The organism is Pseudarthrobacter sp. NS4 (assembly GCF_024758005.1).
Taxonomy (GTDB): Bacteria; Actinomycetota; Actinomycetes; order Actinomycetales; family Micrococcaceae; genus Arthrobacter.
In genome coordinates, this window is sequence record NZ_CP103288.1 from 1,998,000 (window position 1) to 2,113,342 (window position 115,343).

Annotated in this window: 100 protein-coding genes (2 of these 100 cut by a window edge); 51 read left to right on the forward strand and 49 right to left on the reverse strand. The window is 63.9% G+C overall.

Annotated elements, in window-relative coordinates; translation table 11 throughout:
• A protein-coding gene (locus NXY83_RS09390) for an alpha/beta family hydrolase (RefSeq protein WP_258805819.1) crosses the window boundary here: on the reverse strand, positions 1-103 show its start. Its footprint begins 575 nt before the window's first position; 103 of the gene's 678 nt are visible here — the first part of the coding sequence; its start codon is at positions 101-103; its stop codon lies off the left edge, out of view.
• 69 nt (positions 104-172) lie between these two features.
• On the opposite strand from NXY83_RS09390, the gene ligD reads away from it, so the two are divergent.
• Positions 173-1,195 (forward strand): non-homologous end-joining DNA ligase, encoded by a 1,023-nt coding sequence (gene ligD, locus NXY83_RS09395; RefSeq protein WP_258806139.1) that lies wholly within the window; start codon positions 173-175, stop codon positions 1,193-1,195.
• Between the two features lie 26 nt (positions 1,196-1,221).
• Here ligD and NXY83_RS09400 read toward each other — a convergent pair whose 3' ends face one another.
• Positions 1,222-1,842 carry an L-threonylcarbamoyladenylate synthase gene (locus NXY83_RS09400; RefSeq protein WP_258805820.1) on the reverse strand — a complete coding sequence of 207 codons (621 nt, stop codon included), beginning with the start codon at positions 1,840-1,842 and terminating at the stop codon, positions 1,222-1,224.
• Positions 1,843-1,978: 136 nt separating this feature from the next.
• Between NXY83_RS09400 and NXY83_RS09405 the strand changes: the two genes are divergently transcribed.
• Positions 1,979-2,410, forward strand: coding sequence for a VOC family protein (locus NXY83_RS09405; protein ID WP_258805821.1), 432 nt, complete (start codon positions 1,979-1,981; stop codon positions 2,408-2,410).
• 40 nt (positions 2,411-2,450) lie between these two features.
• Here the strand turns inward: NXY83_RS09405 and NXY83_RS09410 are convergent, their stop codons facing one another.
• Together NXY83_RS09410 and NXY83_RS09415 are read right to left on the reverse strand one after the other, a co-directional pair.
• Positions 2,451-3,539, reverse strand: coding sequence for a class I SAM-dependent methyltransferase (locus NXY83_RS09410; protein WP_258805822.1), 1,089 nt, complete (start codon positions 3,537-3,539; stop codon positions 2,451-2,453).
• A 340-nt stretch (positions 3,540-3,879) separates the two neighbouring features.
• On the reverse strand, positions 3,880-5,493 hold the full coding sequence (locus tag NXY83_RS09415) for a LuxR family transcriptional regulator (protein ID WP_258805823.1): 1,614 nt from the start codon (positions 5,491-5,493) through the stop codon (positions 3,880-3,882).
• Between the two features lie 105 nt (positions 5,494-5,598).
• Here NXY83_RS09415 and NXY83_RS09420 point away from each other — a divergent pair, with 105 nt between their 5' ends.
• The 3 genes from NXY83_RS09420 to NXY83_RS09430 all read left to right on the forward strand — a co-directional run bounded on the left by NXY83_RS09420 (position 5,599) and on the right by NXY83_RS09430 (position 7,556).
• Positions 5,599-6,285: a hypothetical protein gene (locus tag NXY83_RS09420; RefSeq protein ID WP_258806141.1), complete on the forward strand. Its 687-nt coding sequence runs from the start codon at positions 5,599-5,601 to the stop codon at positions 6,283-6,285.
• A 19-nt stretch (positions 6,286-6,304) separates the two neighbouring features.
• Positions 6,305-6,811, forward strand: a complete 507-nt coding sequence (locus NXY83_RS09425; RefSeq protein WP_258805824.1) for an HAD domain-containing protein — start codon at positions 6,305-6,307, stop codon at positions 6,809-6,811.
• 184 nt (positions 6,812-6,995) lie between these two features.
• Complete coding sequence (locus tag NXY83_RS09430) at positions 6,996-7,556, forward strand: dihydrofolate reductase family protein (RefSeq protein ID WP_258805825.1); 561 nt, start codon at positions 6,996-6,998, stop codon at positions 7,554-7,556.
• A 212-nt stretch (positions 7,557-7,768) separates the two neighbouring features.
• Here the strand turns inward: NXY83_RS09430 and NXY83_RS09435 are convergent, their stop codons facing one another.
• Positions 7,769-8,245: a hotdog fold thioesterase gene (locus NXY83_RS09435; protein WP_258805826.1), complete on the reverse strand. Its 477-nt coding sequence runs from the start codon at positions 8,243-8,245 to the stop codon at positions 7,769-7,771.
• A 220-nt stretch (positions 8,246-8,465) separates the two neighbouring features.
• Here NXY83_RS09435 and polA point away from each other — a divergent pair, with 220 nt between their 5' ends.
• Positions 8,466-11,108: a DNA polymerase I gene (gene polA, locus NXY83_RS09440; protein WP_258806142.1), complete on the forward strand. Its 2,643-nt coding sequence runs from the start codon at positions 8,466-8,468 to the stop codon at positions 11,106-11,108.
• A gap of 89 nt (positions 11,109-11,197) precedes the next feature.
• Here the strand turns inward: polA and NXY83_RS09445 are convergent, their stop codons facing one another.
• Positions 11,198-12,658 carry an APC family permease gene (locus tag NXY83_RS09445; RefSeq protein ID WP_258805827.1) on the reverse strand — a complete coding sequence of 487 codons (1,461 nt, stop codon included), beginning with the start codon at positions 12,656-12,658 and terminating at the stop codon, positions 11,198-11,200.
• A 231-nt stretch (positions 12,659-12,889) separates the two neighbouring features.
• Between NXY83_RS09445 and NXY83_RS09450 the strand changes: the two genes are divergently transcribed.
• Both NXY83_RS09450 and rpsA read left to right on the forward strand, forming a co-directional pair.
• Complete coding sequence (locus NXY83_RS09450; protein WP_397427581.1) at positions 12,890-14,206, forward strand: GNAT family N-acetyltransferase; 1,317 nt, start codon at positions 12,890-12,892, stop codon at positions 14,204-14,206.
• 209 nt (positions 14,207-14,415) lie between these two features.
• Positions 14,416-15,891, forward strand: coding sequence for a 30S ribosomal protein S1 (rpsA, locus tag NXY83_RS09455; protein WP_258805829.1), 1,476 nt, complete (start codon positions 14,416-14,418; stop codon positions 15,889-15,891).
• A 112-nt stretch (positions 15,892-16,003) separates the two neighbouring features.
• Here the strand turns inward: rpsA and NXY83_RS09460 are convergent, their stop codons facing one another.
• Both NXY83_RS09460 and NXY83_RS09465 read right to left on the reverse strand, forming a co-directional pair.
• A complete protein-coding gene (locus NXY83_RS09460; RefSeq protein WP_258805830.1) occupies positions 16,004-16,507 on the reverse strand; it encodes a GNAT family N-acetyltransferase in 504 nt (167 codons plus the stop codon).
• Positions 16,491-17,180, reverse strand: coding sequence for an IMPACT family protein (locus tag NXY83_RS09465; RefSeq protein WP_258805831.1), 690 nt, complete (start codon positions 17,178-17,180; stop codon positions 16,491-16,493). The genes NXY83_RS09460 and NXY83_RS09465 overlap by 17 nt, the downstream gene beginning before the upstream one ends.
• 45 nt (positions 17,181-17,225) lie before the next feature.
• Between NXY83_RS09465 and coaE the strand changes: the two genes are divergently transcribed.
• The 4 genes from coaE to NXY83_RS09485 all read left to right on the forward strand — a co-directional run bounded on the left by coaE (position 17,226) and on the right by NXY83_RS09485 (position 23,335).
• Positions 17,226-18,437 (forward strand): dephospho-CoA kinase, encoded by a 1,212-nt coding sequence (gene coaE, locus NXY83_RS09470; protein WP_258805836.1) that lies wholly within the window; start codon positions 17,226-17,228, stop codon positions 18,435-18,437.
• Positions 18,438-18,517: 80 nt separating this feature from the next.
• Complete coding sequence (gene uvrB, locus NXY83_RS09475) at positions 18,518-20,614, forward strand: excinuclease ABC subunit UvrB (RefSeq protein ID WP_258805838.1); 2,097 nt, start codon at positions 18,518-18,520, stop codon at positions 20,612-20,614.
• A 216-nt stretch (positions 20,615-20,830) separates the two neighbouring features.
• A complete protein-coding gene (locus NXY83_RS09480; protein WP_258805839.1) occupies positions 20,831-21,859 on the forward strand; it encodes a TerC family protein in 1,029 nt (342 codons plus the stop codon).
• A gap of 108 nt (positions 21,860-21,967) precedes the next feature.
• Positions 21,968-23,335 (forward strand): MFS transporter, encoded by a 1,368-nt coding sequence (locus NXY83_RS09485; protein ID WP_258805840.1) that lies wholly within the window; start codon positions 21,968-21,970, stop codon positions 23,333-23,335.
• Here the strand turns inward: NXY83_RS09485 and NXY83_RS09490 are convergent.
• The 3 genes from NXY83_RS09490 to NXY83_RS09500 all read right to left on the reverse strand — a co-directional run bounded on the left by NXY83_RS09490 (position 23,321) and on the right by NXY83_RS09500 (position 27,826).
• Positions 23,321-24,628: an alpha/beta hydrolase gene (locus tag NXY83_RS09490; RefSeq protein WP_258806144.1), complete on the reverse strand. Its 1,308-nt coding sequence runs from the start codon at positions 24,626-24,628 to the stop codon at positions 23,321-23,323. The genes NXY83_RS09485 and NXY83_RS09490 overlap by 15 nt on opposite strands.
• Before the next feature lie 103 nt (positions 24,629-24,731).
• Positions 24,732-25,232, reverse strand: coding sequence for a GNAT family N-acetyltransferase (locus NXY83_RS09495; RefSeq protein WP_258805841.1), 501 nt, complete (start codon positions 25,230-25,232; stop codon positions 24,732-24,734).
• Positions 25,233-25,282: 50 nt separating this feature from the next.
• A complete protein-coding gene (locus NXY83_RS09500) occupies positions 25,283-27,826 on the reverse strand; it encodes a DEAD/DEAH box helicase (protein WP_258805842.1) in 2,544 nt (847 codons plus the stop codon).
• A gap of 96 nt (positions 27,827-27,922) precedes the next feature.
• Between NXY83_RS09500 and NXY83_RS09505 the strand changes: the two genes are divergently transcribed.
• From NXY83_RS09505 to NXY83_RS09585, 17 genes are all read left to right on the forward strand, one after another.
• Complete coding sequence (locus tag NXY83_RS09505; RefSeq protein WP_258805843.1) at positions 27,923-28,702, forward strand: trans-aconitate 2-methyltransferase; 780 nt, start codon at positions 27,923-27,925, stop codon at positions 28,700-28,702.
• 150 nt (positions 28,703-28,852) lie between these two features.
• The gene (locus tag NXY83_RS09510; RefSeq protein ID WP_258805844.1) at positions 28,853-30,622 is read left to right on the forward strand and encodes an ABC transporter ATP-binding protein; all 1,770 of its coding nucleotides are present in this window, start codon (positions 28,853-28,855) and stop codon (positions 30,620-30,622) included.
• Positions 30,623-30,642: 20 nt separating this feature from the next.
• The gene (locus NXY83_RS09515; protein WP_397427599.1) at positions 30,643-32,433 is read left to right on the forward strand and encodes an ABC transporter ATP-binding protein; all 1,791 of its coding nucleotides are present in this window, start codon (positions 30,643-30,645) and stop codon (positions 32,431-32,433) included.
• The gene (locus NXY83_RS09520; protein ID WP_258805846.1) at positions 32,430-32,810 is read left to right on the forward strand and encodes a GntR family transcriptional regulator; all 381 of its coding nucleotides are present in this window, start codon (positions 32,430-32,432) and stop codon (positions 32,808-32,810) included. The genes NXY83_RS09515 and NXY83_RS09520 overlap by 4 nt, the downstream gene beginning before the upstream one ends.
• Positions 32,811-32,859: 49 nt before the next feature.
• Entirely contained in the window at positions 32,860-35,784 is a 2,925-nt protein-coding gene (gene uvrA, locus NXY83_RS09525; RefSeq protein ID WP_258805849.1) for an excinuclease ABC subunit UvrA, read from the forward strand.
• A 69-nt stretch (positions 35,785-35,853) separates the two neighbouring features.
• Positions 35,854-36,570 carry an HAD hydrolase-like protein gene (locus NXY83_RS09530; RefSeq protein WP_258805850.1) on the forward strand — a complete coding sequence of 239 codons (717 nt, stop codon included), beginning with the start codon at positions 35,854-35,856 and terminating at the stop codon, positions 36,568-36,570.
• Positions 36,557-37,225: a lysophospholipid acyltransferase family protein gene (locus NXY83_RS09535; protein ID WP_258805852.1), complete on the forward strand. Its 669-nt coding sequence runs from the start codon at positions 36,557-36,559 to the stop codon at positions 37,223-37,225. Before NXY83_RS09530 ends, NXY83_RS09535 begins: the two co-directional genes overlap by 14 nt.
• 65 nt (positions 37,226-37,290) lie before the next feature.
• Positions 37,291-39,336, forward strand: coding sequence for an excinuclease ABC subunit UvrC (gene uvrC / locus NXY83_RS09540; RefSeq protein WP_258805853.1), 2,046 nt, complete (start codon positions 37,291-37,293; stop codon positions 39,334-39,336).
• 71 nt (positions 39,337-39,407) lie between these two features.
• Positions 39,408-40,331: an RNase adapter RapZ gene (rapZ, locus tag NXY83_RS09545; RefSeq protein ID WP_258805854.1), complete on the forward strand. Its 924-nt coding sequence runs from the start codon at positions 39,408-39,410 to the stop codon at positions 40,329-40,331.
• Positions 40,331-41,350, forward strand: coding sequence for a gluconeogenesis factor YvcK family protein (locus tag NXY83_RS09550; protein WP_258805855.1), 1,020 nt, complete (start codon positions 40,331-40,333; stop codon positions 41,348-41,350). The genes rapZ and NXY83_RS09550 overlap by 1 nt, the downstream gene beginning before the upstream one ends.
• A gap of 9 nt (positions 41,351-41,359) precedes the next feature.
• Positions 41,360-42,340, forward strand: coding sequence for a DNA-binding protein WhiA (gene whiA / locus NXY83_RS09555; RefSeq protein ID WP_258805856.1), 981 nt, complete (start codon positions 41,360-41,362; stop codon positions 42,338-42,340).
• Between the two features lie 99 nt (positions 42,341-42,439).
• On the forward strand, positions 42,440-43,066 hold the full coding sequence (locus NXY83_RS09560; protein WP_258805857.1) for a superoxide dismutase: 627 nt from the start codon (positions 42,440-42,442) through the stop codon (positions 43,064-43,066).
• A gap of 262 nt (positions 43,067-43,328) precedes the next feature.
• On the forward strand, positions 43,329-44,339 hold the full coding sequence (gene gap, locus NXY83_RS09565) for a type I glyceraldehyde-3-phosphate dehydrogenase (RefSeq protein ID WP_258805858.1): 1,011 nt from the start codon (positions 43,329-43,331) through the stop codon (positions 44,337-44,339).
• Positions 44,340-44,349: 10 nt separating this feature from the next.
• Positions 44,350-45,576, forward strand: coding sequence for a phosphoglycerate kinase (locus tag NXY83_RS09570; RefSeq protein ID WP_258805859.1), 1,227 nt, complete (start codon positions 44,350-44,352; stop codon positions 45,574-45,576).
• A 115-nt stretch (positions 45,577-45,691) separates the two neighbouring features.
• Positions 45,692-46,507 (forward strand): triose-phosphate isomerase, encoded by an 816-nt coding sequence (tpiA, locus tag NXY83_RS09575; RefSeq protein WP_258805860.1) that lies wholly within the window; start codon positions 45,692-45,694, stop codon positions 46,505-46,507.
• A gap of 50 nt (positions 46,508-46,557) precedes the next feature.
• Positions 46,558-46,812, forward strand: coding sequence for a preprotein translocase subunit SecG (gene secG / locus NXY83_RS09580; protein ID WP_258805861.1), 255 nt, complete (start codon positions 46,558-46,560; stop codon positions 46,810-46,812).
• Positions 46,813-46,943: 131 nt separating this feature from the next.
• Positions 46,944-47,339 (forward strand): RNA polymerase-binding protein RbpA, encoded by a 396-nt coding sequence (locus NXY83_RS09585; RefSeq protein ID WP_258805862.1) that lies wholly within the window; start codon positions 46,944-46,946, stop codon positions 47,337-47,339.
• Here NXY83_RS09585 and pgl read toward each other — a convergent pair.
• From pgl to tkt, 6 genes are read right to left on the reverse strand one after another with little or no spacing between them, the layout of a single operon-like run.
• Positions 47,292-48,062, reverse strand: coding sequence for a 6-phosphogluconolactonase (gene pgl, locus NXY83_RS09590; protein ID WP_258806152.1), 771 nt, complete (start codon positions 48,060-48,062; stop codon positions 47,292-47,294). The genes NXY83_RS09585 and pgl overlap by 48 nt on opposite strands.
• Before the next feature lie 37 nt (positions 48,063-48,099).
• Positions 48,100-49,041, reverse strand: coding sequence for a glucose-6-phosphate dehydrogenase assembly protein OpcA (locus NXY83_RS09595; RefSeq protein ID WP_258805863.1), 942 nt, complete (start codon positions 49,039-49,041; stop codon positions 48,100-48,102).
• Positions 49,038-50,597: a glucose-6-phosphate dehydrogenase gene (zwf, locus tag NXY83_RS09600; protein ID WP_258805864.1), complete on the reverse strand. Its 1,560-nt coding sequence runs from the start codon at positions 50,595-50,597 to the stop codon at positions 49,038-49,040. Before zwf ends, NXY83_RS09595 begins: the two co-directional genes overlap by 4 nt.
• 14 nt (positions 50,598-50,611) lie before the next feature.
• Entirely contained in the window at positions 50,612-52,246 is a 1,635-nt protein-coding gene (locus NXY83_RS09605) for a glucose-6-phosphate isomerase (RefSeq protein ID WP_258805865.1), read from the reverse strand.
• A 6-nt stretch (positions 52,247-52,252) separates the two neighbouring features.
• Complete coding sequence (gene tal / locus NXY83_RS09610) at positions 52,253-53,368, reverse strand: transaldolase (RefSeq protein WP_258805866.1); 1,116 nt, start codon at positions 53,366-53,368, stop codon at positions 52,253-52,255.
• A 27-nt stretch (positions 53,369-53,395) separates the two neighbouring features.
• Positions 53,396-55,513: a transketolase gene (gene tkt / locus NXY83_RS09615; RefSeq protein ID WP_258806154.1), complete on the reverse strand. Its 2,118-nt coding sequence runs from the start codon at positions 55,511-55,513 to the stop codon at positions 53,396-53,398.
• Between the two features lie 445 nt (positions 55,514-55,958).
• Here tkt and NXY83_RS09620 point away from each other — a divergent pair, with 445 nt between their 5' ends.
• Complete coding sequence (locus tag NXY83_RS09620) at positions 55,959-56,918, forward strand: heme o synthase (RefSeq protein ID WP_258805867.1); 960 nt, start codon at positions 55,959-55,961, stop codon at positions 56,916-56,918.
• A 1,389-nt stretch (positions 56,919-58,307) separates the two neighbouring features.
• Here the strand turns inward: NXY83_RS09620 and NXY83_RS09625 are convergent.
• From NXY83_RS09625 to NXY83_RS09640, 4 genes are all read right to left on the reverse strand, one after another.
• Complete coding sequence (locus tag NXY83_RS09625) at positions 58,308-58,697, reverse strand: class I SAM-dependent methyltransferase (RefSeq protein WP_258805868.1); 390 nt, start codon at positions 58,695-58,697, stop codon at positions 58,308-58,310.
• 66 nt (positions 58,698-58,763) lie between these two features.
• On the reverse strand, positions 58,764-59,708 hold the full coding sequence (locus NXY83_RS09630) for a COX15/CtaA family protein (protein ID WP_258805871.1): 945 nt from the start codon (positions 59,706-59,708) through the stop codon (positions 58,764-58,766).
• Between the two features lie 7 nt (positions 59,709-59,715).
• Positions 59,716-60,474, reverse strand: a complete 759-nt coding sequence (locus tag NXY83_RS09635) for an ABC transporter permease (protein ID WP_258806155.1) — start codon at positions 60,472-60,474, stop codon at positions 59,716-59,718.
• A 38-nt stretch (positions 60,475-60,512) separates the two neighbouring features.
• Positions 60,513-61,481 carry an ABC transporter ATP-binding protein gene (locus tag NXY83_RS09640; protein WP_258805872.1) on the reverse strand — a complete coding sequence of 323 codons (969 nt, stop codon included), beginning with the start codon at positions 61,479-61,481 and terminating at the stop codon, positions 60,513-60,515.
• Between the two features lie 115 nt (positions 61,482-61,596).
• On the opposite strand from NXY83_RS09640, the gene NXY83_RS09645 reads away from it, so the two are divergent.
• The 6 genes from NXY83_RS09645 (at position 61,597) to NXY83_RS09670 (ending at position 66,786) form a co-directional block, all read left to right on the forward strand.
• Positions 61,597-62,430, forward strand: coding sequence for a helix-turn-helix transcriptional regulator (locus NXY83_RS09645; protein ID WP_258805873.1), 834 nt, complete (start codon positions 61,597-61,599; stop codon positions 62,428-62,430).
• On the forward strand, positions 62,430-63,893 hold the full coding sequence (gene sufB, locus NXY83_RS09650) for a Fe-S cluster assembly protein SufB (RefSeq protein ID WP_258805874.1): 1,464 nt from the start codon (positions 62,430-62,432) through the stop codon (positions 63,891-63,893). The genes NXY83_RS09645 and sufB overlap by 1 nt, the downstream gene beginning before the upstream one ends.
• A gap of 2 nt (positions 63,894-63,895) precedes the next feature.
• Positions 63,896-65,182, forward strand: a complete 1,287-nt coding sequence (gene sufD, locus NXY83_RS09655) for a Fe-S cluster assembly protein SufD (RefSeq protein ID WP_258805876.1) — start codon at positions 63,896-63,898, stop codon at positions 65,180-65,182.
• A gap of 24 nt (positions 65,183-65,206) precedes the next feature.
• The gene (locus NXY83_RS09660; RefSeq protein ID WP_258805877.1) at positions 65,207-65,566 is read left to right on the forward strand and encodes a non-heme iron oxygenase ferredoxin subunit; all 360 of its coding nucleotides are present in this window, start codon (positions 65,207-65,209) and stop codon (positions 65,564-65,566) included.
• A gap of 79 nt (positions 65,567-65,645) precedes the next feature.
• A complete protein-coding gene (sufC, locus tag NXY83_RS09665; RefSeq protein WP_258805878.1) occupies positions 65,646-66,440 on the forward strand; it encodes a Fe-S cluster assembly ATPase SufC in 795 nt (264 codons plus the stop codon).
• A 13-nt stretch (positions 66,441-66,453) separates the two neighbouring features.
• Positions 66,454-66,786, forward strand: coding sequence for a metal-sulfur cluster assembly factor (locus tag NXY83_RS09670; protein WP_066275677.1), 333 nt, complete (start codon positions 66,454-66,456; stop codon positions 66,784-66,786).
• 87 nt (positions 66,787-66,873) lie between these two features.
• Here NXY83_RS09670 and ypfJ read toward each other — a convergent pair whose 3' ends face one another.
• A complete protein-coding gene (ypfJ, locus tag NXY83_RS09675) occupies positions 66,874-67,755 on the reverse strand; it encodes a KPN_02809 family neutral zinc metallopeptidase (RefSeq protein WP_258805879.1) in 882 nt (293 codons plus the stop codon).
• 59 nt (positions 67,756-67,814) lie between these two features.
• On the opposite strand from ypfJ, the gene NXY83_RS09680 reads away from it, so the two are divergent.
• Complete coding sequence (locus tag NXY83_RS09680; protein ID WP_258805880.1) at positions 67,815-69,221, forward strand: class I adenylate-forming enzyme family protein; 1,407 nt, start codon at positions 67,815-67,817, stop codon at positions 69,219-69,221.
• Positions 69,211-70,398 carry a thiolase family protein gene (locus NXY83_RS09685; protein ID WP_258805881.1) on the forward strand — a complete coding sequence of 396 codons (1,188 nt, stop codon included), beginning with the start codon at positions 69,211-69,213 and terminating at the stop codon, positions 70,396-70,398. Before NXY83_RS09680 ends, NXY83_RS09685 begins: the two co-directional genes overlap by 11 nt.
• A 17-nt stretch (positions 70,399-70,415) precedes the next feature.
• Here NXY83_RS09685 and NXY83_RS09690 read toward each other — a convergent pair whose 3' ends face one another.
• The 7 genes from NXY83_RS09690 to NXY83_RS09720 form a co-directional block, all read right to left on the reverse strand.
• The gene (locus NXY83_RS09690; protein ID WP_258805883.1) at positions 70,416-71,039 is read right to left on the reverse strand and encodes an energy-coupling factor transporter transmembrane component T family protein; all 624 of its coding nucleotides are present in this window, start codon (positions 71,037-71,039) and stop codon (positions 70,416-70,418) included.
• Positions 71,036-71,764 (reverse strand): energy-coupling factor ABC transporter ATP-binding protein, encoded by a 729-nt coding sequence (locus NXY83_RS09695; protein ID WP_258805884.1) that lies wholly within the window; start codon positions 71,762-71,764, stop codon positions 71,036-71,038. The genes NXY83_RS09690 and NXY83_RS09695 overlap by 4 nt, the downstream gene beginning before the upstream one ends.
• Positions 71,765-71,772: 8 nt before the next feature.
• A complete protein-coding gene (locus NXY83_RS09700) occupies positions 71,773-72,417 on the reverse strand; it encodes a biotin transporter BioY (RefSeq protein ID WP_258805885.1) in 645 nt (214 codons plus the stop codon).
• A 153-nt stretch (positions 72,418-72,570) separates the two neighbouring features.
• Positions 72,571-73,635: a spore photoproduct lyase family protein gene (locus tag NXY83_RS09705; protein ID WP_258805886.1), complete on the reverse strand. Its 1,065-nt coding sequence runs from the start codon at positions 73,633-73,635 to the stop codon at positions 72,571-72,573.
• Positions 73,636-73,744: 109 nt separating this feature from the next.
• Complete coding sequence (locus NXY83_RS09710; protein ID WP_258805887.1) at positions 73,745-73,966, reverse strand: hypothetical protein; 222 nt, start codon at positions 73,964-73,966, stop codon at positions 73,745-73,747.
• Between the two features lie 232 nt (positions 73,967-74,198).
• Entirely contained in the window at positions 74,199-74,342 is a 144-nt protein-coding gene (locus tag NXY83_RS09715) for a hypothetical protein (protein WP_258805888.1), read from the reverse strand.
• 56 nt (positions 74,343-74,398) lie between these two features.
• Positions 74,399-75,319, reverse strand: a complete 921-nt coding sequence (locus NXY83_RS09720; RefSeq protein ID WP_258805889.1) for a DNA/RNA non-specific endonuclease — start codon at positions 75,317-75,319, stop codon at positions 74,399-74,401.
• Positions 75,320-75,622: 303 nt separating this feature from the next.
• Here NXY83_RS09720 and NXY83_RS09725 point away from each other — a divergent pair, with 303 nt between their 5' ends.
• The 3 genes from NXY83_RS09725 (at position 75,623) to NXY83_RS09735 (ending at position 78,316) form a co-directional block, all read left to right on the forward strand.
• Entirely contained in the window at positions 75,623-76,360 is a 738-nt protein-coding gene (locus NXY83_RS09725; protein ID WP_258805890.1) for a hypothetical protein, read from the forward strand.
• Positions 76,361-76,551: 191 nt separating this feature from the next.
• The gene (locus NXY83_RS09730; protein WP_258805891.1) at positions 76,552-77,244 is read left to right on the forward strand and encodes a DUF2993 domain-containing protein; all 693 of its coding nucleotides are present in this window, start codon (positions 76,552-76,554) and stop codon (positions 77,242-77,244) included.
• Between the two features lie 271 nt (positions 77,245-77,515).
• Positions 77,516-78,316, forward strand: a complete 801-nt coding sequence (locus NXY83_RS09735) for a CPBP family intramembrane glutamic endopeptidase (RefSeq protein WP_258805892.1) — start codon at positions 77,516-77,518, stop codon at positions 78,314-78,316.
• Positions 78,317-78,540: 224 nt separating this feature from the next.
• Here the strand turns inward: NXY83_RS09735 and NXY83_RS09740 are convergent, their stop codons facing one another.
• Together NXY83_RS09740 and NXY83_RS09745 are read right to left on the reverse strand one after the other, a co-directional pair.
• Positions 78,541-79,728 (reverse strand): FAD-dependent monooxygenase, encoded by a 1,188-nt coding sequence (locus NXY83_RS09740; protein WP_258805893.1) that lies wholly within the window; start codon positions 79,726-79,728, stop codon positions 78,541-78,543.
• A 322-nt stretch (positions 79,729-80,050) separates the two neighbouring features.
• Positions 80,051-81,097, reverse strand: a complete 1,047-nt coding sequence (locus NXY83_RS09745; protein ID WP_258805894.1) for a hypothetical protein — start codon at positions 81,095-81,097, stop codon at positions 80,051-80,053.
• A 454-nt stretch (positions 81,098-81,551) separates the two neighbouring features.
• On the opposite strand from NXY83_RS09745, the gene NXY83_RS09750 reads away from it, so the two are divergent.
• The 3 genes from NXY83_RS09750 to NXY83_RS09760 all read left to right on the forward strand — a co-directional run bounded on the left by NXY83_RS09750 (position 81,552) and on the right by NXY83_RS09760 (position 82,865).
• Entirely contained in the window at positions 81,552-81,851 is a 300-nt protein-coding gene (locus tag NXY83_RS09750) for a hypothetical protein (protein WP_258805896.1), read from the forward strand.
• A 141-nt stretch (positions 81,852-81,992) separates the two neighbouring features.
• On the forward strand, positions 81,993-82,235 hold the full coding sequence (locus NXY83_RS09755) for a YegP family protein (RefSeq protein ID WP_258805897.1): 243 nt from the start codon (positions 81,993-81,995) through the stop codon (positions 82,233-82,235).
• Between the two features lie 192 nt (positions 82,236-82,427).
• Entirely contained in the window at positions 82,428-82,865 is a 438-nt protein-coding gene (locus tag NXY83_RS09760; protein ID WP_258805899.1) for a VOC family protein, read from the forward strand.
• A gap of 276 nt (positions 82,866-83,141) precedes the next feature.
• Here NXY83_RS09760 and NXY83_RS09765 read toward each other — a convergent pair whose 3' ends face one another.
• The 13 genes from NXY83_RS09765 to NXY83_RS09825 all read right to left on the reverse strand — a co-directional run bounded on the left by NXY83_RS09765 (position 83,142) and on the right by NXY83_RS09825 (position 100,115).
• Positions 83,142-83,789, reverse strand: a complete 648-nt coding sequence (locus tag NXY83_RS09765; RefSeq protein WP_258805901.1) for a polysaccharide deacetylase family protein — start codon at positions 83,787-83,789, stop codon at positions 83,142-83,144.
• Positions 83,790-84,531: 742 nt separating this feature from the next.
• Positions 84,532-86,664 carry a choline BCCT transporter BetT gene (gene betT, locus NXY83_RS09770; RefSeq protein WP_258805902.1) on the reverse strand — a complete coding sequence of 711 codons (2,133 nt, stop codon included), beginning with the start codon at positions 86,662-86,664 and terminating at the stop codon, positions 84,532-84,534.
• 552 nt (positions 86,665-87,216) lie between these two features.
• On the reverse strand, positions 87,217-88,857 hold the full coding sequence (locus NXY83_RS09775) for a GMC family oxidoreductase (protein ID WP_258805903.1): 1,641 nt from the start codon (positions 88,855-88,857) through the stop codon (positions 87,217-87,219).
• Complete coding sequence (locus NXY83_RS09780) at positions 88,858-90,354, reverse strand: aldehyde dehydrogenase family protein (protein ID WP_258805904.1); 1,497 nt, start codon at positions 90,352-90,354, stop codon at positions 88,858-88,860.
• A gap of 360 nt (positions 90,355-90,714) precedes the next feature.
• Positions 90,715-91,341 carry a TetR/AcrR family transcriptional regulator gene (locus NXY83_RS09785; protein WP_258805905.1) on the reverse strand — a complete coding sequence of 209 codons (627 nt, stop codon included), beginning with the start codon at positions 91,339-91,341 and terminating at the stop codon, positions 90,715-90,717.
• Positions 91,342-91,686: 345 nt separating this feature from the next.
• On the reverse strand, positions 91,687-92,382 hold the full coding sequence (locus NXY83_RS09790) for a hypothetical protein (protein WP_258805907.1): 696 nt from the start codon (positions 92,380-92,382) through the stop codon (positions 91,687-91,689).
• 183 nt (positions 92,383-92,565) lie between these two features.
• On the reverse strand, positions 92,566-93,048 hold the full coding sequence (locus tag NXY83_RS09795) for a CPBP family intramembrane glutamic endopeptidase (RefSeq protein WP_258805908.1): 483 nt from the start codon (positions 93,046-93,048) through the stop codon (positions 92,566-92,568).
• Positions 93,036-93,419 carry a hypothetical protein gene (locus NXY83_RS09800; RefSeq protein WP_258805909.1) on the reverse strand — a complete coding sequence of 128 codons (384 nt, stop codon included), beginning with the start codon at positions 93,417-93,419 and terminating at the stop codon, positions 93,036-93,038. The genes NXY83_RS09795 and NXY83_RS09800 overlap by 13 nt, the downstream gene beginning before the upstream one ends.
• Before the next feature lie 631 nt (positions 93,420-94,050).
• Complete coding sequence (locus NXY83_RS09805) at positions 94,051-95,085, reverse strand: serine hydrolase domain-containing protein (protein WP_258805910.1); 1,035 nt, start codon at positions 95,083-95,085, stop codon at positions 94,051-94,053.
• A gap of 1,388 nt (positions 95,086-96,473) precedes the next feature.
• Entirely contained in the window at positions 96,474-97,052 is a 579-nt protein-coding gene (locus tag NXY83_RS09810) for a recombinase family protein (RefSeq protein ID WP_258805911.1), read from the reverse strand.
• 363 nt (positions 97,053-97,415) lie between these two features.
• The gene (locus NXY83_RS21060; protein WP_397427582.1) at positions 97,416-98,183 is read right to left on the reverse strand and encodes a hypothetical protein; all 768 of its coding nucleotides are present in this window, start codon (positions 98,181-98,183) and stop codon (positions 97,416-97,418) included.
• On the reverse strand, positions 98,101-99,411 hold the full coding sequence (locus NXY83_RS09820) for a hypothetical protein (protein ID WP_258805913.1): 1,311 nt from the start codon (positions 99,409-99,411) through the stop codon (positions 98,101-98,103). Before NXY83_RS09820 ends, NXY83_RS21060 begins: the two co-directional genes overlap by 83 nt.
• A gap of 89 nt (positions 99,412-99,500) precedes the next feature.
• A complete protein-coding gene (locus NXY83_RS09825) occupies positions 99,501-100,115 on the reverse strand; it encodes an alpha/beta hydrolase (RefSeq protein ID WP_258805914.1) in 615 nt (204 codons plus the stop codon).
• A 767-nt stretch (positions 100,116-100,882) separates the two neighbouring features.
• Between NXY83_RS09825 and NXY83_RS09830 the strand changes: the two genes are divergently transcribed.
• Positions 100,883-101,917 (forward strand): AAA family ATPase, encoded by a 1,035-nt coding sequence (locus NXY83_RS09830; RefSeq protein ID WP_258805915.1) that lies wholly within the window; start codon positions 100,883-100,885, stop codon positions 101,915-101,917.
• 235 nt (positions 101,918-102,152) lie between these two features.
• On the opposite strand, the gene NXY83_RS09835 is transcribed toward NXY83_RS09830, so the two are convergent.
• The gene (locus NXY83_RS09835) at positions 102,153-102,839 is read right to left on the reverse strand and encodes a DUF2306 domain-containing protein (RefSeq protein ID WP_258805916.1); all 687 of its coding nucleotides are present in this window, start codon (positions 102,837-102,839) and stop codon (positions 102,153-102,155) included.
• A gap of 1,126 nt (positions 102,840-103,965) precedes the next feature.
• Here NXY83_RS09835 and NXY83_RS09840 point away from each other — a divergent pair.
• From NXY83_RS09840 to NXY83_RS09850, 3 genes are all read left to right on the forward strand, one after another.
• The gene (locus NXY83_RS09840; RefSeq protein ID WP_258805917.1) at positions 103,966-104,121 is read left to right on the forward strand and encodes a hypothetical protein; all 156 of its coding nucleotides are present in this window, start codon (positions 103,966-103,968) and stop codon (positions 104,119-104,121) included.
• 98 nt (positions 104,122-104,219) lie between these two features.
• Complete coding sequence (locus NXY83_RS09845) at positions 104,220-104,828, forward strand: RNA polymerase sigma factor (protein ID WP_258805918.1); 609 nt, start codon at positions 104,220-104,222, stop codon at positions 104,826-104,828.
• Positions 104,825-105,739 carry a peptidase M56 family protein gene (locus NXY83_RS09850; RefSeq protein WP_258805920.1) on the forward strand — a complete coding sequence of 305 codons (915 nt, stop codon included), beginning with the start codon at positions 104,825-104,827 and terminating at the stop codon, positions 105,737-105,739. The genes NXY83_RS09845 and NXY83_RS09850 overlap by 4 nt, the downstream gene beginning before the upstream one ends.
• Positions 105,740-108,192: 2,453 nt before the next feature.
• Here NXY83_RS09850 and NXY83_RS09855 read toward each other — a convergent pair.
• Positions 108,193-108,888: a hypothetical protein gene (locus tag NXY83_RS09855; protein ID WP_258805921.1), complete on the reverse strand. Its 696-nt coding sequence runs from the start codon at positions 108,886-108,888 to the stop codon at positions 108,193-108,195.
• Positions 108,889-109,375: 487 nt separating this feature from the next.
• On the opposite strand from NXY83_RS09855, the gene NXY83_RS09860 reads away from it, so the two are divergent.
• Positions 109,376-110,698, forward strand: coding sequence for an ISL3 family transposase (locus NXY83_RS09860; protein ID WP_258805016.1), 1,323 nt, complete (start codon positions 109,376-109,378; stop codon positions 110,696-110,698).
• 845 nt (positions 110,699-111,543) lie between these two features.
• Here NXY83_RS09860 and NXY83_RS09865 read toward each other — a convergent pair.
• The 3 genes from NXY83_RS09865 to NXY83_RS09875 form a co-directional block, all read right to left on the reverse strand.
• Positions 111,544-112,239: a hypothetical protein gene (locus NXY83_RS09865; RefSeq protein WP_258805922.1), complete on the reverse strand. Its 696-nt coding sequence runs from the start codon at positions 112,237-112,239 to the stop codon at positions 111,544-111,546.
• An 810-nt stretch (positions 112,240-113,049) separates the two neighbouring features.
• Positions 113,050-113,448 (reverse strand): hypothetical protein, encoded by a 399-nt coding sequence (locus tag NXY83_RS09870; protein ID WP_258805923.1) that lies wholly within the window; start codon positions 113,446-113,448, stop codon positions 113,050-113,052.
• Positions 113,449-113,726: 278 nt separating this feature from the next.
• Complete coding sequence (locus tag NXY83_RS09875; protein ID WP_258805924.1) at positions 113,727-114,026, reverse strand: hypothetical protein; 300 nt, start codon at positions 114,024-114,026, stop codon at positions 113,727-113,729.
• 665 nt (positions 114,027-114,691) lie between these two features.
• Between NXY83_RS09875 and NXY83_RS21065 the strand changes: the two genes are divergently transcribed.
• Positions 114,692-115,057 (forward strand): nuclear transport factor 2 family protein, encoded by a 366-nt coding sequence (locus tag NXY83_RS21065; protein WP_397427584.1) that lies wholly within the window; start codon positions 114,692-114,694, stop codon positions 115,055-115,057.
• A 260-nt stretch (positions 115,058-115,317) separates the two neighbouring features.
• Positions 115,318-115,343: the 5' end (the start) of a hypothetical protein gene (locus NXY83_RS09880; RefSeq protein WP_258805925.1), read on the forward strand. 601 nt of this gene lie beyond the right edge of the window; 26 of the gene's 627 nt are visible here — the first part of the coding sequence; it begins with the start codon at positions 115,318-115,320; its stop codon lies beyond the right edge, outside the window.

The following is a 115,343-nucleotide window of genomic DNA, read 5'->3' on the forward strand; positions in this document are numbered from 1 at the left end:
GGGCAACCACGACCGTGGCCCAGGGATTTTCCGGGCGGGCATAGGCTGCTGAGACCGTGACCTCGCCAACGGCAAGCGGAAAGTTGGTTTCTTGGGCGGGCATGACTCCATCATGCCGGACGGGCGGATGGAAATCCGTCCGCCCGCTAACGGCGGGGTGTACGTTGTCCCCATGGCGAGCGAACAGACCACCATTAAAGTCCCGGGTCCCGACGGCGAGCGGGAGATGCGGATTTCCAGCCCCAGCCGCGTCCTTTGGCCGGACCTGGGCCTCACGAAACTGGACCTGGCCCGCTACCTCTGCGACGTGGGCGGGGCGTTCATTGCCGCGAACGGCGACCGCCCGGTGGCCTTGCAGCGATACTCGGGCAATGTGGACGGTGAGCAGTTCTTCTCAAAGAACCCGCCCAAAGGGACCCCTGACTTCATCCGCTCGGTCAAGGTGGTCTTTCCGAGTGCCCGGTCCCATCCCATGCTGGTGCTCGACGAACCCGCGGCCGCCGTCTGGGCCGCACAAATGAACACAGTAGTCTTCCATCCCTGGCCGTCCCGCGCCGGAAACCCTGATAACCCGGACCAGTTGCGGATCGACCTGGATCCGCAGCCCGGGACGGACTTCGACGATGCAGTCCCGGCGGCCCTGGTGCTGAAGGAGGTCCTCGCCGAGGCGGGGCTCGAGTGCTTCATCAAGACCTCAGGAAACCGCGGCCTCCACGTTTATGCCCCGATTGAACCCACCCGGGAATTCCTGGATGTCCGGCACGCAGTGATCGCCGCTGCCCGGGAAGTTGAGCGGCGGATGCCTGACAAGGTGACCACGGCGTGGTGGAAGGAAGAGCGGGGCCAGCGGATTTTCCTTGACTTCAACCAGGCCAACCGGGACCGTACCATCGCCGGTGCCTACAGCCCCCGGGCCCTGCCACACGCCCCGGTGTCCTGCCCCATCACCTGGGACGAGCTGGAGAACGCCGACCCCAAGAACTTCACCATCCTCACCGTCCCGGAACGGCTTCGGACGGCAGGGGACCCTTGGGCGGACTTCCACAAGAATCCGGGAAACATAGACACCCTGCTGGAGTGGTGGGAGCGGGACAGCGAGGCCGGCCTCGGCGAGCTGCCGTTTCCGCCGGACTATCCCAAGATGCCCGGGGAGCCGCCCCGGGTCCAGCCAAGCCGGGCCAAAAAGCAGGACTGACGGACGCCGGGACTTAGCGGACGCTACTACTGGAAGCGGGAGGGGTCGCCGGCGCCCCGCCGGACCACCTCTGCCACGCCGCTGGAAAAATCAACCACCGTGGTGGGCTCAGCGCCGCAATCGCCGGCATCGATCACTGCGTCCACCTGATTGTCCAGCCGCTCCTTGATGTCCCACCCCTGGGTCAGCGGGTCCTCCTCGTCGGGCAGCAGCAGGGTGCTGGACAGCAGCGGCTCACCCAGTTCCGCCAACAGCGCCGAAACCACCCGGTTGTCCGGGATCCGGACGCCCACGGTTTTCTTCTTCGGATGCAGGAGGCGTTTGGGAACCTCCCTGGTGGCCGGAAGGATGAACGTGTAGCTTCCGGGCGTGACCGACTTGATGCTGCGGAATACGTCATTGCCAATGTTCACGAACTGACCAAGCTGGGCGAAGTCCCGGCAGACCAGGGTGAAATGGTGCTTGTCATCCAGCTCGCGGATGCTCCTGATCCTGTCCAGGGCTTCCCTGTTACCCATCTGCGCGCCCAGCGCGTAGCAGGAGTCCGTGGGGTAGGCGAGCAGCCCGCCGTCGAGCAGGATGCGCACCGCCTGGGTGATAGCCCGGGGCTGGGGGTCCTGCGGATGAACATCGAAGTATCTGGCCATGACTCCGAGCCTACGTTCCCCGGGGCCCGGCCCGCACTAAGGTTCCCCGGAAACCCCTACCAGCGCGCCCTTCTTTGGGGCAGGATGTTGTTTGGTTCCAACCATGCCAGTCCCCTCTTCCCAAGGAGAACAAGCCATGCCGACCGTCCTTAACCCCTACCTCAGCTTCCGTGACAACGCCCGCGAGGCTATGACGTTCTACCAGTCCGTTTTTGGCGGGGAACTGCGGGTCAGCACTTTCGGGGAGTACCAGGCCAGCGAGGATCCTGCGGAAGGGGACAAGGTCATGCATGGCATGCTGACCACGCCGCACGGCCTGGTCCTGATGGGGGCCGACACTCCCAACGGCATGGAGTACACCCCCGGATCCTCCATCTCCATCTCCCTTAGCGGCGAGGACGAGGCGGAACTCCGCGGCTACTACGACAAGCTGAGCGACGGCGGCTCGGTCACGGTCCCGATGGAAAAGTCGCCCTGGGGTGACATCTTCGGAATGTGCACGGACCGCTACGGCGTCGCCTGGCTGGTGAACGTCAACGCTGCGCAGGGCACCACGGGCGCGCCCTGATTCCGCTGAACGCGCCCGGCTTCCTGCCTGGTTCCCGGATTCAGCACTCCTTGGTTGCCACGAAGTAGGCGTTGAAGGGATCTTCGTCCAGGTCCACCACCCGCACGTCCTGGAACCCCGCATCCCGGACCATCTTTTCGGCCTGCTGCACACCCCACACAGTGCCCAGCCCGTCGCCGCCCTGGGCCAGCGAAACGGACATGCAGTGCGTGGTGGAGATGGCGTAGAGAAAGGCAGCCCAGGGCAGTTCGATGTTGTCCTCAAGGTTGCTTGAAGCTTTCATGTCCACCATGAGGAAGGTCCCGCCCGGCTTCAACGCCTGCCGGATGTTGCTGAGCACGGTGGCCGGGTGGGCCTGGTCATGCACGGCGTCGAAGACGGTGACCAGGTCGAACTCTTCCCGGAGGTCCAGGGCGGCGGCGTCGCGCAGTTCGAACCGGACATTGCTGAGTCCCAGGTGCTGCGCCTCGGCCCGGCCGGCCTCGAGGGCTTCCTCGAAGAAGTCGTAGCCCACAAAGCTGCTGGTTGGGAATGCCCGTGCCATCAGGTTCACGGCGTGGCCCGCACCGCAGCCGATATCGGCCACCCGGATGCCGGAGCGGAGGTCTTCCATCCTTCCGGACAGCGGGAGGATGCTGTCCACCAGGGAGGCATCGTGGACGGAAGCGCTGTCTGCTGCCTGGATCTGGACGAAGCCGGGGTAGTCGGAGTAGTCCAGTCCGCCGCCCGTACGGAATTTCTCCACCACTTTGCCGGCGACTTCGCCCATCAGCGTGATGTATGTGAGCGTACGGGCAAGGTTGTCCACTCCGGGTCCGGTGACCGCGGAGGCTATGTCCCGCCGCAGGACGTAGGTTTTTGCGTGGGCGTCGTAGTCGATGAAGCGTGCCGTCACCATGCCGCCGAGCCATTCACGGACGTAGCGCTCGTTGAGCCCCGCGGCGTCGGCAATCTGGACGCTGCTGGCGGGTGGAAGGCCGGCCAACGTTTCGAAAAGCCCCGCCTGGTGTCCGATGCTGATGAGAATTCCGGTTGATGCGTCATTCAGGATGCGCACCAGCCGTTCCGCGGCAGCGTCAGCTGCTGTTTCCTTCGGGTCCGTGGCTGTCTCCGCACGGTATGTGGTCATGATCCGCCCTTTCCATGCTGTGTTAGGCCCCGAAGCCGGTATTCCATTCCTTGTCCTGGTCCGTGTCCGGGCCATCGGGGTGTTTGGATATGTTGACGTTATGGCGGGGGAGCAGGTGTCCGCGTCGGGGGAATTGTGTATCTTTTCGGCGCGCGGTGGTGCATATGCTGCAGCCTCCATAACACCCGAAGCAGAGGCCGCCGCAGCCAGCAAACGCGTCAGTCAGAAAACGCGTCAGCCGGAACATCAGCAACGTCCGACGGCGGGGGCGTGCACACGTGCCAGGTCCGCTTTCCACACGGGCCGCGGGACGCCGGCGTGCCTTGCAGAAAAACGTGCCCTATAACAACCGGTGCTCCCGGGCCCAGCCGGCTGCGCCGGTCCGGGAGGTCACGCCAATTTTTAGGAAGATGTTTGCGAGATGGCGCCCCACCGTCTTTTCGCTGACGACCAGGGCCGCTGCCACGTCCCGGTTGCTGGCTCCCCGACTCACCAGGGTCAGCACCTCGGCCTCCCGGGCGGTCAGCCGGCCGGGCAGACGTGCCTCCACCCGCCGGAGATCGGGCAGCGCGCCAAGCTGCCGGTAGATGGCGACGGCGGTGGCCCTGTCTGCCTCCGCCACCTCCTGCTGTTGCATGCCGGCGCGGCAGGCTGCCAGGAGTTCATGCACTCTGGCGATGCTGTACCGCGCCCGCTGGTTGCGGTAGGTCCGGGCCACCGGTTCCAGTGCTGCCAATGCTTCCGGGAACAGGCCGGCGGACAGCAGCAGGTGTGCCCGGGCATGGCTTGCCCACGCCAGGAAACCCGGAGAAGCGAACCGCACCGCAGTCTGTTCCAGCTCGCTGCAGTAGGCCGCCGCGAGGTCGGGCTGCCCGCAGGTGAGCGCGATTTCGGTGGCGGGCAGGAGGAGCCGGGCACGGTCCAGGGGGTTTCCCTCCCCAAGGGAAAGGCCGAGCTGCTCAAGTGCCTGGACGTAGTGGCCGGAGGCACACAAAAGCAGCGCTTCTCCCGGCTGCGGATCCATCCCCGATTCACGCACCCGGGCAAATGCCCGCCTGGCCCCTGCCTCGTCACCGCGCAGCCGGAGGATCTCGCCCAGCTCGTAGAAGCCCGCACCGGCCATCCAGCCGTGTGCCTTCGCCAGTTTTTCGCTCAACGGCCCGATCTCCTGAACCACTTCATCCCATGCGCCCTCGATGCTGAGCAACTGGAGTTCGTGGACGCGCGTCACATGGGCATACACGAATGTGCTGGACAGCCCGGACGTCCAGCGGTCCAGTGCTTCGGTCCATGCCCTCATGCGCGCATAATCGGCCAGCACGTGGCAGAGGTGGGTTACTGTGCAGTAGATGTCACCGCTCCATTCAACGGGCACCTCGCCGGCCAGGATGGGAAGCATTGCTTCGTCGAGGTCGCTGAAGCCGGCATCGGTTTCCCCGCTTCGCACCAAAGCCAGGCCTGACAGCACCCGGGCAAAGCAGAGCAGTGCCGGATCCCCGTGGGAACGTGAGAGCTCTTCCAGGGTTGCGGATGCACTGGCCGCAGGCGCAGCGTCGCCTTCGAAGTCCAGGGACATAGACGCTTCCACATACAGGAGGTAGCCATAGGCTGGAATGTCCTGGAGGCCCTGGAGACTCCGCCGGGCGCGGTTCAGCCAGCCGGAGGCAAGCGCCAGATCACCGCGGGTGCCCCACCGGAGGCCGAGGCTGATTGCTGTCATTGCCGCACCGGGACGGTCGCCGGCGCGGGTGAAGCGGCGGTAGAGTTCTTCGGCTCCGGCCAGCGCCTCGGGAACATTCCCCAACCACCAGGACGAGCTTGCCAGGGCCTGCAGGTCCCCGGTGGCAAGAGGTGCCCGGAGGGCGGCCGCCGCCAGGTTGCTTGCGACCGCAGGCCAGTCCCGCCGGGCGAACGCTTCGCGCCCGGACATCAGCAGTTGGTCGAGTTCTGGCATGCCCGTCTCCCGGATGACGCCTCCAGCGTACTGCCGCGGGCCGGGACGGAACAGCGGATGCCCGCACTCCTTGAGGCGGCCCGCGCGGCCTGCGACGATGGACTGGTGGAGTCCCTCTTTGAGTTCCTCTCCGACAAGTGGTGGCTGGTCTTTCCGCTGAGCGCCTTCGCCGGCCACTGGGCCAACTCACTGCGCAAAGCCAGTGAGCGCCGCCACCAGCGCAAGGTGGAACTCTACAAGCTTCGCAACCAGCACCTGGAAGCCGGGAAGGCGTCGACGGCGGAAGTGGAAGCGCTGATGGCGGCCCACGACGCCACCAACAGCCGCTGGCTGGAATACGAGCTCGATGTGGGCAAGCTCATTGATTTTCCGCTCATGACGGATGTCAGGGAACCCATGACGGTTGCCTTCCTCCGTGCCAAGCGGGAAGCGGACGGCCAGCGCCCTGCCTCTGCTGCCGACGTTACGTCCCCCGCACGGCTTGAGGCCTACCGCAAGGCAGTCGACAGCTTCGTTGTAGCACTTGACGTCGCCGAGCGGGAGGCGCGCCGCATCAGGGACAGCAAGTTCACCGGCCCCGAACGCGGGCGGTTGGCCAAAGCGCGCAAACTGCTGATGATCGCGGAGAACCACGCCGCCACGCCCGCAGAGCGGCAGGCCGCCTACAAGCGCGCACGCCGGGAACTTGACGGGCTGATCGTCCTGCCGGACGCGACCGTCGCCGCACTGGAGGAGCGCATGGCTCCCGGGCTCGATGCGGGCCGGCGGCCGCCGGAGTTCCGCCCGAACTGAGACGGCTGGGAGTAACAGCGTGGCACGCACGCTTTACATCGACGTCGACGGCGTCATCTGTCCTTTCGGCCCGGAAGGAACCACAGGCTGGGGTACGGCCTGGCGCCATGCCGACGCCGGCCTCCTGCCCGTTGCCTATGCTGCCGAGCTCGTGGCGGGGCTGAACACCCTGGCCCGGGCCGACGGCGTCCGGTGTGTCTGGCTCACCAGCTGGGAGGAACTTGCCCCGCAGTACCTGTGCCCTGCGATCAACCTGGACGGCGGGAACTGGCCGTACCTCTCGACCACCGGAACGGGCAGCGGGAACGGCTGGTGGAAACTCCGGGCCATCCAGGACGACGTGGAAATCACTGGCGCGGACGCTGCTGCCTGGATCGACGACCAGCTGGCCTTCGAGGCAGAGGCACAGTCCTGGATACAGCTCCTGGGCAGGAGGATGCTGGCGGTTTCCCCACATCCCCGGCGGGGAATGTCACCGGATGAGCTGTCAACGGTCTGCGCATTTCTCACCCGGCCGTTGTTTTGACCTGATGCCCCGACGCGTAGGGGCATCGGGCTCACCGAGGTGAAGCCCGCGCAGGGCTTCGCCGCCGAAACCAGCACGACTCTGCGGCCGGGCAGTCCTCTTCGGGCTCTACCTGATCATTCCGTACTTCCCGGGGTAGTTCGGGCCTCTGGGCACCGCAGCCGGGGTTGGCTAGGCTGGCCCCATGTCACGGATCCAATACTTTGTAGCTGCTTCCCTGGATGGCTTTATCGCCACCTCCACCGACGATCTCGGCTGGCTCCTGCAGTTTGACGGCTTCGAGGGCGGCAAGGAAAGTTATGAGTCTTTTATGGCCGGTGTCGGCTGCATCGTGATGGGTGGTGAAACGTACGCCTGGCTGATGGAACACGAACCGGACAAGTGGGCCTATGCAGGCATGCCCAGCTACGTGTTCACCAGGCATGAGTACACAGCTCCTGCAGGCGCCGACATCACGTTCGTCCGCGGCGATGTTGCAGAATTCATCGGGGACTTCCGGCAGGGCGCGGGCGGCAAGAATATCTGGGTCGTAGGTGGCGGGAATCTCGCCGCCCAGTTTGCCGACGCCGGCCTGCTGGATGAGATCATCCTCTCGGTCATCCCGGTGGTCCTGGGTGACGGTAAGCGCCTGCTGCCCGTGGCAGGCCCGACGCCGCCACTTGAGTTGGCAGCCTCCCGCGCCCTGGGCAGGGGCATCGTCGAGCTCCGGTACCTGCTGAACGGCCCCGGAGGCAGTGCCTCCTGAGCAACCTCTGGCAGGGCAATTCCGGGCAGTATTCCCGGAATGTTGTTCAAATACGGGCATGCAGGTACCGCTCCAGCCCGTCTTCCCCTGGGGACAGGGCTAGGTGGATAAAGTCGGCGTGGCCGCGGACAGCGCCACATGGTCTTGGATATGGCCGGTGCCCATTTGGTACTCCAGCAAAGCGAACAGCAACCCGGCGCCGTATCCCGGCCCTAGCCCTGAGGCGGCGCGGCGTTCTCCCGGATCATGTTGGTGATCCGTGCAGTGGAAAGCCGGCGTCCGTGCTCATCCGTCATCACGACTTCGTGGGTTACCAGGGTGCGTCCGAGATGGACCGCCGTGCATGTCCCGGTCACGATCCCTGCCGAAATGGACCGGTGATGCGTGGCGTTGACCTCGATGCCCACAGCATGCCGGCCCGGCCCGGCGTGCATGCCGGCAGAGAAGGAACCCAGCGTCTCAGCGAGCACCACGTGCGCACCACCGTGCAGGATCCCGGCCACCTGTGTGTTGCCCTCCACGGGCATGGTGCCCACCGTCCGCTCGGGACTCATCTCCAGGAAGTGGATCCCCATTTTCACCACCAGTGCCCCGATCCCGAACCGCTCCAGCCAGCCGTGCAGGTGATCCGGGACGCCCGCGGCCACCAGCTCATCAGCGAAAGGGCCGGGCGTGAAATTGTCCATCATGGCAACTAGGCTGGCACCTGTGAGTGAAACAACCAAACCGGCCCCTTTCCCGTCCCAAGTTATTCCGCAGGACCCGGCCCCGCAGGGCTCCGGCACCGTTAAGGGCACCGCCGTCAAGGACGAAGTTCCGCCCCCGGCCGGTGGAGAGGTTTCAGCTACTGTCGCGCCCGTGGTGCCCATCACCGGCCAGCCCCGGCTCCTGGTGCTGGACGGACATTCCATGGCTTTCCGTGCCTTCTTTGCGCTCCCGGCGGACAAGTTCTCCACCTCCAACGGGCAGCACACCAACGCCATCCACGGCTTCACCTCCATGCTGATCAACCTCATCAAGGAACAGCAGCCCACCCACATTGCCGTCGCCTTCGACGTCTCGGACGAGTCCACCCACCGCAAGACTGAGTACAGCGAATACAAGGGCGGACGCAACGAAACACCGCGCGAGATGAGCGGCCAGATCGACCTCATCGCCCAGGTCATGGAGGCCTGGGGCATTAAGACCATCAAGATGCCCGGCTATGAGGCAGACGACATCCTTGCCACCCTTGCCGCGATGGGCGAAAAGGCAGGGTACGAGGTGCTGCTGGTTTCGGGTGACCGGGACGCTTTCCAGCTCATCACGGACAACGTCTTCGTCCTGTACCCCAAGAAGGGTGTCAGCGACATTCCACGGATGGATGCCGCCGCCATCGAGGCGAAGTACTTCGTCAGCCCTGCCCGCTATTCGGACCTTGCCGCGCTGGTGGGGGAGACCGCGGACAACCTGCCCGGCGTGCCCGGAGTCGGTCCTAAGACGGCGGCCAAGTGGATCAACCTCTACGGCGGGCTTGAGGGCGTCCTTGAACACCTGGACTCCATCGGCGGCAAGGTTGGCGACGCGCTCCGCGAAAATGTTGAAGCCGTGAAGCGGAACCGCCGGCTGAACCAACTCCACACGGACCTCGAACTGCCCGTCACGCTGGACGACCTTTACCAGCCGCGCCCTGACCAGGCGGCCCTCGAGGACCTGTTCGACCAGCTTGAATTCAAGACCATCCGCGGCCGGCTCTTCGCACTCTACGGCGATGATGACACTCCGGCCGCCGAGCGGGAGAGCATCGACACGCCCGCCTACGTCACCCCTGCCGGTGCGGCCGAGCTGTCTGAATTCCTGTCGGCCGGTGCCGGGCAGCGCTCCGCCGTCGCCGTGGACCTCGTCCCCGGCCGGATCGGTGAAGACGCGGCAGCCCTTGCCATCGTCCGCGACGGCGCTGCCGCCTACGTGGACCTTTCCGGCCAGGATGCAGAAGCTGAAAATGTCCTGGCAGGGTGGCTGCGGGATCCCGAAGCGCCGAAGGTCCTGCACGGCTTCAAGGCTGCTTTGAAGGCGCTGACGGCCCGCGGCCTGGAGCTCGAGGGTGTGGTGGATGACACGTCCATCTCCGGCTACCTCATCCAGCCGGACCGCCGCACGTATGAACTCGCCGAACTGGCGCAGCACCACCTCAACGTCGGGATCTCCCCGGCCACCGCCAAGGCCGGCCAGCTGGAGCTTTCGTTCGACGGCGACGACGCCGCTGCCGCCGACGCACTCGTCCAGGCTGCCGCCGTCGTACAGTCCCTGAGCCGCTACTTCGAAGCCGAACTCAAGGAACGCCGGGCGGAAGAACTGCTGTCCACCCTCGAACTTCCGGTCAGCCGGGTGCTGGCCGACATGGAACTGGCCGGCATCGGCATCGACCTGGAGCGCATGGACGAGCAGATCGCCGACCTCGCCCGGGTGATCGACCACGCCCAGGAACAGGCGTTCGCGGCCATCGGCCACGAGGTAAACCTGGGGTCGCCCAAACAGCTGCAGACCGTCCTTTTCGATGAACTCCAGCTGCCCAAGACAAAAAAGATCAAATCCGGCTACACCACCGATGCCGCGTCGCTGAAGAACCTCCTCGAGAAGACCGGGCACGAGTTCCTGGTCCAGCTCATGGCCCACCGCGAGGCATCCAAGCTGCGCCAGATGCTGGAGTCGCTGAAGAAATCCGTGGCGGAAGACGGCCGCATCCACACCACATATGCTCAGAACGTGGCAGCCACCGGCCGGATCTCCTCCAACAACCCCAACCTGCAGAACATCCCCATCCGCAGCGAGGAAGGCCGCCGGGTCCGCGGAATCTTTGTAGTCAGTGAAGGCTACGAATGCCTGCTGTCCGCTGACTACTCCCAGATCGAAATGCGGATCATGGCACACCTGTCCGGCGACGAGGGCCTGATCCAGGCCTACCGGGACGGCGAGGACCTGCACCGGTTCGTGGGCTCCAACATCTTCCACGTACCCACGGAAGAGGTCACCAGCGCCATGCGCTCCAAGGTGAAGGCCATGTCCTACGGGCTGGCCTACGGCCTCACCTCCTTCGGCCTGTCCAAGCAGCTGGAGATCTCGGTGGATGAGGCCCGCACCCTGATGAAGGATTACTTCGACCGGTTCGGTGCAGTCCGCGACTACCTCCGCGGTGTCGTCGACCAGGCACGGGTGGACGGCTATACAGCAACCATTGAGGGGCGCCGCCGGTATTTGCCGGACTTGACCAGCACCGACCGGCAGCTCCGGGAAAACGCGGAACGCATCGCCCTCAACAGCCCCATCCAGGGCTCGGCAGCGGACATCATCAAGCGCGCCATGCTTGGCGTGCATGCGGAGCTACAGTCGCAGGGCCTGAAGTCCCGGATGCTCCTCCAGGTCCATGACGAACTTGTCCTCGAAGTTGCCCCGGGTGAACGCGGGGCGGTGGAGAAGCTCGTTACCGAACAAATGGGCGCCGCGGCGGACCTCAGTGTCCCGCTGGACGTCCAGATCGGCGTCGGTCCGAGCTGGTACGACGCCGGGCACTAAGGCGCAGAGCCCGGCTGACCGGTTGCAGGGAAACGGCCCGGCACCCTTCGTGGGTGCCGGGCCGTTCCTGCGCCAAGGGACGCCAGGTGTCAGCTGCTTCTGAGCGCTTCCTCCCGGCGCTGCTTGAGCCGTTCGAGCAGGCGGTGTTCAGAGTCCTCGCCGGGAGCAATTCCTCCCGGAATGCGGAAGAAGAGAACCAGTCCAAGCACCCACCAGAGGCCGAAGAGGATCCACGGCGGCGGGGTAAGGGTTGCGGGCATCCCGGGAAGGTAGAGGCTGAGCAGTCCGACGCACAGGACCACGGCGGCGATGCCAATGACGATGCCGCCGTTGCCCTTGCCGCCGACGCGGAGCGGACGGTCCATCCGGGGTTCGCGCCGGCGCAGGATGACGAACACCACGGACACCAGGATGTAGGCGATGACAATGCTCGGAGCACCGGAATCCACCAGCCAGCCAAGCATTGATACACCGAAGAAGGGTGCAAGGAATGACAGCAGCCCGATGAACAGCAGGGCGTTGACCGGAGTGCGGTACTTGGGGTGCAGCTTGGCGAACCATGCGGGCAACATGCCAGACCGGGCCATCGAATACATCAGGCGTGAGGCGCCCAGAAGCAGTGAATTCCAGGAGGTCAGGATTCCGGCGATTCCGCCGGCGATCAGGATCTTCGCCATGACTTCGCTGCCGAACAGCGCGCCCATGGCGTCAGCAGTGGCAATGTCAGCCTGGGCGATCTCGCCGGCAGGCATCGCGGAGGACGTGGTCAGGACGGTCATGACGTACCAGACCGTGGCAAGGAGGACGGCGATGACAACGAGTTTGCCTATCTGCCGCGCCGGAATGTTCACTTCTTCGGCGGACTGGGGGATGACGTCGAAGCCGACGAACAGGAACGGAACCACCACCAGGACGGCAAAATAGCCGTTCAGCCCGCCAGTGAAGAACGGCTCCATGTTCGTCGCCGAGCCGCCGGTGAAGGAGCCGAATACCAGCATCAAGCCGATGACCAGCAGGAAGACCACAACGAAAGTCTGGGCGATCCCGGCCAACTTGACGCCAAGGATGTTGATTCCGGTGATCACGACAGCCGCTACCGCCCCTACCAGGGCCCACGTGAGGTGCACCTGGTAACCGGCGACTTCCCAGAGCGGAATCTGGCTCAGGTCCGGAAAGAGGTATTGCGCCGTACGCGGCAGCGCGACAGCCTCGAAGGCAACGATCGTGATGTATCCGCCGGTAATGGCCCAGGATCCGATGAAGGACCAACGGGGGCCCATGCCGCGGAGCAGGAAGTTGTGCTCACCGCCGGCCTTCGGCATGGCGGCCGTCAGTTCGGCGTAGGTCAACCCCACAACACCCATGATTGCACCGCCGGTGACCATGGCCAGGACAGCACCCATAGTGCCCGCTGACGCTATCCAACCACCGGTGAGCACCACCCAGCCGAAGCCAATCATGGCCCCGAATCCCAGTGCCAGGGCATCCCAGTTGCCCAGGACTTTTAACAGGGAAGTGTCCGGCGTTGGTTCAGCTTGTGAAACTTTCATTCGTCCTCGTTAAGGTTGCGGGTGCTGTGGACAGAAACGCAGCGTGGGCGCAAACCGCTTTCCCCAGGCCTGTGAAGCGCGTCACGTCGTGCTCCAACATAGACCCAAGCGGCGTGCAGGCGCACTGTGCAATGGCCTAGAACAGGGCCGTCCGGTTTGAGCAGGACGCCGATCGGCAGGATGTACCGGGGATCGGTGGACCCGTGATTTGGCTGGTGGCGGCGGCATGCCATGACTAGGCTCGAAACCGTGGCTGAACTGAGTGGAAACTACGAAATCCGGCGCTTCGGCGCGGTGTCCAAGGGCAAGGACGGCTATGCAGAGGCTGAAACCTGGAGCCGTGCCGTATCTTTCGGATTCCATGAATCCACCCGGACACCTGAGCATGTGGCAAAGTCCCTCGCCACCTACGAAAGCGACGGGCGCGTCCTGACCGGCGCCTACCAAACCGGCCAGGTGGCGCCGGGCTCGCTGCCTGCCGACGTGCCGGTGGCCACCTTCGCGACATTCCGCAAAACCCTGAACATCGGCTTCGGCCGGACCCTCGAGAGCCAGTTGGTCACCTCCGTGACAGTGCGGACCTCGCACCGCCGCCGCGGACTGCTGCGGCGGATGATGAGCGAGGACCTGCGCCTCGCCAGGGAGGACGGCATCGCTGTTGCTGCCCTCACCGCTTCGGAAGGGACCATCTACGGACGCTTCGGTTACGGCGTGGCCAGCTTCGAGCGAACGGTCAAAGTTGATACCACTGCACGGTTTAGCCTGCAGCACCAGGCCACAGGCAGCGTGGAGGTTGCCGACCCCAAAGCCCTGCTGGAGCTGGCTCCTGCGGTGTTTGACCGCGTGCACCGGCTGACCCCGGGGTCCATCGGCCGGCAGGAGTGGTACCGGCAGTTGGTATCCGGATCCCTGGGCCACGAAGGCAAGGAAGATCCTGCCGTCAAAGTGGCGCTCCACTACGGCCCCGGCGGAGACGTTGACGGCTACGTCTCCTACAAGTTCCTCGGCTGGGACAAGGAGCCGTACACGGTGGAAGTGGTCGATCTGTTGGCGGCCACCAACGACGCCTACCTCGAGCTGTGGCAATACCTGGGCGCCGTCGACCTTGTGGAGCGCGTCTCCTGGGAAGAAGCGCCTGTCGATGACCCGCTCGCATGGGCCCTCACGGATCCGCGCTGCATCGATTCCTCGGACAGCCGGGACATGCTCTGGCTCCGGATCCTTGACGCTCCCAAGGCGCTGGCCGCCCGGCACTACCCGGCGGACGGAAAGCTGGTCCTGGACCTCCGTGACCCGCTGGGCCTCACGGCGGGGACTTACGCCCTGGCAGTGGAAGGCGGCCAGGCCGCTGCCGAGCGGCTGCCGGACAATACGCCGGCGGACCTGACGCTGGGCGTTTCCGCGCTCTCCTCGATTTACCTGGGCGGCGTCTGCCCCGTCACGCTGGCCGCGGCAGGGAAGATTTGCGAAAACGCCTCCGGCGCTGCGCTGAAAGCCCGGCAGATGTTCGCGGTGGAGCGGGCCACGCACTGCCTTACCCACTTCTGACGGGACGGCGCAGGGGCCCGCTTTGACCCCTGTTGCGGGCTACGACTAGAATAAACGGGCGTGTACCACGTGCACGTTCTCTAAAATCCACAAAATCAGGATGACCCCGGAGGATCCGTCGGATTCACCGCGAATCGCGCCTGCGTTCCATAACGCGGGCGCACTGGTTTGCCTGACCGACTAACTATCCACAACGGAGCCCCTACTACATGACCATCACCTCCACCGAGAAGCCCGGTACCCCCGTAGTCGCGATTAACGACATCGGTACCGCTGAGGACTTCCTCGCAGCTGTCGACGCCACCATCAAGTACTTCAACGACGGAGACCTCGTCGAAGGTACCGTCGTCAAGGTCGACCGCGATGAAGTCCTGCTCGACATCGGTTACAAGACCGAAGGTGTCATCCCCTCCCGCGAGCTGTCCATCAAGCACGACGTTGATCCCGGAGACGTCGTCTCCGTCGGCGATCAGGTCGAAGCCCTGGTGCTCACCAAGGAAGACAAAGAAGGCCGTCTGATCCTCTCCAAGAAGCGTGCTCAGTACGAGCGCGCCTGGGGCGACATCGAGAAGGTCAAGGAAGAAGACGGGGTTGTCACCGGTACCGTCATCGAGGTTGTCAAGGGTGGTCTTATCCTCGACATCGGCCTGCGCGGCTTCCTGCCCGCATCCCTCGTCGAGATGCGCCGTGTGCGCGACCTGGCTCCGTACATCGGCCAGCAGATCGAAGCCAAGATCATCGAGCTGGACAAGAACCGCAACAACGTGGTCCTGTCCCGCCGTGCATGGCTCGAGCAGACCCAGTCCGAGGTCCGCTCCACCTTCCTCAACAAGCTGGAAAAGGGCCAGGTCCGTCCCGGCGTTGTTTCCTCCATCGTCAACTTCGGTGCCTTCGTGGACCTGGGCGGCGTAGACGGCCTGGTTCACGTTTCCGAGCTGTCCTGGAAGCACATCGACCACCCGTCCGAGGTTGTCGAGGTTGGCCAGGAAGTCACCGTCGAGGTTCTCGAGGTCGACCTGGACCGCGAGCGCGTTTCCCTGTCGCTCAAGGCTACGCAGGAAGATCCGTGGCAGACCTTCGCCCGCACCCACGCCCTCGGCCAGGTTGTTCCGGGTAAGGTCACCAAGCTGGTTCCGTTCGGTGCGTTTGTCCGCGTCGAAGACGGCATCGAAGGCCTCGTTCACATCTCGGAGCTCGCTGTGCGCCACGTTGAACTGGCTGAGCAGGTTGTCTCCGTTGGTGACGAGCTGTTCGTCAAGGTCATCGACATCGACCTTGAGCGCCGCCGTATCTCGCTGTCCCTCAAGCAGGCCAACGAGGGCGTCGACGCCGACAGCACCGAGTTCGATCCCGCTCTGTACGGCATGGCCGCAGAGTACGACGAAGAGGGCAACTACAAGTACCCCGAGGGCTTCGATCCCGAGTCCAACGAGTGGCTTGAAGGCTACGAGAACCAGCGCGCCGCCTGGGAGCAGCAGTACGCTGACGCCCAGACCCGTTGGGAAGCCCACAAGAAGCAGGTTGCCCAGCACGCTGCCGATGACGCTGCAGCTGCAACGTCCGGTGAGGGCGACTCCGGCACCACCAGCTACTCCTCCGAGCCTGCTGTCACCGACACCGGTGCCGGCACCCTGGCTTCGGATGAGGCTCTTGCCGCCCTGCGTGAGAAGCTGACCGGCAACTAATTGCCACCGGCGCCGGGGTTTCCGGTGCCAACGCAACAGGCCCCCTGCGAAAGCAGGGGGCCTGTTGCGTTAACGGTCAATGGTTGACGGGACCCGCTTCGGTACGTGTGCCTTAAAGTTCGACGACGGCGCCAACCGTGCCGTCGTCGTCGGGCGTCAGGTGGGCACCAAGCCCGGCCAGCAGTCGCCGTGCGCCCAGGTTGTCAGCCAGCGTACGGGCCACCACCCGCGTCAGCCCGGCCCGGCGCGCCTCGGCGAGGACCAGGCGCAGTGCAGCAGTTCCTATTCCCCGGGACCGGAAGCTCCTGCCGAGCCAGATGCCCGTTTCCGCCACAGTCCCGCTGCCGGCGTCGGCAACGCGGCGGAGCCGCACGGACCCGGCGAGGTCGCCGCCGCAGAGAACGCCCCAGGTCTTCTCTCCGGCCGCCCCAGCGAGGCCGTCCGCAGCGGCGCGGTGGTAGCTGCGGAACCAGGCGGTGCGTTCGGGATTCCAGCCGGCCCCGCCCAGCGGCGGGGCAACCTCGTCGGGGGATGCGTCGCGCTTTGCCAGTGCCAGCAGGGATTCCAGGACGGCGTCATCCACATCCACCAGGGAAACATCAGGGGACTGGGACATCCACCCACTCCGTACCCTCCCGGGTGAGCATGGCGGATCCGGCAGTCATGGACCGGAGACGCTCGGCGGCGGCCTCAATGGAAGCCGGGTCGTCCGCCAGCGCCACGCGCAGGACAGTCTCCTGGTTGCCGTAGCTTGTTTCGCCCATCACAAACCCGGCCGCCCTCAGGTCGTTTTCGAGCCTGCCGGCTGCCCCCGGTGCCACTGCCGTGGAGCAGATGCGAAGCCGGCCGCGCCGCACCATGGGAGCCAGCGCAAGCGCTGAGGAGACAGATTCGGAGTAGGCGCGGACCAGGCCTCCAGCCCCCAGCAGCACCCCGCCAAAGTAGCGGACGACGACGGCGCTTACGTCGCTCAGGTCTGCCACGCCGGGCGCGGTCTCCCTCTTGGCAAGGGCCTCGAGCATGGGGAGGCCGGCCGTTCCGGACGGTTCGCCATCGTCACTGGAACGCTGCACATCCCGGTCGGGTCCGATGATGAAGGCGGAACAGTGGTGCCGGGCATCGTGGAATTCGCGGCGGAGCGACGCCACCAGGCCACGGGCGTCCTCTTCGGTGCCTGTGCGCCTCAGGACGGTAATGAACCGGGAGCGCTTCACTTCAAGCTCGTGTCGGAAGTCCTGCCCTGCGGGCAGGGTGGTGTAGGCGGTGGTCCTGCTTTCCAGCTCTTGCATCCGCCCAAGTCTAGTTCGGGTGCCGGTGGGGATTAGTGTGGGAGGGTGCTGAAGATCGGTTTGACGGGCGGAATCGCCTCGGGGAAGTCTGTGGTGGCCGCGCAGCTCAGGAAACGCGGCGCAGTGCTGGTTGACGCCGACGCGCTGGCCCGGGAGGTGGTGGAGCCCGGTACAGAGGGCCTGCGCCGCATTGTGGCCGAGTTCGGGTCCGGGATGCTGGGCGATGACGGACGGCTGGACCGCGCACGCCTCGGCGAAGTGGTTTTCGGCAATCCGGAACGGCTTGGCATCCTGAACGGGATAGTCCACCCTCTGGTCCGTGCGCGTGCCGCAGCCATCGTGGCTGCCGCCGGTGATGCCGTGGTGGTCCAGGACATTCCGCTGCTCGTGGAAACAGGCCAGGGGAGTGACTTCCACCTGGTTGTCGTGGTGGATGCCCCCTACGACGTGCGGGTGCAGCGGATGCTGGAGCGCCGGGGCATGACCGCCGATGCAGCCCGTTCCCGGATGGCGGCCCAGGCGTCGCGGGAGGAGCGTTTGGCCGCGGCCGATGTCGTCCTCGATAACTCCGGCAGCATGGAGGACCTGGTGAAGCAGGTGGACGAACTCTGGGATGCGCGGCTTGGACCGTTTGCCCGGAACCTGGCGGCAGGGATCCGCGCGGCGAGGAACGGCGGGCCCGTCCTGGAACCGTACAGGGAGGAATGGCCGAAGCAGGCTGCCAGGATCGCGGCAAGGCTGTTGACAGCGGCCCCCGGGCTGATCCTGGCTGTGGACCACATCGGCTCCACGTCTGTCCCCGGGCTGGCCGCGAAGGACGTTATCGACCTGCAGGTTGCGGTATCCGGCCTGGAAGTTGCAGACAGTATCGCTCCACTGCTGGCTGAAGCCGGATTCCCGCTGGTGCCCGACGCCGGGTCCGATACGCCCAAACCAACCGGGGCGGATCCCCGGCAGTGGCAGAAACGGTTCCACGCCAACGCCGACCCCGGCCGTCCGGTCAACATCCACGTCCGTGTTGCCGGCTCGCCCGGATGGCGTTACGCCCTGATGTTCCGGGACTGGCTGCGGGAAAATCCGTCCGCGCTCCGACTCTACGCAGCGCATAAGGCAGATCTTGCGGGCCGCTTTGCCGGCTCGGTCAGCACCAGGGCGTATGCCGAGGCCAAGGAACCATGGTTTACGGATGTTGCGTGGCCGCGAATGTCTGCTTGGGCCGAGGACGCCGGGTGGGCCCCGCCGTCGTACGGGTCCTGAGGCCGGTCCGTGGACCCGGCGGCTGTTCGCCTGTAACGGACTCGCCCACCAGTGTCAGTGCCCGGTTGTAGATTAGATCCATGAGCCTTGCGCAGGATATCAACCGTGTTGTAGCGCCTTTCGAGGTCATCAGCGAATTCAAGCCCGCGGGTGACCAGCCTGCCGCCATCGCAGAACTGACGCAGCGGATTAAGAACGGCGAAAAGGACGTGGTGCTGCTCGGCGCCACCGGTACCGGTAAGAGCGCCACCACGGCCTGGTTGATCGAGCAGGTCCAGCGCCCAACCCTGGTGATGGTGCAGAACAAGACCCTCGCGGCGCAGCTGGCCAACGAATTCCGCGAGCTCCTGCCCAACAACGCGGTGGAGTACTTCGTCTCCTACTACGACTACTACCAGCCCGAAGCGTACGTGGCGCAGACGGACACCTTCATTGAAAAGGACTCCTCCATCAATGAGGAAGTTGAAAGGCTCCGCCACTCCGCCACCAACGCCCTTCTGACCCGTCGGGACGTGATCGTCGTGGCTACCGTTTCCTGCATTTACGGCCTGGGCACCCCGGAAGAGTACATCGCCGGGATGGTTACCCTCCGCAAGGGCCAGGAAATGAACCGGGACGACCTCCTCCGGAAGTTCGTCTCCATGCAATACGCGCGCAATGACATGGACTTCCACCGGGGCACCTTCCGGGTCCGCGGGGACACCGTGGAAATCATCCCGATGTACGAGGAACTGGCCATCCGGATTGAGTTCTTCGGTGACGAAATCGAGAACATCCACACGCTTCACCCGCTGACCGGAGAGGTGATCCGGGACGAAGAGGAAATGTATGTTTTCCCTGCCTCCCACTACGTGGCCGGGCCCGAACGGATGTCCAGGGCCATCAAGCGTATCGAGGACGAGCTTGCGGACCGGCTGAAGGTACTGGAAAGCCAGAACAAGCTGGTGGAAGCGCAGCGGCTGCGGATGCGGACCAACTATGACCTCGAAATGATGCAGCAGATGGGCTTCTGCAACGGTATTGAGAACTACTCCTCGCACATTGACGGCCGCGGCCCGGGAACAGCTCCGCACTGCCTCCTCGACTATTTCCCGGACGACTTCCTGCTGGTGGTGGACGAATCCCACGTGACCATCCCGCAAATCGGCGCCATGTATGAAGGGGACATGTCCCGAAAGCGGAACCTGGTGGACTTTGGCTTCCGCCTGCCCTCGGCGATGGACAACAGGCCACTCAAGTGGGACGAATTCCTCCAGCGCATTGGCCAGACCGTCTACCTGTCCGCCACGCCCGGGAAGTACGAACTTGGCAAGGCTGACGGTTTCGTCCAGCAGATCATTCGGCCTACCGGGCTTGTCGATCCTGAGGTGGTGGTCAAGCCCACCAAGGGCCAGATTGATGACCTGCTGGGGGAGATTAAGACCCGTACGGCAAAGAACGAGCGCATCCTGGTCACTACCCTGACGAAGCGCATGGCCGAGGACCTCACGGACTACCTCCTGGGCCACGGCATCAAAGTGGAGTACCTGCACTCGGACGTCGATACCCTCCGGCGCGTGGAACTGCTGCGCGAACTGCGGATGGGCAGTTTCGACGTACTGGTGGGCATCAACCTCCTCCGCGAAGGCCTCGACCTCCCCGAAGTGTCCCTGGTGAGCATCCTGGACGCGGACAAGGAGGGCTTCCTGCGCTCCTCCACGTCACTGATCCAGACCATCGGCCGCGCTGCCCGCAACGTCTCCGGGCAGGTGCACATGTACGCGGACCGCATCACGGATTCGATGGCGCACGCCATCGACGAGACCAACCGGCGCCGCGCCATCCAGGTCGCCTACAACACCAAGCACGGTGTGGACCCCCAACCGCTGCGGAAGAAAATCGCCGACATCACCGACCAACTGGCCAAGGAAGACGCCGACACCCAGGAACTGCTCAACAACAACCGCCTGGCCAAGGGTGGCAAGCGGAAGCCCGCGGCTAAGGCTGCCGCCCAGGTGCGCTCTGACGGCCTGGCCGCTGCTCCCGCGGAGGACCTGGTGGGCCTGATCGAACAGCTCACCGAGCAGATGCACGGCGCTGCCGCCGAACTTCAGTTCGAAGTGGCGGCCCGGATCCGGGACGAGGTCAGCGAACTCAAAAAGGAACTGCGCCAGATGCAGGCAGCCGGCCACGCCTGAGCACCGTCCGGCGGCATGTGACGGTCCCGCGCATGGCGGCACTTCCGGCTAGGGTACAGTTAACGTCACGTAGGGGAGTATCCCGAGCGCTACGATCGTCAACACGCAGGGCATAGTTGCCCCGCCGGGCGTAGCGGGCCGCCACATCAGCACCAAGTGCACAGGCAGGCCGGAGAGACTTACACCGCATCCTTGTACCCTGCGAAAGGCTACCCTGTGCTCGATTTGCCCGTGTGGTTCGAGGTCGGCTCTTTTGTCGTCCTCGGCCTGATCCTCCTGATCGACCTGCTCCTGGTGGTGCGCCGCCCCCACGAACCCTCGATGAAGGAGGCCGGCCTGTGGGTGGCCTTCTACGTCACCCTCGCCCTTGTGTTCGCAGGCGCCATGTTCGCCTTCACCGGGCCTGAATACGGTGGACAGTTCGTGGCCGGCTGGGTCACGGAATACAGCCTCAGCATCGACAACCTGTTTGTCTTCATCATCATCATGGCCCGGTTCTCGGTGCCCCGGAAATACCAGCAGGAAGTGCTGATGGTGGGCATCATCATCGCCCTGGTCCTGCGCGGCATCTTCATCATGCTCGGCGCCATCGTCATTGAGCAGTTCAGCTGGGTGTTCTACATCTTCGGCGCCTTCCTGCTGTGGACCGCGTGGAAGCAGGCCCAGGATGAAGGCGAAGACGAAGAAGACCGGGAAAACCCGCTCATCGCCCGGATCCGCAAGGTCATTCCCATGTCGGAGAAGTTCGACGGCAACAAACTGCGCACCACGGTGGACGGCAAGAAGGTCTTCACCCCCATGCTGATCGTGTTCATCACCATCGGCCTGACGGACCTGCTGTTCGCCGTTGACTCCATCCCCGCGATCTTCGGGCTGACCCAGAGCCCGTTCATCGTCTTCACGGCCAACCTGTTCGCCCTGATGGGCCTGCGCCAGCTGTACTTCCTGCTGGGTGGCCTCATGAACCGCCTGATCTACCTGAAGCACGCGCTGTCCTTCATCCTGGCGTTCATCGGCGTCAAGCTGGTCCTGCATGCCATGCACGTGAACGAACTGCCCTTCATTAACGGCGGCCAGCACATCGAATGGGCCCCGGAGATCCCCACGTTTGTATCCCTGGCCGTCATCGTTGGCACCATCATCATTGCCGTGATTGCCAGCCTGGTCAGCTCCAAGGCGAAGGAAGCCCACCTCGACCCCCGCCTGGAGGAAGACTTCCGCAAGAGCCACAGCGACGCCGAGTAACGGCACCCGGGCCTGCCCGTCCAACAATCCCGGCCGCATTCGCGGCCGGGATTGTTGGCTTTAACCTGCCCCTGCAGGAGCCGGGCGAAAGGGGACTATGCTCACTCCATGGCCCCCACTTTGATCACGGAACAGGACGTGCGCCGGGTGCAGCGGCGTACCGTAATGCTGCTGGGCATGGCCCAGGTCTTTGGCGGAATCGGAACGGGAGCAACAGTTTCCATCGGTTCGATCCTTGCCGTGGAACTCTCCGGCTCCAGCGCCTGGGCGGGAGCGGTGGCTACCCTCATGACACTCGGCGCTGCCCTGGCTGCACTGCCGCTTGCAGCGCTGGCAGACCGCAGGGGACGCCGCATCAGCCAGGTCACTGGACTGTCCGCAGCCTTCGCGGGTGCTGTCCTGATGGTCCTGGCGGTGGTCACCGGACTCTTCTTCCTGCTGGTGCTGGGTGCGGCCGGCATCGGCGTGGGGTCAGCGGCAAGCCTGCAGGCACGCTTTGCGGCCGTTGACCTGGCCGACCCCGAGCATCGGGGCAGGGCGCTGTCCACCGTCGTCTGGGCGGTAACAGTCGGTGCGGTTGCCGGGCCCAACCTGATCCAGCCCGGCACACTGGTGGGCGCCGCACTGGGGCTGCCGCCGGTTGCGGGCCCGTTCGTGATCTCCGGGGCCGGGCTACTGGTGGCCACCGTCCTCCTTTTTGTGGGCCTGCGGCCGGACCCGCTCCTCATGGCGCGGGAACTGGCCACACAGGCTGAAAGTGCCGCCCTGGGCCTTCCCCGGCAGGGCGGCCTTCCCGGCGCACCGGAGCAAGGCCCGGGCACGCCGACTGGCGGTTCCCTGGCGCGTGGAATGCGTGCCATCGGTGCCTCCCGGCCGGCCCTCCTGGCGGTGGCGGCCGTCGTCGGGGCACACGCCGTGATGGTGGGCGTGATGTCCATGACGCCCCTGCACCTGCAGCACCTGGTGGAAGGCCCGGGGGCGGCACACGCCGGCCATACGGCCTCGGGGGATGTACTGGTGATCATCGGCTTCACCATCTCGCTGCACATTGCCGGCATGTTCGCCCTGGCACCGGTCATGGGCTGGCTGACGGACGAGGCGGGCAGGACGGAGACCATCATGATCGGCTTCACCCTGCTGATTACCGCTGTCCTTGTTGCCGGCTTTGGCCAGGGTTCCACCACGGCAGTGGCAGTCGGCCTGGTGCTGCTGGGCATGGGCTGGTCAGCTGCCACGGTGTCAGGTTCCACACTGCTGGCCGAGAGCGTCGGGCAGGAGTCACGCGTGGTGGTGCAGGGCGTGTCCGACATGTTGATGGGCGCCGCCGGGGCAGTGGGCGGCGCAGTCTCGGGGCTGGTCCTCAGCTGGACGGGCTACCTGGGGCTGAACATGCTGGGAGGCATAGTGGGTGCAGTTGTCCTGGCCGCGGCCTTCCTGACGCTCATGGCACGGCGGCGGGAATCAGCGGCGGCCTGACCTGGCCATCCCCAGCAGCCGGGCGAAAATCCCCTCACCGTCGTCGGCGATGCCGTCGTGATGGAAGTCGCCCGTTTCCCAGACCTGCAGCCCCTGGACTGCCGCCGCCGTTTCAAGGGACAGCTTTCGGTCCACATAGATATCGTCCGAGTAGACGGCCGCTGCCACGGGGACCCTGTTCGCGGCCAGTTGCTTGACGTCGTAGAGGGGCTTCCAGTCCTGCTTTGAAGCCAGGAGCCCGGCAACCTCGCGGAGGGGCTGCAGCGCGGGGTCCTGCTCGAAGTACCACGGGTACACCATCTCACCGGTCAGCAACAGGGGTTCTGCATCCGGCCGGAACTCCGGATACTCGCCCAGCACCCGCCAGGCTGACCAGTCTGTAGCCTGGCCCTGGCCGTAGATGGATTCGTGCATGAGGGCGTACAAGGGGTTGGAACGGCGCGAGACGATGCCCTGCATCTGTTCAAGGAACGGATCAGAGAGCCTCGTACCCGCCGCGGTTTCGGTAAAAGCATCCTCCAGAAGGTAGTGCAGGCTGTCCACCCTGGTGTTGCCGCCCAGGAACGCCCCCGCCATCTGGAAGCGCTCCACGGTGAGGGTCCCGCCGTCGGGCAGGAATTCACGAGTGCTCCGCAGATGGCGGGCGATCCGCTCCACCGTGGCACGGTCCTCCGGGTACCAGTTGAAGTACTCTGCGTTCCGCGCAGCTACGCTCTGGTAAGTGGCCCTGTAGACGTCATCCGCCAGCCCGGTGAGCGGCGCCAAGCCGCCGGTGATGAGGACCTCCCGGAGTCCTTCCGGAGCGAAGGAAAGGTAGGTCAGTGCGCAGAAACCGCCGTAGCTCTGGCCGTAGACGCTCCAGGGCGGTGACCCGAGCGTCTTCCGGATCAGCTCGGCGTCTGCCACGATCGAGTCAGCCCTGAAGTGTGCCAGGTATGCGGCCTGGTCTTCGGCCGAGCCACGCAGTGGCAGGGTGTTGCGGTCAACCGGTGTGGACAGCCCGGTTCCGCGCTGGTCCAGCATCAGGATGCGGAAGTCCTTCGCTGCAGCCTTGCTCCAGCCGCCCGCCAGGGAACCGAACCTGTTGCCGCGGCCGCCCGGGCCGCCCTGGAGGAACAGGAGCCAGGGAAGGTCCTGGGCTTTCTCTTCGCTGTGCGCCGCCGAAACGTACTCGCGGGCAAAAACGGTGATGGTCTCCGGGGCAGGGGACGGCACGGCGCCCGAAAGAACCGATGATGCCGTCCGGGCAGCATGGTCCAAGGGCACCGTGAAGTAATGCTCAACCGTCCTCATGCCACGGAACTCATGCCGCGCCCGGATCTCGTGGCCGGCCCTGGACTCCTGCCCGGGCCTGAACAGGCGCGTCAGGGCGTTGACGGTGCCGGGCTGCCGGCCGTCAGCCATTGGCAGCGGCAGGGACAGCGCTGCCGAACTGTTCCAGGGCTTCCCCGGTGAGCCGGAAGGTGGACCAACCCTCCATGGGGCGGGCGCCCAGGCTCCGGTAGAAGTTGATGGACGGCTCGTTCCAGTCCAGGACGCTCCATTCCACCCTCGCATAGCCGTTCTCCACCGCAATGCCGGCAAGGTGCTGCAGGAGGGCCTTGCCATGGCCCTCGCCTCGGGAATCGGGACTGACGTAGAGGTCTTCCAGGTAGATTCCGTGCACGCCCTCCCAAGTGGAGTAGTTAAGGAACCACAGGGCGAAGCCCTGGACGTCGCCGGATTCGTTCTCGGCCATCGCGGCGAACACGCGCGGGTTAGCGCCGAAGAGGACCTGCTGCAGCATTTCCGGGGTGTTGCGGACAGCGTCCGGTTCCTTCTCGTAATGCGCCAGTTCGTGGATCATCCTCAGGATCGCGGGCACATCCTGCTCGGTTGCGGGGCGGATTACACTCATTGTTCGAGCTTACCGCCGGGAGGGTTTCCCTTCCTGCAGGTTCGGGTGGTTCAGAGCCGGTTGACCCCGGTCACCCGGACCACGGCGGTTCCGGTCTCGTCCGACGCCGCCAGGTCCACCTCCGCGGAAATTCCCCAGTCATGGTTCCGTGCCGGATCGTCGAAGATCTGTCGTACCTTCCACGCACCCGGTTCCTCGGTGATGATGAGCAGGCCAGGGCCGCGGGCGTCGGGGCCGGTTCCGATGTCGTCATGCTCGTCGAAGTAGTCGTCGAGGACGTCTTCCCAGCGGTCGCGGTCCCAGCCGGAGCCGCCGTCAAGCTCGCCCAGAGCTGCAGCGTCCTCATCCGCGAACAGTTCCACCCGGCGGAACATCTCGTTCCGGACCATGACCCGGAAGGCGCGGATGTTCGAGGTGAGCGACGGCGGCGGGGGCGGCGGGGCGTCATGCGGGGTGGGAGCTGCGCCGGAGGTCAGTTCCTCCCACTCGTCCAGGAGGCTGGAGTCAACCTGGCGCACCAGTTCGCCCAGCCACGCGATGAGGTCTTCGAGGTCCTCGCGCAGCATGTCCTGCGGCACCGTCTGCCGGAGCGCCTTGAAGGCGTCCGCGAGGTACCGCAGCACGATGCCCTCCGAACGGGCCAGCCCGTAGAACTGCACAAACTCGCCGAAGTTCATGGCACGCTCGTACATATCCCGCACCACTGACTTGGGCGCCAGTTCGAAGTCGCCCACCCACGGGGCAGCCTTCCGGTAAACCTCGAATGCCTCCCCAAGGATCCCAGCGAGAGGCTGGGGGTAGGTGACTTCGTCCAGCATGGCCATCCGCTGCTCATACTCGATGCCGTCGGCCTTCATGGCCGCCACCGCTTCGCCGCGGGCCTTCTTCTGCTGGGCAGAGAGGATCTGGCGCGGTTTCTCCAGCGTCGCCTCGATCACGGACACCACGTCCAGGGCGTACGACGGCGACTCCGGATCAAGGAGCTCCAGGGCGGCCAGCGCGAAGGGGGAGAGCGGCTGGTTGAGCGCGAAGTTCGGCTGCAGGTGCACCGTCAGGCGCACGGTGCGCCGGTCAGCCCCCTGCTGGTCCTCAGGTATCCGTTCCACCACTTCCGCGGCGAGCAGTTCCCGGTAGATGCCCAGTGCCTTCTTCATCAGCTGAAGCTGCGAGGAGCGGGTCTCGTGGTTGTCCGTCAGGAGCCGGCGTGTCGCGGCAAAGGGGTCCCCGGGCCGCTCCATCAGGTTCATGAGCATGGCGTGCGTCACCGTGAAGCTTGAATTCAGCGGGTCAGGCACCGATTCGACCAGCCGCTTGAAGGTTGGCTCACCCCAGGAAACGAAACCTTCCGGCGGCTTTTTCTTGACCACCTGGCGAAGCTTTTTCTGGTCGTCGCCGAATTTGGCAACGGCCTTGGCCATCGCCTTGACGTTTTCCGTCACGTGCTCGGGGGCCTGGACCACCACAGTGCCGGCGGTGTCGTAGCCGGCGCGGCCGGCACGCCCTGCTATCTGGTGGAACTCACGGGAGTTAAGCAACCGGGTGCGGACGCCGTCGTACTTGCTCAGCGCGGTGAGCAGGACTGTACGGATCGGGACGTTGATGCCCACGCCAAGGGTATCGGTGCCGCAGATGACCTTGAGCAGCCCCGCCTGGGCCAGTTGCTCCACCAGCCGCCGGTACTTGGGCAGCATGCCGGCGTGGTGTACGCCGATGCCGTGGCGCACCAGCCGGTTGAGCGTTTTGCCGAAGCCGGCGGCAAACCGGAAGTTTGCGATGAGCTCGGCAATTTTGTCCTTCTCCTCCCGCGTGCAGACGTTGATGCTCATCAGGGTCTGGGCCCGGTCGATCGCCTCAATCTGGCTGAAGTGCACCACATAAACCGGGACCTGCCTGGTGGAGAGAAGTTCTTCCAGCGTCTCGTGGACGGGGGTCTCGTGATAGTAGTAATGCAGCGGAATGGGCCGTTCCGCGGAGCTCACAGTGGTGGTGGGCCGGCCCGTCAGGTCGGTCAGCCCCTTTTCGAACCTCGTCACGTCGCCAAGCGTGGCGGACATCAGAAGGAACTGGGCCTGCGGAAGCTCCAGCAGCGGCACTTGCCAGGCCCAGCCACGCTGCGGGTCCGAGTAAAAGTGGAACTCGTCCATGACCACCGCGCCAAGCTCCGCTGCCGCCCCCTCACGCAGGGCAGTGTTGGCCAGGATTTCCGCGGTGCAGCAGATGATCGGTGCGTCCTGGTTGACCCCGGAATCACCAGTGATCATTCCCACATTTTCAGCGCCGAAGATCTCGCACAGGGCAAAGAATTTCTCCGAAACCAGTGCCTTGATGGGCGCCGTGTAGTAGCTCCGCCTGCCCTGCGCCATGGCCTGGAAATGCGCGGCGATGGCTACCAGTGATTTTCCGGAGCCGGTAGGGGTGGCCAGGATGACGTTGGCCCCGGTGGCCAGTTCCATGATGGCTTCGTCCTGCGCCGGATACAGCGCCAGGCCCCGGCTTTCCGTCCATTGGACGAAGCGGGTGTAAAGGTCATCAGGATCGACGGCGGCGTGCAGGTTCGGGGCGGACAGATCGGTCAGCTGGTCAACGAGTTTCATTGATTTCCAGCTTAGTGCCACGTTGCGGCGGGAAGTCCGTCCCGGTCCGGTTAGGCTTCGCGATACCAGTGACAGCACCAGACAGTGGAGAAGCCTATGAAATGGGATCCCGCCAAGTACGTCCAGTTTGGCGACTACCGCGACCGGCCGTTTTTCGACCTCACCGCCAGGGTTCACGCTGACCGGCCAACCCGGGTGGTTGACCTGGGCTGTGGCCCGGGCAACCTTACCGCCACGCTCACTGAGCGGTGGCCCGCGGCGGAAGTGGTGGGCCTCGACTCCTCGGCGGACATGCTGGCCAAGGCAGGGAAACTGGCAGGACAGATCCCGTCCTTGCATTTCGAACAGGCAGACATCTCCGAGTGGATGCCGCCGGCCGGAACTGACGTTGTGGTCAGCAACGCGGCCCTGCAGTGGGTGCCCGGGCACCAGGACATGATGCGGTCATGGCTGGCCGCACTGGGTCCCGGAGCCTGGTTCGCCATGCAGGCGCCGGGGAACTTCAACGCACCGTCACATGCGCTGATGCGGGATCTCGCGGCCTCGAAGCGCTGGAGGCCGGAGCTCGACGGCGTGCTGCGCGGCGGAGAGTCGGTGGGGCAACCGGCGGACTACCTGCACATCCTGCTCGACGCAGGGTGCACGGCAGATGCCTGGGAAACCACCTACCAGCAGGTTTTGCCCGGCCCTGACCCCGTCCTGGAATGGGTGCGGGGTACGGCGCTGCGGCCCGTGCTGGCAGCGCTTTCGCCGGCGGACGGGGCACAGTTCGAAGCCGAATATGCAGCGGCACTGCGGAGGGCGTACCGCCAGGGGCGGCACGGCACAGTGTTTCCTTTCCGCAGGATCTTCGCAGTGGGCCGCAAGGATGGCTGAATAAAGTCCATTCGCTGGACAATCTCTACTGTCGTGGTCATGAAAGTTGACAGTATTTGAAAGTGATCTGGCCTACACTGTCGGATGTGGCTTATTGGGGGAGAAGCTACCGCCCCCGTCGGCTTCCTGACCTTTACTGGAGGGTGTGCGTTGCTGATCGGATTAATGGTGCGGCTTCTCAAGGGCCGCAAGGCTTCCGTCTCCGCCATCGTGATTCTCCAGCTGGTCCAGGCCGCCGCCAACCTGCTGCTGCCCACCATAAATGCCGCAATCATTGACGACGGCATCGTTGCCGGCAACACGGAAGTGATCACCCGCCTGGGGGTCCTGATGGCAGGGATTGCCGTAGTCCAGACCGGGGCGGCGATCGCGGCCGGATACCTTGGAGCCGTTGTGGCCATGGGCTTGGGACACCAGCTCCGGGCGGAGATCTTCTCGAAGATCCAGTCCCTGTCCTCCCGGGAGGTCGCGGGCTTCGGGACCCAGAGCCTGACAACGCGCGCAACCAACGACACGCAGCAGATCCAGGCGTTCGCGGTCCTGGTGTTCACCTTGCTGGTGGCGGGGCCCGCGATGGGCCTGGGCGGCATCATTCTCGCGCTCCAGCAGGACGTGGGGCTATCAGCAGTGGTCATCGTCATCGTGCCCCTGCTCCTCCTGATCATGTCCCTCATCGTCCGGCGCCTGGTCCCGCTCTACCGTGAAGGGCAGGACCTGCTGGACAACGCGGGCGGAATCCTGCGCGAACAAATCATCGGGGCAAGCGTTATCCGGGCCTTCGTGCGCCAGGAGCATGAAGCGGGTCGTTTCGCCCGTGCCAACAACAGCCTCACCCTGAACAACCTCCAGTCCGCGCTGCTGGTGGCCGCCATGCTCCCGCTGATCATGCTGGTGGTGAACCTCTCCTCGGTAGCAATTGTGTGGTTCGGCGGCCAACGCATCCAGGCCGGCCAGATGAACATCGGGGCGCTCACGGCCTTCATTGCCTACATCATGCAGATCCTCATGGCCATCATGATGGCGATGTACGTGCTGATGACAGCACCGCGCGCAGCCGTGTGCGCAGAACGGATCTCCGCTGTCCTGGACACCGAACCCTCGGTCCGCGACACAGGGGCCCCCGGCGCACCTCCGCTTCCCGCTGCCCCAAGGAACGGACCGGTTCCATCCGTGGAGCCCGGAACTTTGGAGTTCAAGGGAGTCGGCTTCTCCTACCCCGGAGCAGAAGCACCAGTCCTGGCCGGCATCAGCTTCAAGGCCAGGCCGGGCACCACTACCGCCATCGTGGGATCCACGGGCAGCGGAAAGTCCACACTCCTGAACCTGATCCCGCGCTTCCTCGACCTCACCGAGGGAGAGATCAGCCTGGCCGGCGTGAACATTAAGGAGTTGCCGCTGGGCGTGCTGCGCGGAGCGATGTCAATCGTGCCGCAGCACTCCCACCTGTTCTCGGGGACCATTGCCGACAACCTGCGAATGGCTGCACCTGATGCGTCCGATGAGGAACTCTGGGCAGTCCTGGAAAAGGCGCAGACCATGCGGTTCATGCGCAACCTGCCGCTGGGGCTGGCTACACCGGTAGGCCAGGGCGGAACCAAACTGTCCGGAGGCCAGCGGCAGCGCCTGTGCATCGCGCGGGCCCTGCTGCGCAAGTCATCCCTGTATCTCTTTGACGACAGCTTTTCGGCACTGGACTACGACACGGACGCCAGGCTGCGGCAGGCGCTGGACGCTGAACTCGCCTCAGCCACGGTTGTTGTTGTGGCCGAGCGCGTATCAGCGGTGGAGGAAGCGGGCCTGATCCTGGTGGTCGACGGCGGCTGCGTCGTCGCGCAGGGAAAGCACCACGAGCTGCTGGAGACGTCCTCCACGTACCGTGAAATTGCGGAATCCCAGCTGGCACTGGACGGCCCCCTGTGACAGGGACGGCCGACGTCGCGATGCCGGCAGACGGATTCTGGCCCACTTCAGGCAGGCTCCTCGGGCTGCTGCGGCCGTTCCGTCACCTCATGCTGGGAGCTGTGGCAGCCACGTGCGCGTTCGCCGGCCTGAACGTTGCCGCGCCAAAGTACCTTGGCGACGCCACTGATGTCATTGTGGACGGCGTCTTCCACGGTGGCACCGACCAGGACCGCCTCGTCATCCTGTTGTCCGCCGTGGCGGTAATGTACGTCTTCGCGTCAATGTTCAACTGGATCCAGGGCGCGCTGACGGCCCGCTCCGTGCAGGGCCTGATGTACGGGCTGCGCGCCTCGGTTGAGGATAAGCTGCACCGCCTGCCCGCCACCTACTTCCGCGAGCGTTCCCGGGGCGATGTGCTGAGCCGCGCAACCAACGACATCGACAACATTTCCCAGGCCATGAACCAGCTCCTGACGCAGCTGATCATGTCGGTGCTGATGCTGTGCGGTTCACTGGCCATGATGCTGTGGATCTCGCCGCTGCTGGCAGGCATAGCGCTGGCCACCGTCCCCCTCTCAATGTGCATCACGGTGCTGGTGGCGCGCCGGTCGCAGGCCCAGTTCGCCCGCCAGTGGACCGAAACCGGCGAGCTCAACGCGCACGTGGAAGAGTCCATCACCGGCCACGAAGTGATCAAAGCCTTCGGGCACGAGTCCCGGGCCGCCGAAGTGTTCGCCCAAAGCAACAGGCGGCTGGCGCGCGCAGCAATCAAAGCCCAGTTTTCGGCCGGTGTTGTCCAGCCCCTGATGGTGCTCATGTCCAACCTGAACTACATAGCCGTGGCGGTGGTCGGGGCGCTCCAGGTCATTGCAGGAGCCATGACCATCGGCGGCATCCAGGCCTTCATCCAGTTCAGCAGGCTCTTCACGCAGCCCGTGGGGCAGATCGGCGGCCAACTCAACCTCATGCAGTCGTGCGCAGCGTCCGCAGCCCGCGTTTTTGCCCTTCTGGATGCGGAAGAGGACTGCTCGCCGGCGGAGGGTCCGGAGACACGGGACCCGGCGGATGGGCCAATTGTTTTCGATGACGTGACCTTCGGCTATCCGGGTTCGGCCCCGGCGGTTCGGAACCTTTCCTTCAAGGTGGAATCCGGACAAACCGTCGCCATCGTGGGCCACACCGGAGCCGGGAAGACTACAGTGGTGAACCTGCTGATGCGGTTCTGCGAGCCGGGATCGGGGCGGATCACCATGGGCGGAACGGACATTTCCGCCATCTCACCGGACCGGCTGCGCGCACAGTTTGGCGTCGTGCTCCAGGATGCATGGCTTTTTGCGGGCACCATCCGGGAAAACATCGCCTACGGGCTGCCCGGCGCAGCCGAGGCGGACATTCTGGAAGCGGCGGAGGCCAGTTATGTGGACCGCTTCGTACGGTCACTGCCCCACGGATACGACACTGTCCTGGAGAACGGCGGCGAACCCCTCAGCCAGGGCCAGCGCCAGCTCATCACCATTGCCCGGGCTCAACTGGTCGGCCGTTCGGTGCTGATCCTGGACGAAGCAACCAGTTCGGTGGACTCCAGGACCGAACTGCTGATCCGGCAGGCAATGCAGCGTCTTAGGCACAACAGGACAAGCTTTGTGATCGCCCACCGTTTGTCGACAATCCGGAACGCTGATCTAATTCTGGTCATGGACCACGGACGCATCGTTGAACAGGGCACGCACCAAAGCCTCCTGGCGGCGAACAAATATTACGCCCGGCTCTACAACGCGCAGTTCTCCACGGTCGCCGGGCGTTCGGGCGTCCTGGAGGCGGGGCTGTGAAGACTGCACCGGAGTTCCCCGGGGGATGGAAACCCAACGCTGCCAGCACGGTGGCACTGTTTGAGCAGTTGCGGCTGCGGATCATCCACCTGGTGGACAGCGGGGCACTGCCCGCAGGCACCCGGCTTCCCGCCGTCCGGGCGCTTGCCGAGCGGTTGGACGTGGCGCCGCACACCGTCGCACGGGCCTATAAGGAGCTGGAGACAGCCGGGATCGTGGCCACCCGCGGCAGGAACGGGACTGTGGTCTGTGCACGTGACGAACGCCTCAGTGGGCTGTCTGCCGCGGCGGCGGCCTACGCGGAAGCCGCGAAGTCACAGGGCGCCACGTTCGCCGAGGCCGTTAAGCTGCTGGCCGCAGCCTATGACGCCGGTTGAGCATCCTGCCGCGTGGATGTTCGAAGAAGTTTTCGATTAGCATTATGGGGTGCCTAAAGCCGTAGCTGAAGAAACCGCCGTCCAGTCCGCTTCCGTCGCCGTACCCTCCGCTGCCACCCTCCATCGCCCGGACCTTTCCCGTCTGGTGGTTAAAGGCGCCAGGGAGCACAACCTGCGCAATGTGGACCTTGACCTGCCGCGGGATGCGATGATCGTCTTCACAGGCCTTTCCGGCTCCGGAAAGTCCTCGCTGGCGTTCGACACGATCTTTGCTGAGGGCCAGCGCCGCTACGTGGAGTCGTTGTCAGCCTACGCCCGGCAATTCCTCGGCCAGGTGGACAAGCCGGACGTCGACTTTATTGAAGGCCTCTCGCCGGCGGTCTCCATCGACCAGAAGTCCACCAGCAAGAACCCGCGCTCCACAGTGGGCACCATTACCGAAATCTACGACTACATGCGCCTGCTCTGGGCGCGTGTAGGCCGCCCGCACTGCCCGGTCTGCGGGGAGCCCGTGGCCAAGCAAACGCCGCAGCAGATCGTCGACCAGCTCCTGGAGCTGGATGAAGGCACCCGCTTCCAGGTACTTGCCCCGGTGGTGCGTGGACGCAAGGGTGAATTCGTCGATCTCTTCAAGGAGCTCAGCGCCAAGGGCTACTCCCGGGCAAGGGTCGACGGCGACCTCGTCCAGCTGAGCGATCCGCCCAAGCTGGGCAAGCAGTTCAAGCACACCATCGAGGTGGTGGTGGACCGCCTGGTGGTCAAGGAAGGCATCAGCCAGCGGCTCACCGACTCCATCGAAACTGCCCTGGGCCTGGCAGAGGGCCGCGTCCTTGCAGAGTTTGTGGACCTTGAAGCGGACGATCCCCGGCGCCTCCGGGCTTTCTCCGAGAACCTGGCGTGCCCCAACGAGCATCCCCTCGCGATCGACGAGATCGAGCCGCGGTCCTTCTCCTTCAACAACCCTTTCGGCGCCTGCGCGGCCTGCAGCGGCATCGGAACGAGGCTCGAGGTGGACGAGGAACTCATCGTCCCCAACCCGGAGCTCTCATTGTCCGAGGGGGCCATTGCTCCCTGGTCGCTGGGAACAGCCACTACCGAGTACTGGAACCGGCTCCTGGAGGGCCTCGCCAAGGAACTCGGATTCTCCATGAACACCCCCTGGGAGAAGCTGGGCAAGGACGTCCGGCAGACGGTCCTGCACGGCAAGGACCACAAAGTGGTGGTGCAGTACCGCAACCGCTTCGGCCGGGAGCGTAAGTACAGTACCGGCTTCGAAGGAGCTATCCAGTACGTCCACCGGAAGCATGGCGAGACTGACTCCGACTGGGCCCGCGACCGCTATGAAGAGTACATGCGGCAGATTCCCTGCCCTGCCTGCAACGGTGCGCGCCTTAACCCCGCATCCCTGTCGGTGCTGATCAACGGCAAGTCCATTGCCGACGTCGCGGCGCTTCCCATGCGTGACTGCGCGGAGTTCCTGAACAACCTGGTGCTCACTGGCCGCGAAGCCCAGATCGCCCACCAGGTGCTCAAGGAGATCCAGGCGCGCCTGACGTTCCTCCTGGACGTGGGGCTGGAGTACCTGAACCTCGAGCGTCCGTCTGCCACCCTCTCCGGCGGTGAAGCGCAGCGTATCCGGCTGGCCACCCAGATCGGCTCGGGCCTCGTGGGAGTGCTGTACGTCCTGGACGAGCCGTCCATCGGGCTGCACCAGCGCGACAACCGGCGCCTCATCGATACCCTTACCAGGCTTCGTGACATGGGCAACACCCTTATCGTGGTGGAACACGACGAGGACACCATCCAGGTCGCCGACTGGATTGTGGACATCGGACCGGGTGCCGGTGAGCACGGCGGCCAGGTGGTCCACTCCGGTTCCTACAAGGAGCTCCTGGAGAACACGGCCTCGCTGACCGGTGATTACCTGTCGGGGCGCAAGAGCATTGAAGTGCCGAAGAAGCGCCGCAAGTACGACAAGAAGCGCGAACTCAAGGTTGTGGGCGCGCGGGAAAACAACCTGGTTAACGTTGACGCCGCGTTCCCGCTGGGCCTTTTCACGGCGGTGACCGGTGTGAGCGGCTCGGGAAAGTCCACCCTGGTCAACGAGATCCTGTACAAGGTGCTGGCCAACAAGCTCAACGGCGCCAAGCAGGTCGCCGGACGGCACAAGACTGTCCAGGGCCTGGAGCATCTGGACAAGGTGGTCCACGTGGACCAGAGCCCCATCGGGCGTACGCCGCGCTCCAACCCCGCCACCTACACCGGCGTCTTCGACAACATCCGCAAGCTTTTCGCGGAAACCACTGAGGCGAAGGTGCGCGGCTACCTTCCCGGCCGCTTCTCCTTCAATGTCAAAGGCGGACGGTGCGAAGCCTGCTCCGGTGACGGCACGCTGAAGATCGAGATGAACTTCCTGCCGGACGTCTACGTCCCCTGCGAGGTGTGCCACGGTGCGCGCTACAACCGGGAAACCCTGGAAGTGCACTACAAGGGCAAGACCATCGCGGATGTCCTCAACATGCCGATCGAGGAGGGCGCGGAATTCTTTGCAGCGTTCTCGCCCATCGCCCGCCACCTGAACACGCTGGTGGACGTGGGGCTGGGTTACGTCCGGCTGGGGCAGCCTGCCACCACGCTCTCCGGCGGTGAGGCGCAGCGCGTGAAGCTGGCCGCTGAACTGCAGAAACGGTCCAACGGCCGCAGCGTCTACGTCCTGGACGAGCCCACCACCGGCCTGCACTTCGAGGACATCCGCAAGCTGCTGATGGTCCTGCAGGGGCTGGTGGACAAGGGCAACACGGTCATCACCATCGAGCACAACCTGGATGTCATCAAGAGCGCGGACTGGATCGTTGATCTCGGGCCGGACGGCGGTTCCGGCGGCGGACAGATCGTGGCCACCGGAACGCCCGAGCAGGTCGCGACCTCTACGTCCAGCCACACGGCCACCTTCCTGGCCGAAATCCTGGGCTGAAACAGGAGAAGTATTCCGCTGCCGGAATGCGAGTTTCAGGCACGACTCCTGTCGTGAGAAACTAACCCGGTGACTTCAACAACAGTGCCCGTGATCTTTGACCTGGACGGCACTCTTGTCGATCCGGCCGGTGGGATAACAGACGGAATTGCCTCGGCCCTTCGCGGGCTGGGCCTTCCTGTTCCCGGCCAGGACCTGCTCGATGCGATGATCGGCCCGAAGCTGAGCGACTCACTCCTTAACGTGGCCCAGGTTCCGGCCGGCCTCCTTGACGAGGTCATCCGGCGCTACCGGGAGTACTACGTGGCCACCGGTATTGGCCAGGGCCGGCTTTACCCGGGCATCCGTGAAGTCCTGGAATCCTTTGTGGCTGCGGGGACGCCCGTGGCTGTGGCCACCCAGAAACCCCAGAAGCTGGCCCGGACCGTCCTGGCCCATTACGGAATAGACGGGTATTTCCGGACCATCCGCGGTTCGGCGGATGACGAAACAGCCGTCGAGGGCGTTCCGCTGGGGAAGACCGAAATTATCGCCGCTGCGCTGAGGGACCTGGACACCCAGCACGCGGTTATGGTGGGGGACCGTGCCCAGGATGTATCAGGGGCCATCGCCAACGGGCTCGACTGCATCGGCGTGGCGTGGGGATTCGCTCCCGACGGCGAACTTGAGGATGCCGGTTCGGTCACCGTGGTCCATGACGCGGGGGAACTGGTGAAGGCCATCGACCGGTTGCAGGCCATCCACGCGGCCGCCATGAGCGAGGTGACCAACGATGGCAATGTTTGAGGCGGTCCGCTGGACCACGCGCAGCCTGATTTCCGGCACCTGCCGGCCCAGCGTCCTCGGACTCGACAATGTCCCGTCGGACGGGCCGTTCATCGTGGCTCCCAACCACCTGTCCTTCTTTGACAGCGTTATTGTGCAGGCCCTGATGCCACGCCCTGTCGCCTTCTTCGCGAAGGCCGAGTACTTCACCACCGGTGGCGCCAAGGGCAAGGTCATGAAGGCGTTCTTCGAGTCCGTGGGATCCATCCCCGTGGAACGCGGCGAGCAGGCGGCGAGCGTCCAGGCGCTCAAGACCCTGTTGGACATCCTGGAATCGGGCCGGGGAATCGGCATCTACCCGGAGGGCACCCGTTCCCGGGACGGCATCCTTTACCGCGGACGCACGGGCGTGGGCTGGCTGGCCCTGACTACCGGGGCGCCGGTCATCCCGGTGGGCCTGATTGGAACGGAAAACCTGCAGCGGGCGGGCGAGAAGGGTGTGAAGCCCCAGCACTTCACCATGAAGGTGGGGGAGCCGCTGTATTTCGACAAGACCGGGCCGGACCACTCGCTGCCCGCACGGCGCGAAGTGACGGACCGGGTCATGGATGCGATCGCCGAACTGAGCGGGCAGGAGCGGTCCACCAGCTACAACCAGAGCAAGGTCATCGAGTAGGCACCGACGCGCGGCCCTGCACCGGGCTGGCAAAGCCACCGGAAGAGGCTTAGTAGACTGTATAGGTGGCAAATCCAGCAAGTTACAGGCCCAGGACGGGTGAAATCCCCACCAATCCGGGGGTGTACCGGTTCCGTGATCCGCACGGCCGGGTCATCTACGTGGGCAAGGCGAAAAGCCTCCGGTCGCGGCTGAACTCCTATTTCGCCAACCCTGCCGGGCTGCTGCCGAAAACCTACGCCATGATCCATGCTGCCAGCAGCGTGGAATGGACGGTGGTGGGCAGCGAACTGGAATCGCTGCAGCTGGAATACACCTGGATCAAGGAATTCAAGCCGCGGTTCAACGTGGTGTTCCGGGACGACAAGACCTACCCCTACCTGGCTGTCACCATGGGTGAAAAATATCCGCGCGTCCAGGTGATGCGCGGGGACAAGAAAAAGGGCACCCGCTACTTTGGCCCGTACACGGCCGGCGCAATCCGGGAAACCATGGACACCCTGCTTCGCGTCTTTCCGGTGCGCAGCTGCAGCGGCGGCGTGTTCAAGCGTGCCGAAGCGAGCGGACGGCCGTGCCTCCTGGGCTACATCGACAAATGCTCGGCACCTTGCGTGGGCCGCATTTCCCCGGACGATCACCGGGCCCTGGCAGAGGATTTCTGCGCCTTTATGGGCGGTGAGGCCAAGCGCTTCATCGCCAAGCTGGAAAGGCAGATGGGCGAAGCCGTGGGAGAGCTCGATTACGAGCGTGCGGCCAGGATCCGCGATGACATCACCGCACTGCGCAAAGTCTTCGAGCGGAACGCTGTGGTGCTCGCCGAAGAAACCGACGCCGATGTCTTCGCCCTCCACGAGGATGAACTCGAAGCTGCCGTGCAGGTGTTCCACGTCCGCGGCGGCAGGATCCGCGGCCAGCGCGGCTGGGTGGTGGAAAAGGTGGAGGATTCCACCACTCCGGACCTCGTGGAGCACCTCCTGCAGCAGGTCTATGGCGGCGACGGTGACAGCCACGGCCGGCTGCCCCGTGAGGTGCTGGTTCCGGTGGAGCCCAGCAATGCCGCTGAACTGGGGCAGTGGCTGGCCGGCATCCGGGGCGCCAAAGTGGATATCCGGGTCCCGCAGCGCGGCGACAAGGCAGCACTGATGTCCACGGTCCGGGAAAACGCTGAGCATGCCCTGAAACTGCATAAAACACGGCGGGCAGGTGACATCACCGTCAGGTCGCTGGCGCTCCAGGAACTGCAGGAAGCACTCGACCTGCCGGTGCCGCTGCTGCGCATCGAATGCTTCGACGTCTCCCACGTCCAGGGCACCAACGTGGTGGCCTCCATGGTGGTGGTGGAGGACGGGCTGCCCAAGAAGTCCGATTACCGCAAGTTCTCCGTGACTGGCCCCGCGGCCTCTGATGACACCGCCGCGATGCATGACGTCCTGACCCGGCGGTTCCGGCACTACCTGAAGGACAAGTCCGCGCAGGTGGATGAGTCTGCGCTGAATCCTGAACAGCTTGGCCCCGAACCGCTGGACCCCGAACAGCAGATCCCTGTCCCGCACGAACCGGCTGTGGAAGCCAGCGTGCTGGACACCACCACTCCTGCGCCGCGTGCAAAGTTCGCCTATCCGCCCAACCTCGTGGTGGTTGATGGCGGCAAGCCCCAGGTGAATGCGGCAGCACGCGCCCTCGCGGACCTTGGCATCGATGACGTTTACGTGGTGGGCCTGGCCAAGCGTCTCGAAGAGGTATGGCTTCCGAACAGTGACTTCCCGGTCATCCTGCCGCGCACCTCGCAGGGGCTGTATCTGTTGCAGCGCATCCGCGATGAGGCCCACCGCTTCGCCATCACGTTCCACCGGCAAAAGCGGGGCAAGGCCATGACCGTCTCCGCGCTGGATGGCGTACCGGGGCTGGGGGCCTCGAAACGCAAAGCACTCCTCGCCCATTTCGGATCCGTCAAGAGTGTCAAGGCGGCCTCCGCGGAGGAGCTCTCCCAGGCGAAGGGTATCGGGCCTGCACTGGCCACTGCCATCGTGAACCACTTCTCTGCCGAGGGCCCTGCCGCGGTTTCCGTGCCGGCCATCAACATGACCACCGGCGAAATCATTGAAACTTAGCTAGGGTAAAGAGCGGGGTTTCCGCCAGGGCGGCCACCCCGCGTGACAACAACAGAAACGGGGCGCACTTAATGGCAGACACGACGGCGGAATCCGGAGCCGGGCAGGACGGGATGAAGCCCGTTAAGCCGCTCGAAGCGGAGCTGCTGGTGGTCACCGGGATGTCCGGCGCCGGGCGGAGTACAGCCGCTGACGCGCTTGAGGACCACGGCTGGTACGTCGTTGAGAACCTGCCGCCGCAGATGCTGGGAACGCTAGCCGAACTCGTCTCGCACGCCCCGCAGTCCATTCCGCGCCTGGCCGTGGTGATCGATGTCCGGAGCAAGGGCCTCTTCGCTGACATCCGGGCCGCGCTGGGAGCCCTTGCCGCCAGCGGCGTCACCTTCCGTGTGCTGTTCCTCGACGCGAGCGACAACGTCCTGGTGCGCCGCTTTGAGCAGGGGCGCCGGCCGCACCCCCTGCAGGGCGGCGGCCGCATCCTCGACGGCATCGCTGCAGAACGCGAGCTGCTCCAGGAACTGCGCGACAGCTCCGACGTCGTACTGGACACTTCCGGCTACAACGTCCACGGACTGGCCACCGCAATCACCGAGCTTTTCAGCGAGACCGGCCCGGTGGCGCTCCGCCTGAACATCATGAGCTTTGGCTTCAAGTACGGCCTGCCCGTCGACTCCAACTACGTGGCCGACGTCCGGTTCATCCCCAACCCGCACTGGGTGCCGCAGCTGCGCCCGCACACGGGGCTGGACAAGGACGTCAGCGACTACGTGCTCGAAGCCGAGGGCGTCAAGAACTTCGTGGACCGCTATGTCATGGCCCTTGAGCCCGTCCTTGACGGCTACCGCCGGGAAAACAAGCACTACGCCACCATCGCCGTGGGCTGCACAGGCGGCAAGCACCGTTCAGTCGCTGTCGCCGTCGAACTTTCCAAGAAACTTGCGCAGTTCCCCCGGGTTACCGTGACCACCACGCACCGGGACCTGGGCCGCGAGTAATGGCGGTGTTCACGGGCGCGCTTCCGCTGGTTCCGCCTGCGTCCGGAACTGCGAAGGCCCAGCAGGACAAGGGACCAAATGTCGTTGCCCTCGGTGGCGGGCACGGCCTGTCAGCCTCCCTGTCGGCGCTGCGGCTGCTCACCTCCGAGCTCACGGCCATCGTGACGGTAGCGGACGACGGCGGCTCATCCGGGCGTCTGCGCGAGGAGTACGGCGTCCTTCCGCCGGGGGACCTGCGAATGGCACTGTCGGCTTTGTGTGACGACACCGACTGGGGCCGGACGTGGCGTGACGTGATGCAGCACCGCTTCCATCCCCGTAATGGCCCCGGCGGCTCCCTCGATGAGCACGCGATGGGCAACCTGCTGATCGTCACCCTCTGGGAATTGCTTGGCGACGCGGTCGCCGGGCTCAAGTGGGCGGGTGCACTGCTCGGCGCGCGCGGCCAGGTGCTGCCCATGTCCACGGAGCCGCTGACCATTGAAGGGGACGTCCGGGTCACGGCCCCCAACGGTGAATCAGAGCTGCAAACCATCTACGGGCAGGCTCGCTGCGCTGTCGCGGGTTCGCTGGAGCAGATGCGGCTCCTGCCGGAAGCGGCGCCCGCCTGCACCGAGGCACTCACGGCCATCGAGCTTGCGGACTGGGTCATCCTGGGCCCCGGCTCCTGGTACACCTCCGTGCTGCCCCACCTGCTCCTGCCCGAAATGCGGCAGGCGCTGTGCCACACCCCTGCCAAGCGGTGCCTCACCATGAACCTTGCAACCGACACCAAGGAAACGTCCGGCATGACAGCCGCCGACCACCTCGACGTGCTGCGGCGCTATGCTCCGGAGTTCACGGTGGACGTTGTCCTGGCTGATCCCGCGTCCGTTCCCGACAGGCAGGAGTTCGAGAAGGCAGCCGGGATGATCGGCGCCGAGGTGGTCTTGGGTAAAGTAGGGGCGTCGGGACGCCGGCCCGTCCATGACCCCCTGCGTCTGGCGACGGCGTACCAGGACATTTTTGGGAACAGTTAGGAAGGTGCCATGGCACTGACAGCATCAGTCAAGGAAGAACTGTCCCGTCTGGACATCAAAAAGTCATCAGTGCGCAAGGCGGAAGTATCCGCGATGCTCCGCTTTGCAGGCGGACTCCACATCATTTCCGGCCGGATCGTGATCGAGGCCGAAGTTGATCTGGCCTCCACCGCCCGGCGGCTGCGGGCGGCCATCGCGGAGGTCTACGGCCACCAAAGCGAGATCATCGTGGTGTCCGCAGGCGGACTCCGGCGTGCCAGCCGCTACGTGGTCAGGGTGGTGCGCGACGGCGAGGCGCTGGCCCGCCAGACAGGCCTCCTCGATGGCCGTGGCAGGCCGGTGCGCGGGCTGCCGTCCGCCGTCGTCAATGGCTCCGCAGCGGACGCCGAGGCCGTCTGGCGCGGGGCATTCCTGGTGCACGGATCGCTCACGGAACCCGGCCGCTCCTCGTCGTTGGAGGTCACGTGCCCCGGCCCGGAATCGGCACTGGCCCTCGTGGGCGCCGCCCGCCGGCTGGATATCCAGGCCAAGGCACGCGAAGTCAGGGGAGTGGACCGCGTCGTCATCCGGGACGGCGACACCATCGCCGCACTCCTCACCCGCATGGGCGCGCATGACGCGCTGATGGTCTGGGAGGAACGGCGGATGCGCAAGGAAGTCCGTGCCACCGCCAACCGCCTGGCCAACTTCGACGACGCCAACCTCCGCCGCTCGGCACAGGCCGCCGTCGCCGCGGGGGCCCGTGTGGACCGTGCCCTGGAGATCCTGGGCGACGACGTTCCCGAGCACCTGAAGTACGCCGGTGAACTGCGGGTGGCGCACAAACAGGCCAGCCTTGACGAACTTGGACGGCTCGCCGATCCCGTCATGACCAAGGACGCGATAGCAGGACGGATCCGCCGCCTGCTGGCTATGGCGGACAAACGGGCACTTGACCTGGGCATTCCCGGCACGGATGCCAATGTGACGCCCGAAATGCTGGACGAGTGAGCGCCCCATAGAATCAAAATGATTCCGGGCGCCAGCCGCCCGGATGCACAATCCGAGAGTTACCAACCGGACCGAGTGTCCACGATATTGGAGGATTTTGTGACCGAGTACGTATTGCCGGAACTCAGCTACGACTACGCCGCCCTCGAACCGCACATCTCTGCGCGGATCATGGAGCTGCACCACAGCAAGCACCACGCAGCCTATGTGGCAGGTGCAAACAACGCCCTGGCACAGATGGCCGAGGCACGTGAAAAGGGCGACTTCGCCAACATCAACCGGCTCTCCAAGGACCTCGCGTTCCACACCGGCGGACATGTCAACCACTCCGTGTTCTGGAACAACCTCTCCCCGGACGGCGGCGACAAGCCCGAAGGTGAGCTGGCCGCGGCCATCGACGACGCCTTCGGCTCCTTCGATGCCTTCCGTGCCCAGTTCTCCGCAGCGGCCCTTGGCCTGCAGGGCTCGGGCTGGGGTTTCCTGGCCTACGAGCCCATCGGCGGAAACCTGGTCATCGAGCAGCTGTACGACCAGCAGGGCAACGTGGCACTGGGCACCACCCCGCTGCTGATGCTCGACATGTGGGAGCACGCCTTCTACCTGGACTACGTCAACGTCAAGGCCGACTACGTCAAGGCCTTCTGGAACATCGTCAACTGGGCCGATGTCGCCAAGCGGTTCGAGGCAGCACGCAGCAACGCCACGGGACTCATCACCGTCGCGTAGTGACGCGCGCTACATGCGCATGTAACAAGCTTCACATTCGGACTTAAAGAGGCCGCGATGTGGACCGTCCGCCCCCGCACTTGCGGGGGCGGACCCAGTTAAACGTAAGATGGGTCACGGAAGGCGGTTAGCCTTCAGCAATGAGGCTGGTCGCCCTCCGTTTGTAAATCATCTCTGCCCAATGGCGTGCGGGATCTGTTAGTTGGCTTGAACGCCCGCTCAACTAGTAGTGCTTCTTCAAAGCACCAAGGAGACTGAAAAAGTGACGACCCGTATTGGTATCAACGGCTTTGGCCGTATTGGCCGCAACTACTTCCGCGCAGCACTTGCACAAGGCGCGGACCTGGAGATCGTTGCCGTCAACGACCTCACCAGCCCCGAGGCCCTGGCGCACCTGTTCAAGTACGACTCCGTCGGCGGCCGCCTGAAGGAAACCATCGAGGTCAAGGACGGCAACATCGTCGTCGACGGCAACGTCATCAAGGTCCTGGCTGAGCGCGATCCCGCCAACCTCCCCTGGGGCGAGCTGGGCGTGGACATCGTCATCGAATCCACCGGATTCTTCACCAAGGCTGCCGCAGCGCAGAAGCACATCGACGCCGGCGCCAAGAAGGTCCTCATCTCCGCCCCGGCATCGGATGAAGACATCACCATCGTCATGGGCGTGAACCACAACCTGTACGACAACGCGACGCACCACATCATCTCCAACGCGTCCTGCACCACCAACTGCCTGGGCCCGCTGGCCAAGGTGGTCAACGACGAGTTCGGCATCGAGCGCGGTCTCATGACCACCGTCCACGCCTACACCGCTGACCAGAACCTGCAGGACGGCCCGCACAACGACCTCCGCCGTGCACGCGCCGCCGCCATCAACATGGTGCCCACGTCCACCGGTGCAGCCAAGGCCATCGGCCTGGTCCTGCCTGAGCTCAAGGGCAAGCTGGACGGCTACGCCATCCGCGTTCCCGTGCCCACCGGCTCGGCCACCGACCTCACCGTCACCGTTTCGCGTGAGACCACCGTGGAGGAAGTCAACGCCGCCCTCAAGCGCGCTGCCGAATCCGAGGAACTGCAGGGCTTCCTGACCTACACGGACGAGCCGATCGTCTCCTCCGACATCGTCGGCGACCCCGCTTCGTCCATCTTCGACTCCGGCCTGACCAAGGTGATTGGCAACCAGGTCAAGGTTGTTTCGTGGTATGACAACGAATGGGGCTACTCCAACCGCCTCGTTGACCTTACGGAGCTTGTCGCATCCAAGCTGGGCTAGGGTTGGACACATGACATCTCACACCCTCAACGAACTCATCGCTGAAGGTGTCCGCGGGCGGTACATTCTGGTTCGAAGTGACCTGAATGTGCCGCTCGACGGCTCTACAGTCACTGACGACGGCCGCATCAAGGCCTCACTTCCAGTGCTGTCAAAGCTCACGGACGCCGGTGCCCGCGTGCTGGTAACAGCCCACCTCGGACGCCCCAAGGGAGCACCCGAGGACAAGTACTCCCTCCGCCCCGCAGCCACCCGCCTGGCGGAGCTGGCGGACTTCAAGGTTTCCCTGGCCGAAGACACGGTTGGCAGTTCCGCAAAGGAAGCTGCAGCGTCCCTGCAGGACGGCGAAGTGCTGGTCCTGGAGAACGTCCGCTTCGACGCCCGCGAAACCAGCAAGGACGACGCAGAGCGTGGCGCCTTCGCTGACGAGCTGGTGGCGCTGACCGGGGATAACGGCGCCTACGTGGATGATGCCTTCGGTGCGGTGCACCGCAAGCACGCCAGCGTGTACGACGTCGCCACCCGGCTCCCGTCCTACCAGGGCGACCTGGTGCACACCGAGGTAGAGGTCCTGCGCAAGCTCACGGCCGACACGCAGCGCCCCTACGTGGTGGTGCTGGGCGGATCGAAGGTTTCGGACAAGCTCGCCGTCATCGACAACCTGTTGGGCAAGGCTGACACCATCCTGGTGGGCGGCGGCATGCTGTTCACGTTCCTCGCCGCGGCTGGCCACAAGGTGGCTGCAAGCCTGCTTGAGGAAGACCAGATTCCCGTGGTCCAGGATTACCTGAAGCGTGCTGCGGACGCCGGCACCGAATTCGTGGTGCCCACCGACGTGGTGGTCGCGGAGAAGTTTGCTGCAGACGCTGCCCACGAAACCGTCGCTGCAGACGCCATCGAGGAGAGCAGCTTCGGCGCGCAGGGCATCGGGCTGGACATCGGGCCCGATTCCGCTGCTGCATTCGCGGAGCGGATCACAGGTGCCAGGACCGTCTTCTGGAACGGTCCGATGGGCGTCTTCGAGTTCGAAGCGTTCTCCGCCGGAACGCGCGCCATCGCCAAGGCCCTGACCGAAACCGGGGCGTTCACTGTGGTGGGTGGCGGGGATTCCGCCGCAGCCGTACGGACGCTTGGCTTCGCCGACGACCAGTTCGGGCACATTTCCACCGGCGGTGGCGCCAGCCTGGAGTACCTCGAAGGCAAGGAACTCCCGGGCCTCAGCGTCCTCGACCGGTAGGTACGTTCAGTAAGTCCTTCCGGTAGCAGTACCTGACTGACCAGTCCTTCCGGCCGGCAGGTTGCCCACAGCAGCCTGCCGGCCGAACACTTATCAAGAACTTTTTGGAGAATACGTGACTACGTCAACGAATGGCGCTTTTGACCGCAAGCCCTTCATCGCGGGCAACTGGAAAATGAACATGGACCACGTGCAGGGCATCACCCTCCTGCAGAAACTGGCCTGGACCCTCTCCGATGCCAAGCACGACTACAGCCGTGTCGAGGTTGCTGTTTTCCCCCCGTTCACTGATCTCCGCGGCGTCCAGACCCTTGTCCAGGGCGACGACCTGGACATCGCCTACGGTGGCCAGGACCTTTCCCAGTTCGATTCGGGTGCCTACACCGGCGACATCTCCGGCCAGTTCCTGAACAAGCTGGGCTGCAAGTACGTCCTGGTGGGACACAGCGAACGCCGCACCATTCACAACGAGTCCGACGAAGTCCTCAACGCAAAGGTCAAGGCCGCCTTCAAGCACGGTGTCACCCCTGTCCTCTGCGTCGGTGAAGGGCTGGAGATCCGCCAGGCCGGAGCACACGTGAACCACACCCTGGAGCAGCTTCGGGCCGGTGTTGCCGGCCTGAGCAACGAGCAGGCAGCCGAACTCGTGGTCGCCTACGAGCCCGTTTGGGCCATCGGCACCGGCGAAGTGGCCGGCCCGGAGGACGCACAGGAGATGTGCGCCGCCATCCGTTCGGAACTCGGATCGCTCTTCGGTGCCGATGTTGCAGCCAAAACCCGGCTCCTTTATGGCGGCTCCGTCAAGGCCAACAATGCCGCGGCGATCCTGCAGGAACGTGACGTGGACGGCCTCCTGGTGGGTGGCGCGAGCCTCGATCCCGCCGAGTTTGCTAATATTGTCAGGTTCGAGAGTCACCTGGTGACGGACTAGTCCGTCCCGCTGCGCACACTCCCGCAATTCCAACTTCCTGAAAGGCCGTCGTGGACGTTCTTCATGTCATTCTGCAGATCCTCCTGGGCGTCACCAGCCTCCTGCTGACGCTTCTCATCCTCCTTCACAAAGGACGGGGCGGCGGGCTGTCGGACATGTTCGGCGGCGGCATGAGTTCGGGCCTGAGCTCCTCCGGCGTGGCGGAGCGCAACCTGAACAGGTTCACCGTCATCCTCGGGGTCACCTGGGGTCTAGTGATCATCGCCCTCGGCCTGATCATGCGGTTCAGTGGCGGGGACTCCTGATCATCAACGCTTGAGGCAGGGGTTCCGGCCGGTACTCCCGCGGCATGGATCTGCCAACTAAACTGTGGCTGTCGGTTCCCGACAGCCACAGTTTTTGTTTAAACCAAAGGCATTTCGAGTCAGGAGTTCCGGTGGTCCATCCAGCATCAGGCCTTCGCGGTACCAGGGCAGGGGTAACGGCAGGAACACGATCCAGCCTCCAGTCCAACGAAGACCACGGGAGCGCCCCGCCGCGGATCCGGGTGTCCTACTGGTGTGCCAAGGGACACGAGACCCAGCCCGTGTTCCTCAAACTTCCCGAGGACCAGATCCCACTGGTGTGGGATTGCCGGCGGTGCGGTGCCCCGGCGTCAAGGGACGGCCAGGCAGCGATGGTTGCCGACGAGATTGACGATGGCTTCAAGAGCCACCTTGAGTACGTTAAAGAACGGCGCTCCGGCCAGGACGCCGAAGACGTACTGGCCAGAGCGCTTGAAAGGCTACGCGCCCGCGGCGTCCTTCCGGACGAGCTGATGCGGGACACGTGAGGCTGCGTTTTCGTCGATCAGCCACAAGGTCCGGGACGTTCCCCGCGGACCTGCTGCCGGCACCTGGACAGGGTTGGCCCCGGCCAGGGCAAGCCCGACTGCGCCGGCTTTGTCCTGGCCGGCAACCACCATCCAGACCTCGGCGGCCGTATTGATGGCCGGCAGGGTGAGCGAAACCCGCAGCGGCGGCGGCTTGGGGGAGTTGCGGACACCCACCACCGTGCGTTCCTTCTCGCGGATCCCTGCCTGCTCGGGAAAGAGCGAAGCCACGTGTGCGTCCGGCCCCACACCAAGTAGGACAACGTCCAGCCGGGGCAGTGCCGAAGGTTCCTCAGGCCGGTCATCGGACATGTCCGCAGCATGCTCCTCGGCCGCGGCTTCCCTGAGGCGGCGGGCATAATCCTCCGCAGCCTCTTCCGGGCTGCCGAAATCATCAGAGGAACCCGGCTGGTGTACCCGCTCCGGATCCACCGGGATATGCGAGAGCAGCGCCTCGAACGCCTGCTTTGTGTTCCGGTCCGGATCATCGGAGCCCACGAACCGTTCGTCACCCCACCAGAAGTTGACCCTTGACCAGTCGACGGCGGGAGCTGCCGGAGAGTCCGCAACAGCCTTCAATGTACCGATGCCCACTGTGCCCCCGGTCAGCACCACAGTGGCTTCTCCGTACTTGTCCTGCACGTCCACCAGTTTGGTAATCAACCTGGCCGCGATGGCCGCCATCAGGACGGATGAATCAGGATGGATGCTTACTCTTGGCTCAACGCTCACTTGGACGGACGCTCCTTAGATTGGTACGTGGCAGTCCAATAGTAATCACTTCACCGAAGACTTCGTCCGGGTCGAGGCGGCGGAGTTCTTCGGCAAGGCAGTCGCGGAGGCTGCGGCGTGGGAGGGAGATGCGTTGGGCAGGCTGTCCCGGCTGGGTCAGTTCGGCGACGGAGAGCCCAGGCCGGAAGAGCTGGACGTCGCCGCCGGGGCGGGTGAGGCGGACGCGGCGAAGGCCTGTGCCGGCGGGATCGGCGACGATGGTGACGGGGGCGTTCAAGGTGAGGGTGAGCCAGGCGGCCAGGAGGATGGTGGACGGGGAGTCCGAGGCGCCTTCGACAGCCACGGCGGTGACGGGGGATGAGTCGACCTGGTCCAGGACGGCGGCGAGCTGGATCCGCCAGTTGGTCAGGCGGGTCCAGGCGAGGTCGGTGTCGCCGGCTTTGTAGGTGGCGCGGATGTTTTCCAGGGCCGCCTGCGGGTCCGGTTCGTTGGCCGAATCGGTGATCCGGCGGTGCGCGATCCGTCCGATGGATGTTTCGCAGGCGTTTTCCGGGGCGCCGTGTGGCCACCAGGCCACGATCGGGGCGTCCGGGAGCAGCAGCGCCGCGACCAGGGACTCGGACTCGTGCGCGAGCTGGCCGTAGCCGCGCAGCACGATCACCTCCGAGGCGCCGGCGTCCCCGCCGACCCGGATCTGGGCGTCGAGCCGGTCCGCGTTGTCCTTGCCCGCGTCGGCCAGGACGATGATCCGGCAGGGGTGTTCCCGGCTGGCCTCGTTCGCGGCCTCGATCGCTTCTTCCTCGAGCCCGGATTTGGTGACCACCACCAGGGTCAGGACCCGGCCCAGGGCGATCACCCCGCCCTGGTCGCGCAGGGCCATGATCTTCTTGGAGACCTTGGAGGTGGTGGTGTCCGGCAAATCTACAATCATGGCCTTCTCCAGGTTCGTCCGTCACGGGCCAGCAGCTCATCAGCGGAGGCCGGGCCCCAGGATCCCGGGGCGTAGGGTTCGGGCTGTTCGTCCAGGGACGCCCAGTAGTCCTCGAACGGGTCAAGGATCTTCCAGGACAGCTCCACTTCCTCATGCCGCGGGAACAGCGGCGGCTCACCCAGCAGCACGTCCAGGATCAGCCGCTCATACGCCTCCGGGGAGGACTCGGTGAACGAGTGCCCGTAGCCGAAGTCCATCGTCACGTCCCGGACTTCCATCTGCGTGCCCGGGACCTTGGACCCGAACCGGATCGTCACACCCTCATCGGGCTGGACCCGGATCACCACCGCGTTCTGCCCGAAGTCATCATCACTGTGATCCCGGAACAGCAGGTTCGGGGCGCGTTTGAACACCACCGCGATCTCCGTCACCCGCCGGCCCAGCCGCTTGCCCGCACGCAAGTAGAACGGGACCCCGGACCAGCGGCGGGTATGGATATCGACCCGGACCGCCGCGAACGTCTCGGTGGTCGAATCGGCCGGGATGCCCTCTTCCTCCAGGTAACCCTGGACCTGCTCCCCACCCTGCCAGCCGCCGGTAAACTGCCCCCGCGCCGAATGCGTGGACAAATCCTCCGGCAGCTTCACCGCCGCGAGGACCTTTTCCTTCTCCGCCCGCAAATCATCGGCGTTGAACGAAATAGGTTCCTCCATCGCGGTCAGCGCCAGCAGCTGCAGCAGGTGATTCTGGATCACATCCCGCGCCGCGCCCACACCGTCGTAATACCCTGCCCGGCCACCGGTACCGATATCCTCAGCCATCGTGATCTGGACATGGTCCACATAGTTCGCGTTCCACAACGGCTCAAACAACTGGTTCGCGAACCGCAAAGCCAGGATGTTCTGCACCGTCTCCTTGCCCAGGTAATGATCAATCCGGAACACCGCATCGGCCGGGAACACCGATTCGACAATATCGTTCAACTGCCGGGCCGAGGCCAGGTCATGCCCGAACGGCTTCTCAATCACCACCCGGCGCCACTTCTCACCCTCGGCCTGCGCCAAACCATGCTTGGACAACTGCCGGCAGACCTGCTCAAACGCCTTCGGCGGAATCGACAAATAAAACGCGTGGTTCCCCCGCGTGCCACGGACATCATCGAGTTCCTTGATCGTCTCGCCAAGCCGCTCAAACGCCCCATCGTCGTCGAACTCACCCCGGACAAAACGGATCCCCTCCGAGAGCTGGTTCCACACCGCCTCATCAAAAGCCGTCCGCGCATACGCCTGCACCGAAGCCTTCACCTCAGCAGCGAAATCCTCATCACTCCACCCCCGGCGCCCGAACCCCACCAACGCGAAACTCGGCGGCAACAACCCACGATTCGCCAAGTCATACACCGCCGGCATCAACTTCTTCCGCGCCAAATCACCGGTCACCCCAAAGAGCACCAACGACGACGGACCCGCAATCCGGTTCAAACGGCGGTCACGCGGATCCCGCAACGGATTACCGCCCCGGCCCGGTGACTTCCTGCCGTATTCAGTTTCTGGCATGTTGCTTCTGTGCCTTAGCTTTCGGTAACGGAGGCTGACCTGGCGGACAGCTCAGCAATGATGTCCTGCAGCTGTGCCACGCCGGCGGCCCGGTTGGTCAGGTGCAGGCGGAGCACGGGACGGCCGTGCTCACTCAGGACCTGGGCGTCACCTGCGGCCTGCGCGGCGATCAGTTCGCCGAACGTGAAGGGACGGTCCGGGATGGCAAGGTCTTCTGCCGAAGCAGCCGTGACCTGCAGGAACACACCAATAGCCGGCCCACCCTTGTGGAACTGCCCGGTGGAGTGCAGGAAACGCGGTCCCCAGCCGAAGGTCACGGGACGGCCGCTGACAGCTGCGAGCTCGTCACGGATGCCTTCCAGTTCGGGGAACGCCAGGCGGTCGAAGTACGCCTGGACGCTGAGGTAGCTGTCTGCTTCGAGCGTGCCCAGCAACGCCTTTACGGCGGCCTCTGCAGTAGCTGCATCACCGAGCCAGTCGCCGCCGCGGACCTCGATGGCACCGTCCACGAATGCTGCGCGGGTTGGCTCCGGCTGTGCGTCCAGCAGGCCCCGGGCCGCCACCTTGGCGGCTTCGACGTCCGGTTGGTCGAACGGGTTGATGCCCAGCAGGCGCCCGGCAACAGCGGTGGCAAATTCCCACACCATCATCTGCGTGGCAAGGCCGCCGGCGATTGCTACTTCGTTTTCGCCGAGTTCGACGTCGGCATCAGGGGCTACCAGCCGCACTACCAGGACGTCCGGCGCTCCGGAGCTGACCTCGGGTGCGGCGGGCCCGGCGACGACGGGCAGGACGCCCGTGCCCAGCTTGCCGGTGGATTCGGCGATGAGCTGTTCGGCCCAGTCAGCGAAGCCCACAATGCCGGAGCCGTCTTCGGCAATGACGATCTTGTTGCGCAGCGGGTTGGTTCCACCCAGCGCGGTTCCAAGTGCCAGGCCGATGTTCTCGGGTGCATCGTCATTGAGGATTTCGGCGGCCTCCTCTGCTTCGTCAAGGAATCCCTGGATGTCCACGCCGGCAAGGCCGGAGGGGACCAGGCCGAAGGCCGTGAGTGCGGAGAAGCGGCCGCCGACGTTGGGGTCGGCGTTGAAGACGGCCCGATAGCCGGCGTCGCGCGATGCCTTGTCCAGCGGGGAACCAGGGTCCGTGACGATGATGATCCGGCTCGCGGCGTCGATGCCGGCATCGCTGAATGCCTTCTCGAAGACACGCCGCTGGGAATCGGTCTCTACAGTGGAGCCGGACTTGGAGGAGACCACGATGGCGGTCTCCGCCAGCCGGTCAGCAAGGGCAGCGCGGACCTGGTCGGGATCCGTGCTGTCCAGCACGGTCAGGTCGACGCCGGCAGTACCGGCGATGACCTCCGGGGCAAGGGACGAACCGCCCATGCCGCAAAGCACGATACGGGTGACGCCTTCAGCCCGGAGGGCATCGCGGAGTTCCAGGATGTCCTTGACCAGCGGCTGCGAAACCGTGGCCGCCTCCACCCAGCCGAGGCGGATTGCCGACTCGGCTTCGGCGTCGGGACCCCACAGGGTGTGGTCTTTAGCGAAAATGCGGGTGGCGATCCGGTCCTCAATGAGGGCGGGAATGTGCTGTTCAAGTGCCTTCTGGGCAGCGCCGGTGGCGTCGTAGCTGAGAGTGCTCATAGGGGACTAGGAAGCCTTCCGTGCTGAGGCGAGGGCGCCCTCGACGTCGCCGAGGAGTTCCTTCCAGCTGGCCACGAACTTGTCCAGGCCTTCGGATTCAAGGAGCGCGACGACCTCGTTGTAGGAGATGCCCAGTGCGTCGAGTGCGTCGAGGGTGTTGTTGGCCTCGGCGTAGGTGCCGGTGACGGTGTCACCGGTGATGACGCCGTGGTCGAAGGTGGCGTCGAGGGTCTTCTCGGGCATGGTGTTGACGACGCCGGGGGCGACGAGTTCGGTGACGTAGAGGGTGTCCGGGTATGCCGGGTCCTTCACGCCGGTGGAGGCCCACAGGGGACGTTGGGGGAGTGCGCCTGCTTCGGCGAGCAGGGCCCAGCGTTCGGTGGCGAAGAGTTCTTCGTAGACCTGGTAGGCCAGGCGGGCGTTGGCCAGGCCGGCCTTGCCCTTGAGTGCCTTGGCCTCCTCGGTGCCGATCGCGTCGAGGCGCTTGTCGATCTCGCTGTCAACGCGGGAGACGAAGAACGAGGCGACGGAGTGGATCTTTGACAGGTCGTGGCCGTTTTCCCTGGCCTGCTCCAGGCCGCCCTGGAAGGCGTTGATGACGGCGCGGTAGCGTTCCAGGGAGAAGATCAGGGTCACGTTGACGCTGATGCCTTCTGCCAGGGTGGCGGTGATCGCTTCAAGGCCCTCGAGGGTTGCCGGGATCTTGATCAGGACGTTGTCCTTGTTGACCCTCTTGTACAGGTGCTGGGCTTCGGCGATGGTGCCGGCGGCGTCCCAGGCCAGGCGGGGGTCAACTTCGATGGACACGCGTCCGTCCACGCCGTTGGTGGCTGCTGCCACGGGTGCGAACAGGTCGCAGGCGTCAGCGACGTCGGTGGTGGTGATCTCGAAGATGGTGTCCTCGACGCTGGCGCCGGCTGCTGCCTGCTTTGCGATCGTGGCGTCGTAGTCGGTGCCGGCGGTGATGGCCGCGTGGAAGATGGACGGGTTGGTGGTCACACCGACCACGTTCTTCTCTTCGATCAGCTTGGCCAGCGTGCCGGTGTCCAGGCGTCCGCGGGAAAGGTCATCGAGCCAGATGGAAACTCCGGCGTCGGAGAGCTGCTGGGTGGGAGTAGTCATTGTCTTTATCTCCTGAAAATTTGGTGGTTAGGCCTGAACGGCGGTGAGGGAGTCCTTGGCGGCCGCGGCTACTGCTTCAGCCGTGATGCCGAACTCCTGGAAGAGGCGCTTGTAGTCAGCGGAAGCGCCGTAGTGCTCAAGGCTGACGGAACGGCCGGCGTCGCCGACGAATTCCTTCCAGCCCAGGGCAAGTCCTGCTTCGACGGAGACACGGGCCTTGACCGCGGACGGGAGGACGGACTCGCGGTAGGCGGCGTCCTGCTTGTTGAACCACTCAACGCAGGGCATGGACACAACGCGGGCGGCGATACCTTCGGCCTGCAGGGCTTCACGGGCCTGAACGGCCAGCTGGACCTCGGAACCGGTGGCGATCAGGATGACATCGGCTTCGACGGTGGAGCCGTCCTTAGCCGCTTCGGCCAGCACGTAGCCGCCCTTGGCGACGCCGGCAACGGAACCGAACGTGTCGCCGTCGGCCTCGCCTTCGCCGCGTTCCCAGGTGGGAATGTTCTGGCGGGTCAGGACGATGCCGGCCGGGTTGGCGTGGTTTTCCAGCATGGTCTTCCATGCGGCTGCTACTTCGTTCGCGTCACCGGGGCGGACCACGTCCAGGCCGACGATGGCGCGCAGCGAGGCGAGCTGCTCCACCGGCTGGTGGGTGGGTCCGTCTTCACCCAGCCCGATGGAGTCGTGCGTCCAGACATACAGGGACGGGACGCCCATCAGCGCGCCGAGGCGGATGGCCGGGCGCTGGTAGTCACTGAAGATCAGGAACGTGCCCGAGAACGCGCGGGTCCTGCCGTGCAGGCTGATGCCGTTCACGATCGAGGCTGCGGCGTGCTCACGGATGCCGAAGTGCAGGACACGGCCGTACGGGTTGCCCTTCCAGGCATCGGTCTGCTTCGACGCCGGAACGAAGGACGGCGAGCCCTCGATGGTGGTGTTGTTCGACTCCGCAAGGTCGGCCGAGCCGCCCCACAGCTCCGGCAGGACGGGACCGAGCGCGTTCAGGACCTTGCCTGAGGCGGCGCGGGTGGAGACGTCCTTGCCGGCCGGGAAGACCGGCAGTGCCGCGTCAACATCGTTGGGCAGTTCCTTGGCCTCAATCCGCTGCAGCAGGGATGCGCCCTCAGGGTTGGCCGCCTGCCAGGCGTTGAAGGACTCTTCCCATTCCTTGCGGGCGGCCGCGCCGCGGTCCACCACGGAACGGGCGTGGGCCAGGACTTCCTGGTCAACCTCGAAGGACTTGGCCGGATCGAAGCCCAGCACTTCCTTCAGTGCCGCGACTTCCTCGGCGCCGAGCGCGGAACCGTGGATCTTGCCCGTGTTCTGCTTCTTCGGGGCGGGGTAGCCGATGATGGTGCGCAGCGACACGATGGAGGGCTTGGACGTCTCGGCCTTGGCGGCGAGCAGCGCCGAGTAGAGCTCCTGGACGTCTTCCTTGTATTCGCCGGTTTTGGTCCAGTCCACCCGCTGGACGTGCCAGCCGTACGCTTCGTAGCGCTTCAGGACATCCTCGGTGAAGGCGATGTCGGTGTCGTCCTCGATGGAGATGTGGTTCTCGTCGTAGACCACCACGAGGTTGCCCAGTTCCTGGTGCCCGGCCAGGGAGGAAGCCTCGGCCGTGACGCCTTCCTGGAGGTCGCCGTCGGACGCGATGACCCAGATGGTGTGGTCGAACGGGCTGGTACCGGGGGCGGCGTCGGCGTCGAACAGGCCGCGCATCCGGCGCTGGGAGTATGCGAAGCCCACCGAAGAAGCAAGGCCCTGGCCCAGCGGGCCGGTGGTGATCTCCACACCGGCGGTGTGCTTGTACTCAGGGTGGCCCGGGGTCAGCGAACCCCAGGTCCGCAGCGCCTGCAGGTCCTTCAGCTCCAGGCCATAGCCGGAAAGGAACAGCTGGATGTACAGGGTCAGCGAAGTGTGGCCGGGGGACAGGACGAACCGGTCACGGCCCAGCCAGTCCGGATTCCGCGGGTCGTGGCGCATCAGCTTCTGGAAGAGCAGGTACGCGGCCGGAGCCAGGCTCATCGCCGTTCCGGGGTGGCCATTGCCAACCTTCTCCACGGCATCCGCAGCCAGCACGCGGATGGTATCCACCGCGCGCTGATCCAGGTCGGTCCAAGACAGTTCTTGCTCTTCCAAATGTGGCACGAAAACCGGGCCCCTCTCTGTGCTGATGGCAGGCGGCACACCGGATCCGGTTAAAGGCGCGCTTTGTGGCGCCCGCTGCGGTGTGTACCAGCCGTTCACCATCGAAACGTTGATCTATCACTCAGCCACTGGCCAGTCCGGGAACGCGTTTTCCACTGCTTCCTTGCTGCGTGCTGATCTGGTGACAGCTTAGCTCTATTCCATTCTCAGGGCGGCGCAAATCTCACGTTTTGGACGCAATTTCGCCTTTTATGAACCACCCTGAAGTGAGGCTGAGTTAATCTGCTCGAATCGGCGTTCGAGCGATCAAGTGCGCATATGAGGCGGCCGGTGGGAGGGTATCGGCGCGGTATGATATTCGGAGGCCAATGCCGGGCAGCGGACCTTTCCAGCCGTCCGTAGCTGCACCGCCAGACACAACTGCCACACAGAACGGGTGACTGCCACCGTGAGCACAACAGATACGCCGCTGAACGCATCCCGGGCATCAAGTGCCGGGTTTGCCCGTAAGGCCAAGGCGTATCTCGCCCTCACCAAACCGCGTGTGATCGAACTGCTGCTGGTGAGCACGCTTCCCACCATGATTTACGCCGAACGGGGCTTCCCCTCCATCGGACTGATCCTGGCCACCCTGGTGGGCGGCGCGTTCGCCGCCGGCAGCGCCGGGGCTTTCAACTGCTATATCGACCGGGACATCGACAAGCTGATGCACCGCACGGAGAACCGCCCCCTCGTCACGGGTGAGGTCACGCCGCGTGAAGCACTGGTCTTCTCCTGGCTCCTGGGCGCTGCCGCCATCGCCATCCTGTGGTTCGGGGCAAACCCGCTGTCGGCATGGCTGGGATTGGGTGCCATCTTCTTCTATGTGGTGATCTACACGATCATCCTTAAGCGCCGGACCGCACAGAACATCGTGTGGGGCGGCGCGGCCGGTTGTTTCCCGGTGCTGATCGCCTGGGCGGCAGTCACGAATACCGTCGAATGGCCGGCCATCATCCTCTTTATGGTGATCTTCCTGTGGACGCCGCCGCACTACTGGCCGCTGTCCATGCGCTACGGCGAGGACTACCGCAACGCCAAGGTACCCATGCTCGGTGCCATTGCCGGCGCCAAGGTGGTTTCGGTCCAGGTGGTTCTGTACGCCTGGGCCATGGTGGCCTGCTCGCTGCTTATGGTTCCGGCCGGCGGGGCGGGCTGGGTCTACACCGTTACGGCAGTCCTGGCCGGTGCCTGGTTCCTCTACGAGTCGCACTCGCTGTACAACCGGGCCCAGCGCGAGGACATCTCCGACAAGCGGGCCATGAAGGTGTTCCATGGCTCCATCAGCTACCTGACCTTGCTGTTCATTGCCCTGGCTGTTGACCCGTTCGTCGGCCCGGCCGCCATGGCAGGCTAGGCTTCGCCCGCTCCCGGCACCGATACGCTTGCCCACTGCCGCATGTGCCGGTGTACCGGCTGGCTGCAGGCTGATGGAGGGCTTTTCCTGCGTACCGGCGGGTCTCCCCGGCTCACTTTGATGCCTGCCTAGACTGGCATGATGGGTGCGCTTTGGAGCGTTGCGCTTGTTCTGCTCAGCGCTGGACTGTGGCTGGGCACAATTTCGCTTGCTTTGACCCTCGCTCCCGTTCGGTTGAAAAGGCGGGTTTCGAAGGCCCCGGAACGAAACGAACATGTGGAGCCCGTTTCCAGGGAGTAGTTTCCCTGTTGTGAGTGGCTCCCTTTTCGGCGATGGTTCCCCCACTTCCCGGACCATAAAATGCCGTGCTTCGGAGACGCCTTGATGAGTACCACGGGACCTGAAAACAGGTAGTCAGTACTCGTGTGTCCAGCGTTGCGTGTGCCTTACTGTGGTGCGACAGACCCGGTTATGACCGGATCTGCTGGCTCGGGAGATACCCGAATTTCCGGCTCCTGCCGGGGCATGGAGACCGGGGCCGGCGGCGAGGGTGCATGTCTGAGACCGCATGTACCGCCCCCAGCCGTCGTCGGCCCCCACCTCGCCTTCCTGGGGGATAACCGGCGGTGGGTGCAGTATAAATTCAATAGTCATCATCCGTGAGGGTGATCAGTTCTTGGGAGCTTTTATGGATGCCGGGGCGATCCTCGGGTTCATACTCGGGTACATTGCAACAGGCGTTGGAGTGTTCCTTCTCTACGCGCCGGTCATCGTGCTTTTAGTTGTGCTGTTGATGGCAGCGGGGGTTGTGCAATTGCTGCTTTGGCCTTTCATCATCCTGCTGCGGAAATGGCGGAGGCGGAAACGGGGGTATGAACCTCCGTTGGATGGCTCGTGGCTTTTCAAGTGAGGCCCGCCCGGTGGAACCGTTTCCATCAGACTGCGGGGTTACGGGACTGACGGTTTGTGCGTGGCTGCGAGGACGGCAAGATCGCGGAGGAGTCGTTGCACTTCGTGTTCACGTCCGCGGGTACGTAACGGGGGCGAGACTGTCAGCGGTTTCTTCGGAGGAGAGGGAACCGGCCCCCGGCGTGTGGAAGGCGTCACCGCAACAGCAACCGCATCTATAGAGCCCCCACGTTCCGTCCAAACGCCCCCAAACATTTCCGCTACTGATTTCAGCAGATTCATGGCGTCCAAAATCCCTGGACGAGCTTGTAAGCCCACCATAGGAAGCATCCGGGGCCGAAAGGAAGATAGTTTCTCCATCCGAACGATTTATTGGGTAAATCTTGAGGTGCGCCGCTCACCGTCACATGGTTTGGGGGCTTCCCCAAACATGGCGTCTGCCCCATCTTTCCACGCGGCCGCGCCAGGGCGCCCGCCCTCCTAACCCCGCACGAGTCCTGCGCCGATTGCGGCATGGGGCCGATGACCAGGGTCAGTGCGCCTCTCAGTCGAGATGGTTTCAAAGCCAGCAGCCGCAAGCATCGAGATGAACTGTTCCACCGGCCAGGCGTCGGCAGGCGTTACAGCATGAGGAAACGTCTCGATTTTGTCCCCTTCGAACAGACCCAGCAGGAGACGTCCACCAGGAGCCAGGGTCCGTGCCAGGTTCTGTAATGCGGAAGCCATCTGGTCGGGCTCAAGGTGGATCAGTGAGTACCATGCCAGGATGCCGGAGGCATAATCTTCGGGGACGCCCGGATTCATGAGTGGGGCCACACGGAACGGGGTGCCGGGGAAGCGTTCTTTTGCTTGCTCAATGAACCATGGCACCAGATCGATTCCTTCGACGGCGGCCCCCCGTCCGCGAGGAATTTAGTCCAGAGCAGTGCAGCTGCGTTATTCCACGGGGCTGGACCTGGCGATGTCCCAGGCGTTGGTGGCTGCGACCATAAGCAGCGCGGCGCCCAGCATATGTGCGGCCACCAGCAGGGCCGGAATGCCGTTGTAGTACTGGCTGAAGCCAATAACGGCCTGCAGCACGGTCACGCCGAGGAGCCCCAGAACCGCTGTGCGGAAGGGCCCGGTGATCCCGCGCATGAACACGAGCGCCAGCGCCACCACCGTTCCGGCGGTAATCAGGTAGGCGGGAACGGCGTGGATGTGGGAGAAAAGATCCCAGTCCAGCCCGTTTCGGGGAGCATCGGCATCGCCCGCGTGCGGGCCGGCTCCGGTCACTACGACGCCGAGCATCACGGCGAGGGCGGAGAAAAGTGCGATGGCGGTTGTCAGCGGGCGCATGATTCCCGGCAGGGCGCGGTGCCGCGCTGCGAGGAACCGGCCGGTCTTGCCGAAGGCCCGGTTGACGAGCAGCGTCGCGAACACCACGAGTGCCATGGACACCAGGAAGTGAAGGCCCACCACCCAGGGGTTGAGGTTTGTCAGCACGGTGATGCCACCGATGACGGCTTGGGCCGGGATGCTGGCCAGAAGGCCCAAGGCCAGGAGGAACAGGTCCCTGCGCTCCTTGCGGAGGTTCCACAGATACACCAGCATGAGGGCGGCAACGGCGGCCAGGGCGAAGGTGAGGAGCCTGTTGCCGAATTCGATGAACCCGTGGATGCCCATCTCCGGCGTGTTGACCAGGGAGGTGTCCGTGCAGCGTGGCCAAGTGGGGCAGCCGAGCCCCGAAGAAGTCAGCCGGACGGCCCCGCCCGTCACGATAAGCAGCGTCTGCCCGATCAGCGAAGCTACAGCAAGGCGCCGGACGCGGACGTCCACCGTGCGGGGAAGCCGCGATACCAGGCGGCCGGCCAGTTGGGGAAGGCGTGAAGCCGTGCTCACGATTATCTCAATTCCACTTGAACCAACGGATGGCTGCTGCCCCGGCAAAAAGGGTCCAGAGCAGCAGTATGAGGGCGGCGGCACCGTCCAGGGTGCCGGAGAGAAATGCTTCGCGCATGGATTCGCCCAGTGCCCCTGACGGCAGGAGCTCCACCAGTCCCTGGGCCGCGGCAGGAAGCCTTCCGACCGGAATCACAATGCCTCCCAGTGCGCCAAGGAGAATCCACAGCAGGTTGGTGATCGCCAGCGTGGCTTCCGGCCGGACGGTACCCGCCACCAGCAGGCCAAGGGCAGTGAAGGCGGCAGCGCCCAATGCGAGGAGTGCCAGCCCGGGAAGCCAGCCTGCTGCCGGCGGTTGCCAGCCCAGTGCCAGGGCAACGGCGCTGACGACCACGACTTGCAGGGACAGCACGGCCAGGACTGAGATGGCCTTCCCGGCTATCAGTCCGCCGCGGCCCAGGGGAGTGGTGGACAGGAACCGGAGCACTCCGTAGCGGCGGTCGAACCCGGTGGCGATGCCCTGCCCGGTGAAGGCCGTGGACATGGCACACAAGGCCAGGATGCCGGGTACGGCCAGGTTGATGCGGCTCGCTCCCATCCCGTCAAGGAATGGCGTGACAGTCAGGCCAACGAGTGCAAGAAGTGGCAGGACCACCGCCAGGATCAGCTGCTCGCCGTTGCGCAGCATGGCCAATGCCTCATATTTTCCCTGCAGCATCACTCGGCGGAGCAGGGAAGCGGGCTCTTGCCGGCCGGAGGATTCCATAAGGCTGGTACCGGGGGCAGCACCGGCCGGAGTGCGCTTCATCGGATGTCCTTTCCCGAGATATCCAGAAAGACGTCTTCAAGGCTACGCGCCTGCAGGCTCATTGAGGCGGGCATGATGTCATTCGCGTCCCACCATGCAGCCAGTGCTGCGAGGTGTCCGGGGGTTAGTGAGCCCGTGACGCAGTAGCTGCCGGCCCTGGCTTCGGTAACAGCAAGGCTGTCCGGCAGCACTGCTGAAAGATCCAGCCCGGGCGGCGCCTCAAACACCAGCGTCCGCACGTGCTCTGCACCGGCTTCCGCGGAGGGGTCCCTCTGCAGGAGCTCCTGTACCGTTCCTTCGGCAACATTGCGGCCACCGTCGATGATGTAGACGTAGTCGGCAAGCCGCTGGGCGTCATCCATCAGATGCGTCGTGAGGATGATTCCCATCCCTGCCTCCCGCAGCCCGGAAATCAGGTCGAAGACCAGCTGCCGGGACTGGGGGTCGAGTCCGGCGCTGGGCTCGTCAAGGAACAGGACTTCGGGCCTGCCGATCAGAGCGGCGGCAAGGGCCAGGCGCTGCTTCTGCCCCCCGGAGAGCCTCCGGACGCTAGTCCTGCTGAAGGCGTCGATTCCAAGCCGCTCGATCAGCTCATCCACGGGCCAGGGCCGCGCGTACAGTCCGGCAATGTGCCGCAGCAGCGGAACAGGCCGGGCCGACGGCGGCAGCCCGCCGTCCTGAAGCATCACGCCTACCCGGGAGCGCAGCTGCGCCCCTGCCGTGGCAGGGTCGTGACCCAGCAGCGAGATGCTGCCGCCGCTCCGCTTTTGGAGGCCTTGTGCGCATTCGAGAGTGGTAGTTTTTCCGGCCCCGTTTGCACCGAGCAGGGCCGTTACCTGCCCCCGTTCAGCGACGAGTGAGACACCGCTGACCACGCGGAGCATCTTTCCGTCCAGGCTGGCGAGCGGGCCGACATCCTTGACGAGCCCATGGATGGACAGAACGGGGGATTGGGGGGAACGCACCCCAGTATTCTACGGGAAGTAGTATTTCCCTCCGTCCTTCGCAGCGGCTGCTGAGGTCAGCCTGTCCTTACTGGAGCGGGGGACTAAATTACGACATGATTGTGTTGTGTATTCCATGAGCAATGCTACTGCTGTGCCTTTTGCCGGGCACGGGGCCTCACAGGCCCCGGCAGACCGGGGCCCCACGGCCGCCGGTCCGGTGGCCGATGCGGATGATCGCACCCGGGACCGCGTCCTTTCGGCCGTCCTGGAACATGGCCCCGTGAGCGCCGCTGAACTCGGTGACCTGCTCGGATTCACACCTGCCGCAGTGCGCCGGCACCTGGACCATTTATCCCGTGCGGGCGTGATTGAAGTCAAGCGTGTTGCGCGTTCCGGGGCGGGGGCGGGACGTCCTGCCCGCCGGTATGTCCTCAGCTCCCAGGGCCAGTCGAGCCTCGGCGACGACTATCTGGACATCGCCGCCCTTGCACTCCAGCAGCTGCAGAAAGTTGCCGGGCCCGACGCGGTCCGGGCATTCGCCGTCGAACGTTTTGCCGATATGGAACGGCGGTACGCGCCGGAAATCGAACAGGCCGGCCCGGATATCACTGACCGGGCCAAGGCACTGTCAGACGCCCTGAGCCGAGACAATTTCGTCGCGTCTGCAGCATCCATCGAGGCCAAGGCCCCGCTTCCGGCCGCACTGTCCAGCGTGCAGCTGTGCCAGGGCCACTGCCCCATCCAGCAGCTCGCCGCCCGGTTCCCCGTGTTCTGCGACGTGGAGACCGAAGTCTTCTCGAGGCTGGTGGGCGTGGACGTCCGCCGGCTGTCCACGCTTGCACGCGGCGGACACGTCTGCACCACCCATATTCCTACAGGCAGGCTGTCTGCCGGAGGGCATAAACCGCCTCCGGCAGCCCCCGCCAGCCTGAATGAAGTAACCAACCAGCAGCAAGAAAGGCCGTGATGACGGACCAACTATCAGAGAAAGCGGTAGCCGAAAACACTGTGATCTCGGAGATTCTGGAAAAGAATCCCGAGCTCCACGGCATCGGCAACTACGAGTACGGATGGGCTGACAAGAACGATGCCGGCGCCAACGCACGTCGCGGTATCAATGACGAGGTAGTCCGCGATATTTCGGACAAGAAGAGCGAACCGGAATGGATGCTCGACCTTCGCCTCAAGGGCCTGAAGTACTTTGACCGCAAGCCCATGCCCACCTGGGGCGCGGACCTGTCCGGCATCGACTTCGACAACATCAAGTACTTCGTCCGTTCCACGGAGAAGCAGGCTGCCACCTGGGATGACCTGCCCGAGGACATCAAGAACACCTACGACAAGCTGGGCATCCCCGAGGCTGAAAAGCAGCGCCTGGTTTCCGGTGTTGCCGCGCAGTACGAGTCCGAGGTCGTTTACCACCAGCTGCGTGAGGACCTTGAGAGGCAGGGTGTCATCTTCCTGGACACCGACACCGCGCTGAAGGAACACCCGGAGATCTTCCAGGAGTACTTCGGCACCGTGATCCCGGTGGGCGATAACAAGTTCGCCTCGCTGAACACCGCCGTCTGGTCCGGCGGGTCCTTCGTCTACGTCCCCAAGGGCGTCCACGTGGACATCCCGCTGCAGGCCTACTTCCGCATCAACACCGAGAACATGGGCCAGTTCGAGCGGACCCTGATCATCGCGGACGAGGACTCCTACGTCCACTACATCGAGGGCTGCACCGCGCCGATCTACACCTCGGACTCCCTGCACTCCGCCGTTGTGGAAATCATCGTGAAGAAGGGCGCCCGCGTCCGGTACACCACCATCCAGAACTGGTCGAACAACGTGTACAACCTGGTGACCAAGCGTGCCATCTGCGAAGAGGGCGCCACCATGGAATGGGTCGATGGCAACATCGGTTCCAAGGTCACCATGAAGTACCCGGCCGTCTACCTCGTGGGCGAGCACGCCAAGGGCGAGACCCTCTCCATCGCGTTCGCCGGTGAGGGCCAGCACCAGGACACCGGCTCCAAGATGGTCCACATCGCGCCGAACACCAAGAGCTCCATCATCTCCAAGTCGGTGGCCCGCGGTGGCGGCCGTGCCGCCTACCGCGGCCTGGTACAGGTACGCGAAGGCGCCAAGCACTCCGCCAATACCGTCCGCTGTGACGCGCTTCTGGTTGACACCATCAGCCGTTCGGACACCTACCCCTACATCGACATCCGCGAGGACGACGTTGTGATGGGCCACGAGGCAACTGTTTCCCGGGTCAGCGAAGAACAGCTCTTCTACCTGATGTCCCGCGGCATGCGCGAAGACGAGGCCATGGCGATGATCGTCCGCGGCTTCATCGAGCCGATTGCCCGCGAGCTCCCCATGGAGTACGCACTTGAGCTGAACCGCCTGATTGAACTGCAGATGGAAGGGTCCGTCGGATAACGATGACTGAAATCACTACTGAAAAGGCACGCATCGGCGCGCCCTCAGCCCAGCCGTTCATTGACGGCTTCACCGAAGAAGGCGAAAGCCTTTCGCCCATCAACGCGGCAGGTTCCAAGGCACCGCTTGCCGGGGCTTCCGCCAAGAGCCACTCGCACGGTGGCGGCGAAGGCGTCCCGGACAGCTCACGCGCCGGCCGCCTGACCTCCTACAAGCTGGCCGACTTCAAGCCGCTGACCGGCATGGAGGAAGACTGGCGCTTCACTCCCCTGAAGCGCCTCCGCGGGCTGCACTCCGAGGTCCTGTCCGGCACGGCGCCGACCGTGATCGTCAAGGGCCCGGAAGGCGTCCTTGTCGAGGGCGTGGGCCGGGACGACCAGCGGATCGGTACCGCCGGCATCCCCGAGGACCGTGTCTCCGCCAACGCCTGGGAGAACTTCGCAACTGCCACCGTGGTGACCATTCCCTCGGAGTTCGAGGCCCTGACGGAGATCACGGTCGATATCGAAGGCACGTCCATGGACGCCGCGGCCCAGCACCTGGTGATCGTCGCCGAAAAGTTCTCCAAGGCTGTTGTGGTCCTGAACCACAAGGGCTCGGCCGTGGTCTCGGAAAACGTTGAAATCATCGTGGAAGACGGTGCCAACCTCACGGTTGTCTCGCTCCAGGAATGGAACGACCATGCCGTGCACGCTTCCTCCCAGCAGGCGAAGATCGGCCGCGACGCCAAGTTCAAGCACGTCATGGTGAGCCTGGGCGGGGACCTGGTCCGCGTTACGCCGTCGGCCCGCTTCACCGCCCCCGGCGGACAGGCCGAACTGTTCGGCCTGTACTTCGCTGACGCCGGCCAGCACCTTGAGCAGCGCCTGTTCGTTGACCACGCGGTGCCCAACTGCAAGTCCAACGTGCTGTACAAGGGCGCACTGCAGGGCCGCAACGCCCATGCTGTCTGGGTTGGCGACGTCCTCATCCGCAAGGAAGCCGAAGGCACCGACACGTACGAGGCCAACCGGAACCTGCTGCTGACTGACGGCGCCCGCGCCGACTCCGTGCCCAACCTCGAAATCGAGACCGGACTGATCGAGGGTGCCGGCCACGCCAGCGCCACCGGCCGGATGGATGACGAGCACCTCTTCTACCTGATGGCGCGCGGCATCCCCGAGTCTGTTGCCCGCCGCCTCGTGGTGCGCGGCTTCCTGAACGAGATCATCCAGCAGATCGACGTCGCCTCCATCGAGGAGCGGCTGACCGAGGCTGTTGAGCACGAGCTCGCACTGACGGACAACTAGAGGCTACGGAGCACGGGGTTACACATGACTGACCAGCCAAAGGGCGAGCTTGTCTGCAAAGTGGATGATATCCAGCTGAAGCAGGCGCTGCGGATCCTGATCGACGACTACCCGGTGGCGATCGTCAAGGACTCCATGGGGGAGATCCACGCGGTCGGCGACACCTGCTCACACGCGGACATCTCCCTGTCCGAGGGTGAAGTGGAGGGCTGCGCCATCGAATGCTGGGGCCACGGCTCGCAGTTCGACCTGCGCACCGGCGAGCCGCTGCAGTTGCCCGCCTACGATCCCGTGCCGGTGTTCGCCGTCGAAATCCGCGGTGACGAGGTCTATGTGGACTTCACCAATGTGCTCAACGGCGCCGAAGTGCCCAACTTCAGCTAGCGCCACAGATTTACGAACCAACTTCCAGACAGAGACCGCACCGCCGCCGGGAGGCACGGTGCAGAGGAGAACAAGACACATGTCTACTCTTGAGATCAAGGACCTGCACGTCAGCATTGAGACGGAACAGGGCACCAAGGAAATCCTGAAGGGCGTCAGCCTGACCATCCGGACCGGCGAAACCCACGCCATCATGGGCCCGAACGGTTCCGGCAAGTCCACCCTGGCGTCCACCATCGCCGGCCACCCCCGCTACAACGTCACCAGCGGCTCCATCACCCTGGACGGCGAGGATGTCCTGGAAATGAGCGTGGACGAGCGCGCCCGCGCCGGCGTCTTCCTGGCCATGCAGTACCCCGTTGAGGTTCCCGGCGTCAGCATGACCAACTTCCTGCGCACCGCCAAGACCGCCATCGACGGCGAGGCACCCAAGCTGCGCACCTGGACCAAGGACGTCAAGGCTGCCATGGAGCAGCTCCGCATCGACGCCGACTTCGCCCAGCGCAACGTCAACGAAGGCTTCTCCGGTGGCGAGAAGAAGCGTGTGGAGATCCTCCAGCTGGAGCTCTTCAAGCCCAAGTTCGCCGTCCTGGACGAGACCGACTCCGGCCTGGACGTTGACGCGCTGAAGGTCGTTTCCGAGGGCGTCAACCGCGCCCACGCCGAGGGCAAGATGGGCACGCTGCTCATCACGCACTACACTCGCATCCTGCGCTACATCAAGCCTGACTTCGTGCACGTGTTCGTGGACGGCCAGGTTGTCGAAGAAGGCGGCCCGGAGCTGGCCGACCGACTCGAAGAAGAAGGCTACGACCGTTACGCCAAGGGCGCCGGCGCGGCCACCATCGCAGCAGCTGCCGCAGTACAGGCCTAGTAAAGGACTTGTCATGACAGAAATCAACGCAGCCCGCACGAGCCTCGAGGATGTCGAAGAGGCTCTCAAGGACGTCATCGATCCAGAGCTCGGCGTCAACATCGTGGACCTCGGCCTGCTGTATGGCCTGAAGTACTCAGACGACGACGGCGCGCTGCTGATCGACATGACGCTCACCACCGCTGCATGCCCGCTCACCGACGTACTCGAGGAGCAGGTGGGCAAGGCACTGGACGGCGTTGTGGACGACTGGCGCCTGAACTGGGTCTGGATGCCGCCTTGGGGTCCGGAACGGATCACCGACGACGGCAAGGACCAGATGCGGGCCCTCGGCTTCAATATCTGAGTTCGAAAAAGTACGACGACGGCGGGTTACCTTTCCTGGGGAAGGTGACCCGCCGTCGTCGTAATCAATGCGGAACGCTTTGGCGCTCTACAGAGCGGGTGCGGAGAAGGTGTCGCACTGGTTGATGTCACCGGTTTCGTATCCCCTGTAGAACCACCGCTGGCGCTGCTCGCTCGAGCCGTGGGTCCATGCTTCGGGAGTGACGCGCCCGGTGGCTGTCTCCTGGATCCGGTCATCGCCAACTGCGGAAGCGGCGGACAGTGCATCGTTCAGGTCCTGCTGGGTGAGTGCTTCCAGGAACGGCTGGCCACCCGGCCCTGGCTGGGTCGAGGCGTGTTTGGCCCAGAGTCCCGCATAGCAGTCGGCCTGCAGTTCCACGCGCACCGCGCCGGACTCCGGGCCCTGCGGATCCTGCTGGGCCCGGTCCAGGTCTCCCAGGACGTTCTGGATATGATGTCCGAATTCGTGGGCCACAACGTACTCCTGGGCCAGCGGCCCGCCGGAAGAGCCAAAGCGGTTCACGAGTTCCGTGAAGAAGCCGGGATCGAAGTAGGCGGTGGTGTCGGCCGGGCAGTAAAAGGGACCCACGGCGCTGGAAGCCGCGCCGCAACCTGTATTGACCCCCTGATCGAAAATCACCGTCTTCGGCCGCGGGTACTGCACGTTGTACTGCTGCAGATATGCAGGCCAGAACGCGTTCAGGCTGTTCACCGTACCCGTGATGCGGCAGTCCACGCGGGCGTCCGCGTCCGCCCCTGTCCGGCAGGCCGGCGCGGTGCCCTGGCTTTGGGGGGCCGGGGCAGCGCCCCCTGCCAGGCCCTCGAGGAGCTGCGGGTTCACACCCAGGAGTGCGGCAACCAGCAGCAGGAGTCCGCCGCCGATTCCGCCGCCAACCTTTGCACCGCGGCCCATGCCGCGCCGGTCCTGGACCTGCGAGGGGTCCAGCTGAACGTTGTCATTGAAACTCATGAAGTCACATTACCCTCGGCCCCGGAACTCAATCCGCGCAGGCCGGTAAAGTTGATCCGATGCCTTTCCTCAACAGAATCCAGCGTTGGGCCGGTGAACGGCCCCATGACACCGCCGTCGTGGTTGCCGGCCGCCGCCTGACCTGGGCTGAACTCCGGGACGCAGCTGCCGCGCTGGTCACGGAAACAAAATCGGTAACCGCCCTCTGCGAGGCCAACTCCACTGGTTTCGCCATCAAGTTCGCCGCCGCGGTAGCCGGTGGGCGCCAGTGCGCAGTCCTCGATCCCGCCTGGCCCAGCCAGCTGCAGGAAGACATCCTGCATCGCGTTGAGGCTTCGGCCCTGCCCGCCGCCGTGTCACCGGACGACGCCCTGGCTGACGGCGCGCCGGACAGCACGTTCCTTATTGGCCTGACCTCAGGCACCACTTCGGTGCCCAAGGCCTTCACCCGGTCGCGGCGTTCCTGGCAGGAGTCCTTCGATGCCTCGATTGAGTTTTTCGGCCTGCGGCAGGACGACGTCACCCTCGCGCCGGGACCGCTGGCGGCCAGCCTGAACCTTTATGCCCTGGCGGAGTGCCTTTACGCGGGTTCCGAATTCCAGACGCTCGAAAATTGCGACGTCGGCGCCGTCCATGCCGCGATCACCTATGACCGGGTCACCCGGTTGGTGCTGGTGCCCACGATGCTGCGGATGCTCAGCGAGCGCGGCCTGGCCGGATGTGTTGACGCGTCCGGCGTTCGCACCATCATCTGCGCGGGCTCCAAGCTCGATGCCCGGACCCTCGAAGCTGCGCGCCGCTGGGCCCCTAACGCCACCATCTTCGAGTACTACGGCGCCTCGGAGCTGAGCTTTGTGTCCGGCACGGGGCTGCCCGCCGGCCAGGCCCTTGCCGTCGGCGGAACCGGCATCGGGCGTCCCTTTCCCGGCGTGGACGTACGGATCCTGGACGACGCCGGGGCACCGCTCCCGGACGGCGAATCGGGGAATATCTGTGTACGGAGCGCCATGGTCAGCAACGGCTACCTCTGGGGCGATGACGGCCAGGCGCTGCGGTCCTTCGGAGGCTGGTTCACGGTGGGAGACCAGGGCTATCTCAAAGCGGGGGAACTGCATATCCTGGGCCGCCGCGCGGACATGATCCTCACCTCAGGGAAGAACGTCTATCCGCACGAGGTCGAACTGGCCCTTGCAGCAGTGCCCGGAGTGGCGGCCGCCGTGGCTGCCGGCATGCCCGACGACCTGCGGGGCCAGCGCGTGGTGGCCGGGGTCATCCCGTCCCACGGCGGGATCACTGCAACACAGCTGCGGGCGGGCCTGGACGACATCCTGGCCCGGGACAAACGTCCATTGCAGTATTTCGTCCTTTCCGAGCTTCCCGTCACTGACCGCGGCAAGGTCAGCCGGAACCTGTTGCTGGAGTGGATCAAGACCCGAGACCACAGGGTACGGAACCTTGGCGCCTGAGCTCCTTCCCCCGGACCGGCAGCCGGTCATCATCGCGGCCAGGCGGACCCCCGTCTGCCGGACCAACGGCGCCCTGGGCAAACTGCGTGCCCATGAGCTTTTGGCTCCCGTGCTGCGGGAACTCGTGGCAAATGCAGGGGCGGAACCGGAAGCTGTCTCTGACGTGGTCGTAGGCAATGCCGTGGGCGGGGGCGGCAACGTGGCCCGGCTGGCACTGCTGGAGGCGGGCCTACCGGTCGCCGTTCCCGGCATCACCGTGGACCGCCAGTGCGGTTCAGGCCTGGACGCGATCGTCCTCGCCGCCCGGCTGGTGGCAGCGGGCGGGAACCCGCTGTATCTGGCGGGGGGAGTGGAAAGCACCAGCACTGCACCCCTGCGCGCGTACAGGAACGACGACGGCGGGCCCGAGTTTTACCGTCGCGCCCAGTTTGTTCCGGCCAGCTTCGGTGACCCGGACATGGGTGTGGCTGCGGAGACCGTGGCCCAAGAGTTCAGCGTTGGCCGGGAGCGCCAGGACACCTTCGCGCTGCGGAGCCATCTGCGGGCCCTCGCCGCCGCCAAAGCCGGGCATTTCGACGGCGAGCTGGTTCCGTTGAAGACCGGCACTGCAACTGTTGCTGCGGACGACGGTCCCCGGCGTGGCCTGACCTCAGCGGTGATGGCGCGGTTCCCGCCCGTTTTCGTGGACGGGGGGACTGTCACCGCTGGAAACTCCTGCTTCGACGCGGACGCCGCATCCGCCGTCGTCATAACTTCGGTTCGGCGCGCACAGGAACTCGGGGCCAGGGACGGACTGCTGGTGCTGGGCACCGGGACAGCGGGTGTACACCCGGCGGTGCTGGGTGTTGGTGCCGCCACCGCCGCGCGCGACGTCCTCACCCTTGCAGGCATGGCCGCCGATGAGCTGGAGCTGGTCGAATTCAATGAGGCCTTTGCCTCCCAGACGCTCGCCTGCCTTGACCAGTTGGGCATCGAGGAGGAACGCGCAAACCTGGACGGGGGAGCCTTGGCCCTGGGTCATGCCTATGGCGCGTCAGGCGCTGTCCTGGTGACGCGGCTGCTGGCCCAGGCGCGCCGCACGGGCACTGAAGGGAGCCTGGGACTTGCCATGATCAGCAGTGCCGGCGGTATGGGTACAGCGGCTTTGTTGCAGTACCTGCACCTCCAGGACGGCTGACTGCTCCAGGCGGAAGGTCAATCCTCGGCTTCGCCCAGGCCCCGGGCGGCCAGTGCCTCGCCCGTCTGGCGGGCAAAAGCCACGGAAGTGATGAACACCGGAAGGACCAGGGCCCGCGGATTGCGGTCGATGCCCCTGGCCCGTGCGGAGTCCCGGACGTCGGCGAATGTTCCGACGATATACGGGATGCTGCGGAGCATGATCCCGATGGTGAGGGCGAAACGCTCAGGATCGGCGCCGAACCGCTTGAAGGGGCCGGCCGCTTTGACCACGCCATCCAGGAGCTGCTGCACAGGCGTGGTGGCGGTCAGCAGGGAGGCAGCCACCACACAGACGAGGATGTTCAGGACAATCCGGGCCGCCGTTGGTGCCCCCAGCTGCCACCACTGGAAGAGCCCGATCACCAGCAGGACCGGGGCGAGCGGGCCGACCGCGCCCCACAGTCTTTTCACGCCCGCTCCCGTCAGCAGGAACAGGCCGCAAAGCCCGGCGAGCACCAAAAGGGAGACGCGCCAGTCCACGATGGCAAACGACGCAAGGCCGGACGCAAACACCAGCAGGAACTTAAATGCCAGCGGTGAGCGGTGGACCAGGGAATTCCCCGGGACATAGTTGGCCAGCAGGAAGCCATGGCCCCTCATCGATTGGGCTCCCTGATCTCCAGGCCGTCCATGCAGAGGGCGCGGTAGGCGGCAACGGCATCCGCAGCCGCGCCGTCGAAGGCGACTTTGCCCTTTTCGATCACGAGGACCCGGTCCATTTCGAGGGCCAGCTCAAGGTCGTGGGTGGACATGATGATCTGCTGCTCCAGGCCGGCCAGGGTCCTGCGCAGAAGTTCCCGGTTGCGCAGATCGAGCAGGGTGGACGGCTCATCCAGGACCAGCACCGTCGGGGCCACCGCCAGCACCGCGGCGAGGGCCATCAGTTGCCGCTCGCCGCCGGACAGTTCATAGATGCTTTGGTCTGCCAGGTCCAGCAGGCCCAGGCGGTCCAGCGCCTCCTCAGCCAGCCTGCGACGCTCCGTTCCGTTCTTCACGGAGCGGCGGAGGGACAGCTCCACGTCCTCCCGCCCGGTGGGCATGACCAGCTGGGATAGAGGATCCGTGAACACGAAGCCGACGTTCCGGCGCACAGCCCTGACGGCCCGCACAGTGTCCGCGCCGTCCACCGAGACATTGCCCGAGCTGGGCTGAACAAGGCCGTTGACCAGGCGCAGCAGCGTGGATTTGCCGGAGCCGTTGGCGCCAATGACTCCTACCCGCTGCTCCGTGAGCTGCAGGTCCACGTCCGCCAGGAGGACTTTGGGCACCGGTTGGTTGTCCACCGGCACGGCCACGGCAACCTGGTCAAACGTCACTTCGGGCATGGAGAATCCTAGGCGTTTGCAGGCTGGGGGAGGCTGCGCTTTACCCGGCGCACCAGGATGTCCGGGAAGGCGCGGTGGAGCGCGACGGCGATGACGGCCGCAAGGATGTTCTTGATGATGTCACCGGGATAGAAAACCAGGTCGCTCAGGAACGCCTGGCCCAGGGTCGCCTTGGTGTTGAGCGCAATGCCAAGGATTCCCAGCGAGTGCACCACCACCACGCTGGTGACCGTGGCAGCGAGGAAGAACCAGAGTGCGCGGGCTTTGATGGTCCGCCGGATCACAACGGTGGCCAGCCAGCCCACAATCCCTGCAGCAATGGGGAAAGCGATGATGTAACCGGCTGAGGGTCCGGCCAGGATGCCCAGGCCACTGCGGCCCTGGCTGAAGATGGGCAGGCCGGCGAGGCCCAGGAGGACGTAAAGCCCGACGGCGGCGAAGCCCCTTCCCGGGCCAAGCACCAGGCCGGTGAGCATCACGGCAAGGGTCTGGAAGGTGATGGGGACGCCGAATCCGTTCACGGCCAGCCCCGGCACCAGGGCGGAGCCGGCTACCAGCGCGGCGAAGACGGCAATCAGCCCCAGGTCCGTCGCGTTCCAGCGGCGGCGCGGGGCGTTCAGGGTGTTTTTGACGGCGGTGTCAGTTTTGCTCATGGCGGTCCTGTCGGGGTTGTACAAACGGAATGTAGTGTACTGCCGACGCTACCGGGGTGGAACAGGGCGCATTTTGTAGGGGGCCTACTAAAGCCGGCGCCTGGTGCTGACGGCTGCGCACAACGGTGACCACCGTGTCCGTCACGGGACAGTTCAGAATGCGTAGCGGATGCGGCAGTAGGGCGTGATTTTCCCGATCAGGGCGGCCAGTTGCCGCACATAACCTGCCTTGGTTCCGGAACGGTAGCGGACGTTGGTGAAGCCGTTGGACGAGACCTTCGATTCCTGGAGGTCGGGACGCCAGAGCACGTTCTCGGCCCGGGGATGCCATCCCAGGTTGACCTCGTGGAGCCGCTCATTGTGGGTCAGGAAGATGACTTCCGCCGCGAGCTGGGCCTTTGCGGCGGGTGTCAGGGTGGCATCGAGTTGACGCAGCAGTTCCTCCCAGTCCCTGAGCCACGTGTCGGTAATGATGACGGGGGAGAAGTTCACGTGCACCTCGTACCCGGCATCGACGAAGTCGTTGATTGCGCCCATTCGGTCAGCTACCGGCGAGGTCCGGACGTCAATCGACTTCGCCAAATCCGCGGGCATGAGCGAAAAGCGGATCCTGGTGTGACCGCCGTGGTCCCAGCGGAGCATTGCCGGGTTCACGTACTTGGTGGCAAAGGACAGCTTGGCGGTGGGCAGCTCGCGGAAGAGCGTGACGAGATCCTCCACGTTGTCACTGATCAGCGCATCGACCGAGCAGTCGCTGTTTTCCCCAATGTCGTAGACCCACAGTTCCGGATCACACTGGTTGGGCTCCAGTTTCATGCCCTGGCGCCTGACGTGCCGCTCAAGCGCCCCGGCAATCTGGTGGATGTTCGCGAAGACGGTGACCGGGTTGCTGTAGCCCTTGTGCCGGGGCACGTAGCAGTAGGCGCATGCCATGGCGCAGCCGTTCGCGGTGGAGGGCGCAATGAAGTCCGCGGATCTGCCGTTCGGCTTGACGGTCAACGCCTTCTTGACGCCGAGGACCAGCGCCTCCGTCTTGATCCGGGACCAGCGCGGCACGTTCGTTTCATCGCCGTGCACGTCCGGGATGTTCCAGTGGTTGTCGACAAGCACGACCTCGGCGTCCGGCCAGCGTTCGACGACCTCCTTGCCCCGGGGAAGCTCCAGTGCAGCAGGCTGCGCGTAGATGCGCCGGATCTGCAGCAGCCGGTTGAAGTCCATGGCTCCATTCTCCCAAGACGCCCTGGATGCCGGGGGCGATTAAGCCCACGGCATCTTGGTGCCGTACACAGTTGTCTATTGAGACGCTTGGCCTCGAGTTCGGGGAATCCTAGGTGGCCTCTTTGTTGAACACTTCCGGTGTCTCTCGCTGCCGCCTACGCACCTCCAGAAGCCCCACCGTGTTGGCTGCAGTGAAGACAGCACTGAAGGTGATGAACAGGTCCCTTACCGCCATCCAGCTTTGATCATCAGGCTGAGCGATAAGGGACATGACCAGGATCAGCCCTCCTGCAAATAGTCCACCCACGCTAGGGAAGTGCCGCTGCTGCATCAGTCCGTTTACCTTTCGGTTCCCGCCCCATGGCTGTCCTTCCAACGTGATGATGGAGCCATGGACCTGACGCTAGACCTTGCCGGTTAGGCGATCAATGCTCTTGATCGAATCATGAGCAATAGCGTCCGGGAGGCCTCACTCGCTTCCCCGGTCGCTCTTCAGGCAGTCCGGATTAACGTTTCCTGGTTCTCCTGGCGCCAGGCTTGTGCCGCCGGGATCAGGTTCGAGGTCAGGGCAGGCGCCTGAATTCACCGGGGCGGATCTGTACCAGGATCGGCAGTGTCAACTGGATGGGGGCGGCACCGATCGGTTCGTCGAGCAACTCGTTAACCGATGTTTGCCCTTCAAGCTCCCCGGACTTATCGCGCTCCATGGCTCTTGACCCTAGGCGAGTCCCCCTGCTTTCGGTCACTCGGACACGCGGCGGGGCTAACCGTCGTCGCGCCCGTTGTTCCAAGCCGGGCCGAGATCCAGGTCCAGATCCTCGTGTGAGTGCAGCCGGCGCCAGGTGGAGTCGGCCCGGGCCGTCGGCAGGGCGGATGCGGTGGGCATCCGGTCCACGTCCACCAGCTGTTCCAGATCCAGGTCCGTCAGGCTGGCAATGTCCCGGATGGGTACCTGAAAGGTGCGGAACGGGCCCAGCGGGGGAGCGTCACCGGTGACGCCGGGGCGTTGAATGTCCGGGAGTTCGCCCAGTTGGGGTGTCTGGTCCACGATGTAGCCGGTGGCAGCGAGATTGCCGTCGTGCAAAAATGCGGCCACTTTGAAGAATTGCAGGGGGATGTCGACGCCGCGGTACACCGGGTCCAGCTCACTGAAGATGGGACCGGTAAAAACGATGAGCCGGCGGCCATGGTCCGCGGCGTTGTCCAGCAGGTAGCTTTCCATCCCCAGCCAAAGGTCCAGTCCCTGGTTGAACTTCGCTGCCTGTGGGGCGGCGTTGGTGTAGTGGAAGGTGTCCTCGTTGGCCTGGGCTGCCTCGGCCCGGGTATCACCCCAGACTGCTGAGGCCCGGCGGACCAGGTGGCCGCGGTCAATGTCGTTGCGAGCGTACACACGTTCCCCGGTCTGTTGGTCTTCGGCCAGCCGGGGATCAAGCCGCCATTGGATGCCGGACCTGTCCAGGTCCATGAGCTTGTCACCATCGATGCCAAGGGCGGTCACCGCGGCGAGCCGTTTATCAAGGCGCATGAGAACAGAGAAGTGCGTGTAGGGCAGCAGTACCGTCTCCACGCCGGCCAACACGGGAATCGGGACCGCCGGGCCGAGGAAGTTGGTGTCGAACCCGGCCCGGCCGGACAGGTCACGGGCGGGCGCAGCGGTGGTCTCTGTCAGCGGGAGCTCATCCATGCCCCGACCCTAACAGCAGCAGGTGACAGTGACGTGAACCAGGCCGGCAGCCGAGCGGCGTGCACGGAGCAACGCTTTAAGGTCATCTCGGGAGGGGTTCTTCGTACTAAACAGGTGGTGAGGGGCCAGGAAAGACAGGTAGTGGCGGCTATGGTCCCGTCTCCCTGCCAGTCGTAGGCTCTGAGCAACCGCGCCAGCGGGGTAGGCCGGCTAAGGCGCGGTCTTTCCGCCATCTATGGTGCGGTTCCGGGATGCGCCTGCGAAGTCCGCAGGCAGACCGGCCCAAGGGGACGGGAACCACTCATGCACAGAAGAATCGCACCAGCGACACTTGCCATCGCAGCAGCGGCAATAAGCCTCACCGGCTGCGGCGGCTCCGGCCAAACGAATACCACCCCGCCGCCAGCGGCTGCCACCTCGCCCGCGCCGGCCACCTCACAGGCGGCGAAGACCTACACCAACGAGGACCTCACATCAATTGTCGCCGGACTAAAGGATGCCCAGGGGCAGGCCCTGACTGTGGTCCCGGCCGCCCAGATAGACCAGGGGTTGATAGCAGCCCGGGAAATGCTCAAAACCGCCGTCATCACCCCTGAGGCCTGTGGCGTGCTGATCGATAACAACACCCAGGTTCCCGAGGGCAGCACCTACGCTGCCGGGGCGAGCCTGGCGGCGGAAGCCGAAACTGCGACCGTCCTGACAGTGTTCGCGGTCCAAGACCTTTCGGTGATGACTGCCCAGTTCGAGAAGAGTGCAGCGGCCTTAAATGACTGCTCGACGTACACCGTCGAGCTGAAGGGGGAGAAGGTCACCAATGAGCTGAAACCTTTGGACGTCCCCGTGCAGGCCGATAAGTCTCTGGCTGCCCTGACCGTACAGACCACCCCCACAGGGCAGAAACAGGTCTGCAATATCACCGTCTCGGGAACTAAGGGGAACCTGGCGGTCACCGTAATGAAGAGCGGCGCCGTTGGAGCAGTCTCGGCAGACGACGCGCCAGAACTGGCCCAGCTCGTCAACACAGCCCTCGCCGCAGGCTGACCGTATCCCCGGCCGGATGGAACAGGCGGGCCCGGCCATATACCAGTATCCGTATCCGGGCTCCCTCCGTTTGGAAGCCGATGGCATGGCGAAGACATTAAGGCCTGCCCCGCGGAAGGACACTATGTCCCGGCGGTGTCATCGGCTTCACGCTCTCGCGCCCCGGGGCAGCGAGGCATCAGACTGTCCTAATGAAGTGGACTCGTGTGAAGGACTGGCTGATCGGTGCTGCTGGGATGGTCCTCGTCTTGGGAATCGTGGTGGTGATCCTTTGGTGGGTGGTGAGCGACCCGGCTGACGCGGGCGGGGCAGTGCCTGTGCCATCGCCGACAATGGGGGCCGAGCGCCAGCCGGGCACAAAACCTCCCGCCGACCTGGGCGGGGACGAGGTGTGGCTCGCCGACCTTGCGCTTGACGCTGGGACAGTGGTGGCCGCGGGCTCGACGCTCCGCGACGTCCGGGCCGTTGGGCAGGATGTGGTCGCGGGGCCGGACGGGCTGGACGCCGCACGGCTCGTTGTGGACGCAACCGTGCCGTTTGGGGTTGTCGCCGACGACCTCGGCAACGGGACCGTGGTCCGGGCCGCGGACAGTGGCCAGGCCGTGGTGATCCGCACCGTCGAGGTCCTGGGCCGGGAACTGCAGGTCACGGCCACCGGCACCGTGGAGGTCGAGGCCGGCAGACTCGTCATGGTGCCGCGGTCGATCGACATCGGCGGGCCGGACTTCCTCTCCGGCGCCGTCGCCGCCGTCGTGCGCGGGCTCGTAACCATCGAACACGACATCGAGGGCCTGCCCGAGGGCCTGGTACTCCAGAACGTCGCAGTCCAGGACGACGGCTTTCGTGCCAACCTGCAAGGCGAGAACGTCAAGCTCGTCCCGTAACTACACGGCCCGGTCCGGCCAGGGGACCTCCAACTGGCAGCGCCCCATCCCAGACCGAATTGAGCAGCGGTCTATCCATACTTTTTGCTTGTCCGCAGTCTTTCGAGGGCAGAGAATGGTGCTGTTTCCCACGTCAGCGGCTCAGCGCTTCTTCGGCACGTGGCGGCATCCGCTGCGGTGCCCTTCCAACCGGAAAATCTGAACGGCGGTACCGCTAATGAACTCGCCCGGTTCTTCTGGCGCTCCACTATCCATCATCAAACAGCATCCGGTGGCAGCGTTCGTGGTCATCGCCATCTCTTTGTCGTGGACCGGCCAGATCCTGTCCCTCTTGCTGCTGGGGAACATCCTGCCGGGAATCCTCGCCGAGCTGCTGATACTGCTGGGAACGGCCATCCTGGTCACGGGGGCCGCAGATGGCCGGCCAGCCGTCCGTGAGCTGTTCCGGCGGGCGTTCCGCTGGAGGGTGGCCCCGGCGTGGTACGTGGCAGCGGTGCTGGCCCTTCCCGCGCTAACGGTGCTTATTGCTATGGCCACAGGAACGTTTCACCCGCCCGGTGGCGGCTGGACGCCCTTGATAGGCAACTATCTGCTGAACACCCTGATCATCGGTGCGCTGCTGGGTAACATCTGGGAGGAACTCGCGTGGACTGGCGTGGTGCAGCACCGGCTCATGGACCGGCGCGGACCTGCCGTTGCTGCCCTGCTGACCGCTATTCCGTTCGCACTTATCCATCTGCCCTTCGCCTTCGCCGAGAGGGGCTTCTCCGGCACGTCCTGGACAGACGTGGCGGTTTCCTGGGCAGTCCTGTTCCTTTTCGCCCCGTTCTTCCGTTTGCTCATGGGAATCGCCTATGTGGGAACGGGGTACAGCCTGTTCATAGTGGGGCTGCTGCACGCGTCGTTCAACGCCTCCGCGTCAACAAAACTGGACGTGTTCGACGGCGAATGGCAGCAGATTGCCGCCTTGATCCTCCTGCTGGGAGTGACTGCCGCGGCGACCGCCTCCCGCACCTCCCGTTCAAGGCCGGCACCCGCCGGAGGGGAACCGGACATCCGCACATCCCGGTGAGCACCATGGCCTCGCTCGGGAAGGAAATGAGGTATTTGGTCATGTTGGATGGTGCCACGCGGGCGCGCCGGACAGCAACGGTTTTTCACCAGAGGTACTGCCGGCGTCCACATATATCGAGCTGACACTAACGGGCGGAGTCAGGTGCGGCGGAGATCGCGGCACTGGCCATTTGCCCTAGGCAACTCTCGACACCTTCCGGCTATTGAATGCGTCGATGGGGCCTACTTGGCAGCCCTGCCCGCAATCTGTTTGGCGACCAGCCGGTCGATCCCTGGCACATGCGTTGCCCTGATGATCCACCTGCGCAGGAGGCGCTGGGCCCTGTTTGCGGGAAGGAACGACGAGGCAGCGCGCCTCCCGGCAGCTTGGGCCACTTCCACGACGGGTCTCCAGCGCCTCTCGAATTCGGTGAGTGCGGAGCTGAACCCTTCGGGTGAGGCTGCGGGGGCGAGGATGTCGCCCAGTAACGCGGCACCGGCTATGGCGAGCGAACCGCCCTGACCTGCAAGGAGTGACACTGCTCCGCAGGCGTCGCCAATGAGAACGGTTCGCTGCTTCTGCCAGACCGGCATGCGTATCTGAGCCACGACATCGTCATATGGGTGCTCGGGACACAGCTCAAGGAGCCGGTCGACCTCGTGGCTGAGTCCTGCAAACTCTCGACGCAGCCGCTCCTGGGGCGTCTCAGACGGCAGATGGCTTGTGGCGCCTATGGCATCCCTGTAGACCATGAACGCCGCCACCTCATTCGCGCGGAGGCTGTAAAACCCGGCCAGTCGATCGATGCTGTCGGTGAGGACAAACCGGTTCCGAAATCTGGCATTCAGGAGCGGTTCGGGAACGATGAATGCGGCAGCGCGCATGCCCAGGGGGCGCAGGTAATCTTCCTCCGGCCCGAACACCTGGGAGCGCACTTTGGAGTGGAGTCCATCAGCGCCGATAAGGACGTCCGCGGCGAGTGTCCCTTGCGGCAGGTCATCAACGGCGACCCGCACGCCGTCGTCCTCACTCCATACCTGGGATATGGGCGCACCGTAGTGGACGCGCACCCGGTCGGAGGCCACGTCGTCGAACGCGTCGAGGGCAGCTCGTTCCATGTCCGGGCGTAGCAGGCTCAGGACCTTCCCGCCGGCCAGCCGGGCGAACTGGTCATAGTCGAGGCTGGAAGTTGGGCGTCCTGCTGCGTCGACATACTCAAAGGCCTCGACCCGGTAGGCCCGTTCTGCCAGCCGGGAGTAGAGGCCTATCCGTTCCGCTGCCTCGATCCCTGGACCAAAAAGGTCCATCATGTAGCCATCGGAACGAGGAGCAGCCGATTTTTCCAGGAGCTCTACCTCCCAACCGGCCACACCGAGCTGGCGGGCCGCCACGAGGCCTGCAATGCCCGCGCCGACAACCACTGCCTTCATGTCCTGTCCCGATCAATCAAATCAGCCGGGCCGAGGGAGCCCGGGAGGAGTTGCAGGTTATTACAGATCTGCTGGGTCATTGATAATTCTTTGCCCGAAATCTGTCCAGAGCCTCACAGGAGCGGTGGCCCACCGGGAGTTACTCCAGGGAGTGCCGCGTCAGCGAGGTGGGATCAGTTGAGTCAGGGCCCATCCAGGGCTTTCTTTATCGAGCTGTGGGGCAGCCCGCATGGACCGGCCCACTCCAGCTTGAAGGTTCTATCCTTCGATAAGCTCCCTTACTGGTCCCTCGTGCAAGGCCAGATAGACATCGTCCCGGATCTTATTGGCTTCGTGATCGGTCAGTGTCCGCGCAAGGGGACGCAGCACCAGGCGTATTCGCATCCGCGTTGGCCTGCCCATCGCGGATGCGAAGCCGTTCCCGTGCTGACTTGGGAAGATATTTGCTGGGAGTAAGGGCTAAAAGTTCAACCTTTTCCAGGTCTTCAGACTGTGCGCCTAATGCCGTTCGCACCCGGTCCCCGAGCATCTCCGCATCGGTGTCCGCAGGAACGACGATGGAGAGATCCCTGCGAATGGCAGGCATCTGAGAGACAGGCATCCATGGGGACAGGTCCAGCATTTGCCGCGCAACCCTGACATCGGTGGATCGAAGTAGCCTGATGTCGGGGATGGCCTTGCGAAGCATCAAGGCGCGATCCAAGCCCATGCCTAGAGCCAAGCCGGACCATCGTTCGGGATCCAGGCCGGCGTGGGAGAAGAGGTGCGGTGCAGCTAGCCCGCATTCTGCGAGTTCAAGCCACTGCCCATCCATCAGGACGTCAATCTGCATGCCTTCGGTTGTGTACGGGTGAACTGCTGGGACTGACCGCCACTGCGCACCTGGCAGCACCGCATGAACCAGTCCTGCGACCATCTCTTGCAGGTCGGAGGAACCCAATTGCCTCTGCGAGCTGACGCGCCAGAGATCAACCTGATGCGGAGTTCCCACATGGGTCCGGTCAATGCAGTCGCGCCGGTAAACCAGGCCAGGGATAGCCCAGAGTTCGTCCAAAGATTCACCGGGTTCCTGGACGCGCAGCAGCGACGGGATTGAGGACGACGTGTGGCTGCGCAGCATGACCGTTGGGCTGACATAGCGGGAGTACCTTTGGTCCCGCGTCACGTCGGACTTGTTGAAACCCAAGCGATCGTAGTTGTCTTCGACGCTTACGAGTGGGCTGTGTCGGATGGTTTGTACTGGCACTTTCCATCGTCGACTGAGTGCGTCGATGGTGTTTTGCAGGAGTGCCTGTATCGCGTGCGGCTGCTGGTCCGGATTCGAGAGATCCGGGATTCTTAAAGCATCGTGAAGCTCATCGGTACTCATATAGGAGAGCATTGTGGTCCTTGTATTCGGGCTTGAGTGGCGGGTTCATTCCCCGACTCAAATCCGGCGCCAGGACTTAGGCGCGCGCCTGAGAGCCCTCGCGACCGGAATCCGGTCGGGGGCAGATAAATCGACGCGCAGAGAGCATGGGGTGATTATATTCCTCATTGCGCCGTCGCCGCGAGGAGTCGTCTTCAAAGCGACTGTTTTGACCAGCGGTTGGAGCGCGAACGGTCTGATTCAACAGGGCGTGCCGATACCGCGAAGACTCGTCGTCAAGCTTTATTGGCCGGTCTCCACGGCAGCCGGCAAGCCGAGCAGCGACTGCTTCGACTACCCATCGGCTACCGATGGCTGCCTGAAGGGTTAGGCAACCGTGACCTTCGGGTCGTTCCTTCCCGGTGCAACACCCATTACTGTCGACAGCACCATCGGGGACGACGGAAGAGGCACGATGAGCATCGACATCGAGATTGGTACAAGCCTCAGCAACGAGGTCGCAGCGCACTTTGCAGCCAGGACGCAAGCAATCACCGAAGCGATGCAATGGGTACAGGAAAGACACGCGGCATACAGCTGGGTCTGGACGGACGAGATTCGCTGTCGAGGATGCAACGCCAGCCTGGACATACCGCTGCTCGAGAGCACCAACGCAAAAGCTGATAAGGCTTTTCAGGCACATCAGTTTGCCCAGCTTGATGCCATATTGGCCGCTGACGGACATAACACGGCGAATCGTGAGGCTTCTTCATAAGCGCGTCCAGACCTACCTGTCTACTCAAGAGCGAATGGTTCCCGTGTACGGTGGGATGCCGGGGGGCCGGGGCGCAAGGTTGCGTTTTCATTGGTGAAGCAAGCCCGAGGTCACTCGCCTCGGGCGCTTAAGGGGGAAACCATGGCCGGAATATTCGAACTCTTCAACGACGAGGATGCCCAGAAGGCATTCAGGCTCAAATCGCCAGCCGGCTTGGTCCTGGCCGTTTCGGGGCGCTACCCCGACAAGGAATCCGCTGTGCAGGGCATCCAGGACCTGCGCGAGTGCGCTGGCACGGGATTGATTAATGATCAATGTACCCCTTCAGGGCTGACCGGGCCGACGTTAGGAAATCGACCGCGGTCGCAGAGACATCAGCAGTAGTCCCTCATGGTGCCGACCCGGCTTTCCGGGTCGGCACCGTTGTGTTGGCACAACTTCACATTCTCGGACATAAAAAAGGGATTCACGCCCCCCTATTCACCGGCGTTTGGTCCCGATCAGCACGAAAAATACTCCCGCAATCATGTGCATGAATCCCGGGAAGACGTCGCCGCTACTTGGTAAGGTGTGCGCATGGCCATCAAACTTGAGAACGTCGGCATCGCAGTCCGCGACCTCGAAGCGACGATCGCCTTCTTCACCGACCTCGGGCTCACCGTCCTCGGCCGTGACACGGTCAGTGGAGAGTGGACCGACACCGCTGTCGGCCTCGACGGCAACCATGCCAACATCGCCTTGCTTCAGACGCCGGACGGCAACTGTCGCCTCGAGCTCTTCGTGTACATCCACCCCGAGGCGATCGAGACGAAGCCCACCCTGCCCAATGAGATCGGCATGCACCGGGTTGCCTTCCTGGTCGATGACATCGACGACGCTCTAGAGATCGCCGCGAGGCACGGCTGTCACCCGCTGCGGGGCGTGGCAACATACGGAGACCTCTACAAGCTCACCTATGTTCGCGGTCCCAGCGGCATCATTGTGATGCTCGCCCAGGAACTGAACAAGAGCTGACCGTAAGCCGTTCCACGAACTGCAAGCTGCCATTGATTCAACCATGAGCCAGAAGACATCTCCTCGTTAGCCTGGCGTAAAAGGTTCGCAGAGAGGCGATGGACTATGGCTATCACTAAGCTCTTGGCCGCAGTCACCGCTGCGGTTGCGGTGGTCTCCATTTTTTCTCGTCCGCGCAACGCGCCAGGATCGTACCTGGGGTGGTACACGACGACGTCGGGCGCACGGGCAAGCGCGCCGGCGAGGGCGGCGTGAAAAGCCCTCGCCGCTGAGCAATCAGGACAGGGCGGCGCCGAGGGTGGTGAAGGCGTAGCCCTTGTCCAGCAGGACCGGGATAGCTGCCGAGAATCCGGCAGCCGTTCCCGATCCGGGATGGTTTCCGTGGGAAATGATGATGTCGCCCGGGCGGGCTTTGGCCGTTTCGGCGGCAACCACTGATGCCGGGTAGGTCGCCCCGGCGTCGGCGTTGATGCTGAATCCGGTGGGAACCACGCCGAGGGCGAGAAGGATCTCGGCCGCGACGTCGTCAAGGTAAGCGGTGCCGGGACGGAAGAAGCGAGGCCGCTTGCCGGTGATTTCCGTCAGGAGGTCGTCGTTGGACATGACCTCTTTGTACACTTCACTGCTGCTTTGCGTTCCGGCGATCCCGTAGGCGGACTTACCGTTCACGCTCAGCGGCGCGTGGCGGGTTCCGTGGTTGGCCAGTTCAAAGTGGGGCACGGCCGCGAGCTCCTGTGCCAAGGTCTGGTTGTGGTGGATCCACCGCGCGTTTAGGAACAGCGTTGCCGGAATCCCGAGGCGCTTCAGCGTGTCCAGGGCCGCATGGTCGGTTCCGTTGCCTCCCGGCCCGCCGCAAAAGTCCAGCGTCAACGCGATCCCCGCGGCAGGATCTGGCAGGATCTGGAGGACGTTGGGCGCCTGCAACCCCCAATAGGAAGGGCGACGCTCAGAAAATTCGGCATCTATTTGTTCCTGCGACCGGCCCGTCGGATTCGGCCCAGGATCAGGGATGGATGGCCGGGACCCTGGGGAAACGTCAGGAACTGGTGCAGCGACGGACGATGTAGGAGTCACAGGAACTGACAGCTTTGGCGCTGAAGTTATCGCGTCACTGGCCTCGCCGGGTTTGCATCCGGAGAGCAGCAAAGCCGTAGCTGACAGGAGGAACGCCCGGCGCTGCGGATTATTGATCTTTTGATGCATGACGAGTTTGTCCCCCAATGGTTTCCCCTGCCCGTTCGCCAAGCAAAGAGCGCGGGCCCTGCTCTATGCAAACCATATATTTTGTTCGGAAAAGTTACGTTATGGCCGCTGTTTGTGGCGGGAATTTGGACAACTGACGAAGCAACACGATTACGAGGCATTCCCCGGTTTCCAAATCCCGGGGGGTGCGCACCAGGAGCATCCAGTTCTAAGGAACTGGGACGGGTTGAGTCGGCTTAACCCGCTGCGTGGGGCAGAAGCTTCCCGTCCGCACAGGCCGTCGGGTCAGGGGTGACCCCCGGTATGCGCACTTCTACCTCAAACGCAGAGGGAGGCTGCCGTCTCAGCGACGGCAGCCTCCCTCGAGTTATGCGCCTATGGCGCCCACACAGCAGGGCTCAGTGGGGTGATGGTGAGTGACTCCATTCCCGCCGTCCCCCTTCTGCGCAGAGGAGACGCCGTGTCACTTTGCCTCCTCCTGGTGCACGAAGTCGGATTCCCAGTTGTCCTTGGCCGCCTGGTCCTCGGTGACGGCTGTGGTACCGGGCACCGCCCGGTTCAGGTGCAGGAATTCGAGGTGTGTTTCGTAGTGGTCCAGGACATCGGTGATGACCTGCTCCTTGCTGTAACCGGCGAGGTCATAGCTGTGGCTCCCCTCGAGGGAGAAAACCTCCATCCGGTAGTACTTCGGTTCGAGCGCGGCATTGCCCGGCGCATAGGACGGGGTGTCGTACTGGACCGGGTAGATCTGGTACTTGAACGGGCGCTCATCGCAGAGCCTCACCAGCAGGTCGACGTGGCGGATGCCGCAGGTCTCAACGATGCCCGTCGTCAGGCTCACGTTGGCGTCCTGCGCCTTCAGCTCGTCGTACACCTCCTGCAACGCGGGCAGCGCCACGGTGTCCACGAAGCCGTTCGCCTGCTTCGGCCCCGGGTAGGTCATGGCCCGGTTGAGGCGCTGCCGCCACGTGCGGGACGACGATCCGTCCGCGCTGTGGCCGGAGATGATTCCCGGCAGGCTCGCGCGGTAGCTGTCGGCCAGCGAGTTCTCCACGCGCAGGGCCTTGAAGAGGCCCAACATGATGAACAGCAGCAGGATCGAGAGCGGCAGACCCATGATGATCGTCGCGTTCTGCAGCGTTGTCACACCGCCGACGGTCAGCATGGCGAGCGTCAGGAGACCGGTCACCAGGGCCCAGAAGACGCGCAGCCACTTGGGTCCATCGGCATTGGCGTCCTTCAGGTGGCTCGTGAAGTTGGCCATGACGAGGGCACCTGAATCGGCGGAGGTGACGTAGAAGAGCAGCCCGGTGAAGGTAGCCACACCGATGATCAGCGGCGCGGCGGGGTACTGCTCCAGGAGGCCGTAGAACGCCCGCTCCGGCTGGGCCATCGCGGTCTCCCCGAAGGCAGCATTACCGTTCATCACGATGTCGAGGGCGCTGTTGCCGAAGATCGAGATGAAGACCAGGATGAACGCGAAGGGGACCATGAGGGTGCCCAGCACGAACTGTCGGATGGTGCGGCCGCGGGAGATGCGCGCGAGGAAGAGCCCTACGAAGGGAGCCCAGGCAATCCACCATGCCCAGAAGAAGAGGGTCCAGCCCTGCAGCCAGTCACCGGGCCGGTCATAGGCGAAGGCGTCCAGCGTCATGGCCGGGAACCGGCTGAGCACGTCGCCGGTGTTCTGGACGATCCCGTCCAGCAGGAAGCTGGTCTTTCCCGTCAGGAGGATGAACACCATGAGGGCGAGGGCGAGGATCACGTTCAGCTCGGCGAGCCGGCGGATTCCCTTTTCGACGCCGGAGAGCACGGAGGCGGTGGCCATGACAACGGCTACGACTATCAGGCCGATCTGCACGGTGACGTTCTCGGGCAAGCCGAACATGAGGCTGAGCCCGTAGTTAAGCTGCACGACGCCGATGCCCAGGGAGGTGGCGATGCCGAAGATGGTCCCGAGGAGGGCTGCGATGTCCACGCCGTCGCCGAGCGGGCCGTTGATTTTCTTGCCGAAGATGGGGTACAGAGCGCTGCGGATGCTCAGGGGCAGGTTATGCCGGTAGGCGAAGTAGCCCAGGGCCAGTCCCATAAGTGCGTACAGGGCCCAGCCCGTGATTCCGTAGTGGAACAGGGTGAGGACCATGGCGTGCCGGGCGGCCTCGACGGTGCTGCCATCACCCTGCGGGGGAGCCAGGTACTGGGTCACCGGCTCGGACACCGAGAAGAACATCAGGTCAATGCCGATGCCCGCTGCGAAGAGCATCGACGCCCAGGTGAACATGCTGAACTGAGGCTTGGAATGGTCCGGGCCGAGCTTCGTCTTGCCCACCCGGGTCAGGGCGAGGACCAGGACGAACACCACCACGACGGTAACGATCAGGAAGTAGTACCACCCCATGTTGGTGGATACCCAGGTGACCATGGACCCGATCAGGGCCTCGGCGCCTACGGCGTCACTGATGGCCCAGAGGGCGATCGCGAGGATCCCGGTGGCCGATCCGATGAAGACGGTCCAATTCACGCGGGTTCGAGCCGCGGGGGTCGTGTCACCGCCTCCAGTAACTGTTACGGGCGGAGCGTCGGCTATCTGACTCATATCGTCCCTCTCATTGTGCACCGCACACCATGGCGGTGTTCCGTGCGGGCGGAAATGGTGCGGGGCAAGGCCCGGTCCATGCAGTTAGTGGCAACCGAGGACATTCGTCGTGGGCTGTCAACGCAGCCGAACTCGTCCATGCGGCTTGAATAAATACTCTTGTTGCGTTCCAATATCTGGACTCCTAAGTCAGAAAGCACGATGGTGATTACCCGTGACCGCCATTGGACGCGGGTGAAATCAACGGCAGGGCAGCGATTGTGGGCCCCCGGCCGTTTCCCCCAAGTGTTTTTGCCTAGTCTGGCTGTGCCTACGCCGGTTCTCCCGTGAGAGGAGCCCAGGCGACTCCGCTGGATGTGGCGTAGGTCATATGAGGAGATTAGTTCACATTGAACAAGTGTTCAAGACTTCTGAGTAACCAATGTTCAAGAATAATCCCCTTCGCGCGGTAGAGCCGAGCTGATGCGGAAAAACCCGGTGGAGGGGGCATGAGGCACCCCTCCACCGGGTTCGGCTCACCGGCTCCGGAGCCCGCTGTGGGCGCGCTGCGGGTCAGGCCAGGGCCGCGCTGAGCTCCGCCTCCGCCGTCGTTGTTTCGCCTGTTCGACTGGCGCGAATGAGGTCCGCGCAGCGTTCGCCGATCATCATGACGGTGATGTTGGGGTTGACCGTAACGTGCTCAGGCATGACTGAGGCATCGGCGACGCGGAGGCCGGTGACGCCCTTGACCCGAAGCTCGGGGTCGAGTGGTGACATCTCATCGTGGGCCGGGCCCATCCGGACGGTGCCGACTGGGTGGTAGACGGTGTTGTGCGTCTTGCGGATGTAGTCCTGCAGTTCCTCGTCGGTCTGCGCTTCGATGCCGGGTGAGAGCTCCCGGCCGGTCCATTCGGCCATGGCCGGCTGGGCGGCAATTTCACGGGCCTTGCGGATGCCGGCGACCATGACGCGCATGTCGTGGCCCTCCGGATCAGTGAAGTACCTCGGATCCACCATCGGCTTGTCGCGGAAGTCCCGGCTGCGCAGCCGGACGGTGCCGCGAGAGCGGGCATGCGTGACATTCGGGGTGAGGCTGAAGCCGTTCTCCGTGGTCGGGTAGCCGTACCGCAGGGTGTTCATGTCGAACGGGACCGAGCCGTAGTGCATCATCAGGTCCGGGCGATCCAGGCCTTCCTCGGTGGGCGTAAAGATGCCGATCTCCCACCACTGCGTGGAAGTCTGCACCATCGGCTGCCTGGCCTCGAACTGCACGACGCCTTCGGGGTGGTCCTGGAGGTGCTCGCCGACGCCGGGGGAGTCGACCAGGACCTCGATACCGTGCCCGGCGAGGTGCGCGGCGGGGCCGATGCCGGAGAGCATAAGCAGCTTGGGCGAGTCGATGGCACCGGTGGAAAGGACGACCTCGCAACGCGCGGAGAGCCGGTGAGTCCGGCCGAACGCTGAATCCACGACATCGACGCCCGTGCACCGCTTGTCCGCGTCGAACACCAGTTGGCGGGCACGCAGGCCGGTCAGCAGTGTGAAGTTCCCGCGCTCGATGATCGGGTGAATGTAGGAGACCGAGCTGGAGGAGCGGGTGCCGTCCGCGCGGCGGTTGATCTGGAAAAAGTTCGCGCCATTGATCACCGTGGTGCCGGCGTTGAACTTCGCCCGGGGAATCCCGGCCTGTTCGCAGGCATCCAGGAGTGCGACGCCGGTGGGGTCCGCCGGGGGCACGTTCATCAGGTGCACGGGTCCTGAATCGCCGTGGTGCGGCGCGTCGGGGCCGGCGTCGTCGTTGGTCTCCAGCCGCTGGTACAGCGGCCAGGCGGCCTCAGCGTTCCAGCCGGTGGCGCCGTACTTGGACTCCCACTCGTCCAGGTCTTCGCGCGGCGCCCAGAAGGCGATGCAGGAGTTGTGGCTGGAGCAGCCACCCATGACCTTGGCACGGGAGTGGCGCATGAAGGAGTTGCCGTTCTCCTGCGGTTCGATCGGGTAGTCCCAGTCGTAGCCGGATTCCAGCAGCTCCATCCAGCGGTCAAGCTGCAGTACTTCGGGTACCCCGCGGTCGTCCGGGCCGGCCTCCACCAGCGCCACGGACACGGCCGGGTCCTCACTCAGCCTTGCGGCGACTGCGGCTCCGGCGGATCCGCCGCCGATGACGATGTAGTCGAACCCGCGGTCGTTGAGGTTCTCGACGTTGTCGATGTGCATCTAGTTCTCCTTGCCGTGGTCAGTGAACCAGCCCGTTACCTGCGGGTTGGTGTTCTGGTAAATGTGCTTGGACTCCTGGTATTCGGCCAGGCCGGTCGGGCCGAGCTCGCGGCCGACGCCGGACTGGCCGAAGCCGCCCCACTCGGCCTGCGGGAGGTAGGGGTGGTAGTCGTTGATCCAGACGGTGCCGTGCCGCAACCGGCCCGCCACACGCTGCGCCTTGCCGGCGTCCTGGGTCCAAACCGCCCCGGCCAGCCCGTAGATGGTGTCGTTGGCGGTCGCGACCGCTTCATCCTCAGTGCGGAAGGTCTCAACGGTCACTACCGGGCCGAAGGCCTCATCCACGACGACGGACATCCCCTTCTGCACGCGGTCCAGGACGGTTGGCTGGTAGTAGAAACCGGCGTCGTACCGCTTTCCTTCAGGCGCCGCGCCACCGCACCGCAGCCGTGCGCCCTCCTCCACTCCGCGCTGGACGTAGGTGTGAACCTTTTCCCGGTGGGCCGCGGAAATCAGCGGTCCGGTTTCGGCAGCTTCATCGAACGGGCCGCCGATGCGGATGTCCTGAGCGCGGCGGACCAGTTCATCGACGAAGCGCTCGGCGATCGATTCCTCGACCACCAGCCGCGCCCCGGCGGAGCAGACCTGCCCGGAGTGCACAAACGCCCCGTTCAGCGCATTGTCGACGGCGGCGTCGAAGTCCGCGTCGGCGAATACCACGTTGGGGTTCTTGCCGCCGAGCTCCAGCGCCACCTTCTTCACGGTGGCGGCAGCAGCCGCGGCAATACGCTTGCCGGTCTCCAACCCGCCCGTGAAAGAGACCAGGTCGACGTCGGGGTGTTCAGAGAGCGGTGCCCCCGCCTCCGCGCCGGCGCCGGTCACGAGGTTCGCGACGCCGTCTGGAAGGCCGAGGTCCTGCAGCAGCTGCATGGTCAGGATCGCGGTGGACGGGGTCAGCTCGGAGGGCTTAAGGACGAAGGTGCAACCGGCGGCCAATGCGGGCGCGATCTTCCACGCGGCTTGAAGCAGGGGGTAGTTCCAGGGCGTGATGAGGCCGCAGACACCCACCGGCTCGTAGACAATCCTGCTAACGACGGCGGGGTCCCCGGGGTCTACCACGCGGCCCGACTGTTGACCTGCCAGCCTTCCGAAATATTCGAAACAGGCAGCGATGTCGTCTATGTCTATCCGGCTTTCGATGATCCTTTTTCCGGTGTCCAGCGATTCGGCGCGGGCGAATTTCTCGCGGTGGCCGCGCAGTTCCGCGGCGACCCTGAGCAGGAACGCGCCGCGCTCAGGGGCCGGGACCGAGGACCAGACGCCGGAGTCGAAGGCTGCACGGGCCGCAGCGATGGCGCGCTCGGCGTCTTCCCGCCCGGCCTCGGACACGGTGGCGACCAGTTCGCCGTCGGCCGGGTTGCGAATTTCACGCACCGCGCTGGACGCGGCCGGCTCCCACGAGCCGTTGATGAACAGGGTGGATGCGGTATCCGTCATGGTTCTCCTTGGGTGGTGCGGGGATTAGTAGTACGGCGACGGTCTTGTGGTTGGCTCCCGATCCGCCGCGGCGGCGGGACGATTTGCCGACCTGCTGCAGGGGCGCCACGGTGCTGATGCTTGAGGCATGTCGTGCAGGGGGGGGGCACGCGGTTGGTTCGGGGCTGTCCTGGCGGAGGATGCTCCGGTCCCCTAGGACTTTCCGCCGCCCGCAGGAGCCCGCGTCGACGTCCTCGAAGTGAACTCTGTGGCGTAGGTCATACAATGCAGATTAGTCCATATTGAACAAACGTTCAAGGGCAAATCTGAACAAATGTTCAACAACGGGCGCAAAGCCGCTTCCGCTGGATGAGGGAGTGTCTAGGACTCCTGGGCTTCGCCCAGTGCGCGCCCGTTTTTTCGCGAAGGGGCGAACGCAATGTGCTCCGTGTGGGCGATGTTTCTCTGGATTGATGCCTTGTCCACGCCGAGGAGTGCGGTGAGCCACATGCCATTCTGGACGACGACGATGTCCGCTGCCCGTTCCCTGCACTCATCGCGGGAGAGCCCGGGATTGGCATTCCCTATCAGCGTCGCGAGACCATCGAGATACCGCTCGAACGCCTCCGCATTAATCTGTGCAAAGTCTTCACTGGCCTGGGCCAGAGCCCAAAGGTGCAGACGCAGAGACAAATATCGTGTGGTCAGGAGTTCCGCGCCCGCAACGCGCCGGAGAGCCTTGCGCAGCTGTTCGTCCGGAGGCGAATCGGGGTCGGGCTCGACCAGCATAAGGTCGTGCTCGTCGATTCGATGCAAGGCCGCACGGATCAAGCAGGACTTGTCTTCGTAGTAGTAGTTGACGAGCCCCAGTGCTACACCGGCTTCGCGTGCCACGGCGCGCATGTTGACACCTGCGATGCCGTGGCGCGACAGCAGATCCATCGCCGCTTCGAGAATGCGCGACTGCCTGTCAATCTGTTCGCCGGATCTAACGGTGCTTGTACCCACTTGGCCAGACTATTGTGAATCGCCGATGAGTGCATCTCGCAACCAATTGGAGGAAGGCCGCGGTCCGGCAATGCTGCCTCTGCGTGTCAATACTGGGCATGCATTTTGGAGTGGTTGCTTCCCTTGCTGAATGCTCCTGTATGCGAACCACACCTCGCGGCTTTGGAACAAGGCGCCAGTTGGATGCTTCACGTTGGCACGACCAAAGGTCAACGGCAAGTCTCCTTCTGGACGCCGGGAGATGTTGGCATGCAGCTGGGCTCATTCCTGACGAACCACCGGCCAAAGGGCGGAAGCTTGCTGCCCCCTATCCTTCGAGTGGAACGCTCTACGGGATGCTGACGGCTACAACAGGACCCCGTCATTGATGCGGAGCCTCGCGGAGCGGCGGGGTATGCCTCGTGCCCAGAAGGCGATTATCAGTCCTGCGGCAGCGGCTCCGCCGGTCTGGCCGAGCGGTGAAGACCACGACCCTTCAGGGTTGGGCAGTAGGAGGGCCAGCACGACGGCTGCCAAAGACAGGAGGACCTCCACACTCGTCTGCAGGAGATGAGCACGGAAGTCAGGGTAGGCAAGGCGAACCGGAACCAGCGGAAGCAGGAAAATCGCGCCGATGCTGAAAACGAAGAAGATGCCTATGAACCCGTTCAGCATGAAGATCGCCAAGCCCAGAACCAGCAGCACCAGAAACTTCAGGACTCGGACTACTGGGAGCTTATTCTTTGGAGTCCATCGGCTGAGCAGGAGTCCCCACGCCGGGAGCCCAAGGAGCCAGCCTCCACACCAGAAGCCGAGGTCCAGGAACGCCAGTATCACGAGCAGCATCCCGGGCGTCAGGAAAGCTACGGCCTGGCGCGGGGACGGCATTCTCCCGACGGGGCCGAAGATGCAGACACTAATCAGGAGGTAGGCAGCAACGTAGCCGGGCAGCAGCTGTATAGCTGGCATCCGGGCCAGCCCAGTGACAAGGAGCGTCATTGCGATGACCATGACGGACACCGCCGTGAACGTCCCCGGCTGACGGTGATCAGTAGGATTCACGGCTCAACCCTACTCACAGGTCATATCTACTTACCGCGCCTGTCGAGATTGGAGCGGGCGATGGACCGTCAGAAGGGTTGGGTGCTTTGCTGGCGCCTGAGAGGCAGATACTTCCCTCAAGACCATGCGTTCACAGAACACAGACCGGGTCGCGGCATTATGAAGAACTTCGTCGATAGGATCTCAGGCGTGGTCGCGAGGCTCTGCTTGAGCCGGGATCGTATTAGCTGCGGGGGAGAGGCCCAGCTGTCCGCGGGTTAGGACTGCAACGACTGTCATAAGCACACCGAATGCCAGCGCCGAGATCAGGTAGTACATGGTGACTGTCGGCCCGTCGGTGGAACCGTTGAACAGGAGAACGATGAGGCCCCCTGTGGCGTTCTGGGCGCCGTGAAGAAGCATCACGATGAAGACACTGCCGCTGGTGGAGTTGTAGGCCCAGGCCAGGACGAAGCCGTTGACCACTGTGGCCAGCAGGTGGGTGAGGGTCTCGGGCAGGTTTTGCACGAACAGGGCGTTCGGAAGGTGCCAGAGCGCCCAGATCACCGATACGACCAGTGCGGCCAGCAGGGGTGGGTAACGCCGGTTGGCGGTGGGCTGGGCGTACCCGCGCCATCCGGGTTCCTCGGCCAGTCCGGTGAAGAAGGAAATGCTCAGAATGCCCAACGGCAATTGAGTGTAGAGCAGCGACCAGTTCTGCCCCAGGGCTGCGGCCGTCGCCCCGGGGTGGAAGACCAGGTCGCGCCGACACCGAGAAACGGGACAGCAAGAAAGACGAACGCGTACCACAGGGGATGGACCCGCCACCGGACGAGGCTCCGCCCCAGCCCGGTCAGGCCACGCCGCCCCCTGGTTAGGGCAAGGACCACCACGGCGGCAATCAGCGGCCCTGCGGCGGCGACCAGGTTCATCACGCCCACCAGGGCTCCTTCAGGGTCCAGAACGCCCGCCTCGGTCCCGAAGAATCCCCTGGTCAGCAGAGGCCAACTAATAAGGTAGGCGATTACGGTGTACGTGAGTAACCCATGCTTAGTCATCCAGCGGCGGAGCATGCCGGCCCAGGCGTCCTGTCTCCTTCTGAGCACCAGGAGGCCGGCGGCGTGGAGGGAATTGAGTGGCCATTAGACTGGTCTCCTTCGGACTGGTTCCAAGACCCGATCTGTGGTTGCTCGTCCCCCGGTCGCCTCTCATAGTGCCCGCCCGTTGAGGTGGAAGCAACCAGAACGGCTCAAGAATGCAGTGGGGCTAAGCGCTGCCGTAAGTCGGGCTGAGGCTCCCTCCGGACGACCGCCGGCTGAACTACTTTTGGTCCGAAGTCGCCTGCCTAAAGGGTGCTGACGGCCAGCTCGCATCCTGCCTCCTAGGGATTGGGAGGCCCGCTACAGCGGTTGCCACGCGAGCTGGCAGCCACCGACCCCCTTCTATTGCAGTGGCGGGAAGGGCATCACCTGGGACCGCTGTATTCGGCACCGAGGGAATTCAGTCGGCGTGGTGTCGCATTGTGATAATCAGGAAAACCGGTTTCATCTGCTGGGGCGGGCATCAGTTTCGTACGCCGCGAACTTCTTCAACTCGTTCATGGAAGTCGCACGCCAGGGTCTTCTCGGAAAAGGGGGCACCGGTGCGGAGATTCCCGATAGGTAGAAGTGATTCAAGGGGACTCGCGGTTTACGGGCAGAGCCTGTCCAGGGTCTCTTGCAGGGCGGAAGCCATCTGGTCATCCCACAGGTTGAACTTGTCATCCGATTCCGGATCTTCAAGGGGTGTGGGCATTGGGGGTGGGATCAGGGTCATGGTTGCTTGGTACTGGCCATCGGTGCTTGCGACCGATGCTGTGCGGTAGGTCCAGAACCCGCCCGTGCCGCCGAATCGGTGGTCATCGTCGCAGCCTTGGTTCCACTTCCAAAGTCCGAGGCCGTACAGCGGGACGGCCTCGGTCTTAGTCATTTCCTGGAGTGAGTCTTTGGACACCAGGTCTCCGCGGAACAGGGCTGCGTAGAAGTCGTTGATATCGGACATGGTGGAAATCGCTCCGTAGGCAGGCGACCCGAGAACGCCTGGCGCTTCGGTGACATCGAGGCGTTCGTCGCGGTAGGTGATGTAGCCGCGGATTACGCCAGGTTTGGCAGCTGCCGACTGATCAACGGACGTGTCCTTTAGTTTGAGCCGATCAATGACGTCCTCCCGAAGTACCGCGGTATACGGCCGCCCCCGCAGTTTCTCCACAAGCTGGCCGAGCGCCATGTAGTTGGAATCGGAGTAGCGGAAATAGCCCACGTCCCGGGCCTCCCACGGCAGTTGGGCTGTCAGTTCCAGGGCGCGTTGGGTTGTGATGTCTTCTGTCACAACCCGTGGGACGTCGGCGGCGGTTTTCTCGGTCACCTCTTGGAAGGAGCGCATGCCCGATGTATGTCCCAGCAACTGTCGGACGGTAATGGGGCCAGGCGGCTTGAGGACAGTGGTGAAACTATTCAGGATCCCGTTCACCGGATCGTCCAGACCGATGAGGCCGTCTTCCACCAGCTTCATGACCGAGACGGCGGTCATGGACTTCGTGATACTGGCGACGAATACCTGGTCACTCGGTGTCGCTGCGTCCTTGGACTCCAGGTTCCGTACGCCGTAGGCGCGGGACCATGTTCCTCCCGGCCACCTGACTTCCGCCACCACGGCAACGGAGCCCTGATCTACAAAAGTGCGCATGGTGTTATCGATTGACCTGGTGGGGGGTGGCGCGCTGCCAAGGGATGCGGGGGCGGGAGTCCGCTCTGAGTAGGTGCACGCGCCCAGTGCCAGCGCCGTTGCAGCCAATGCGCTAAGAAGGGGCCTAAAGGACGTTTTCATGACGCCGCCAGATGATGATGACAAAAGAGCTGACCGGGCGGCCGCAATTACGCCGCCCCGGTCACGGGGTCCCCGGCGGGTTAGTCCCATTACTTCAACTCAAGAGTTGTCCGCCAAGCAAGCGGGCTGCGGACCGCAGAGGCCACCCGCTTAGGCCTGGAACTCCGAAAAAGGGACCAGCGCGCCCGCTCCCATGAAGGTCAACCGGCCGGATGACCGTGGCTGCAGGTGGTTTCTCCTGGCAAAAGGTCGTGACCCTGAAGGCAGGTAGCCGATGGAGGGGGAGGAGTATCGTGTGCCAGGAAGAAGAGGCTGCTGTGGCCCTGGGTTATAGCAGCGTCCTCGCGTTTAAGCCAAGATGCGCGGTGAACACCCGGCTTTCCCTCAGCATCTTTTGCACGGTGGCTATTCCTAAATGGATGACTGACCACGGCTGATCGCGACCTTCCCGCACGACCCGTCCCTGCGTTGCAGTGATTTCCGGTATCACGAGTATAGGCTCGCACCCCTTCTGGTGACAGGGGTAAGGGTTTTGGCTGTTGCTCGGCCAAGATGGACGTGCTCGTCCCCAATTGGCAAGGGACATAGGGTCAGCAGAAGTACTACGAAGAGTGTCTTGAAAACCAAAAGCTTTTCAGGACACGTGCTGAGCCTGGGAGAGGTTAGCGGCCGAGTGTGTGACTCGCAGCGATAAATGGCGGTCTTTTCGCAGCGCTATTTGTCACCCGGCAGCCCGCAGGGGGTCCATTAGCGTGCCGTCTACTTACCGAGCTTCTTATTGACGTCGAGCAGATTGGTTTCCGCGACTCTTTCAAGTGCGGCGATCTTTGATGTTGGGATGCCCTTCCCGGTACATCAGCACGAATTCCGGATTAGGGGCGACGCGCTTCAGATACGACCCGCTTCTCCTTTGGCGGCGCGGTGCGTCGCTACTCAACTATGCGTACTAGCATCCAGATATCAGATAAGTATCATGCCGATACTGCGGGGGATCGATTCGCATATGGACACTTTCATTGCCTTGGCCTTCCTGGCGGTGCCGATTGCACTTGCGGTTGGTGTCGCCTGGAGAAGCGTCCGCCAAGACAGGAGGGCGAAAGGGAAGCCACCCGCTCACAGGGGGAAGTTCCAGTCCCAGCGGGGCAGGGTTTACCGGGAAGGCGGGCCCTATCGCAACGCAAGCCCCAGCGACGGCGGCGGAGGCGGCTACTAGCCCAGGGCATCGAAAAGCGGCGCATTGGCCCTAGTCAAACCAGCTGGCTGCTTTCCATGCGCAGGTAGCGGTACACCGTGGCCCGGCTGGCACCGATGATCTTCCCGATGTCGGCCGGGGTAAGGCCTTGAGCTTTCAGGTCGCTGGCGTGTCTGACCCTCGCATGTTCGGCGGTGACTTCCCGCCGCCCGGCTTTCCGCCCATGTTCGGCCGCCGCGGCCATGCCTGCCCTGGTCCGTTCGGCCAGCTGATCGCGCTCGAGCTGGGCGAATGCCGACATGACGGTGAGCATGGCCCTGCCCATCGACCCCGTTGTGCTGATTCCTTCCGTGACGCTGAGGAAATGCACACCCCGGCGTTCCAAATCATCGATGAGGGCCAACAGGTTGCGGGTATTGCGCCCCAAGCGGTCCAGCTTCCAGACAACAACCTCGTCTCCGTCCCGCAGGTGATCGAGCATCGTGTCCAGCTCGGGCCGACTCGCCCTCGCTCCACTCACACCATGGCCAGTGAAGATCCGGTGGCAACCTGCAGCCTTCAATGCTGCATGCTGCAGGTCCGCGTTCTGGTCAGCAGTGCCGACCCTGGCGTATCCACTACTCCCATAGCTCATCAAAGGTCGAGCGATCGGCGGTCGGGCTCGTAAATTCCAGCCGTCAGGCCTGAAGCATCCGCCTCGGGCGTCATTTTCAGGCTCTAGTTGGGCTCCCGGATGTGGGACAAGCGACGTGGAAGTTGCGTCGAACCCCCGGGAGAGTTGAAAAACCTGACGGCGTCCAGAAAATTGCCGATGAAAAGGCGAGGCCCGATGGGCTGTCTAAGGGCCGACGACGACAGAGGATGAACCCTGTTCGCGGAGGGCTCCCGTTTTCGTCGCCGGCCCGGCTGCTGCCGCCCTTTTCTGGGTGGAATTATTAGCTTCCTGCTACGGGAAATTAAACCGGTTCCTGCTTCCGTTGTCATCGGGAGGGGCTACCTAACCCCGCCAAGGGCGGGCAGAAACAGTAAATCCGTACCAAAAGTTGTCTGTGTGACAAGCGATCGTGGCGGGAGTTTCGGAACCACATACGGGACATTTGGAGCATTCAAGATCTGGCCCATCCGGAGACGATCCATTTTCAAAAGTCAGAGCAGCAGCCATGAATCGAGGACCATCCTGCGGCTGCGAGCAGGAGGGCTGCTGCCGCGATCCAAAAGCGATCTGCCAGTTGTGGGAGTGGTACCGGCGGATTAGGTTGAGCTGCGCACCGCCCGAAGGCCGAGCACGATGAGCCAAGCGAGCATGCTCAGGTTGAATGGTGCGGCCAGGAAGCTCAGGCCAGCGAAGATCCCGGACGAGGCGGCAGCGAATCCGAGCACGCCGGTGAACATGCCCCAATAGGCGAACCATGAGGGTTCGCCCAAGTCGCGCAGGAAACCCATTCCTGCCATAAGCGCAGCGAGCCCCAGCACACCGAAGGCGAGCACCGACGCGGATGAGGCCACGGCCCAGAGTGCGTCGCCGGCGGGACTGTCCAACCCGCCCAAAGTAGCCATCGGCCGGATGATGCCGTCGTAGAGGCCGATTACGATCAGGTTCTCCACTAGATGGATGGTGGCCCCCAGCGCCAGCTCCCCTGCGCCGACGGCGACCAGCGCCGAGCGGTATCCATACCGAGCCATCAGCCACCAGGAGAATCCGACGAATCCCGTACTCGCGGGCGACGATGGCGGCATGGGAGGCAATACCGCCGGCGTCCACCACGACGGCGGCTTGCGCGCTGGAACAGGGGAGTCCAGGATGGATTGGTATAGGGGCAGACAAGGATCTCGCCGCTGCTGAGCAACCCGAATTCGTCCGGTCCGCGGATGATCCTTACCGTTCCTGTGACCTGGCCGCGGCTGGCCGGCATGCCGGAAACCAGGGCGCCCGGGCTCCGGCGTCCGTTAGCGAACAACGAGGCCGTATCCATCAACGGAATACCCTCCAGTTCCCGGCGCTTGGCGGCCCTGGCCAACGCCAGACGGCGGTAGCCTTCCCGTTCTGCGGCCGACAGCGCGCCGCCGTCGTCCATTCCCGCCAGCTCTTCAAAGCGCAGGTGATTTACATCGGCTGGGTCCGCCAGCACCCCGCCGTCGCACAGCCGGCGGCCCAGCTCCGACAGTGCGCGGCGCAGCGGCGGCAGCAGCATGGTGGCGTAAAAATGGCTGTCCTCACGGAAGCCCACCCCGGTCTTGGCGGCGTCGACGGCGGACAGCATGTGCCGGCGCACGGCCGCGATCCGCAGGGCGGGATGACGCTTCAGTTCCGCCAGTGCCTGGCCGGTCTGGTCCGCGGCCGGGGGCCGCTCGCCCAACATGGATGTGATCAGCCCGAGAACCACCTCCGGGGCATCACGCCAGGTCGGTGAGCTGCTCAGAACTATGCTGACGGTTTCGCGGTGCCCGTACTCGGCCAGGAAGGACTGGAAACGTGCGTGGAACTCCTTGAATTCCGGGTCGTGCTCCAAACGGGACAGCAGTTTGCCCGGTGCCAGCGCGGTGAAGGCCCTCGCCAGGCCGGCGTGGGACCGGACCCGATCTGCCAGCTCCTCCAAGGCGCGGTTGGCCTGGCTGGTGCGGGTTTCCGCGCCTGCGATGAGTGCCGGGCCAAGGGCCCTCTTGCCCAGGAGGATGAGCATCAGGCGCAGCTTCAGCTGCGGCACGAAGGCTCCCGGCAGGTAGGAGATCCGCAGTTCGGTGATCCCGCGCATCGTGGCGAAGGCGTCCTCCGAGAGCCCAACGACTCCTCGCCATGACAAGGACGCCGGGTCCTGCCCTGCGAGCCGCCGGACGTTCTCCAGGAACGTGGCGAACCTGCTGTCCTGGGTCCAGCTGGCAGGATTGAACCGGCGGGCACGGCGTGCCACGGAGACCGGTGCGCCGAGGGTGCGCAGGGTGGGGTGCGGCACCGGCGGCACCAGGCGGAGCACCACCCCATCTTCCTCAGGCAACGACCTTCAGGCTGCTGCGGGGTCCCGGTCAGCGCTTCAGGAACAGCGGGGGATAGTTGATGGACTGTACGTTTACTTGTCCTAAGCCGTCACTGGCACCCGGTCGCCCCGCTGCGGCCAGCGACGTCGACGAGGGCACCGACGAGTTCGGGACCCAGCGCCAGCGCTGCATCGTTGTGATTCGCCGCCGCTACCTCCACCTCGATGACGTAGTTTCCGGCGTTCCGGGCCGCCTGGGCCACGTCCCGGCTCTGCTGTGCGGGCACGATGGTGTCCCCGCTCCCGTAGACCACGGCGATCGGGATGTCCGCTCGCACTACGTTCTCGCGTACCGGGTAGTGATCGCGAAGCATCCAGCCCACCGGCACGCCGTAGGCGGCCCGGCCGACGTCGGCGAGCGAGGTAAAAGGTGAGCGCAGCAGCATCGCGGCTGGAGGGTGCTCGGTAGTGAGCTCAGTAACCACCCCGGCACCGATGCTCTCCCCGAAATAGACGAGCGAGCCCGCCGGTACTCCTGCCGCACCTGTCAGGAACTCGCGAGCGGCGCGGACATCGCGCGCGAGACCGCCCTCGGACGGGTACCCGGGATTCGCCGCGTAACCGCGATAGTCGAAGAGCAGCACGCCGAACCCGAGCTCACTGATCGCTCGTCCCAGCCCTGCCCGGTAAGCCCGGTTGCCGCCGTTGCCCGGTGCGACGAGCACGGTCGCGCGGCAGCCGTCTGCGGCAGGCAAGTACCAGGCACCGAGCTCGAGGCCGTCACTCGTCGTGAGCGTGACTTCCTGGGCTCCGGGCAACAGCTCGGCGGCCGGGGGTGGCTGACCGCGGTCGGGAAAATAAATGAGCGAGCGTTGGAAGAACCACGTCATGCCAATCAGGAGCCCGACGACGACGAACACGGTCGCGAGCGGCATGATCCATGGCACCGTCAACTTTTTCGCCACCGTCCTATGATCGCAGAGCGGTTCGCGCCGCACACGGCACGATCCCTCTGCTTATCAATGCCGACGCTTCCGGGGATCAAGCCCTGGGCTTTGCCTATCGGATGGCGCCACGCCGGCGGCCGTCCGACAGGCACGGCCTGGGGCGAGGTCTCCTAGCGCGACAGGTTAGTCGGGGACTTCGGAACCTAATCGACGTTCGACCCTGTTTGTTGCCCCCCCTGTACTCAGCGTGGGTCCAAGAGGCGCGCGATTGCAAGAGCCGCAGATCTTGTCGATTTCGGAGAGCTATTCGTTCAAAACCTACTCCACGAGTTACCGATACCTCATGAGCCGCAGCTTCCAATGGTGGGGGAGGGTACGACAGGCCCGGGTTATACCCAATGGGGACAGACAGCTTTCTCGTGAGCGTCGCAACACCGACCGGAAAGTGAGTCCATAAATCAGGAGCGCAGTGCCAAGGCTTCTGCCTCATCCTTGGTGCCGTAGTCAACCCACCGCGGTCGGGAATCGAGTACTACAGTGGATGCATGGCTGCCAGCCGCAATCCGCTCGACGACCTGCGCGAAACCATCGGCCATCTGGCCGATCAGCTCAAGCTGCCCGGTTCGGAGCGCGTCGACGACCTGGTCGGCGATCTCATCGGTGCGAGGCCCGGGCCGGCCCGGCCGCTGTCCGAGGTGCAGGCCGAGCTCGACGCGCTGGTCGGACTGGAGACCGTGAAGGAACAGGTGCGGGCCCTCGTCGCACTGCTCCAGGTTCAGGCCCGCCGGAAGACGCACGGCCTGCCCGAGGTGGCCACGTCACAGCATCTGGTGTTCCTCGGGAACCCGGGCACGGGCAAGACCACCGTGGCGCGGCTCCTGGCCGAGATGTACCGGGCGGTCGGTCTGCTGCAGAAAGGCCACCTGGTCGAGGTCGACCGTTCGGGCCTGGTGGGGCAGTACGTGGGCGCGACCGCCATCAAGACGGACCGCGTGATCCGGCGTGCGCTGGACGGCGTCCTGTTCATCGACGAGGCCTACGCGCTGGCCCCGGAAGACGGCCGGACGGACTTCGGCCCCGAGGCGATCGAGGTCCTGCTCAAGCGGATGGAGGACCACCGCCACCGCCTGGTCGTGATCGTGGCCGGGTACCCGCGGCTGATGGAGTCCTTCTTGCTCTCGAATCCCGGACTGCGCTCCCGGTTCGCCCGCGAGATCACGTTCCCCGACTACTCCGTCGACGCACTCCAGACGATCTTCCACCAGATGCTGGCCCAGCACGAGTACACGCTGGAGCCGGGTGCGGACCAGATGCTGCGCCGCATCCTCACCGGGCTCCACGCGGGCGAGGACTCCGGCAACGCACGGTTCGCCCGCACGCTGTTCGAGCAGGCGCTCAACCGCCAGGCGCTGCGGTTGTCGCTCGACCAGGAACAAAGTCTCGACGCGCTCGATCGTGAGGCCGTCATGACGCTCACCGCGGACGACATCGTCGAGGCCGCGTTGGCCTTGGGCGAGGAGCCGGAGCCGGAACCGACGCCGGCACCGGAGCAGTCACGCTGGTGGCGCTGGCTGGGCTGACCGGATCTGCGGCGGCTGTCAGGCGAAGGCCCGTCCCGCCCCCGAGCGCTGCTCCTCAGACAACGAACTGCCCTTGAACATGAAACTGCTCCCCGTAAGTTAGAACTGAGTTTTCAGTCCAACTTTCGGGGAGCAGTTCAAAAGGGCCGGCACCGCTACCCACTGGTTCCGGTCCCAGGCCACGTGCTTTAAAGCCATGACGACCGATGTGTTCTTCCATTGGCGAATGGGCTAGTCAGCCGGTCAGGGCGGGAGTTCGGCGCAACCACCACTCGCCGAGAGCCACGTGCATGGTGAACGCCAGCCAGAAAGCGACGCCGAACATCGTGGGGTCCGGGGTACCCGGCGTCGTCCCGTGGGAGATTGCTTGCTCGACGCCCTCGAAGATCCCAACCCAGATCCTGATGGTGCCGACGGCGACACCGACGGTGAACGCGCGAATCATCCAGCGCCGATGCTGCCGGACGGCATCATGCCGGATCGCCCGGAACGCGAGTACGAGGCAGGTCAGAAACCAGCAGCCGAACACCACCGTCGCGACGGCTTCTGGTGCGCCTCCCCAGGCGTGGGGAACGCCGAAGAGGAGGGCGAACAGCCCGGAGATAAGCGCGCAGGTGAGCAGTACCCGCCCGAGCCGCCGGTGCAGGTGGTAGTGGCGGGTACGGAACCGCCGCGACAGTTGCAACGGCGCTGCCAGGAGGTAGACGACGCCCGGCGCGATATGAAGGTAGGCCAGCCAGGGGTGTGCGACGTACCGCTCGGCGAAGTCGTCATCGCTCGGTGTGGTCCCAGCGACGATGTTCGGCCAGTCGATCGTCATACGGATCGCCGCGAACACCATCACGACGGTGACCAGCACGCCGATCGCCACCGCGGTACGACGCGCGAGCCTCTGATTCGCGGTCGGCACCCTCTGCGTCACGAGCGGATCCTCGCACCATGTACTTCCAGTGTCAATGTCCCGCGTTGACTCATGGAAGATGTGCGAGTAGGAGGTATCGAAGAATTATTTGGTGATCAGCCTCGGTCTGCTGACGTTCCTGCTCAGCAATGCCAGTTGGGTCCCAGCGATCATCTCAGTGTTGGTTCTCGGCGCTTACGCGGCTTTCCTGCCCCTCATGATCCGCGGTGTCAGAGCATCGGTCGCTGGCGCGAAGGCCGCACTTCGAGCCGGGGCACCGGTTCGCGTGAACATCGAACGGCCGGCCCGTCCCGCAGCGCCATCTGGCGTGGGCGCTTGCCGGCATGGCGGTCATCCTTGCGGGTCATCCGGGCAGTCCGACGGGCCGGAGAACCTCCCCGCCGCCGCCGGGCTGCCGGAACAGGACGGCAAGCGCAACCTCTATCGGGAGGTTCCTGCAGCGAAGAGGATTAGAGGTGCCGATATCAATTCGGTCTCAGTCACAATGAGCCAGGGCCCACACCACTAAGCGACTTTAGGCTGGGGCAACGGACCAAAAATCTGATTGGGGACAGATATGAAGCACCACTTTTCACTTGGAGCCGTAACAGCTATCGCTCTCTCCTCAGTGGCATGTGAGGCAACGCCAACGGAGGGCTCGGCCACCGCTTCCTCGGCTACACCTTCAATTCACCAGGAGTTACCCACCGAGCTGCTTCTAAGCGACGGAGGCAGCAAGGCAATAGTGCATGCCGGCCTGTCTTCCGCTCCGAAAGTAGAACAGCAACTAACGGGAATCTTGGAGAAGGACGGAGCCGGGTGTATCACCATGCTTGCAGATGACGGTTACGGCTGGACGCTGATTTTTCCTGAAGGAACTAGCTTCCATGGCGAATCATTGGTTCTGCCCGATAAATCCTCCCTGTCGGTGGGAAGTTCGGTGTCCCTGGATGGCTCCTGGGTTCCTGGGAACGAAAGCCTGAGTATGTGTCTGAACTACGCCAGACTCTTGTCCGTGGAAAAAGCCACCGTCATCCCTTAGTAGGCACGAGCCGGCGAGGTACTGATCTAGTTCGGACGGCTGGGTCCCCGTGTCCGAACCCCATAGGGTGCACTTCGTGCCCTACATGGAATTAGGCTTCCCGACATGAAACCTCGCGCAATTCTTATCGCGGCCCTGCTGCTGGTAGTCATCGTGGTCGCGATTATCGTGGGTTGGGCGATGCTCGGTGACCGCCCAGGTCCACTGAATTCCCATGCCTTCTTTCCCACGGTAGACGTGGAGGCTGGAACCTCGAACTAGGTCCTCGTCGAGGAATCCTCTGGCGACGACTATTTTCCTGTTTTGAAGTCTTTTCCTCTTTAGTGAAACCTTTTGGGCTTTGCCGGACACTAAAGGGCATGGGGAACAACGGAGACGGCGAAGAGGGGCTGTGGCACCGGAGTATTCAGGGCCAGGGTGACGCGTTTGGTGTGCTGTATGACTTGCACCGCGATCGCGTCTTCCGGCACGCATATCGGCTGTGCGGGAATCACCACGATGCGGAAGACATCATGGCCGCCTCGTTCCTTGAACTCTGGCGCCGCCGGAAGCAGGTCCGGATTGTGGAAGGATCCATTCTTCCCTGGCTGCTGGTAACGAGCACGAACATGGCACGCAACCGCGCCCGCGCTGCCCTCCGCTACCACCGACTCCTGAGTTCCCTTCCCCGTACCCAGGTAGCCAGCGACCCCGCTGCAGATCCATACCGGAGATACCAGAACCAGCTTGATCAGGACCTTGCAGCCGCGCTGAGTAGGCTCACGGCCGAGGACCTGCATTTGGTGAGCCTGGTCGTATTCGAAGAGCACACCATCGCTGCTGCTGCCGCCGTCCTGAATCTCACTCCTGCGGCAGCGAAATCAAGGATGCACCGGGCACGGCAACGCCTCAGAGCCGCCCTCGACGGTGATGCATCAACTAACCCGCCCACCGCTCCAACTCCCGTTCTGGAAGGAGAACGGCCATGAACCAACTCCACGTTGATCAAGTTTTCAGCGATGCCCTGCGGGCCGAACTGACTGCCCGAGCTGAAAAGGCTGCACCCGCCCGAACACGGAAGCGCAGCAGGTTGTGGGCCGGCACCGCCGTGTTCGCTGGTCTCGGACTTTTGGGAGGCGTCGGGGCTACCGCAGCAGGACTGTTTGTCACGCCAGGTTCCCCGCTCGTGACGCCGCTGGCATCAGCAGTTACGGAAACGCACACCGGAACAGCAACGGTACAGCTTGGCCCTGCCCCTGAAGGGAGTACAGGCATCGAGATGCAACTGCACTGCCTCAGCCCTGGAACCTTTGAGTACCGGCGCGGTGCCAGCAACACCTGCGACCAGGACGACGTAGGAACGCCCCAGGACTGGACCGGCTACACAATTCCGCTCGCCCCGGGGGAAGAAAGCATCACCATCACAACCAGTCCCGAAGCCAGCTGGAAGCTCAGCGCCAGGTACGTCAACACCGAGATCACCGATTGGGCAGTCAACGCCGAAGGGGACACCTACGGCGCACAAAACGAGAATGGAAGCCCCGATATGGTCGCCGTCATTGCAACCAACGGGACACGAGGCTACGTCTACAGGACCGAGCTCGAGGATGCCGACGGAACCGCCGCGATAAAGTCCTTCAAAAGCCCCGCAGAAGCCCTCGCATGGCAGGAAGCGCGGCTCGGCAAGGACTTTGCAATTCCCGTTTACGATGTGACCGGCAAAACCGTCGTTGGTGAATTCGTTATCAGCTATGCGGCCGGGAACTCCCGAATCGTTGGAGAACCGGCAGCGGAATGCTCAGGAGTTCCGCAGACACTGGGTCCTGGTGAGACATACCCCTGCCCAGGCTTGTCACCAATAGAAACGGGATACCCAGCCATCCCAGTGCCTCCCAACTGAGTGGTCATCGTCGCAGCACCATTGCTACCAACAGAGAGCCTTCGCGCTTTTCGGCGGGGACGTTCTGTTCGTCGAACCTTTAGCGAGACAGAGTCGGTTCAGCTACGGCCCAGCGAATCGGCTTCACTGGCAGCGCGATCTCTTTCGGCCTGCTTAGCCGCAATGATGCCGTCTCGTGTCGCCGCACGGATGACTCCATAAAGGACGTAAAAGAAGATAGCCGCGAAAACGATCGGCAGGACGATATCCCTGATTCTTTCCCCAAATATTTAGCTGTCCAGAAAGGACCTTTCCAGCGTACTTCAGGAGCAAGGTCGTGGGCCTTGGTTAGCTCCCGAGGGAAACCCTGGCCAGGACAAACTCTGACACCATGGCCGATAGCCCTCTCGGGACCTATCCGGACCCTCTCTTGAGATGGACAGAAATCTCCGAAAGGATCATGTCCTGGAACCAAAAGCCAGGTCCTCTGTGATTATTAGATGCACGGAATTCTTTTCCTTGCTGACAGCGGATCGGAAAGAGGGCGCGAACGAAAGGCTCTCATGGCGAGGGAAGTCAGTTTCCGACGGGTCATATCAACGTTCTCGGTTGCCTTGATGGGCGGCATCTTGTTGGCATTCTTGCTCAGAGCGTTATTTCCTCAAGGTGGCGTGCTGACACTAGTAGTTCCCGTTGTAATCGTCACGATCCTTGTCGTTCCCGTTCTGACTAGTTATTTCAAGCGGAGGATGTAAGAACGCATCTGTCGCACCAACCGAACCCTTATCGGCACACTCAGCCGCGTCGCGTCTCCGACCTGGTAGGCGGCCGGCAACTTGATGGCTAGTTTGTTCGATTTCAGGGTTAGGGAGTGCTGGGCATTGGTGCAGGCGAAGCGCTCCTCATTCTTTCGGAGGTCCATTCGCGCTGCTCTCCATTAGAGTTCTGGGCTTGAGAGTCCGCTGAATCCCCTTCCGCATTGGGCTGGGGTTGAAGGGGTATCGGGGCGGGTGTGGCCCCGCGCATTTGTTCTTCGGTCAGTGGGGCGGGTTCGGGCCCGCAGCTGGCGGCAGTTGCCGAAGTAGCCGGAAGCGCAGGCAGCTGTGTTGAGGAACTTGGCGAGGTGAACGACTCGCGGCAATCACTGCGCTCGGCTGCGCCGGTCCCATCTTCGGCTTCAGGGGAAGGCGGAGTTGATGGCAATGCTGGATCTTGGCTGACTTCTTCTGGGGAAAGAATCGTGACCTTCCCGCTGCTTAGGGCTTGATCAACGCAATTTGCGACTCGCACGGCGTCGACCTCTGCCGATCCTGCATCCAGGCGTATACCAAGGAGGGAAGTAGGCATGTCGGCGGTTATGACGGACTTCTCGACGCTCGGGTCATCCTCGCAGTGGTCCAAGGATTCATAGACGGGGAAGCTGACACCGACACCCCAGCGGTCATCGGCAGAGGCGGCACGCGGGTAGTCTGCTGGAGCGGACGGCGCACAAGCGGCCAGCAGCACCATGAGGAATGGGGTTAATCCCGATTTCCGCATTTAGTCCCCCTGACGTCAATTGCCAGCATGCCTGTCTCTATGATTGCCGCTATTGCTCCGTCCTGATAGTCAACCTCCAAGGGGCCAATCTATAGAGGTTCGGAGCGGCTCCGCGCAGTTGTTCCGGCTCGGCCTCGGGGTACTGCTTAGGTAAATTGCCAGGGACGGCACATCAACGCAGGGAACTAGGGGTATCTGTCCTATCCGCAAGCATGGCTTTTCCTTGAACGGCGATCTTTATTGGGAAAGCGGAAAGATTCGCTGGGGGTGTCGGGGTGGAGTGACTTTTGGGGTCGCCTTCGATGAAGACCTACTCCCGAACCATCTGGAAGCGGACCAGCCGATGTAATGGGCATTCCATCTATCAAGGTCCCCCTTGAGAGGAGCCGCTGCGCCTCAACTTCCAGAGCGGAGACAGAGTACGGATCGTGGATCAATTCGAAAGATGACGGTGGTAGTGATTCCCCGAGCTTCGCTCGGAGTTCCTCTGCTGATCCCGTGTAATGCACGAGGAGCTTTTGACGGCCGCTATCCCACTCGTATGAATTGAAGAACGTGCCTAGGCCGCCTCCGACAGCCATCAGGCCATCGTAATCGCTGCCGGAACACCGCTATGTTCGCTTTGAGCCGTTGCGACTTTTGGGACGGGCTGCGTCTCGGCGCTAACTGGTCCCATGCCTGCTATCACCAGCGCGGTGGATGCGACGGCTGCAAATGCCAACTGGGGTTACCCGCACAACCCACTCCACTTCAGAAGGTTCCTTCTACTACTCAAGTCCCCACCCCCGAATCTGAAGCACCCCATCGAAGAGCGTGGGCTCGCTACCCGAGCATAACTAAAAGAAACCCCCCTCGTTACGGAACCATCAAGACGCCCTGGCGACACAGCAGTGTTCCTTCGCTCATTCGGGAACCCTCTACGGGAATGCCGTCGGCTACAGCGTCACCCCGTCGTTGAGGCGGAGCCTTGCGGAGCGGCGGGGGATGCCTCGTGCCCAGAAGGCGATTATCAGTCCTGCGGCAGCGGCGCCGCCGGCGTGACTGAATGGTGAAGACCAGGACCCTTCCGGGCTGGGCAGCAGGAGGGCCAACACGACGGCAGCCACGGACAGGACGACTTCCACACTGGTCTGCAGGAGATGCGCGCGGAAGTCAGGGTAGGCAAGGCGAATCGGAACCAGCGGAAGCAGGAAAATCGCGCCGATGCTGAAAACGAAGAAGATGCCTATGAACCCTTTGAGCGTGAAGGTCGCCAAGCCTAGAACGAGCAGCGCCAGAAACTTCAGGACTCGGACTACTGGGAGCTTATTCTTTGGAGTCCATCGGCTGAGCAGGAGTCCCCACGCCGGGAGCCCGAGGAGCCAGCCTCCGCACCAGAAGCCGAGGTCCAGGAACGCCAGTATCACGAGCAGCATCCCGGGCGTCAGGAAAGCTACGGCCCGGCGCGGGGACGGCATTCTCCGGACGGGTCCAAAGATGCAGACACCAATCAGGAGGTAGGCAGCAACGTAGCCGGGCAGCAGCTGGGCCGCCGGCACCTGGGCCAGACCAGTGACAAGAAGCGTCATTGCGATGACCATGACGGACACCGCGGCAAACGTCCAGGGCTGACGGCGATCACTAGGATTCACAGCTCAACCCTACTCAAAGGTCATATCAACTTACTCGATGTGAAACCTGGTCCACGTACGAAGGCCTAATGGGATGCTTCGCCCGAACCTGATCAGTCCGTATAAAGGTTTGCGAGTACTCGTTCAAACACGGGACGTACTTGGGCTGGGTGTCCGCCAGCATTTTCCTCAGCCAGGGCGGCGTTAAGGACAACGCTAAACCTTGTTAGCATTCGGTCCCGGCTGTTGCGGGAAGCCCTATCTGGGAACGTTCTCCGGTCACGATTTTGCGGGCAAAACGGTGGTCATGGCCCACAACCCCGCCACGATGAAACCCACAACCATCAGTACTATGATGGCCCTTCGCAGATGAGCATGGTTAGGGCCATCTGACGCCGAGGGCAGGAGCGTGTCCTGATGCCGCTGCGGCGTGGTGCGGGAGGAGAGGGGTCAGGGCCTCTTTGAATTGGTAGCGACCAAGCTTCCAAGTAAATAAAGAGACCCTGATATGCCCAATGCTACTTCCTGCCCGGGCGGGCGCTGGTGCGAGCGGGCAGACGCGCTTCTTGGTGTCGACGGCATCCACGTCTGCTCGGTCACGGCGGTCGGGACCGGCCTGGTTCTGCACGTTGAAACATCCGAAACTCTTAGCGGGTGTCCGGACTGCGGTGTCGTCGCGGTCGGGCATGGCCGCCGGCAGGTCCGGCTCCATGACACCCCGTGTTTCGGGCGGCCGGTGCGGTTGCTGTGGGCCAAGCGTGTCTGGCGCTGCCCGGATCCGGACTGCCGAAGAACCACGTTCACCGAAGAGCACCCGTTGGCCGGGCCACGGGCGAAACTGACCGCCCGCGCGGCGGCATGGGCGACGGATGCGCTGCAGCGTTTCGACACCTCGGTATCGGCCCTGGCCCACCAGCTCGGCGTCTCCTGGCACACAGCCTGGGACGCCATCAAGGCAGAGGCGACCCGACGGATCGCAGCGACCGGCCGGCTGACAGGGGTGAACGCGCTCGGCGTCGATGAGCATGTCTGGTCCCACACCGGTCCGCCGGGATCCGGAATGGTGACCGGGATCGTGGATCACACCCGCGACGAGAAGGGCGTGGTGCATGCCAGGTTGCTGGACCTCGTCCCGGGCCGGTCCGGGAAGGCCTACGCCGACTGGCTTAAAGACCGCGGCGAGGAATTCACCGCCGGCGTCAAGACGGCAGCGCTGGATCCGTTCCGCGGCTACGCCAACGCCATCCGCGACGAGCTGCCCGAAGCGATCACCGTCCTGGACGCCTTCCACGTCGTGAAACTGGGATCGGCCATGGTCGACGAGGTCCGCCGCAGGGTCCAGCAGGAGACCCTGGGCCACCGGGGCCGCAAGGGAGATCCGCTCTACGGTATCCGGCGGACTCTGCAGACCGGCGCGGAACATCTGACCGAGAAGCAGGCCGCCAGGCTCGATGCGAAACTCACCGCCGGGGACCACGGCCACGAAGTCACCCTGGCCTGGCAGTGCTATCAGAAGCTACGGAACATCTACCACTCCCGCCCGGAACGCGGCAGGGGGCTCGTCAACGAGGTCATCGCATCGTTCCCGTCCTGTCCGATCCCGGAAGTCGCCCGGCTCGGTCGAACACTCAAACAATGGAAGGCCGCGATCCTGGCCTACTTCGACACCCGCGGCGCCTCCAACGGCCCCACAGAAGCAATCAACGGCGTCATCGAAACCACCCGCCGTATCGCCCGTGGGTTCCGTAATTTCCCCAACTACAGACTCAGATGCCTACTTGCCGCCGGCGGCCACCGACCCTACCGAATCAAACAGACGAACCATGCCTAAATGCGAAGACCCACTATGATCCAGCCGAAGATCCGCCATAAGTTATTGCCATTGCCATTTGTCACCTTTGCCCCCAATTCAATTACTTCTCTGACGCTGCACGGTGCCTAAAGCGTAGAGGGTAGAGCGTCCTAGCGATTTTCCAGGATTATTGTTGCGGCCACCAAACGTCCCAAAAGCTGGTCCAGCCGAGGAACCTCCACAGGACAGTGCAAGTGCATTTCGCTGGGGCATCAGCCTTCTTGACGGAGAGTTCTCCCGTCGTTGCTGGCTACGCTCCTCGGATCGTCAGAACTCCACCCCAAATAACTAAGAGCAGCCCAACCAAGGTTATGACCAAGGACATTTTGCGCCTCGTATCATAAGGTTCCCCCTTCACCCGAGGCTTCCTCGCACCATATGTTGCAGCACCAACGCCGATTACGACACCAACGATCACCAGGACGAGATTCATGGGTTCAAACCCTCCCACAGGTGCACCCACTAGCAGCGCGGTCACCAGTAACTATTTGAGGAACCCTTACGGGGACGCCTGATGGGCATTCATCCGGACACGGCGAGGCCGACGAGAGCGACAATAACCAGCACGAGAATGACTAGCAGTTCGGGGTAGACGAGGAAGAACAAGCACACCCGCTGCAACAGGGAGTTTCCTCCGTGTTCACGGTCCTCCTGTCCAGTGTCTTCGTGGAGCAAACTCCTCCTCCTCCTGGTGGGTCTCGTGTCGCTGGGTCGGGACTTTCACACTCACCGTACCGATTTCGATTCTGAAGAACTACGGCATGTGCACACCGTACGACGTCGCTCAAGTTTGCAGGTGGTGCTCGCTGCCTTCGAGCGGAGGATCACTGACGATAGGGCGTGAAGTGCAGGTTTTTGGTATGGCGTGTGCGGACTGCATCTCGGTGGGGGCCGCTGACAATGCTGCCGTCGGTGTCGAGGAGTTCACTGGCACGTCGGGTGATACGGATGGTTCCGCCACGGATAAGCAGGTGCTCCAGCACTCTCTGAGCCTCTTCAACACCGTCATCTTCGTAGTCCCCTCCAAAAGTCCACCATCCTAAGTCGGGTCCGTTAATGACGACAACGAAGCCGCTGGTGATGAGGACCTCGAACGGTATGGCGCCGCGACGATGAGGTGTGACAGTGACAGTCCGGTCGAACTCAGCTTGTTCCGTTGAGACGGTGGCTTCGCCGTCCTCTCCTACTAGGGCAATGAGCCGCGCAACGAGAACATCTCCTGAACTCGGAGCGAGCAGCTGCCGCACGTGATACTTCTCAAGCAGCGCCTTTGCTTTCTCGAGGTCGGAGTTCCAATCGAGTTCCCACCGCTGGTGGGGGTGCCGCGAGTACGGACCAGGCTCGACATCAACGACGAGCCATTGCTCACCGACCACGGACAGCTGGCCAACTCTAAACGTGGGAAGCCGATGGCTGTAGGGAGCGATCAGTTTTTCTTCGACAGCATTGCCGAAAAGTTGCCGCGCTCGGGTGACCAAGCTGTCAAAAGCTGCATGATGAGCGTCAGGTATTGGAGGCATATGAGTATTCTTGCCGACCTCGACATGCGTGTATCCAGGTCTTTGGATGCACGTTGTTATGAGGCCCATTCCCCGGAGGACGACGTGTGCATATAAACCGAACCTCTAACGGGCCAGCGACGGTTCAGCTACGGCCCAGCGAATCGGCTTCACTGGCAGCGCGATCTCTTTCGGCCTGCTTAGCCGCAATGATGCCGTCTCGTGTCGCCGCCCGGATGACTCCATAAAGGACGTAAAAGAAGATGGCCGCGAAAACGACCGGTAAGACGATATCCATGATTCTTCCCCCCAAGGATTCAGCTGCCCAGAAAGGACTTTGCCAGCCTACTTCAGGTGCAAAGCAAGTGGCCTGTTGCTCCCGAGCCGAACCTCTTACGGTTCGTTCAGACAAGTTCGAAGCCGAGGACGAAACCACCCGCAAACAACGCTGCCCCAATGCCGACCAGAGCCAGCGAGATTAGCGCAGCGAACGATGTCCGCAGGAGTCCATTCCGGTACTTCCTCGGAGGGCGGAGTTGCATCAACTGTGACTTTTGGCGATAAATGGCGGCTTTTTCACAGCGCTATTTGGCGCTTGATGCAGCCGGCAAGGGGATGCCTCAGCGGACGCTTTCTCGGGCGGGTCCAATGCGGCAGTGGGGCTGTGGTCCCCGGTTTGTACGTTGGAGTGAATCCGGTGCCCGTAGGCCTTTCCGCCTACGGTCGACAAGGGCCGGATCGCTCATGCCTTAGACCAGCGCGTAACCCGTTGCGTACCAAGCGAGTGTGCAAGCGTCTCCTTTGGACGGTGCAGCCGATACACCTTGTCAGCTACGCCGACTGTCGCGGGTAGTGCCGGGTTCGGCGGCGGCGATACCAGGCCTGGCTCATGAACGTGTCATCGAGAAGAATTCGTCCCATGCTCAGTCCGAAGATGCGGTGAACCTGCTTCAGCGCGGCTTTGAAAGCACTGTGTCGATGCTCGTCTGGGCCGTAGACATCGTTGATGCTTCCCATTCCACCCCGCAGGAGGCTGCCGGTCATCAAATAGATTCCGCGACGTTCTTCTTTTGACGCAGCGACCTCGAGTCTCCGTGCCGTAGCGCCAAATCCCCCGGCCCAGTATCGGCCGGACGTGTTTTCAAACGCCTCCAGCGAGGCACACAGCACATCCAGCGCGAGGATACCCGCCGTTTGGTCATCAGATTTCCAGCCTCGTCCTCGTCCCATACCCCTCAGGCTAAATCACGAAATCTCGGATTCTTCACCGCGGGCACTGCACAACGCTGCTCAGGCCAGTTGCGGAGTAACACTTGGATGCTGCATCGGGAGAGGCAAGGTCACTTACCGCTTGGAATCACAGTCGTTCAGGTTCTTTCGGCGGAAGGGGGCGCATTCGTCAAGAGCAGGATGCGCCTGCGTTGACCGCTGGGGAAGCCGCCCGTGAGCCGGTCCAGCCGAGGAACGATAAACGAGACGGCTGGCACATTGCCGCGGGCGAACAACTCTCAGGAGACGTTGCCGTCCATTCGTTTGTGCCTGACGATGCCCAGCACCAGCAAAATTACTCCGACAGGGATCAACGCCAGGGCCATATAAAACAACGCCTTATCAGTGGGACTCGTGGCTACGATTTGCCGAAACAGCTCGGGACTTACCGCCGGATCTACGTCGAGACCCAGATCCTCGAACCACATATAGCGAGCAAAGGAAGATGCTCGGAGAGTGGCTGCGACTGTAATCCCGACAAGCGCCAGCACACCGCCAATGACCGCAATGACGTGATTTTTTGCGATTGAATTTGTCATTGAAAACCTCCCCCAGGTTGATGGCTACGACGCTACCTTCCCGCCGGCCCTTGGGGAATCGAGCCGCGGATGATGCCCGGTCCTCGGCTACTCGCTGTGTCAACGAAAGGAACCCTGAACGGCATCAATGAAGGCGCGCCTGGCCTTGTGGTGCCGACTGGTTGACGTGATCATTGTCCATCTGTTGACGTTGCAAAACATTGTGTTTCTCCTCAACGAAGTAGGCCAGCATGCCCGGTCAGGAAGATGCCGCGAAGAAGCCGATGCACCGAGTTCCTGCCGTTCCAAGGTGGCATTATCCAGGACTAACAATCCTCTTGGCTCTCGTTGGCGTGATCGAACTTGGACTTGCCATCGCGTCCACCAGAGACGGCGACTTCAACGTTTGGGCTCTCTTGGCGGCCATGACAGGATTCTTCACTGTGCTGTTTGCGCCTGGATGTGGCGCCAACAAGTCCTCGACGCGCGTGACCATCAGGACGGACAGGACTAGGCGCCCGAGAAGGACACAGCTTCAGCACCTTTCGAGGACGAAACCTTTCCATCTGCTGTACCGGTTTCAGGAACCATAAGCGGGAGGATGGGAACGCCGTGATGGCGAGTAGCGAGGGGGCAGTAGTCCGCTGGAAGTTCCCAGAGCGGCCAATCACTGACACACTCGGTGAATGCTCACTCAGGACGTGCTAGATGCTGCATTAGAACGAGCCGACGCCCTAAAACGACGTGATGGTGAATCTTTAGGTCGCTTACTACATCCGAAGTTCTGCTGGATCTCACACAAAGGAGACCAGTTCGATCGCGATGCTTACCTTCGATCCAACCTAGAGGGCCAGAACACCTGGCACAGTCAAATTCTCGAACAGCCCAGTATCACGATGTTTGATACCACCGCCGTTCTTACCTGCATCGTTACAGACGACGTATCAACGACGGCCGGCAGGAGCCGCTACCGAATGCCCATGACTCAAGTCTGGATCCATGAAAGTGGCAGATGGCTGCTCGCTGCTGGACATGCAGGTCCGCGCCTCTAGCTTCGCCAGGGATCTGCGGGTCGGGTTGGGCGGTTACGTTTGGGGGAACCTTTCGCGGGACGCGTTCCAGAGACCTCGCTGGTGCTTTTAGTCAGGCGGGCGTCACGCCGGGGTGTTCTGGGCCGGCGACGGTGTGGGTATGGAGCTATTGGACAGATGCGCCGTTCTCGTAGACGGCTTTCACCTCGTACGTGACATCGGGATTGCTGGTCTTCACGTCGAAAGAGACTTGTCCTGGTGACAGTTGGATTGACGAGAGTGTGCGCGTTGTAACCGACGAGCCTCA

Bases quoted from the DNA above. Each gene is read 5' to 3' on its own strand.
- ligD (WP_258806139.1), top strand. From the start codon at position 173: ATGGCGAGCGAACAGACCACCATTAAAGTCCCGGGTCCCGACGGCGAG.
- NXY83_RS09400 (WP_258805820.1), bottom strand. From the start codon at position 1,842: ATGGCCAGATACTTCGATGTTCATCCGCAGGACCCCCAGCCCCGGGCT.
- NXY83_RS09405 (WP_258805821.1), top strand. From the start codon at position 1,979: ATGCCGACCGTCCTTAACCCCTACCTCAGCTTCCGTGACAACGCCCGC.
- NXY83_RS09410 (WP_258805822.1), bottom strand. From the start codon at position 3,539: ATGACCACATACCGTGCGGAGACAGCCACGGACCCGAAGGAAACAGCA.
- NXY83_RS09415 (WP_258805823.1), bottom strand. From the start codon at position 5,493: ATGCCAGAACTCGACCAACTGCTGATGTCCGGGCGCGAAGCGTTCGCC.
- NXY83_RS09430 (WP_258805825.1), top strand. From the start codon at position 6,996: ATGTCACGGATCCAATACTTTGTAGCTGCTTCCCTGGATGGCTTTATC.
- NXY83_RS09435 (WP_258805826.1), bottom strand. From the start codon at position 8,245: ATGATGGACAATTTCACGCCCGGCCCTTTCGCTGATGAGCTGGTGGCC.
- polA (WP_258806142.1), top strand. From the start codon at position 8,466: ATGGCTTTCCGTGCCTTCTTTGCGCTCCCGGCGGACAAGTTCTCCACC.
- NXY83_RS09445 (WP_258805827.1), bottom strand. From the start codon at position 12,658: ATGAAAGTTTCACAAGCTGAACCAACGCCGGACACTTCCCTGTTAAAA.
- NXY83_RS09450 (WP_397427581.1), top strand. From the start codon at position 12,890: ATGACTAGGCTCGAAACCGTGGCTGAACTGAGTGGAAACTACGAAATC.
- rpsA (WP_258805829.1), top strand. From the start codon at position 14,416: ATGACCATCACCTCCACCGAGAAGCCCGGTACCCCCGTAGTCGCGATT.
- NXY83_RS09460 (WP_258805830.1), bottom strand. From the start codon at position 16,507: ATGTCCCAGTCCCCTGATGTTTCCCTGGTGGATGTGGATGACGCCGTC.
- NXY83_RS09465 (WP_258805831.1), bottom strand. From the start codon at position 17,180: ATGCAAGAGCTGGAAAGCAGGACCACCGCCTACACCACCCTGCCCGCA.
- uvrB (WP_258805838.1), top strand. From the start codon at position 18,518: ATGAGCCTTGCGCAGGATATCAACCGTGTTGTAGCGCCTTTCGAGGTC.
- NXY83_RS09485 (WP_258805840.1), top strand. From the start codon at position 21,968: ATGGCCCCCACTTTGATCACGGAACAGGACGTGCGCCGGGTGCAGCGG.
- NXY83_RS09490 (WP_258806144.1), bottom strand. From the start codon at position 24,628: ATGAGGACGGTTGAGCATTACTTCACGGTGCCCTTGGACCATGCTGCC.
- NXY83_RS09495 (WP_258805841.1), bottom strand. From the start codon at position 25,232: ATGAGTGTAATCCGCCCCGCAACCGAGCAGGATGTGCCCGCGATCCTG.
- NXY83_RS09500 (WP_258805842.1), bottom strand. From the start codon at position 27,826: ATGAAACTCGTTGACCAGCTGACCGATCTGTCCGCCCCGAACCTGCAC.
- NXY83_RS09505 (WP_258805843.1), top strand. From the start codon at position 27,923: ATGAAATGGGATCCCGCCAAGTACGTCCAGTTTGGCGACTACCGCGAC.
- NXY83_RS09515 (WP_397427599.1), top strand. From the start codon at position 30,643: ATGCCGGCAGACGGATTCTGGCCCACTTCAGGCAGGCTCCTCGGGCTG.
- NXY83_RS09535 (WP_258805852.1), top strand. From the start codon at position 36,557: ATGGCAATGTTTGAGGCGGTCCGCTGGACCACGCGCAGCCTGATTTCC.
- rapZ (WP_258805854.1), top strand. From the start codon at position 39,408: ATGGCAGACACGACGGCGGAATCCGGAGCCGGGCAGGACGGGATGAAG.
- NXY83_RS09550 (WP_258805855.1), top strand. From the start codon at position 40,331: ATGGCGGTGTTCACGGGCGCGCTTCCGCTGGTTCCGCCTGCGTCCGGA.
- whiA (WP_258805856.1), top strand. From the start codon at position 41,360: ATGGCACTGACAGCATCAGTCAAGGAAGAACTGTCCCGTCTGGACATC.
- NXY83_RS09570 (WP_258805859.1), top strand. From the start codon at position 44,350: ATGACATCTCACACCCTCAACGAACTCATCGCTGAAGGTGTCCGCGGG.
- pgl (WP_258806152.1), bottom strand. From the start codon at position 48,062: ATGGCGGCCATCGCGGCCAGGTTGATTACCAAACTGGTGGACGTGCAG.
- NXY83_RS09595 (WP_258805863.1), bottom strand. From the start codon at position 49,041: ATGATTGTAGATTTGCCGGACACCACCACCTCCAAGGTCTCCAAGAAG.
- zwf (WP_258805864.1), bottom strand. From the start codon at position 50,597: ATGCCAGAAACTGAATACGGCAGGAAGTCACCGGGCCGGGGCGGTAAT.
- NXY83_RS09605 (WP_258805865.1), bottom strand. From the start codon at position 52,246: ATGAGCACTCTCAGCTACGACGCCACCGGCGCTGCCCAGAAGGCACTT.
- tal (WP_258805866.1), bottom strand. From the start codon at position 53,368: ATGACTACTCCCACCCAGCAGCTCTCCGACGCCGGAGTTTCCATCTGG.
- NXY83_RS09635 (WP_258806155.1), bottom strand. From the start codon at position 60,474: ATGGAATCCTCCGGCCGGCAAGAGCCCGCTTCCCTGCTCCGCCGAGTG.
- NXY83_RS09645 (WP_258805873.1), top strand. From the start codon at position 61,597: ATGAGCAATGCTACTGCTGTGCCTTTTGCCGGGCACGGGGCCTCACAG.
- sufB (WP_258805874.1), top strand. From the start codon at position 62,430: ATGACGGACCAACTATCAGAGAAAGCGGTAGCCGAAAACACTGTGATC.
- sufD (WP_258805876.1), top strand. From the start codon at position 63,896: ATGACTGAAATCACTACTGAAAAGGCACGCATCGGCGCGCCCTCAGCC.
- NXY83_RS09660 (WP_258805877.1), top strand. From the start codon at position 65,207: ATGACTGACCAGCCAAAGGGCGAGCTTGTCTGCAAAGTGGATGATATC.
- sufC (WP_258805878.1), top strand. From the start codon at position 65,646: ATGTCTACTCTTGAGATCAAGGACCTGCACGTCAGCATTGAGACGGAA.
- NXY83_RS09670 (WP_066275677.1), top strand. From the start codon at position 66,454: ATGACAGAAATCAACGCAGCCCGCACGAGCCTCGAGGATGTCGAAGAG.
- ypfJ (WP_258805879.1), bottom strand. From the start codon at position 67,755: ATGAGTTTCAATGACAACGTTCAGCTGGACCCCTCGCAGGTCCAGGAC.
- NXY83_RS09680 (WP_258805880.1), top strand. From the start codon at position 67,815: ATGCCTTTCCTCAACAGAATCCAGCGTTGGGCCGGTGAACGGCCCCAT.
- NXY83_RS09690 (WP_258805883.1), bottom strand. From the start codon at position 71,039: ATGAGGGGCCATGGCTTCCTGCTGGCCAACTATGTCCCGGGGAATTCC.
- NXY83_RS09695 (WP_258805884.1), bottom strand. From the start codon at position 71,764: ATGCCCGAAGTGACGTTTGACCAGGTTGCCGTGGCCGTGCCGGTGGAC.
- NXY83_RS09700 (WP_258805885.1), bottom strand. From the start codon at position 72,417: ATGAGCAAAACTGACACCGCCGTCAAAAACACCCTGAACGCCCCGCGC.
- NXY83_RS09705 (WP_258805886.1), bottom strand. From the start codon at position 73,635: ATGGACTTCAACCGGCTGCTGCAGATCCGGCGCATCTACGCGCAGCCT.
- NXY83_RS09710 (WP_258805887.1), bottom strand. From the start codon at position 73,966: ATGCAGCAGCGGCACTTCCCTAGCGTGGGTGGACTATTTGCAGGAGGG.
- NXY83_RS09715 (WP_258805888.1), bottom strand. From the start codon at position 74,342: ATGGAGCGCGATAAGTCCGGGGAGCTTGAAGGGCAAACATCGGTTAAC.
- NXY83_RS09720 (WP_258805889.1), bottom strand. From the start codon at position 75,319: ATGGATGAGCTCCCGCTGACAGAGACCACCGCTGCGCCCGCCCGTGAC.
- NXY83_RS09725 (WP_258805890.1), top strand. From the start codon at position 75,623: ATGCACAGAAGAATCGCACCAGCGACACTTGCCATCGCAGCAGCGGCA.
- NXY83_RS09730 (WP_258805891.1), top strand. From the start codon at position 76,552: ATGAAGTGGACTCGTGTGAAGGACTGGCTGATCGGTGCTGCTGGGATG.
- NXY83_RS09740 (WP_258805893.1), bottom strand. From the start codon at position 79,728: ATGAAGGCAGTGGTTGTCGGCGCGGGCATTGCAGGCCTCGTGGCGGCC.
- NXY83_RS09745 (WP_258805894.1), bottom strand. From the start codon at position 81,097: ATGAGTACCGATGAGCTTCACGATGCTTTAAGAATCCCGGATCTCTCG.
- NXY83_RS09750 (WP_258805896.1), top strand. From the start codon at position 81,552: ATGAGCATCGACATCGAGATTGGTACAAGCCTCAGCAACGAGGTCGCA.
- NXY83_RS09755 (WP_258805897.1), top strand. From the start codon at position 81,993: ATGGCCGGAATATTCGAACTCTTCAACGACGAGGATGCCCAGAAGGCA.
- NXY83_RS09760 (WP_258805899.1), top strand. From the start codon at position 82,428: ATGGCCATCAAACTTGAGAACGTCGGCATCGCAGTCCGCGACCTCGAA.
- betT (WP_258805902.1), bottom strand. From the start codon at position 86,664: ATGAGTCAGATAGCCGACGCTCCGCCCGTAACAGTTACTGGAGGCGGT.
- NXY83_RS09775 (WP_258805903.1), bottom strand. From the start codon at position 88,857: ATGCACATCGACAACGTCGAGAACCTCAACGACCGCGGGTTCGACTAC.
- NXY83_RS09780 (WP_258805904.1), bottom strand. From the start codon at position 90,354: ATGACGGATACCGCATCCACCCTGTTCATCAACGGCTCGTGGGAGCCG.
- NXY83_RS09800 (WP_258805909.1), bottom strand. From the start codon at position 93,419: ATGACTAAGCATGGGTTACTCACGTACACCGTAATCGCCTACCTTATT.
- NXY83_RS09805 (WP_258805910.1), bottom strand. From the start codon at position 95,085: ATGCGCACTTTTGTAGATCAGGGCTCCGTTGCCGTGGTGGCGGAAGTC.
- NXY83_RS09810 (WP_258805911.1), bottom strand. From the start codon at position 97,052: ATGAGCTATGGGAGTAGTGGATACGCCAGGGTCGGCACTGCTGACCAG.
- NXY83_RS09830 (WP_258805915.1), top strand. From the start codon at position 100,883: ATGGCTGCCAGCCGCAATCCGCTCGACGACCTGCGCGAAACCATCGGC.
- NXY83_RS09840 (WP_258805917.1), top strand. From the start codon at position 103,966: ATGAAACCTCGCGCAATTCTTATCGCGGCCCTGCTGCTGGTAGTCATC.
- NXY83_RS09845 (WP_258805918.1), top strand. From the start codon at position 104,220: ATGGGGAACAACGGAGACGGCGAAGAGGGGCTGTGGCACCGGAGTATT.
- NXY83_RS09850 (WP_258805920.1), top strand. From the start codon at position 104,825: ATGAACCAACTCCACGTTGATCAAGTTTTCAGCGATGCCCTGCGGGCC.
- NXY83_RS09860 (WP_258805016.1), top strand. From the start codon at position 109,376: ATGCCCAATGCTACTTCCTGCCCGGGCGGGCGCTGGTGCGAGCGGGCA.
- NXY83_RS09865 (WP_258805922.1), bottom strand. From the start codon at position 112,239: ATGCCTCCAATACCTGACGCTCATCATGCAGCTTTTGACAGCTTGGTC.
- NXY83_RS09870 (WP_258805923.1), bottom strand. From the start codon at position 113,448: ATGGGACGAGGACGAGGCTGGAAATCTGATGACCAAACGGCGGGTATC.
- NXY83_RS09875 (WP_258805924.1), bottom strand. From the start codon at position 114,026: ATGACAAATTCAATCGCAAAAAATCACGTCATTGCGGTCATTGGCGGT.
- NXY83_RS21065 (WP_397427584.1), top strand. From the start codon at position 114,692: ATGCTCACTCAGGACGTGCTAGATGCTGCATTAGAACGAGCCGACGCC.